The organism is Pseudomonas sp. SWRI81, assembly GCF_014268545.1.
Taxonomy (GTDB): Bacteria; Pseudomonadota; Gammaproteobacteria; order Pseudomonadales; family Pseudomonadaceae; genus Aquipseudomonas; species Aquipseudomonas hamedanensis.
Genome location: NZ_JABWQS010000021.1, coordinates 1 through 102,634, shown reverse-complemented (window position 1 = coordinate 102,634; position 102,634 = coordinate 1). Strand labels below are relative to the sequence as shown.

Annotated in this window: 73 protein-coding genes; 38 read left to right on the top strand and 35 right to left on the bottom strand. The window is 61.9% G+C overall.

The features are described from left to right. Nucleotides 1-227: 227 nt before the first annotated feature. The 3 genes from HU765_RS15280 to HU765_RS15270 form a co-directional block, all read right to left on the bottom strand. The gene (locus tag HU765_RS15280) at nucleotides 228-1,127 is read right to left on the bottom strand and encodes a bestrophin family protein (protein WP_186621509.1); all 900 of its coding nucleotides are present in this window, start codon (nucleotides 1,125-1,127) and stop codon (nucleotides 228-230) included. Between the two features lie 25 nt (nucleotides 1,128-1,152). Continuing rightward, nucleotides 1,153-2,151 carry a GTP 3',8-cyclase MoaA gene (gene moaA, locus HU765_RS15275; protein WP_186621507.1) on the bottom strand — a complete coding sequence of 333 codons (999 nt, stop codon included), beginning with the start codon at nucleotides 2,149-2,151 and terminating at the stop codon, nucleotides 1,153-1,155. A 120-nt stretch (nucleotides 2,152-2,271) separates the two neighbouring features. Beyond that, nucleotides 2,272-3,123 carry a CAP domain-containing protein gene (locus HU765_RS15270; RefSeq protein ID WP_186621505.1) on the bottom strand — a complete coding sequence of 284 codons (852 nt, stop codon included), beginning with the start codon at nucleotides 3,121-3,123 and terminating at the stop codon, nucleotides 2,272-2,274. A gap of 197 nt (nucleotides 3,124-3,320) precedes the next feature. Between HU765_RS15270 and HU765_RS15265 the strand changes: the two genes are divergently transcribed. After that, a complete protein-coding gene (locus HU765_RS15265) occupies nucleotides 3,321-3,938 on the top strand; it encodes a cell wall hydrolase (RefSeq protein WP_186621504.1) in 618 nt (205 codons plus the stop codon). Here HU765_RS15265 and HU765_RS15260 read toward each other — a convergent pair. Next, nucleotides 3,935-4,648 (bottom strand): murein L,D-transpeptidase catalytic domain family protein, encoded by a 714-nt coding sequence (locus tag HU765_RS15260; RefSeq protein WP_186621503.1) that lies wholly within the window; start codon nucleotides 4,646-4,648, stop codon nucleotides 3,935-3,937. The genes HU765_RS15265 and HU765_RS15260 overlap by 4 nt on opposite strands. A gap of 152 nt (nucleotides 4,649-4,800) precedes the next feature. On the opposite strand from HU765_RS15260, the gene HU765_RS15255 reads away from it, so the two are divergent. Together HU765_RS15255 and HU765_RS15250 are read left to right on the top strand one after the other, a co-directional pair. Beyond that, on the top strand, nucleotides 4,801-6,414 hold the full coding sequence (locus HU765_RS15255; protein WP_186621502.1) for a L,D-transpeptidase family protein: 1,614 nt from the start codon (nucleotides 4,801-4,803) through the stop codon (nucleotides 6,412-6,414). A 79-nt stretch (nucleotides 6,415-6,493) separates the two neighbouring features. Continuing rightward, nucleotides 6,494-6,667 carry a hypothetical protein gene (locus HU765_RS15250; protein ID WP_186621501.1) on the top strand — a complete coding sequence of 58 codons (174 nt, stop codon included), beginning with the start codon at nucleotides 6,494-6,496 and terminating at the stop codon, nucleotides 6,665-6,667. A gap of 404 nt (nucleotides 6,668-7,071) precedes the next feature. Here HU765_RS15250 and HU765_RS15245 read toward each other — a convergent pair whose 3' ends face one another. The 3 genes from HU765_RS15245 to HU765_RS15235 all read right to left on the bottom strand — a co-directional run bounded on the left by HU765_RS15245 (nucleotide 7,072) and on the right by HU765_RS15235 (nucleotide 9,596). Next, nucleotides 7,072-7,554: a transposase gene (locus tag HU765_RS15245; RefSeq protein WP_186621500.1), complete on the bottom strand. Its 483-nt coding sequence runs from the start codon at nucleotides 7,552-7,554 to the stop codon at nucleotides 7,072-7,074. A 249-nt stretch (nucleotides 7,555-7,803) separates the two neighbouring features. Beyond that, nucleotides 7,804-8,421, bottom strand: coding sequence for a DNA-3-methyladenine glycosylase (locus HU765_RS15240; RefSeq protein WP_186621499.1), 618 nt, complete (start codon nucleotides 8,419-8,421; stop codon nucleotides 7,804-7,806). 92 nt (nucleotides 8,422-8,513) lie between these two features. Further along, nucleotides 8,514-9,596 carry a methylated-DNA--[protein]-cysteine S-methyltransferase gene (locus HU765_RS15235; protein WP_186621497.1) on the bottom strand — a complete coding sequence of 361 codons (1,083 nt, stop codon included), beginning with the start codon at nucleotides 9,594-9,596 and terminating at the stop codon, nucleotides 8,514-8,516. A 163-nt stretch (nucleotides 9,597-9,759) separates the two neighbouring features. Between HU765_RS15235 and HU765_RS15230 the strand changes: the two genes are divergently transcribed. From HU765_RS15230 to HU765_RS15205, 6 genes are all read left to right on the top strand, one after another. Next, nucleotides 9,760-10,179, top strand: a complete 420-nt coding sequence (locus HU765_RS15230) for a VOC family protein (RefSeq protein ID WP_186621495.1) — start codon at nucleotides 9,760-9,762, stop codon at nucleotides 10,177-10,179. 104 nt (nucleotides 10,180-10,283) lie between these two features. After that, the gene (locus HU765_RS15225) at nucleotides 10,284-10,559 is read left to right on the top strand and encodes a hypothetical protein (protein WP_186621494.1); all 276 of its coding nucleotides are present in this window, start codon (nucleotides 10,284-10,286) and stop codon (nucleotides 10,557-10,559) included. 37 nt (nucleotides 10,560-10,596) lie between these two features. After that, nucleotides 10,597-12,246, top strand: coding sequence for a malate dehydrogenase (quinone) (mqo, locus tag HU765_RS15220; RefSeq protein ID WP_186621493.1), 1,650 nt, complete (start codon nucleotides 10,597-10,599; stop codon nucleotides 12,244-12,246). Nucleotides 12,247-12,419: 173 nt separating this feature from the next. After that, nucleotides 12,420-13,025, top strand: coding sequence for a biliverdin-producing heme oxygenase (locus HU765_RS15215; RefSeq protein ID WP_186621492.1), 606 nt, complete (start codon nucleotides 12,420-12,422; stop codon nucleotides 13,023-13,025). Continuing rightward, nucleotides 13,022-15,259 (top strand): ATP-binding protein, encoded by a 2,238-nt coding sequence (locus HU765_RS15210; protein WP_186621491.1) that lies wholly within the window; start codon nucleotides 13,022-13,024, stop codon nucleotides 15,257-15,259. The genes HU765_RS15215 and HU765_RS15210 overlap by 4 nt, the downstream gene beginning before the upstream one ends. Before the next feature lie 297 nt (nucleotides 15,260-15,556). Continuing rightward, complete coding sequence (locus HU765_RS15205) at nucleotides 15,557-16,144, top strand: LysE family translocator (protein ID WP_186621485.1); 588 nt, start codon at nucleotides 15,557-15,559, stop codon at nucleotides 16,142-16,144. Nucleotides 16,145-16,276: 132 nt separating this feature from the next. Here the strand turns inward: HU765_RS15205 and HU765_RS15200 are convergent, their stop codons facing one another. The 3 genes from HU765_RS15200 to HU765_RS15190 form a co-directional block, all read right to left on the bottom strand. Continuing rightward, nucleotides 16,277-17,110: an AraC family transcriptional regulator gene (locus tag HU765_RS15200; RefSeq protein WP_186621484.1), complete on the bottom strand. Its 834-nt coding sequence runs from the start codon at nucleotides 17,108-17,110 to the stop codon at nucleotides 16,277-16,279. 34 nt (nucleotides 17,111-17,144) lie between these two features. Continuing rightward, the gene (locus HU765_RS15195; RefSeq protein ID WP_186621483.1) at nucleotides 17,145-17,648 is read right to left on the bottom strand and encodes a VOC family protein; all 504 of its coding nucleotides are present in this window, start codon (nucleotides 17,646-17,648) and stop codon (nucleotides 17,145-17,147) included. Nucleotides 17,649-17,775: 127 nt separating this feature from the next. Beyond that, on the bottom strand, nucleotides 17,776-18,129 hold the full coding sequence (locus HU765_RS15190) for a DUF6124 family protein (RefSeq protein ID WP_186621482.1): 354 nt from the start codon (nucleotides 18,127-18,129) through the stop codon (nucleotides 17,776-17,778). 390 nt (nucleotides 18,130-18,519) lie between these two features. Here HU765_RS15190 and HU765_RS15185 point away from each other — a divergent pair, with 390 nt between their 5' ends. The 4 genes from HU765_RS15185 to HU765_RS15170 all read left to right on the top strand — a co-directional run bounded on the left by HU765_RS15185 (nucleotide 18,520) and on the right by HU765_RS15170 (nucleotide 22,524). Beyond that, the gene (locus HU765_RS15185) at nucleotides 18,520-18,912 is read left to right on the top strand and encodes a GFA family protein (protein WP_186621481.1); all 393 of its coding nucleotides are present in this window, start codon (nucleotides 18,520-18,522) and stop codon (nucleotides 18,910-18,912) included. Between the two features lie 394 nt (nucleotides 18,913-19,306). Continuing rightward, nucleotides 19,307-19,762, top strand: a complete 456-nt coding sequence (locus HU765_RS15180; RefSeq protein WP_186621480.1) for a (2Fe-2S)-binding protein — start codon at nucleotides 19,307-19,309, stop codon at nucleotides 19,760-19,762. 22 nt (nucleotides 19,763-19,784) lie between these two features. Next, nucleotides 19,785-21,944, top strand: a complete 2,160-nt coding sequence (locus tag HU765_RS15175; protein WP_186621478.1) for a xanthine dehydrogenase family protein molybdopterin-binding subunit — start codon at nucleotides 19,785-19,787, stop codon at nucleotides 21,942-21,944. A 1-nt stretch (nucleotide 21,945) separates the two neighbouring features. After that, complete coding sequence (locus tag HU765_RS15170) at nucleotides 21,946-22,524, top strand: hypothetical protein (RefSeq protein ID WP_186621476.1); 579 nt, start codon at nucleotides 21,946-21,948, stop codon at nucleotides 22,522-22,524. A 124-nt stretch (nucleotides 22,525-22,648) separates the two neighbouring features. On the opposite strand, the gene HU765_RS15165 is transcribed toward HU765_RS15170, so the two are convergent. The 9 genes from HU765_RS15165 to gloB all read right to left on the bottom strand — a co-directional run bounded on the left by HU765_RS15165 (nucleotide 22,649) and on the right by gloB (nucleotide 36,747). Continuing rightward, a complete protein-coding gene (locus tag HU765_RS15165; RefSeq protein ID WP_186621474.1) occupies nucleotides 22,649-25,765 on the bottom strand; it encodes a hypothetical protein in 3,117 nt (1,038 codons plus the stop codon). A gap of 147 nt (nucleotides 25,766-25,912) precedes the next feature. Further along, the gene (gene fabI / locus HU765_RS15160) at nucleotides 25,913-26,707 is read right to left on the bottom strand and encodes an enoyl-ACP reductase FabI (RefSeq protein ID WP_007906751.1); all 795 of its coding nucleotides are present in this window, start codon (nucleotides 26,705-26,707) and stop codon (nucleotides 25,913-25,915) included. 19 nt (nucleotides 26,708-26,726) lie between these two features. Next, nucleotides 26,727-28,337, bottom strand: coding sequence for an ABC transporter ATP-binding protein (locus HU765_RS15155; protein ID WP_186621471.1), 1,611 nt, complete (start codon nucleotides 28,335-28,337; stop codon nucleotides 26,727-26,729). Nucleotide 28,338: 1 nt separating this feature from the next. Further along, nucleotides 28,339-29,358 (bottom strand): ABC transporter permease, encoded by a 1,020-nt coding sequence (locus HU765_RS15150; RefSeq protein ID WP_007910587.1) that lies wholly within the window; start codon nucleotides 29,356-29,358, stop codon nucleotides 28,339-28,341. 1 nt (nucleotide 29,359) lies between these two features. After that, a complete protein-coding gene (locus HU765_RS15145; protein ID WP_186621470.1) occupies nucleotides 29,360-30,433 on the bottom strand; it encodes a microcin C ABC transporter permease YejB in 1,074 nt (357 codons plus the stop codon). A gap of 4 nt (nucleotides 30,434-30,437) precedes the next feature. Beyond that, nucleotides 30,438-32,279: an extracellular solute-binding protein gene (locus HU765_RS15140; RefSeq protein ID WP_186621469.1), complete on the bottom strand. Its 1,842-nt coding sequence runs from the start codon at nucleotides 32,277-32,279 to the stop codon at nucleotides 30,438-30,440. Beyond that, entirely contained in the window at nucleotides 32,276-34,108 is a 1,833-nt protein-coding gene (locus HU765_RS15135; protein WP_186621468.1) for an extracellular solute-binding protein, read from the bottom strand. The genes HU765_RS15140 and HU765_RS15135 overlap by 4 nt, the downstream gene beginning before the upstream one ends. A gap of 308 nt (nucleotides 34,109-34,416) precedes the next feature. After that, nucleotides 34,417-35,880 carry a transglycosylase SLT domain-containing protein gene (locus HU765_RS15130; protein ID WP_186548033.1) on the bottom strand — a complete coding sequence of 488 codons (1,464 nt, stop codon included), beginning with the start codon at nucleotides 35,878-35,880 and terminating at the stop codon, nucleotides 34,417-34,419. A 99-nt stretch (nucleotides 35,881-35,979) separates the two neighbouring features. Then, nucleotides 35,980-36,747 carry a hydroxyacylglutathione hydrolase gene (gene gloB, locus HU765_RS15125; protein ID WP_186621467.1) on the bottom strand — a complete coding sequence of 256 codons (768 nt, stop codon included), beginning with the start codon at nucleotides 36,745-36,747 and terminating at the stop codon, nucleotides 35,980-35,982. Between the two features lie 66 nt (nucleotides 36,748-36,813). Here gloB and HU765_RS15120 point away from each other — a divergent pair, with 66 nt between their 5' ends. From HU765_RS15120 to HU765_RS15105, 4 genes are all read left to right on the top strand, one after another. Beyond that, nucleotides 36,814-37,572, top strand: a complete 759-nt coding sequence (locus tag HU765_RS15120; RefSeq protein WP_186548029.1) for a methyltransferase domain-containing protein — start codon at nucleotides 36,814-36,816, stop codon at nucleotides 37,570-37,572. A gap of 90 nt (nucleotides 37,573-37,662) precedes the next feature. Next, nucleotides 37,663-38,133: a ribonuclease HI gene (gene rnhA / locus HU765_RS15115; RefSeq protein ID WP_007910572.1), complete on the top strand. Its 471-nt coding sequence runs from the start codon at nucleotides 37,663-37,665 to the stop codon at nucleotides 38,131-38,133. Between the two features lie 222 nt (nucleotides 38,134-38,355). Continuing rightward, entirely contained in the window at nucleotides 38,356-39,114 is a 759-nt protein-coding gene (dnaQ, locus tag HU765_RS15110; protein ID WP_186621466.1) for a DNA polymerase III subunit epsilon, read from the top strand. Nucleotides 39,115-39,477: 363 nt separating this feature from the next. Further along, on the top strand, nucleotides 39,478-40,092 hold the full coding sequence (locus HU765_RS15105) for a GNAT family N-acetyltransferase (protein ID WP_186548025.1): 615 nt from the start codon (nucleotides 39,478-39,480) through the stop codon (nucleotides 40,090-40,092). Here HU765_RS15105 and HU765_RS15100 read toward each other — a convergent pair. Then, nucleotides 40,058-40,951, bottom strand: coding sequence for a LysR family transcriptional regulator (locus HU765_RS15100; RefSeq protein ID WP_186621465.1), 894 nt, complete (start codon nucleotides 40,949-40,951; stop codon nucleotides 40,058-40,060). The two genes, HU765_RS15105 and HU765_RS15100, sit on opposite strands and share 35 nt — an antisense overlap. Before the next feature lie 85 nt (nucleotides 40,952-41,036). Then, entirely contained in the window at nucleotides 41,037-41,267 is a 231-nt protein-coding gene (locus HU765_RS15095) for a hypothetical protein (protein ID WP_186621464.1), read from the bottom strand. A gap of 183 nt (nucleotides 41,268-41,450) precedes the next feature. Here HU765_RS15095 and HU765_RS15090 point away from each other — a divergent pair, with 183 nt between their 5' ends. Both HU765_RS15090 and HU765_RS15085 read left to right on the top strand, forming a co-directional pair. After that, complete coding sequence (locus HU765_RS15090) at nucleotides 41,451-42,008, top strand: NAD(P)H-dependent oxidoreductase (RefSeq protein WP_186548018.1); 558 nt, start codon at nucleotides 41,451-41,453, stop codon at nucleotides 42,006-42,008. A 147-nt stretch (nucleotides 42,009-42,155) separates the two neighbouring features. Continuing rightward, entirely contained in the window at nucleotides 42,156-43,439 is a 1,284-nt protein-coding gene (locus tag HU765_RS15085) for an arsenic transporter (protein ID WP_186621462.1), read from the top strand. Between the two features lie 104 nt (nucleotides 43,440-43,543). On the opposite strand, the gene HU765_RS15080 is transcribed toward HU765_RS15085, so the two are convergent. Beyond that, nucleotides 43,544-44,494 (bottom strand): DUF1853 family protein, encoded by a 951-nt coding sequence (locus tag HU765_RS15080; RefSeq protein WP_186621459.1) that lies wholly within the window; start codon nucleotides 44,492-44,494, stop codon nucleotides 43,544-43,546. Between the two features lie 115 nt (nucleotides 44,495-44,609). Here HU765_RS15080 and HU765_RS15075 point away from each other — a divergent pair, with 115 nt between their 5' ends. Genes HU765_RS15075 through pepN form a run of 6 tightly spaced genes read left to right on the top strand, consistent with a single transcriptional unit; the run spans nucleotide 44,610 to nucleotide 51,128 of the window. Further along, nucleotides 44,610-45,500 (top strand): NAD(+) kinase, encoded by an 891-nt coding sequence (locus HU765_RS15075; protein WP_003224174.1) that lies wholly within the window; start codon nucleotides 44,610-44,612, stop codon nucleotides 45,498-45,500. Continuing rightward, nucleotides 45,500-46,471 carry a metallophosphoesterase gene (locus HU765_RS15070; RefSeq protein ID WP_186621457.1) on the top strand — a complete coding sequence of 324 codons (972 nt, stop codon included), beginning with the start codon at nucleotides 45,500-45,502 and terminating at the stop codon, nucleotides 46,469-46,471. Before HU765_RS15075 ends, HU765_RS15070 begins: the two co-directional genes overlap by 1 nt. Beyond that, nucleotides 46,468-47,337: a rhomboid family intramembrane serine protease gene (locus tag HU765_RS15065; protein WP_186548010.1), complete on the top strand. Its 870-nt coding sequence runs from the start codon at nucleotides 46,468-46,470 to the stop codon at nucleotides 47,335-47,337. The genes HU765_RS15070 and HU765_RS15065 overlap by 4 nt, the downstream gene beginning before the upstream one ends. Nucleotides 47,338-47,372: 35 nt before the next feature. After that, entirely contained in the window at nucleotides 47,373-47,633 is a 261-nt protein-coding gene (locus tag HU765_RS15060) for a DUF1315 family protein (RefSeq protein WP_016774215.1), read from the top strand. Next, complete coding sequence (locus HU765_RS15055) at nucleotides 47,630-48,460, top strand: DUF2797 domain-containing protein (protein WP_186548007.1); 831 nt, start codon at nucleotides 47,630-47,632, stop codon at nucleotides 48,458-48,460. The genes HU765_RS15060 and HU765_RS15055 overlap by 4 nt, the downstream gene beginning before the upstream one ends. A gap of 10 nt (nucleotides 48,461-48,470) precedes the next feature. Beyond that, a complete protein-coding gene (gene pepN, locus HU765_RS15050; protein WP_186621455.1) occupies nucleotides 48,471-51,128 on the top strand; it encodes an aminopeptidase N in 2,658 nt (885 codons plus the stop codon). A 345-nt stretch (nucleotides 51,129-51,473) separates the two neighbouring features. On the opposite strand, the gene katG is transcribed toward pepN, so the two are convergent. After that, nucleotides 51,474-53,747, bottom strand: a complete 2,274-nt coding sequence (katG, locus tag HU765_RS15045; RefSeq protein WP_186621453.1) for a catalase/peroxidase HPI — start codon at nucleotides 53,745-53,747, stop codon at nucleotides 51,474-51,476. Between the two features lie 191 nt (nucleotides 53,748-53,938). Between katG and HU765_RS15040 the strand changes: the two genes are divergently transcribed. Next, nucleotides 53,939-54,412: a hypothetical protein gene (locus tag HU765_RS15040; RefSeq protein WP_186621451.1), complete on the top strand. Its 474-nt coding sequence runs from the start codon at nucleotides 53,939-53,941 to the stop codon at nucleotides 54,410-54,412. Nucleotides 54,413-54,583: 171 nt separating this feature from the next. Here the strand turns inward: HU765_RS15040 and HU765_RS15035 are convergent, their stop codons facing one another. Beyond that, on the bottom strand, nucleotides 54,584-56,794 hold the full coding sequence (locus HU765_RS15035) for a sulfatase-like hydrolase/transferase (protein WP_186621449.1): 2,211 nt from the start codon (nucleotides 56,792-56,794) through the stop codon (nucleotides 54,584-54,586). A 36-nt stretch (nucleotides 56,795-56,830) separates the two neighbouring features. Between HU765_RS15035 and HU765_RS15030 the strand changes: the two genes are divergently transcribed. Next, the gene (locus HU765_RS15030; RefSeq protein WP_186621447.1) at nucleotides 56,831-57,025 is read left to right on the top strand and encodes a hypothetical protein; all 195 of its coding nucleotides are present in this window, start codon (nucleotides 56,831-56,833) and stop codon (nucleotides 57,023-57,025) included. 97 nt (nucleotides 57,026-57,122) lie between these two features. Further along, nucleotides 57,123-58,139: an ABC transporter substrate-binding protein gene (locus HU765_RS15025; RefSeq protein ID WP_186621446.1), complete on the top strand. Its 1,017-nt coding sequence runs from the start codon at nucleotides 57,123-57,125 to the stop codon at nucleotides 58,137-58,139. Between the two features lie 467 nt (nucleotides 58,140-58,606). On the opposite strand, the gene HU765_RS15020 is transcribed toward HU765_RS15025, so the two are convergent. The 4 genes from HU765_RS15020 to HU765_RS15005 all read right to left on the bottom strand — a co-directional run bounded on the left by HU765_RS15020 (nucleotide 58,607) and on the right by HU765_RS15005 (nucleotide 62,069). Further along, nucleotides 58,607-59,086 (bottom strand): copper chaperone PCu(A)C, encoded by a 480-nt coding sequence (locus tag HU765_RS15020; RefSeq protein WP_186621445.1) that lies wholly within the window; start codon nucleotides 59,084-59,086, stop codon nucleotides 58,607-58,609. Continuing rightward, entirely contained in the window at nucleotides 59,086-59,691 is a 606-nt protein-coding gene (locus HU765_RS15015) for an SCO family protein (protein ID WP_186547990.1), read from the bottom strand. The genes HU765_RS15020 and HU765_RS15015 overlap by 1 nt, the downstream gene beginning before the upstream one ends. A 156-nt stretch (nucleotides 59,692-59,847) precedes the next feature. Further along, nucleotides 59,848-61,200, bottom strand: a complete 1,353-nt coding sequence (locus tag HU765_RS15010; RefSeq protein ID WP_272974375.1) for an efflux transporter outer membrane subunit — start codon at nucleotides 61,198-61,200, stop codon at nucleotides 59,848-59,850. Between the two features lie 74 nt (nucleotides 61,201-61,274). After that, nucleotides 61,275-62,069, bottom strand: coding sequence for a helix-turn-helix transcriptional regulator (locus tag HU765_RS15005; RefSeq protein WP_186547985.1), 795 nt, complete (start codon nucleotides 62,067-62,069; stop codon nucleotides 61,275-61,277). A gap of 480 nt (nucleotides 62,070-62,549) precedes the next feature. On the opposite strand from HU765_RS15005, the gene HU765_RS15000 reads away from it, so the two are divergent. The 5 genes from HU765_RS15000 to HU765_RS14980 all read left to right on the top strand — a co-directional run bounded on the left by HU765_RS15000 (nucleotide 62,550) and on the right by HU765_RS14980 (nucleotide 93,594). Then, a complete protein-coding gene (locus HU765_RS15000; RefSeq protein ID WP_186621444.1) occupies nucleotides 62,550-68,960 on the top strand; it encodes a non-ribosomal peptide synthetase in 6,411 nt (2,136 codons plus the stop codon). Between the two features lie 192 nt (nucleotides 68,961-69,152). Then, the gene (locus tag HU765_RS14995; protein WP_186621443.1) at nucleotides 69,153-82,115 is read left to right on the top strand and encodes a non-ribosomal peptide synthetase; all 12,963 of its coding nucleotides are present in this window, start codon (nucleotides 69,153-69,155) and stop codon (nucleotides 82,113-82,115) included. Continuing rightward, complete coding sequence (locus tag HU765_RS14990) at nucleotides 82,112-90,418, top strand: non-ribosomal peptide synthetase (RefSeq protein ID WP_186621442.1); 8,307 nt, start codon at nucleotides 82,112-82,114, stop codon at nucleotides 90,416-90,418. Before HU765_RS14995 ends, HU765_RS14990 begins: the two co-directional genes overlap by 4 nt. Nucleotides 90,419-90,484: 66 nt before the next feature. Then, nucleotides 90,485-91,633: a macrolide transporter subunit MacA gene (macA, locus tag HU765_RS14985; protein WP_186621440.1), complete on the top strand. Its 1,149-nt coding sequence runs from the start codon at nucleotides 90,485-90,487 to the stop codon at nucleotides 91,631-91,633. A 2-nt stretch (nucleotides 91,634-91,635) separates the two neighbouring features. Further along, nucleotides 91,636-93,594: a MacB family efflux pump subunit gene (locus tag HU765_RS14980; protein WP_186621438.1), complete on the top strand. Its 1,959-nt coding sequence runs from the start codon at nucleotides 91,636-91,638 to the stop codon at nucleotides 93,592-93,594. Nucleotides 93,595-93,620: 26 nt separating this feature from the next. Here the strand turns inward: HU765_RS14980 and HU765_RS14975 are convergent, their stop codons facing one another. Continuing rightward, nucleotides 93,621-94,349 (bottom strand): helix-turn-helix transcriptional regulator, encoded by a 729-nt coding sequence (locus HU765_RS14975; protein WP_186547972.1) that lies wholly within the window; start codon nucleotides 94,347-94,349, stop codon nucleotides 93,621-93,623. 256 nt (nucleotides 94,350-94,605) lie between these two features. Here HU765_RS14975 and HU765_RS14970 point away from each other — a divergent pair, with 256 nt between their 5' ends. Both HU765_RS14970 and HU765_RS14965 read left to right on the top strand, forming a co-directional pair. Then, nucleotides 94,606-94,833 carry a PLD nuclease N-terminal domain-containing protein gene (locus HU765_RS14970; protein WP_186547970.1) on the top strand — a complete coding sequence of 76 codons (228 nt, stop codon included), beginning with the start codon at nucleotides 94,606-94,608 and terminating at the stop codon, nucleotides 94,831-94,833. Between the two features lie 33 nt (nucleotides 94,834-94,866). Beyond that, on the top strand, nucleotides 94,867-95,796 hold the full coding sequence (locus HU765_RS14965) for a ZIP family metal transporter (protein ID WP_186547968.1): 930 nt from the start codon (nucleotides 94,867-94,869) through the stop codon (nucleotides 95,794-95,796). On the opposite strand, the gene HU765_RS14960 is transcribed toward HU765_RS14965, so the two are convergent. From HU765_RS14960 to HU765_RS14940, 5 genes are all read right to left on the bottom strand, one after another. Further along, nucleotides 95,793-96,032, bottom strand: coding sequence for a hypothetical protein (locus HU765_RS14960; protein ID WP_186621436.1), 240 nt, complete (start codon nucleotides 96,030-96,032; stop codon nucleotides 95,793-95,795). The two genes, HU765_RS14965 and HU765_RS14960, sit on opposite strands and share 4 nt — an antisense overlap. Then, nucleotides 96,029-96,283 carry a DUF6555 family protein gene (locus HU765_RS14955; RefSeq protein WP_186621434.1) on the bottom strand — a complete coding sequence of 85 codons (255 nt, stop codon included), beginning with the start codon at nucleotides 96,281-96,283 and terminating at the stop codon, nucleotides 96,029-96,031. The genes HU765_RS14960 and HU765_RS14955 overlap by 4 nt, the downstream gene beginning before the upstream one ends. A 183-nt stretch (nucleotides 96,284-96,466) precedes the next feature. After that, nucleotides 96,467-97,018 carry an ATP-dependent Clp protease proteolytic subunit gene (locus tag HU765_RS14950; RefSeq protein ID WP_186547962.1) on the bottom strand — a complete coding sequence of 184 codons (552 nt, stop codon included), beginning with the start codon at nucleotides 97,016-97,018 and terminating at the stop codon, nucleotides 96,467-96,469. A gap of 88 nt (nucleotides 97,019-97,106) precedes the next feature. Then, nucleotides 97,107-97,370, bottom strand: coding sequence for a hypothetical protein (locus HU765_RS14945; protein WP_186621432.1), 264 nt, complete (start codon nucleotides 97,368-97,370; stop codon nucleotides 97,107-97,109). Between the two features lie 203 nt (nucleotides 97,371-97,573). Further along, entirely contained in the window at nucleotides 97,574-98,986 is a 1,413-nt protein-coding gene (locus tag HU765_RS14940) for a saccharopine dehydrogenase C-terminal domain-containing protein (RefSeq protein ID WP_186621430.1), read from the bottom strand. 190 nt (nucleotides 98,987-99,176) lie between these two features. On the opposite strand from HU765_RS14940, the gene HU765_RS14935 reads away from it, so the two are divergent. Next, nucleotides 99,177-99,407 (top strand): hypothetical protein, encoded by a 231-nt coding sequence (locus HU765_RS14935; protein ID WP_186621428.1) that lies wholly within the window; start codon nucleotides 99,177-99,179, stop codon nucleotides 99,405-99,407. A 55-nt stretch (nucleotides 99,408-99,462) separates the two neighbouring features. Here the strand turns inward: HU765_RS14935 and HU765_RS14930 are convergent, their stop codons facing one another. Continuing rightward, the gene (locus tag HU765_RS14930; RefSeq protein WP_186621425.1) at nucleotides 99,463-99,993 is read right to left on the bottom strand and encodes a DUF4142 domain-containing protein; all 531 of its coding nucleotides are present in this window, start codon (nucleotides 99,991-99,993) and stop codon (nucleotides 99,463-99,465) included. Between the two features lie 207 nt (nucleotides 99,994-100,200). Between HU765_RS14930 and HU765_RS14925 the strand changes: the two genes are divergently transcribed. Both HU765_RS14925 and HU765_RS14920 read left to right on the top strand, forming a co-directional pair. Further along, on the top strand, nucleotides 100,201-101,565 hold the full coding sequence (locus HU765_RS14925) for an iron-containing redox enzyme family protein (protein ID WP_238344710.1): 1,365 nt from the start codon (nucleotides 100,201-100,203) through the stop codon (nucleotides 101,563-101,565). 14 nt (nucleotides 101,566-101,579) lie between these two features. Continuing rightward, the gene (locus HU765_RS14920; RefSeq protein WP_186621421.1) at nucleotides 101,580-102,524 is read left to right on the top strand and encodes a class I SAM-dependent methyltransferase; all 945 of its coding nucleotides are present in this window, start codon (nucleotides 101,580-101,582) and stop codon (nucleotides 102,522-102,524) included. Nucleotides 102,525-102,634: the final 110 nt, after the last annotated feature.

Sequence of the window (102,634 nt, the reverse complement as noted above, 5' to 3'; positions counted from 1 at the left end):
ACATTGGAATGCATTTGAACTGTGAGACCAGGCTCGTTCCCACATTGGAATGCATTTGAACTGTGAGACCAGGCTCGTTCCCACATTGGAATGCATTTGAACTGTGAGACCAGGCTCGCTCCCACATGGAATGCATTTCAACTGTGGGAGCGAGCCTGCTCGCGAATGGCCGCACCTCGGCCCAGAGTGAACACGCCGGGCCCTATCGTTTCTTGCTGCTGTGTCATTCAACGCAGCACGTAGTCGTCCGGTTGCGGCGCGGGCGGCAGCGGCGACACGCCAAGTTCGTACAGCACGTCGCGCTCCAGCGTCCGCACCAATGCGTCGGTCGGCAGGTCGTTTTCATCGCGGCCGAACGGGTCTTCCAGTTCGTCGGCAATGGCGTCGAAGCCGAAGAAGGTGTAGCTGACAATCGCCGTGAACAGCGGCGTCAGCCAACCGAGGGATTCTGCCATGGCGAAGGGCAGCAGAAGGCAGAACAGGTAAATCGTGCGGTGCAGCAGCAGGGTGTAAGGGAAGGGCAGTGGCGTGCTTTTGATCCGGTCGCACACGGCCTGGGCCTGGGTCAGGCTGGTGAGGTGATTGGCCAGCAGTTGATAGCGCCATGGCGACAGTACGCCAGCCGATTCCAGCGCTGAACACTGGCGCCCGACCTGATGGATGATCTGCCCGCAGTGATCCGGCGCAGCCCCATCGATCGGCGGACTGACCCAGTCGGCACTGGCCCGCGCCTCGCTTTCGCCGCGCAACCGCGCGTTCAGCGCATGGGCGAAACCGCACAGGTTGCGCAACAGCGGCGCGCGCAGGCTGGCGTCATCGATGCCTTGGGTCTCGCGCATCACCGAGCGCACGCGCAACAGCACCTCGCCCCAGGCTTTGCGCCCCTCGTACCAACGGTCATAACAGGCGTTGTTGCGAAAACTCAGGAAAATCGACAGCGACAGGCCGAGCAAAGTGAACGGTGTCGCGTTGATCTTGGCGAAATAGCTCGGCACAAGAAGTTCGATCAGCACGATCGCCGCCGCCAGCAGCGTCAGCATCAGGGTGCGCATGGCGATGCGTTTGGCGATCGAGCCTTTGAGGGTGAACAGTACGGCGAACTGATTGGGTCTCGGTCTGACGATCATCGCGCGGTCCCGGTTACGCGGCGGGTCAGCCGCCGGTCATGTTCATGAACCGCACCACCTGCACGTCGTCGTTGACTTCGAAGTTGTGCCGATACGGCTTGAGTTTCATTGCCTCGATGATCGCGTTTTCCAGGCGCTCCGGATGGCCTGGATGGGCGCGCAACACTGCTTTGAGGTCCATCGAATGCTCGTTACCCAGGCACAGCAGCAGGCGACCTTCGACGGTCAGGCGCACGCGGTTGCAGGTGCCGCAGAAGTTGTGGCTGTGTGGCGAGATAAAGCCCAGGCGAATGTTCGGTGCTTGGGCAACGCGCCAATAGCGCGAAGGCCCTTGGGTCGATTCGGCCGAATCGATCAGGGTAAATCGCTCGGCGATACGCTCGCGAACCTGCGCGCTGGAATAGAACGACTCGGCACGGCTGTGCTCGGCAATCGCCCCGAGCGGCATCTCTTCGATAAAGGAGATATCCAGGTCGCGGTCGATGGCAAAACTCACCAGATCGTTGATCTCATGGTCGTTGCGCCCCTGCATCACCACGCAGTTGAGCTTGGTGCGGGTGAAGCCGGCAGCGCGCGCGGCATCAATGCCTTCGATGACCTGCGCCAGGTCGCCGGTGCGGGTCAGTTCCTTGAAACGCTGCGGGTCGAGGCTGTCGAGACTGATGTTGAGGCGCTTGACCCCGGCTTCGAACAACGGCTTGGCCAGCCGACCCAACTGCGAACCGTTGGTGGTCAGGCACAATTCACGCAGGCCGGGCAGGGCAGCGATCTGTTCACACAGTTGCACGACGCCGGGTCGAATGAGCGGTTCGCCGCCGGTCAGGCGGATTTTGCGCGTGCCCAAGGCGACGAAGCTTTGCGCGACCTGGAACAGCTCTTCCAGCGTGAGGATTTGCTGGCGCGGCAGAAATCGCATGTCCTCGGCCATGCAATAGACGCAGCGAAAATCACAGCGGTCGGTGACCGACAGGCGCAAATAGTCGACGCGGCGGTTGTAACCATCGATCAATTCACGCTCTGTCATAGGCCGCCTCGTGGGTGTTGGACGCCGGTATCGGGCGCAGACTGCGCAGGGTAAGGGGCGCTCGTCGTGCCGTCCAATCACTCTGGCTGACCGAGTGATTGACGGCGTCGATGAGGGTGGTCACTGCGCGCCGAACATTGCCGTCCAGTAAATGCCGGCATTGCTCTTCGGGTCGGTCGCATACGCCGCGCCGAGTTCTTTGTACTGCGGGTTCATCAGGTTCGCACAGTGGCCGGGGCTGGCGAGCCAGCCTTCGACGACCTTGTTGGCGCTGTCTTGTCCGGCGGCGATGTTCTCGCCGACCAGTTGCCCGCTGTAGCCGGCGAGTTCGGCGCGGTCGCCCGGAGTGCGGCCGTCGCCGTCCTTGTGGTCGAGGTAATTTTTATTGGCCATGTCGCGGCTGTGATCCTGGGCGACGGTGGCCAATGTCGCGTTCCAGGCCAGCGGGGCCGCCGCGGCAAACGCCTGAGCGCCGCATTGGCGCGGCTGGCTGCGGGCGGTGTTGAGTTGCGCCAGCAGTTTTTGCCCTTCACTTTGCGCATCGCCCAGCTGCGCCGAGAGCAACGGCCGCGCCAGCACGATGCGCCAGTCGCGATCGACGCGGCTGACGCCGACATCGACGAACTGCGGATCAAGCACGACCTGACAGAAGCTTTCCTTGATCGCCTGCATCGCCGACGTCGCATCGCGCGGGCCGTTGAGGGTGATCGCCTGGACGTTGACCATCGGGTAACGGGCGCTGGCCATGGCTTGCTGCAGATCGACCGCACCGCTCGCCGGCAGGCGCAGGCGTGGGTCGGCCGCCAGCGGTGGCAGTTCGTTCGACGCCTGGCTGCCGCAACGCTGCGGCTGGCTGCGATAGCTGTTGATCGACTCGATCAATTGCAGTTCATCGGCAGCCAGCGCCGAGGCGGCAAACACCACGCCCAGCGACAACGCGGCACAACGCAAAACCGATGGCATGAAACGCATGGAAATCTCCCTTGAGCGCAATGCGCCCATGATGCGCGAAAGGCCCCCGGTGAGCGCAATGTCTTTTTCTTTTCCAATGGTTTTTTCTACGCCACGATGCCCGCCAATTGTCCGGCTACAATCTGCGCAGGCCCCCGAAATCCGGGCGTCTCACCGACGTAACACTTGGCCCGCTGCGGGCGTTGAGGGAATCCACAATGCGATTAAAAGGCCTGACCGGCTGTTTCGTATTAACCCTGTTGATCCACGCAAGCCCGGCGAACGCGCAGGCGCCGATCGAGGCCAAGGCTGAACAAAAAGCCGAGGTGCTGGAGGAGAAAGCGGCGGACAACGTCAGTGCGCCTGCGCCGAAGTCCGAAGCGATCACGCCGACCGAGGCGCAAGCGGTAGACCCGGCCGGCGCCGCGCCGCTGGACGATCCGCTGACCTGTCTGGCGCGCAGCATCTATTGGGAAGCCAAGGGCAAGGACACCCCGGAAATGGAAGCTGTGGCGAGCGTGGTGATGAATCGCCTCGGCCACCAAGGCTTTCCCGACACGGTGTGCGCGGTGGTCAAGCAAGGCTCGGAGAGCGGCAACTGCCAGTTTTCCTGGTGGTGCGATGGCAAGCCTGATCAGGTCAAGGAAGATGCCGAATACGCACTGGCCAAGGAAATCGCCGGCAAGGCGTTGAACCGCCAGCTCAAGGACCGCACCCGCGGTGCCCTGTATTTTCATGATCGCGGCGTGCACCCGAGCTGGGCGAAGGCGTACCGCAACACGGCGCAGACCGGCAGGTTTCTGTTCTACAAACCTGCCGGCGGCGGCGCGCGTTAACTGGCGTGGGTGCTGAGAATGCTCGCCACTTGCTGCGGCTGGCAGTTCAGATAAGGCGACTTTTGCAGCCAGCGATGGTCGGGATACCACGAGAACATGAACTGGCCATTCTTCAGGCGGTCGATCACTTGTCTGGCAATCTGCGGCCGCACGGCCGGGCAGCCCTGGCTACGGCCGATGCGCCCCTGGCGCTTGCTCCATAACGGGTTCACGTAACTGGCGGCGTGGATGACGATGGCGCGGTCCCGGGCCAGGTCATTGAAGCCCGGCTCAAGGCCGTCCATGCGCAGCGAATAGCCGTGGGTGCCTTCGTAGCTTTCCTGGGTGCGGAACAGGCCCAGGCTGGACTGATAACTGCCTTCACGATTGGAAAATTGCGTGGCGAAGTTTTCCCCGGAGTTGGAACCGTGGGCGACCAGGTCGCGCAGCACCAGCTTCTTTTTGCTCAGGTCGAAAATCCACAGGCGGCGCTCGGTGGACGGTCGCGAGTAGTCGATGATCGCCAGATGACGCGAGGGCCGGGCGCCGTTGTTGACTGCGCATTGCATGGCGCTCAATGCACCTTTGAGCGCATGGGGATTGAGTTCCGGCGCGGCTTGGGCGAGGCTGGTGTAGAGAACCGGCGATGGCTTGCCGGCGGCAAATACTGGACTGGTCACGGCGACAAGGGTCGCGGTGGTCAACAGGAGTCGGCGCAAAAACGTCAACATTTTATAAAGTGTCCTCACTGGCGACATAAACGGCACTTTTGGTTCCTGACTCCCAGTCGTTACCCGCAGGCCCGAAGATCGAGCCTGACTGTTCAGCGCAGCTAATGTAAGGTTGACCGTCATCGAGACGGCCATGGATTGGAGTAAAGCAGTTGTTCAAAAAGTACGCATGCTACTTGAGCATTTGTTTGCTCGCTGCGCCGTTTGTCGCTTGCGCTGAGGAGCCGCTGCCATCCTTGCCGACGCTGGCGCCGCCGCCTGCGCCAATTCCGGTCGAGCCACGCAGCCCGTTACACGCGGTCATGATCAGCTTGCCGCAGTCGTGTCCGGCCATCGCCGGGCAGCTCAGCGGCCCGGCACTGACACAACTGCAGGCGTTCTATGAACAACAGGGCTGGATGCCGGTCTGGGCGCAGGACCCTGCACGATTGCCGACGTTGCGCGCGCAATTGCAACTGTTGGTTGACGATGGCCTGAATCCGAATCGCTATGCCGTCGCGACCACCGCGCCGCAGGATGGCGAGTTATGCGCCGACATCGATATCAGCCGCCAGTACCTCCAGGCGTTGCAGGACCTGCATTACGGGCGCCTGCTGCAAGCGCATTTCGAGCCGCTGTGGCGCGTCGACGGCCCGCCGCATGATCGTCAGGCGCAACTGCTGAGCATTGCCGTGCCCGGGCTGCACGATATAGCGGCGGCGTTCGAGCTGGCCCGTCCGCATCTGGTCCAGTACCGCAACCTGCGCCACCTTTATGCGGCGCAACGACTGCAGGCCTTGCCGCAGTGGCAGTCCATCGGCAGCGGCCCGCTGCTGCGCCCGGCAATGGAAGACCAACGCGTGCCGGAACTGGCCAAGCGTCTGCACAGCGAAGGCTATCTGCCTGAGCCGGTCGCGTCCGGCAACGCCTACGAAGGCGAACTGGTGGACGCGGTGAAAAGTTTTCAGGCCAACCACTCGCTGCAGGCTGACGGCGTGGTCGGCCCGGGGACGATTGCCGAACTGAATATCAGCCCGCTGACCCGCCGCGATCAGTTGCGCATCAACCTTGAGCGGTTCCGCTGGCTGGCGCAGGACATGGAAGCCGACGGCCTGTTGGTCAACGTCGCCGCCGCAGAACTCACGCTTTATCACGGCGGCCAGCCGGTCTGGCAAACCCGCACTCAGGTGGGCCGGGCGGAGCGCCAGACGCCGCTGCTCAAATCCCGCGTCACGCGGCTGACCCTCAATCCGACATGGACAGTGCCGCCGACCATCTGGAAAGAAGACAAACTGCCGGAAATCCGCAAGGACCAGACCTTTCTCAGCCGCCATAACCTGCAAGTGCTCGATGCCAACGGCCAACCGTTGGCGGCGGCGGACATCGATTGGGACAATCCCGGCAATGTCCTTTTGCGACAGGACGCTGGCCCGCGCAATCCGCTGGGGCAAATGGTCATTCGCTTCCCCAACCCGTTCTCGGTCTACCTGCACGACACGCCGAGCAAGGCGCTGTTCGACAAGGGACCGCGGGCGTTCAGCTCCGGATGCGTGCGGGTCGAACACCCGATGCAATTGCGCGATCTGCTACTCACCCCGGCGGAAAAGGCCCGTACCGAAACCCTGCTCGCCAGCGGCAGCACCCACGAATTCCGCCTGTCGGCCCCGGTGCCCATCCTGATGACCTACTGGACCGCACAGGTCGACAGCGCAGGCCAGGTGCGTTATGCGCCGGACATCTACAGCCACGACAGCGCGCTGTTGGTAGGGCTTGATCGGGCGCATTGAGGGTGGGATCGGTGGCGTTCAGGAATTGTGTGGCTGGCACCGGACCCTTGTGAGAGTGGGCTTGCTCACGAAGGGGGCGGTGCATTCACCATCGATGCTGGCCGACCTGACGCCTTCGTCGGAACGCCGCCCGGAGCAAGCCCGCTCCCACAAGGAATTGGGGGGCGCGGCGGGGTTGTGGCTGGCATCGGGCCAGCGTGGGAGTGAGCTTGCTCACGAAGAGGCCGGAACATTCAGCATCGAGGTTGCCTGACCTGACGCCTTCGTCGGAACGCCGCCCGGAGCAAGCTCGCTCCCACAAGGAATTGGGGGGCGCGGCGGGGTTGTGGCTGGCATCAGGCCAGTGTGGGAGTGAGCTTGCTCACGAAGAGGCCGGAACATTCAGCATCGAGGTTGCCTGACCTGACGCTTTCGTCGGAACGCCGCCCGGAGCAAGCTCGCTCCCACAAGGAATTGGGGGGCGCGGCGGGGTTGTGGCTGGCATCGGGCCAGTGTGGGAGTGAGCTTGCTCACGAAGAGGCTGGAACATTCAGCATCGAGGTTGCCTGACCTGACGCTTTCGTCGGAACGCCGCCCGGAGCAAGCTCGCTCCCACAAGGGATTGTGGGGCGCGGCGGGGTTGTGGTTGGCATCGGGCCAGTGTGGGAGTGAGCTTGCTCACGAAGAGGGGCATGAGGTTCTGGTGGCCCAAATCGCATCCCACAGTGGATAGTCGTCAAGCTTTTGCACCAAGCCTGCCCGCAGGGGGTTGGCCACCACATATCGAGCCATTTGTACCAGATCGTCGTCCCGCCTCAGTGCACGATCATGGAAGCCCGGTTGCCAGAGACTTCCCTCTCGACCCGCAGCCATATTCACCACCCGCGCGCTCAAGGATTTTGTTCTCTGCATCAATTCACTCAGGGACCCACGCTTCAAATCGATCAACCAGTGAAAGTGGTCCGGCATGACAACCCAGGCCAGCGAATCAGCGAAGCCCAGCTCCTGAGCTTGGCGGAATTGCTCTGCGACCAATCTACCCAATGCAACTTGTCTGAAAACAGGTGCGCGGAATAGCGTATTTGCGGTTAATAAATATATACGGTTGGGTTCGTCATAACGGCCGAGACGCAAACGATGTGAGGCTGATAGTTTTGGCATTCCCTTGCCCTTTCAAGAAGAACTGAAAGGTTAGATCTGTAGATAGAGAGGTACGGGAAGGATTGTTGGCAGGATGTGTCTGTTGAAAACCGTTCAGACTGATCGAAGAGACCGTCTGATCAGACGCCTTCGTCGGAACGCTGCCCGGAGCAAGCTCGCTCCCACATGAGATCGGCGCTATCGAGATATTTTGTGTCAGGCCGAAAAACCTGCGGGAGTGGGCTTGCTCACGAAGAACGATGACACGGTCTACCCCTTCGCCACCCGCCACAAATACCAAGCCGCGACCGTGCGGTACGGCCGCCACGCCTGGCCGATGTCGATCATTTGCTTGCGCGTCGGCTGCACCTCCAGGCCTTTCAAGCGCCGATAGCCTTCGCGCACGCCGAAGTCATCTGCCGGCAGGATATCCAGGCGTTCCAGGCTGTAGATCAGCAGCATTTCCACGGTCCAACGGCCGACGCCGCGCAGGCTGATCAGGCGCTCGATCAGCGCTTCGTCGGCCATGGCTCGGGCCGTGGCGTAATCCGGGACCACGCCGTCCAGTGTCGCCTGGGCTATTCCCTGGATCGTCGCGATCTTGCTCGCGGAAAACCCGCAACTGCGCAGCCGCGCGACATCGCAGGCGAGGATTTGCGCCGGACGCGGAAAGGGTTGTTCGGGGAACAACCCCACCAGTCGGCCGATAATCGCATCACCGGCCTTGGCATGCAGTTGCTGATAGGCAATCGCCCGCACCAGCGACTCATAAGGATCGCGCGCTGGATGAGGTTGGTGCCGGCACGGGCCGACGGCGCTGATGTGGCGCTGCCAGTCGGCATCCAGCGCGGCGAGAAAGGCGCTGGCGGCTTGGTAGGCCTCAGGCATGCTCGTTCAGCAAGCCGTCGGCTGTACCGCTGAGGTGATGAATGTCGAGCGTACTCATCGAAAATCCCTTTTTATTGACTGAAAGGAGTGCGTCAGAAAGCCAGTTGTTGCGTCAGTTGCAGCGCCGCGTTTTCCAGCCTGAGCAGAAAGGCCTTGCGCGGCTGCCCTCCACCATAGCCGGTCAGGGAGCCATCTGCGCCGATCACCCGATGACACGGCACCACGATCGACAGCCGATTATGTCCGTTGGCCAGACCCACCGCACGGCTGGCACCGGGTTTGCCCAGTTGCGCGGCAATGGCGCCGTAGGTGCTGGTGTGTCCGTAGGGAATTTGCAGCAGCGCCGCCCAGACCTCGCGGGCGAACGCGCTGCCCGGCAAGTGCAGCGGCACGCTGAACTCGCTGAGTTTGCCCGCAAAATAATCCGCCAGTTGCGCCTCGATCTGCTGCAAATGCGCGTTATGCCCCGGTGCCACGGCGTAGCCATAACGGTTTTGCAGGGCTTCGACTTCGCGGGTCAATGCCGGCCGGTCAAGAAACTCCAGCAGCACCAGGCCACGCCGTTCGGCCATGGCAATCATTGGCCCCAGCGGGGTGGTCAGCCGCGTGAACAGCAGCGGCTCGCTGTTGGCGGCGCGTCCTGGAGTGATGTGAAAGGATTTCTGAAAGGCGTCGCGAAAACCGCTGAGCGACTCGTAGCCAGAGTCGAACGCGGCGTGGTCAATCGAGGTGCCTTGCTTGATCCCGCCCAGAGCCATGCCCAGTCGGCGCGTGCGCAGCCAGGCGTGGAAAGTCATGCTGAAATGCTGTTTGAACCAGCGCCTCAGCTTCAGCGGTTCGATGCCTTCGGCCAGCAACTGCGCGTCGCTCCAGCGGCGCTCGGGGTCGGCATCCACGGCGCTGAGCAGGCGCTGCACCCAGTCCGGGGCGACGGCCGCCGCGTCCAGCGGTTTGCAGCGCAGACAGGCGCGATACCCGGCGCACAGGCACTCGTCGGCGTGTGCGAAAAATTCGACGTTTTCCGGTTTCGGCTTGCGCGCCGTGCAACTGGGGCGGCAGAAGATACCGGTGGTTTTCACCGCCGTGAAGAACACGCCTTCATAGGCAGTGTCGCGTTCAAGCATGGCGCGAACCATTTCGGCGTGGGGCGGCAGGACAGCGGTCTGTATGTTCATGGCTTGAGAGTAAATCCGCTTTGTCGATGGCTCCACCGGAAAATCGACAGTGAATTCCCGCAAGCCCTGAACTACTGTAGAGGCGGGTGCAAGCTGCGATCTTTTCAGGTGTAAAGCAACCGTTCACAACCTGCGCCAACCCCATCGGAGTGAGGCATCGACTATGCACCCGTTTACCCTGCGCCACATCGACCATATCGTGCTGCGCGTCGCCGACTTGCAACGCAGCATCGACTTTTACCGCCAGGTCTTGGGCGCTGAGATGGTCAGGCACAACGAGCCGCTGGGGCTGGTGCATCTGCGCGCCGGGACTTCGATGATCGATCTGGTCGACCTTGAGGGCGAACTCGGCCGCAAGGGCGGTGGTGCTGCGCAGGCGCAGCGGCGCAACGTCGACCACTTCTGCCTGCGCATCGAGCCGTTCGACGAAGCAGCGCTCACTGCGCACCTGCAATCGTTCGGGCTGGACGTGGAAAAAGCCGCCAGACGTTTCGGCGCCGAGGGTTACGGTTTGTCGCTGTACTGCTTCGATCCGGATGGCAATCAGGTCGAACTCAAAGGCGCCAGCGAAGCGCCAGATTGATGCTGGCGCGCTTCAGGAGGCATGCACCGTTGGTCTCTTGCATTGCACTCGACGCTTGCACGGCATTCCAAACAAGTCCGATCCATACTTTTTGGAGGCAGCCAATGAGCAACCCATCCAGCAGCGACAAACCGCTCGATGACACGGTCAATCCGAATGACGACGGTTTCGTCCTTGGCACCGCCGGGCGCGATGAAGACCCGAACGCCACCACCGACTGGGACCACGCCGGTGCCGGCGGCGATGTGATGACCCCGGCCGATAGTCGCGGTCTGCCCGGTTACCCCGGGGCTGAAAAAAACGACCCGACACGGCCCGCGCCTGACACCCGTGTGCCGGCCAACGGCGATCCATCTGTGCAGAACGACACTGCCGATTGAGCCGGTTCGCGGACCGGTACACCCCAGGAGGCTTCCCATGAAAAATCCGATGCGCCCCTGTGCGCTGCTCGCGTTGACCCTCGCAATCGGCAGCGCCCAGACGTATGCCGCAGAAACCAAACGAGTCGATGTCATGCTGGTGGGCGGCGGCATCATGAGTTCGACACTGGCGGTCTGGCTCAGCGAGCTGGAGCCGGGTTGGTCGATGGAAATGGTCGAGCGCCTGGACAAGGTCGCCGAGGAAAGCTCTAACGGCTGGAATAACGCGGGCACCGGCCATTCGGCGCTGGCCGAGTTGAACTACACCCCGGAAAAAGACGGCAAGATCGACATCACCAAGGCCGTGGAAATCAACGAGGCGTTTCAGATTACCCGGCAGTTCCTGGCCTGGCAGGTAAAAACCGGGGTGTTGAAGAACCCGCGCTCGTTCATCAATTCGACGCCGCACATGAGCTTTGTCTGGGGCGACGACAACATCCGCTTTCTGAAAAAACGCTATGAGGCCTTGCAGGCCAGCCCGTTGTTCCGCCCGATGCAGTATTCCGAAGACCCGCAACAGATCCGGCAGTGGGTGCCGCTGATGATGGAAGGGCGCGACCCGGCGCAGAAAATCGCGGCGACCTGGACGCCGATCGGCACGGACGTCAATTTTGGCGAGATCACCCGGCAGTTCGTTGGGCACCTGCAAAACCGCGACAATTTCTCGCTCAAACTATCGACGGAAGTGCGCGACATCACCCGCAACGACGACGGTTCATGGCACGTCGAGTACAAAAACCTCAAGGACGGCACCACGGCCGCCACCGATGCCAAGTTCCTGTTCATCGGCGCCGGCGGTGCGGCATTGCCGCTGCTGCAGAAATCCGGCATCGAGGAAGCGAAAGACTACGCGGGGTTTCCGGTCGGTGGCTCGTTCCTCGTTACCGACAACCCGCAAGTGGCGCAGCAACACATGGCCAAGGCCTATGGCATTGCCTCGACCGGGGCGCCGCCGATGTCGGTGCCGCATCTGGACACGCGGGTGCTCGATGGCAAACGGGTGATTCTGTTCGGCCCGTTCGCGACGTTCTCGACCAAGTTTCTCAAGGAGGGTTCGTATTTCGATCTACCGGCCAGTACCACCCTGCATAACCTCTGGCCGATGGTGCGCGTCGGCGTGCGCGAATTCGATCTGGTGCAATACCTTGCCGGCCAGTTGATGCAATCGGACGACGACCGTTTCGCCGCGCTGCAAGCCTATTTCCCTCAGGCGAAGAAAGAAGACTGGCGGTTGTGGCAGGCGGGTCAGCGCGTGCAGATCATCAAGAAAGATGAGCAGCAGGGTGGGGTGCTCAAGCTGGGCACCGAGGTGGTGGCCTCGAAGGACGGCAGCATCGCCGCACTGCTCGGCGCCTCGCCGGGGGCCTCGACTGCGGCGCCGATCATGCTCGATCTGATGGGCAAAGTGTTCAAGGACAAACTGGCGTCTGCGCCGTGGCAGGACAAGTTGCGTCAGATTGTCCCCAGCTACGGCACGCGGCTGAACGAACATCCCGAGCAGGTCATGCAGGAGTGGCGTTACACCAGCGAAGTGCTGCAACTCACGCCACCACCAGCCATTGACCCGGCGCAGCCGGTGAACCCGCCGACCCACATCGACGCGGTGCAGCAGAAACACCTGGACAGCGATCCGGATCTCAAGCCTTGACCTCGACGGGGCTGGCGCCGGGCGAACTTTTGTCCTCCGGCGCAACTCTGACCTGGGTGACATGACGGTAGAAAAAGCGGGCCATGTGGTCAGTTTGGGCGTGCGCCGTGATAAATTTGCTCGCGTTGCGCGAACCCCCAATGGCCCAGGCGGCCCCACCTAGAGCGACCTACATGCAAGTAAAGGCCCGTGAGGTTTATGTGCCACCGGTACTGCAGGATTTGCGCGCCGGTACTGCCGAACTGCATATCGCACTGGAAAAACGCCTCCCTTTTTTTTCCGATACCCTTGATATCAACGCTTTCAAACGGTTGATGCAGGCCTATTACGGCTTTTATCAGCCGCTGGAGCAGGCGCTGCTCGACAGTGGCTTGATCCCGGACGATTTTGACCTGACGCCGCGCTTGAAGGCTGCAACCCTGTACGCTGACCTGCAGACGCTAGGCGCTGCGTCCACAACGCTGCCAATGTGCCGCGAGCTGCCGCTGATCAGCGCCAGCGCCGCCAGCCTCGGCGTGTTGTACGTGCTTGAAGGCGCGACGCTGGGCGGGCAGATCCTGCGCCGGGAAATCGCTGCGCGGCTGAATCTGGACGCCGACAACGGTGCCGCTTTTCTCGACATTTACGGCGCAGCCACCGGCCGGCGCTGGCGCGATTTCATCGAATACCTGGGCAGCCGCCCCCTGGACGCCGCCGAACGCGCGGCTGTCGTCGCTGCGGCACAAACCACATTCAGCTGTTTCGAGCGCTGGCTCGAAAGCCAGGAGGTACTGGCATGACCCCGCAAGACCAGGACGCTTTTGAAGAACTGCTGGCCAACTGCGCCGACGAACCGATCCGCTTTCCCGGCGCGATCCAGCCCCACGGTCTGCTGTTGACGTTGAGCGAACCATCGCTGCAGATCATTCAGGTCAGCGCCAACGTCGAAACCCTGCTGGCGCGCACGCCGCAATCGCTGATTGGTCAGCCGCTGCACAGCCTGATCGGCACTGAACACACCGCGCAAGTGCTGGATGCTTTGGCGCAGTCGGCGTTTTCCGAGGCGGCGCCGTTGCATTTCGAACTCAACGGCACCGCGTTCGAGGGCCTGTTGCATCGCCATCAGGGTGTGCTGATTCTGGAGCTGGAAATCCACGTCAAAAACTCCCAGCCGCGCAATGTCGCCGGGATCAACATCCATCTGGGTCGCATGCTTCAGCGCCTGCAAGCCGCGACCACGTTGCAGGCGTTGTACGACATCAGCGTCAAGGAAATCCAGGCAATGACCGGTTACGACCGGGTGCTGATCTACCGTTTCGAGGAAGAGGGCCACGGCCAGGTCATCGCCGAAGCGTCCGACCCGTCAATGGAAGTGTTCAACGGCCTGTTCTTCCCGGCCTCGGACATTCCCGAGCAAGCGCGCGAGTTGTACCGCACCAACTGGCTGCGAATCATCCCCAACGCCGATTACCAACCGGTGCCGCTGGTGCCGAAGCTGCGCCCCGACACCCAGACGCCGCTGGACCTGAGTTTCGCCACCCTGCGTAGCGTCTCGCCGATTCACTGCCAGTACATGAAGAACATGGGCGTGCTGTCGTCCATGAGTATCTCCTTGCTCAAGGGCGACCGCCTTTGGGGCCTGATCAGCTGCGGCAATCGCCAGCCATTGCACGTGCCCCACGAACTGCGCATGGCCTGCCAGACCATTGGCCAGGTGCTGTCGCTGCAGATCAGCGCCATGGAAACGCTGGAACTGACTCGCCAGCGTGAAGCAAAGGTCGAGGCGCTGGCGCTGCTTAATCAGGCAATGATCGACTCGTCGCAGAGCGTCTTCGATGGTCTCGCGCAGCATCCCGCGACGCTGATGGCGCTGGTCGAAGCTGACGGCATAGCAATGATCGAAGACAAGCAGTTGCACCGTTACGGCAACTGCCCGGAGCCGGAAGAAATTCGTGCCCTGCACAAATGGCTACAGGCGCGCGACGAACCGGTCTTCGCCAGTCATCACCTGTCCAGCGTTTATCCGCCAGCGGCGCAGTATCAGTCAGTGGCCAGCGGTGTGCTTGCCATGAGCCTGCCCAAACCGGTCGATAACGGCGTGTTGTGGTTTCGCGCGGAAGTGAAGGAAAACATCAACTGGAGCGGCGACCCGCGCAAGCCGCTGGACCTGGAAAATTCCGACGCTGGCTTGCGTCTGCGCCCGCGTACCTCGTTCGAAATCTGGAAGGTCGAGATGGCCGGAATCTCGAGGAAATGGAGCCATGGCGACGTATTCGCCGCCAACGACCTGCGCCGATCGGCCCTGGAAAACGACTTGGCCCGTCAGGTGCGGCGCGAGCAGGAAGCCGTGCGCGCCCGGGATGAACTGGTGGCGGTGGTGTCCCATGACCTGCGCAACCCGATGACGGTGATTTCCATGCTCTGCGGCATGATGCAGAAGGCGTTCAGCTCCGATGGTGCGCACACCTCGCGGCGTATCTCCACGGCCATCGACACCATGCAGCAGGCCACGGCGCGGATGAACACACTGCTGGAAGATCTGCTCGACACCTCGAAAATCGATGCCGGGCGCTACACCATTTCGCCGCAGCCGCTGGACGTCGGGCACATCTTCGAAGAAGCGCAGTCGCTGCTCACGCCGCTGGCGCAGGACAAGGACATCAGCATTTCCTTCGAGGCCGATCCCGACCTGCGTGTTCATGCCGACCCCGAGCGGTTGTTCCAGGTGCTGTCGAACCTGATCGGCAACGCCATCAAGTTCACCCCACGCCTGGGCACGGTGGGCGTGTGCGCCAAATCGGTTGGCAATGAAATCGTCTTCTCGGTGCGTGACAGCGGCGAGGGGATCCCCAAGGAACACTTGCCCCACGTGTTCGATCGCTACTGGACGATCAAGGAAGGCAACCCCACCGGCACCGGCCTCGGTTTGTACATCACCCAAGGCATCGTCGAAGCCCATGGCGGACATATTGTTGCCGAGAGCGAGCCGGGGCAGGGCAGTGAATTTCGCTTTACCGTGCCGCGTCTGGACTGAGTCGCCCTGGGGGTCTGCTCGCGATGGCGTCAGTCCTGACAAATCTGTTGTGACTGACCGAACGCTTTCGCGAGCAGGCTCGCTCCCACAGGTCTTGTGGGGTGTGCGAGATTTGAGTCTCACGCAAAACCCTGTGGGAGCGAGCCCGCTCGCGAAGACGTCAGCCCAGCCAACACTGGGCTGACTGACCCACCGCTCCCTCAGAAGATTCGCATCCTCAGGGTCATTTTCTTCAATACCGCAAATCCCCCGCTGGCTACCGTAGCCACCTCGTTCCTCGTTTGAAGCAGGTGTGCAATGAGTCTGATTCTTTCCATGGCGGCGTTTGCTCTGGCCGCGTCCATCACCCCCGGGCCGGTCAACATCGTCGCGCTGAGCAGCGGCGCACAGTACGGATTTCGCGCCAGCCAGCGGCACGTGGCCGGGGCGACGCTGGGGTTTGTGCTGTTGCTGGTGTTGATGGGGTTGGGGCTGCATCAGGCGCTGGAACTGTGGCCGTTCATGACCCGGGTGGTGCAGTGGGCCGGGGTGGCGTTCTTGCTGTTCATGGCCTGGAAACTCGCCACGGATGACGGCCAGTTAAACGCCAGCGAGGCCGGTCGGGCGCCATCGATGCTTTATGGAGCTGTCATGCAATGGCTCAACCCCAAGGCCTGGCTGGCCTGCGTCGCAGGCATGGGTGCGTTTGTCGCCGACGGCGAGACGCGGCTGGTCTGGCAGTTTGCGGCGGTGTATCTGGTGATCTGTTATCTGTCGGTGGGCTGCTGGGCCTATGCCGGGACGTTTCTGCGCGGGTGCCTGAGCAATGCTGCGGGGATGCGCTGGTTTAATCGGCTGATGGCCTTGTTACTGGCAATCAGCGCGATGTATCTGCTATTCACCTGATTGAAAGGCCAGTCACAAGCTACTGTGGGAGCGAGCCTGCTCGCGAATGCGCTGTGTCATCCTCCAGTTGCACTCACTGACCGACCGCTTTCGCGAGCAGGCTCGCTCCCACAGGGGGCAGGTGGCGGATTCTCAGCCGCGATACTGCCCCGGCGTCGCCGCCAGATGTTGCTTGAACGCCCGTTGGAAATGCGCCTGATCGGCAAACCCGGCCTGCAGCGCCACGTCGGCAATCAACTGGCCGCTGCGCAAGCGTTCGCGGGCAAACTGGATGCGCTGGTTGACCACAAACGCATGGGGCGTCATGCCGTAACGCTGCTTGAACGCGCGAATCAGGTAGGACGGCGACAGCTGCGCCGCGGCGCAAATAGCCTCAAGGCTCAGCACCTCGGTGCAGTGTTCGCGGATGAAATCGGCGGCGCGTTCAAGCTTGAAATTCGGCTCAGGGACCGGCTGCTCAACCGGGTTCAGGCGCAACTGCAGATCGCTGAAAAACTCGGCCGCCGCACTCTGTTTGTGCAGCACCTCTTGCTGATCGTCAACCAGCGTTTCATACAGGGCCATCAGCCTGCCGAACAGCTCGGCGTCGGCCAGATGCGTATCGGAAAACCGCCGAAACTCCAGCTCAGCCGCAAAGCCCAATTGATGCTGCAGATCCGTCAGCCACGGCGTCTCGACATACAACATCACATACGACCACGGCTGATCATCGATCGGATTGCAGGCGTGCACATCGCCCGGATTCATCAACACCACGGTGCCCGCTGCCACTTCACACTGGGCATTTTCATGCACATACGTGCTGCGCCCGGCAGTGATCGCGCCAATCGAAAAGTGCGCATGGGAATGCCGTGCGTAGCAGACGTCGCGGCCATCGGCGATGGCGCGCGCCTCGATGAAGGGCAGGGCGTCGTCGCGCCAGAAGCGCGGGGCTTTTTCGGGATTTCTCGCGGCGGCGTGTTTCATTGTTATCTTCCCGGCAGGTCAGCGTCCGAGTGTATTAGCTCTGGCCATCGAACGCTCGCTGCAGTTCGGCGAGGTCGAGCTTTTTCATCTGGAACATGGCCTGCATCGCCCGTTGCGATTTGCCTGTGTCCGGGTCTTGCAGCATGTGCAGGAACGCCACCGGCAGGATCTGCCACGACACGCCAAACTTGTCTTTGAGCCAGCCACATTGCTGAGCCTCCAGCGGTCCGCCGGCAGACAGGTTGCCCCAGAAATGGTCGATTTCCTCTTGATCCCGGCAATTGACCTGAAACGAGATCGCCTCGTTGAAGGTGAACACCGATCCGCCGTTGAGCGCGGTAAACGTCTGGCCGTCGAGCTCGAAACTGACGGTCATCACCGCGCCGTCCGGTTGTCCGTGAAATTCCTCGCCGACCTTGCTGTAGTGGGTCAGGCCAGTGATTTTCGAATGATCGAAGATGGAGCAGTAAAACGCCGCGGCGGCTTCGGCCTGATCGTCGAACCACAGGCACGGCGTGAGTTTTTGAAGGCGTTGCATGGTGGTCATCCCCGGCAGATGAGAGGCTGGACTATCAGCGTAGTCATTTGCGCGCTGGCCGGTGATGCCGTAGATCGGCCCGTCGTGCAAGCGGATGTCACCTGCACGGGGTCGACATCACTGGCGATTACTGCGGCAATCGCAGCTTGTCCAGCAAGCGGTTGACCAGCAGCTCGTTCAGCATGATCAGCTGTTGCAGCGCCAGCAGCGGTCCGCGCGTCGGGCCGCCTAGCGAATTGGCGATATTGCCGGCCATGGCATTGGCCGAAGACAGCGATTCACAGGCCTCGACCAGCAGGGTCTCGTCATCCAGCGACGGATCGACGATGTAGAGCGGGCGAGCCTTGGGCGGTGGCGGCGGGACTTCCAGGGCTTCGGGGGTGAGGTAGTAATCGAGGGCGCGGTCGGTGGCTTCCTGGATTTTTAGCGGATCGAGCGCGGGGTCGTGGGGGATTGGCGGGTTGGGGGTGACTTTGAACATGATGAAACTCCTATTGCAGATTCAAGGAGCCATCACCTTCGCTACCAAACGAGGGTGGTGGCCATACGCGGGTTGGTAGACCGGCTGCAATAGGAACCCGGCGCTCGCGAACGAGCCCCACGCATGACCACCATATAAACCGAGCCGAAAAAATGGTCGGCATAAAGGCGTTGCCATACGGCCATTACAGACGGGCTACCAAACCCGATCACTGCTTTTTGTCAGTGACGGGCAAACGATAAAGCCAATCTCATAGCCGCGTAAGCCGGCGGATTCTGGCGTACGCGTAGGTAACGACGCAAGCTGTTGTAGGCTGGGCGTCGTAACACTGAGTGTCTTTTAAACACGATCAAGAAATTGTGTTTATCCAAGGTGCGAAGGAGATCAACCATGAACCCATTCACCGGCGGCTGCCTGTGCGGCGATGTGCGTTTTCAGGCCAGCGGCCAGCCTTACCGCGTCGGGCTGTGCCATTGTCTCGATTGCCGCAAATTCCACGGCGCGCTGTTTCATGCCTCGGCGATTTTTCCCGAAGGCGCAGTGACCATCCGCGGCGCAACCGGTGAATACGCCGGGCGACATTTCTGCCCGCGCTGCGGCTCTTCGGTGTTCAATCGAACCGCCGATGAAATCGAAATCAACCTCGGCGCCCTCGACGCGCCGGATCAACTGCAACCCACCTACGAAAGCTGGACCGTACGGCGCGAATCGTGGCTGCCGGCATTTGCGCTGGCCCGGCATTACAAGGGTGATCGCCAAGGGCGCGGGCGTTCTGAGGGTTAGTTGCCGTAAGGGTTGGGCATAGCGGAATTTTTGTCGTACCCGCAAATCCCAGATACTCAGCAGATCCAATGTGGGAGCGGGCTTGCTCGCGAAGGCGGTGGGTCAGACGCAGCAGTTCTGAATGAATTGGCCCCTTCGCGAGCAAGCCCGCTCCCACAGTTTTTTTGTGACGCTCATAAATCCCGGGCGCTCGGCAAATCCAGTGTGGGAGCGGGCTTGCCCGCGAAGGCGTCCTGCCAGGCACCACAGGCCTTTGCATGACCGCTGGTCACAACGTCTCGCTTGCTGTGCAAATTAGGCTTTGCTGAAAGGGATAAGCACGGGTGTGCGTAGGCTTTGCGGCCACAGCGACGCCCCTTCAGCACACCGTGAGTCTGAGGAAATCCCCCCCCCGATGCTGACCCTCAATATCAATGGCAAGGATCAAGACCTCGATGTTCCGGCGGACATGCCACTGCTCTGGGTCCTGCGCGATGTCGCGCACCTGACCGGGACCAAGTTCGGTTGCGGCATGGCCCAGTGCGGTGCCTGCACCGTGCATGTCGATGGCGCGCCGTTACGCGCCTGTATCACCCCGGCCACTGCGGTTGCCCACGGCCAGAAGATCCTCACCATCGAAGGCTTGTCTACCGACGGTTCGCACCCTGTGCAACAAGCCTGGGCTGAACTGGACGTGGTGCAGTGCGGTTACTGTCAGTCCGGGCAGATCATGTCCGCCGCCGCACTGTTGGCGAAGATCCCCAACCCCACCGACAGCGATATTGATCAGGCGCTCGCCGGCAATATCTGCCGCTGCGGCACCTATCCGCGCATTCGCGCGGCGGTCAAACGCGCTGCGCAAATCGGCTGATTCACTCTGTGGGAGGTAGACGATGAATTCTGTATCGCGTCGTGGGTTTCTCAAGGGCAGCGCCGTACTGAGCGGCGGCCTGATGGTGGCGTTCATGGTGCCCGTGGCCCATCGTTTTGCCCGGGCGGCGGAGAATGAAAGCAAGGTCTTCGCGCCCAATGCGTTTTTGCGCATCGCGGCGGACAACAGCGTCACCGTGCTGCTCGGCCATTCGGAAATGGGTCAGGGCATCTGGACTGGCCTGACCATGCTGATCGCCGAAGAGCTGGACGCTGACTGGTCGAAAATCCGCGTCGAACACTCGCCAGCCTCGGCGGCGGACTACGGCTTGCCGGCGTTTGGCGGCATGCAGATTACCGGTGGTTCGACTTCGACCTGGATGGAGTTCGACCGCTATCGACTGGCCGGAGCGACGGCGCGGCAGATGCTGGTGGAAGCCGCAGCGCAACGCTTCGGCGTGGCGCCGTCGGCGGTTCGCACCGAGTCGGGCGTGCTGATCGCGGGGGACAAGCGCGCCACCTACGGCGAACTGGCCGATGCCGCCGGGCAACTGCCGGTGCCCGACCCGAAAACCATCACGTTCAAGCAAGCCACGGACTGGAAAGTCATCGGCAAACCGACCAACCGCCTCGATACTCCAGAGAAAATCACCGGCCGCGCCAAATTCGGCATGGACGTGCAGTTCGAGGGTCTGATGACCGCGATGGTCGCCCGTGCGCCGGTGTTTGGCGCCACGGTGAAATCCTTCGAAGGCGCCGCAGCGCTGGCGATTCCCGGTGTGCACAAAGTGCTGCAGGTGCCCAGCGGTGTCGCCGTGGTGGCCGAGCATTTCTGGGCGGCAAAGCTGGGCCGCGATGCGCTGAAGGTCGATTGGGATCTGGGACCACTCGCCGACATGAGCAGTGAAAAGCTGCTGGAGAGTTTCCGCAAACTGGCGACGACGCCGGGCACCACCGCCACACAGGCCGGGGACGCCAAGGCCGGTTTCGGCAAGGCCGCGAAGAAAATCGATGTCGAATACAGCGTGCCGTATCTGGCCCACGCGCCGATGGAACCGCTCAACTGCACGGTAAAAATCAGCGCCGGCAAATGCGAAATCTGGACCGGCACGCAATTTCAGACGCTGGACCAAATGGTTGCCAGCAAGATCACCGGCCTGAAACCCGAGCAAGTCGAGATTCACACCGAATTCCTCGGAGGTGGTTTCGGTCGGCGGGCCAACCCGACCTCGGACTTTGTCGCCGAAGCGGTGCAAGTGGCGAAAGCGGCGGCCCTGCCGGTGAAAACCGTGTGGGCGCGCGAAGATGACATTCGCGGCGGCTATTACCGTTCGATGTACCTGCATCACGCCCGAATCGGGTTGGGCGCCGATGGCCTGCCGATGAGTTGGCAGCATGTGCTGGTGGGCCAGTCGATCATGGCCGGGACGATGCTCGAGGCGGCGATGGTCAAGAACGGCATCGATGCGACCTCGGTCGAGGGCGTGGCCGACAGTCCCTACATCAAGGATCTGGCCCATCATCAGGTTGAACTGCACTCGCCGCAGACCGGCATCAATGTGCTGTGGCTGCGGTCGGTGGGACACACCCACACCGGGTTCGTCATGGAGTCGCTGATCGATGAACTGGCGACAGCGGCGGGCAAGGATCCGGTGGAATACCGGCGCACGTTGCTCAAGGCGCACCCGCGCCATCTCGGCGTGCTCAATCTGGCGGTGGAGAAGGCCGACTGGGGCGCACCGTTGCCGGAGGGCCATGCCCTCGGTGTGGCTGTGCACGAGTCATTCGGCAGCTACGTGGCCCAGGTCGCCGAGGTGTCCCAGGACAATCTGGCGATTCGCGTGCATCGGGTGGTCTGCGCGGTGGACTGCGGCATTGCGGTCAACCCGCGGAGCATCGCCGCGCAGATGGAATCGTGCATCACTTTCGGCCTCGGCATGGCGCTGCACAGCAAGCTCACCGTCAAGGACGGCGGCGTGGTGCAGTCCAACTATCACGATTATCAGGTGCTGCGGCTCAACGAAATGCCGGTGGTGCAAGTGCACATCGTTCCCAGCAGCGAGAAACCCGGCGGCATCGGCGAACCCGGTGTGCCACCCACGGCGCCGGCCGTGGCCAACGCGGTATTCGCCCTGACCGGGCAACGCCTGCGCGAGCTGCCACTGCAGCTGTCGGGGGTGTGAGATGACACGACATCTTGTGTTGGGCACCGTGGTGTTACTGGGCCTCGGTGGCTATGCCCCGGACCTGTTTGCAGAGGATCAAGAGGCGTTGAAAGCTTTCGGCACGGTGCAGAAAGTCTTCCAGAGCCCGCGTTGTCAGAACTGCCACATTCCCGGCGATGCGCCGTTGCAGTTCGACGCTGGCAGCCCCCACGCGATGAATGTGGTGCGCGGCATGGACGGCAAGGGCGCTGCCGGTTTGCCCTGCGCCACCTGCCACGCCGAGAGCAATCCGCCGGCCAGTTATGGCCCCCATGCGCCCCCGGGCGCGCCGCACTGGAGCTTGCCGCCGGCGGCGCACAAAATGGCCTGGATCGGCCTGCCGCCGGACAAACTCTGCGCAATGATCAAGGACCGCGCGAGCAACGGCGACCGCGACTTTGCTGCACTGATCAAACACGTCAGCGAAGACAAATTGGTGCTCTGGGGCTGGAACCCCGGGGCAGGGCGCGCGCCGGTGCCGGTGCCGCACGACATTTTCGTCGCGCAATTCAAACTTTGGGCCGATGCGGGCGGGCCGTGTCCGGTGGCGCACATGTGAGTCACGGCGATTTGACGCTGCGTTCAATCCATGACTGCCCGGCGCGTGGCTTGGCCGCGGTCCGCAGTATTCACCAATCCCAACGCCGGAGCGCCAGCCGAGTCAACGCAGTGTCGGCCGGGGTTCAGTGTTTGGGCGGGCTCAGCATCTGGTAAAACTTCAGCCATTTCTCATGACTGCCTGCGGCATTTTCCAGAGCCGGCGCGAGCAATGCCTCTTGCAAGGCTTTTGTTTCGTAGGCGTCGAACAGATGCCGGACGGCGGTGCTGGCGATGGCGTTGACCTTGTTCGACGCAAAGGTGTCGGGCACGGGGACGTATGGCTGTTGCTCCAGTGGCGCGCCTTCAATGTCGAGGCGCGTGATGAATGCCTTGCAACTCGCGTTATTGCTGGCGAGGGTTCCATGCCGGTAAGCCTCGGCGTCAAAGGGCAGCAACTTCGCCGCCTCGTTCTCGGCAGAGGGCGTCAGCAAACTAATGTCGATATCACGGCGCAAGACCACTTTCGACTGGCGGGTGAAAACCTCGAACACTCTGGACGGCTTTCCGTGCAGCAGCGCAAGGATTCCAAAGGGCGCGACGGTAGCGTTCTTGTCTGCGGTAGTCGGCAGTGGTCGCAGGGCAAGCAATTCCAGCGCGTAAACTTCAACATCGAGCCTCTGCCCCAGCGGCAACAGGCAGAAGGCTTCCTTGATCAACGCGGTGTGGGCGTCTTTCATTTGCGTGAGGCGGGCGCCGAGTGCCGCATGGAAAAGCGTCGGCACATGACCAAGGCTGGTCAACGATGTGAGCATGGGTGCCAGCTGCAGTTGCGCAGTGCTCGAGTGCCAGTCCTGCAGGTCGCCTGACAGTTTGCCGGCCAGGTGAAGCTCACTCAACGAGTAACACGGTGCCGAGGTTTCATCGTCTGTGGCTGAAACAAATAGCACCTGTTCTTTCAAGTGCGGATTGTCGGCAAAGACGTTGCGCAGGTCCTTCAGGGCGATGGTCTCAGGCGTTGGCCGCGCCGTCAGGAAAGCCCGGCGGCACAGTCCGTTCAGGCGCCGGTTATGCTCGCGATAAGTGCTGTCGGCCTGCTTCAGCGTGGCGGCGTCATACACCGTGACCGGACATTCGGCATCACGCTGGATCAGCCCTCTGGCAACCGCCCAGTCGACAATGAGCGAGGCGCAGGGCTCGCTGCGCACGAATGTGTAGAAGTCCGCAGGCGCCGGCCCCTTCGTCAGGCCGTTCAGTAGCTCGAACGACATCAGGCGCGACACACCCGGTAAACGGCTTTCGATATACAGCACGACCTGTTTGAACCTGACCCAGCGCCGACAGCTCATGTAAGGCAGCGAGGACGGGATGTCGCGGATCAGAAACTCCGGTGCGATACCGGACAACAAGAGATGGGTTGCCAGGGTCTTGTTCCTGGTCCGCGCCAGATGAAATTGCTGGTCAATGAGCCGGCGTATCTCGTTATAACTTTCGCCCCAGAAAAAGCTGTCTTCCAGGCGTTGGTCAATGATGCGGTGCACATCCTCACCGGCGCTCGGCTCCAGACTGAGAATCAACGCAGCGAGCAGCAGGCGGTCGCGATTGGTGGCCAGAAGGCGTTTGTTCTGCGCCGGCGGCGCGATGTGTTCGAGCAACTGGTTGCCCAATGACTGAGCCCGTGGCGTGATCAGGATGCGGCTGATCAGCGAATCGGCTTTCGCCTTAAGGGTTTCGAGCGGCAGATCGGTATCGACGCCTTCACTGAGGTAATCGATCAACGGTGGGGCGTCTGTGGGCAGGAACGTTCGGGTGATATCGATAATCTGCTGACGTTGCCCGGTGCTAAGACGTTCGGTGCTGGTGCCCGGCAGACCTAACAGATACCAATGGTTCATGTGACCGGGACGCATATGCAAGTTGATCTTGTTCCATTTCGCCAGGGAAAGGGCTTGCTGGACCGTCCCGGGCAGCGGTAGCTGGTAAAAGCGCAGCATTTGCCCCAGCGTGACCGTCCCGCTGCTGCGCAAGGCGCCGCCTGCCTGGCGAGCCTTGGTTTTGAGCCGGTCGCGATAGAGTTTCAGATCGGCGTGCTTTTCAACCTGCGATGTCAAAGTCACCCAGCCTCGTTCGCTGGCCGTGCCAATTTGCCCGGATTCGGTCAAGAGCAGGGGGCTGTCGGCGGGTAATGCGAGCTGCTGCAGAATGAGCTGAAAGGCCGCTTTGGACCTGAGCATTTCCAATTCCTGCTTGCCTGCCGCGATCCACTGCGCCAGTGCCGAATCCGGATGAGGTTCACTGAACTCCGCGTAGTCGATCCCTGCGGTGGGCTCCTTGTTCCAGCTCAGCGCTTCAAGACGCCGAACAATATGCCGACCGTCTTCGAGATCGGCAAAACTCTCGCGATAGCTGCGAATGGGCGCGCCGGTCTGCACGTAATCACTGACGTAGGGCAATGGCGGCCAGCTCTGCTGCCGCAGTCGTTGCGCAAGTGCTGTGGCCTGCGTGGCGTCTTCCGGCACAGGCAGTTCGTAGCGGCCCAGGAGCTCGCCGAGCTTGAAGCGAGGACCACCGCGGGTAGCGGACACTGACGAGGAGTTCAGCGTTACGGGGGTGTCGGCGAAACCGCGCTGCTCGAAGGGATCGCTGATCAGCACGCGCTCATCGATCAGGTTGGCGATGGCCCGCAAATCCTCCAGTTGAGCGTTGCGCTCCTTGACCACCGCCGAGCGGGTGTGACCGTTTTCATCAAGGCTGGCCAGGCCGCTGGCCTTGAGTTCAGCGACGATGATCCTGGCCTGAACCGCGTTTTGCGGCTCCGGGTAACCGTAGAACGCCAGCACCACTTGCCGTGGAAACCGATACAGTGGGTTGGCGGATTTACCGCCGATGTACGGCAAGCCCAGCCCGGCAGGATCGATACGCTGGGAGATCGACAACAGCATCGGCGCCATCTGCCACCAGCCGGAGTCATCTTCCAGGGTAAAGGTGCGCACGCCCGTGGTGCCGTTAGACGGGATCTGCGCTTGCAGGGTGTCGCCCTTGATCTGCAAAGTGTCCAGATCGATATGGAAGCGGCTGGCCCAGTCCAGAAATTCAGGCCGTTCCAGCGCGGTCCAGTAAAGCTCCATCCATTCGCGCAGCAGGCATGGCCGGGGCACCTCCAGCGTGCGTGTCGAGTCGGCGGCGGTGACCACCGGTACAGCGGTCAATTCCGCGATGAGGTTCTGGATCAGCGTCTGTTCATGTACCGGTATATCGTTCATCTGCGCCTCCTTGGCGGCTCATTAGCAGCAAGCGCCGAGTATCGAAGCGAGGGCAGGGGCGGTGGTGGTATCCATGTAGTGCAGTGACTTTTTTCCAGGCATGAAAAAACCCGCCGGATTGGCGGGTTTTTTATGGCTACACGAAGATCACTCTTCGATGTTGCCCATCGCAGTGGTGTTGAAACCGCCGTCGACGTACATGATTTCACCGCTGATGCCCGACGCCAGGTCGGAGCACAGGAAGGCGCCGGCGTTGCCGACTTCGTCGATGGTGACGTTGCGGCGCAGCGGAGTTTGCGCTTCGTTGGCGGCCAGCATCTTGCGGAAGTTCTTGATGCCGGAAGCGGCCAGGGTGCGGATCGGACCGGCCGAGACGCAGTTGACGCGGGTGCCGTCCGGGCCCAGGGAGCCGGCCAAGTAACGCACGCCGGCTTCCAGCGAAGCCTTGGCCATGCCCATCACGTTGTAGTTCGGCATGGTGCGCTCGGCGCCCAGGTACGACAGGGTCAGCAGGCTGCCGTTGCGGCCTTTCATCATTTCGCGACCGGCCTTGGCCAGGGCGACGAAGCTGTAGGCGCTGATGTCGTGAGCGATGCGGAAACCTTCACGGGTGGTGGCTTCGGTGAAGTCGCCGTCCAGTTGATCGCCCGGGGCGAAGCCGACGGAGTGGACGATGCAGTCCAGGCCGTCCCACTTCTTGCTCAGCGCTTCAAAGACCTTGGCGATTTCTTCATCGCTGGCCACGTCGCACGGGAAGCACAGCTCAGGGCTGGAGCCCCAGCCTTGTGCGAACTCTTCGACACGACCCTTGAGTTTGTCGTTCTGATAAGTGAAGGCAAGCTCAGCGCCCTCGCGATGCATGGCGGCAGCGATGCCGGATGCGATGGACAGCTTGCTGGCGACACCGACGATCAGTACGCGCTTACCGGCGAGAAAACCCATGTGTTGCTCCTCTTTCAGGTTATTGCGCAGTGGCTGGTGCCAGAAAAGCGGCTTCCAGCAACTGCTGTGTATACGGATGTTGGGGGGCGGCAAAGATACTTTGCGCGTCTCCCTGTTCGACCACTTGGCCATGCTTGACCACCATCAACTGGTGGCTCAGCGCTTTGACGACAGCCAGGTCATGGCTGATGAACAAATACGTCAGGTTGTACTTGGCTTGCAGTGAACGCAACAGCTCCACCACTTGCCGCTGCACCGTGCGGTCGAGGGCCGACGTCGGCTCGTCCAGCAGGATCAGCGCCGGTTTCAGCACTAGGGCCCGGGCAATGGCAATTCGCTGCCGCTGCCCACCGGAAAATTCGTGGGGGTAGCGGTGCCGGGTGTCCGGATCCAGACCTACCTCCTTCAATGCCGCAATGATCGCCGCTTCCTGTTCGGTCGCGGTGCCCATCTTGTGTATCCGCAGGCCTTCGCCAACGATGTCATTGACGCACATCCGTGGGCTCAGGCTGCCAAACGGGTCCTGAAACACCACCTGCATCTCCCGGCGCAACGGGCGAACCTCGTTCTGCGTCAGGCAGTCTAGCTGCTTGCCTTCAAAGCGGATCGCGCCTTTGCTGCCAATCAGCCGCAAAATCGCCAGACCCAGGGTGGATTTGCCGGAACCGCTTTCACCCACAATCCCCAGGGTTTGACCCTGAGGCAGGCTGAAATTGATGCCGTCCACTGCCTTGACGTAATCCACCGTGCGCTTGAGCAGGCCTTTCTTGATCGGGAACCAGACTTTCAGGTCCTCGACTTCGAGCAGCGGCGCGCCGATTTCATTGCTCGCCGGGCCGCCGCTGGGCTCCGCGCCGAGCAATTCCCGAGTGTACGGATGCTGTGGCGAACGGAACAGCTCTGCGCACGATGCCTGTTCGACGATGCAACCGCGCTGCATGACACATACGCGATGCGCAATTCTTCGCACCAGGTTCAAATCGTGACTGATCAGTAGCAGCGACATGCCCAGGCGAGCCTGAAGTTCCTTGAGCAAATCGAGGATTTTCAGCTGAACGGTCACGTCCAGCGCAGTGGTCGGTTCGTCGGCAATCAACAATTCCGGCTCGTTGGCCAGCGCCATGGCGATCATCACTCGCTGACGCTGACCGCCGGACAATTCGTGGGGCAGGGCCTTGAGGCGTTTGTGCGGCTCGGGGATGCCGACCATCTCCAGCAGCTCAAGTGTGCGCCTGGTTGCGACTCTGCCGCTGAGGCCCTTGTGGATACCGAGCACTTCGTTGATTTGCTTCTCGATCGAGTGCAGCGGATTGAGCGAGGTCATCGGCTCCTGGAAAATCATCGCGATGCGGTTGCCGCGAATATGGCGCAGGGTCTTTTCGCTCAAATCCAGCAGATTTTGCCCGGCGTAATTGATGCTGCCGGCTGGATGGCGGGCGATCGGATACGGCAGTAAACGCAGGATCGAATGCGCCGTCACCGATTTGCCCGAACCCGATTCGCCGACCAGCGCCAGGGTCTCGCCGCGCTTGATGTCGAAGCTCACACCCTCGACCACGCGGTGCACGCGCTCGCCGAAACCGAACTCGACGGCGAGGTCGCGCACTTCGATCAGATTGTCCTGATTCATTTCACTTCCTCGGGTCAAAGGCATCGCGAGCAGACTCGCCGATAAACACCAGCAAACTCAACATCAGCGCCAGCACGGCAAACGCGCTCATACCCAGCCACGGCGCTTGCAGGTTGGATTTGCCTTGGGCAACCAACTCACCCAGCGACGGGCTGCCGGCCGGCAAGCCGAAGCCGAGGAAGTCCAGCGCAGTGAGCGTGCCGATGGCGCCGGTGAGGATGAACGGCATGAACGTCATGGTCGAGACCATCGCGTTGGGCAGGATGTGGCGGAACATGATCGCGCCGTTTTGCATGCCCAGCGCCCGGGCGGCGCGCACGTATTCAAGGTTACGACCGCGCAGAAATTCGGCGCGGACCACATCGACCAGGCTCATCCACGAGAACAGCAGCATGATCCCCAGCAGCCACCAGAAGTTCGGCTGGACGAAACTGGCAAGGATGATCAGCAGGTAAAGCACCGGCAGCCCTGACCAGATTTCCAGAAAACGCTGCCCGGCCAGATCGACCCAGCCGCCGTAGAAGCCCTGAAGCGCACCGGCAATCACGCCGATGATCGAACTGAGCACGGTCAGGGTCAGGGCGAACAGCACCGAAATGCGGAAACCGTAAATCACCCGCGCCAACACATCGCGGCCCTGATCGTCGGTGCCCAGCAGGTTGTCCGCCGAGGGCGGTGCCGGTGCGGGGACTTTCAGGTCGTAGTTGATGCTCTGGTAGCTGTAGGGAATCGGCGCCCACAGCACCCACGCGTCCTTGGCCTTGAGCAGTTCGCGGATGTACGGGCTCTTGTAGTTGGCTTCCAGCGGGAATTCGCCGCCGAAGGCGGTTTCCGGGTAGCGCTTGATCGCCGGGAAGTACCAGTTGTTGTCGTAGTGCACGACCAGCGGTTTGTCGTTGGCGATCAGCTCGGCGCCCAGACTCAGGCCGAACAGAATCAGAAACAGCCACAGCGACCACCAGCCACGCTTGTTGGCCTTGAACAGTTCGAAGCGGCGGCGGTTGAGAGGGGACAGGTTCATCTCAATGCTCCCGGCTTGCGAAGTCGATGCGCGGATCGACCAGGGTGTAGGTGAGGTCGCCGATCAGTTTCACCACCAGTCCGAGCAGGGTGAAGATGAACAGGGTGCCGAACACCACCGGGTAGTCGCGGTTGATCGCCGCTTCAAAACTCATCAGGCCGAGGCCGTCGAGGGAGAAAATCACTTCCACCAGCAACGAGCCGGTAAAGAAAATGCCGATGAAGGCCGAAGGGAAACCGGCAATCACCAGCAGCATGGCGTTGCGGAACACGTGGCCGTACAGCACGCGATGGCGGGTCAGGCCTTTGGCTTTGGCGGTGACCACGTACTGTTTGTTGATTTCATCGAGGAAGCTGTTTTTGGTCAGCAGGGTCATGGTCGCGAAGTTGCCGATCACCAGCGCGGTCACCGGCAGCGCCAAGTGCCAGAAGTAGTCGAGGATCTTGCCACTCAGGCTCAGCTCATCGAAGTTGTTCGACGTCAGGCCGCGCAGCGGAAACCAGTCCAGATAGCTGCCGCCGGCAAACACCACGATCAGCAGGATGGCAAACAGAAACGCCGGGATCGCGTAGCCGATGATGATCGCCGAACTGGTCCAGACGTCGAAGTGGCTGCCGTGCCGCGTCGCCTTGGCGATCCCCAGCGGGATCGACACCAGGTACATGATCAGCGTGCTCCACAGCCCCAGCGAGATCGATACCGGCATCTTCTCCTTGATCAGGTCGATGACCTTGGCGTCGCGGAAGAAGCTGTCGCCAAAATCCAGCTGCGCGTAGTTCTTGACCATGATCCACAGGCGTTCCGGGGCCGATTTGTCGAACCCGTACATGTGCTCGATTTCCTTGATCAGCGCCGGGTCCAGCCCCTGCGCGCCGCGATAGGAGGAACCTGCCACCGCCACCTCGGCACCGCCGCCGGCAATGCGGCTGGTGGCGCCTTCGAAGCCTTCAAGCTTGGCGATCATTTGCTCGACCGGCCCGCCGGGCGCGGCCTGGATGATCACGAAGTTGATCAGCAGAATGCCGAACAGGGTCGGGATGATCAGCAGCAGTCGCCGAAAAATATACGCCAGCATCTGATTACTCCGTGCCCGCAGGGTCGGCTTGCAGTTGGGTTTCGACTTCTACGGCAGGCTTGGCGTCAGGCTTGACCCACCAGGTGTTGATGCCAATGTCGTATTTGGGTGAGGTTTTCGGGTGGCCGATGTGGTTCCAGTACGCCACGCGCCAGCTCTTGATGTGCCAGTTCGGCACGACGTAATAGCCCCATTGAAGCACGCGGTCCAGCGCGCGGGCATGGGCCACGAGACTTTTGCGCGAGTCGGCGTTGATCAGGTCTTCCACCAGTTGATCGACGATCGGATCCTTCAGGCCCATGCTGTTGCGGCTGCTGGATTTGTCGGCGGCGGCGCTCATCCAGTATTCGCGCTGCTCGTTACCGGGTGAGTTGGACTGCGGGAAGCTGCCGACCATCATGTCGAAGTCTCGCGAGCGCACACGGTTGATGTACTGCGAAACGTCAACGCGGCGGATCACCAAATCGATACCGAGGTCGCTGAGGTTGCGTTTGAACGGCAGCAGCACGCGTTCGAATTCGGTCTGGGCGAGGAGAAACTCAATCACCACCCGTTTGCCGGTGGCGTCGACCATCTTATCGTCGACAATCTTCCAGCCGGCCTCTTGCAGCAGTTGGTAGGCCTCGCGTTGCTGGGCGCGGATCATGCCGCTGGCGTCGGTTTTCGGATTCTCAAAGGCTTCGCTGAACACCTGCGCCGGCAGTTTGCTGCGGAACGGCTCGAGGATCGCCCGTTGCTCGGCGTCGGGCAGGCCGGTGGCGGCCATTTCCGAATTCTCGAAATAACTGCGGGTGCGCACGTAGGCGCCGTTGAACAGTTGCTTGTTGGTCCATTCGAAATCGAACAGCAGACCGAGCGCCTGGCGCACGCGCACATCCTGAAACACCGGGCGGCGCAGGTTGAAGACGAAACCCTGCATGCCGGTCGGGTTGCTGTTGGGGATCAACTCCTTGATCAAGCGGCCCTCGGTGACGGCGGGAACGTTATAGGCGTTGGCCCAGTTTTTTGCAGCCATTTCCAGCCAGTAATCGAACTGCCCGGCCTTCAACGCTTCGAGAGCGACGGTATTGTCGCGGTAGTAATCGGTGGTCATCGTGTCGAAGTTGTAGAAGCCACGGTTGACCGGAAGGTCCTTGCCCCAATAATCCTTGACCCGCTCATAACGCACCGAACGCCCGGCCTTCACCTCGGTGACCTTGTACGGGCCGCTGCCCAGCGGGATTTCCAGATTGCCCTTGTTGAAGTCGCGACTGGCCCACCAGTGTTTCGGCAGGACCGGCAACTGACCGAGGATGAGCGGCAGTTCGCGGTTGTTGCTGTGCTTGAACTTGAACAGGACTTTGAGCGGGTCTTCGGCGACGGCTTCGGCGACATCGCTGTAATAGCCGCGAAACATCGGCGAACCTTCTTTGGTCAGTGTCTGGAAGCTGAACACCACGTCCTCGGCGCGCACCGGGTGGCCGTCATGGAAACGCGCTTCGGGGCGCAGATAGAAGCGCACCCAACTGTTGTCCGAAGCTTTCTCGATCTTGCTGGCGATCAGGCCGTATTCGGTAAACGGCTCGTCGAGGCTGTGCCTGGTCAGGGTGTCGTAGATTTGCCCGATGTCATCGGCGGGCACGCCTTTGCTGATGAACGGATTGAGGCTGTCGAAGCCGCCGAACCCGGCCTGACGGAACACGCCGCCCTTGGGCGCATCGGGGTTCACGTAATCGAAATGCTTGAAATCGGCGGGGTATTTCGGTGGCTCGTTATACAGGGTCACGGCGTGTTGCGGGGCGGCACAGGCCAGCCCGGCGAACAGCAAGCCGCTGGCCTGCACGAGCAGGGCGCGGATAGGGCTCATCGATCTTTCTCCGAAGACTTCAGCCACCACGCGCTCAGGCCCAGGGTATAGGGCGGCGTGGTGACAAAGGCCAACCGGTTACGGTAGGCCAGACGGTGATAATTGAGGTACCAGTTGGGAATGCTGTAATGCTGCCAGAGCAGCACACGGTCGAGCGCCTTGCCGGCGGCGACCTGCTCGTCGCGGGTGCGCGCGGCGAGCAACTGTTCGAGCAGGTGATCGACCACCGGATTGGCGATACCCGCGTAGTTCTTGCTGCCCTTGACCCCGACCTGGCTGGAGTGGAAGTACTGCCATTGCTCCAGACCCGGGCTTAAGGTCTGGCCGAGGGTCATCGAGACCATGTCGAAGTCGAATTGATCGAGGCGCTGTTTGTATTGCGCGCGATCGACGGTGCGCAGGCGCGCGTCGATGCCGATGCTGTTGAGATTTTCGATATACGGCTGGTAGAGGCGCTCCAGGTTCGGGTTGACCAGCAACAGCTCGAAGCGCAGTGGTTGGCCGTGCGCGTTTTGCAGGCGTTGACCGTTGAGCTTCCAGCCGGCTTCGGCGAGCAGTGCCAACGCCTTGCGCATGCTTTCGCGCGGGATGCCACGGCCGTCGGTCTGCGGCAGCGTAAACGGCTCGGTGAACAGCTTGGCCGGGAGCTGATCCTTGTACGGCTTGAGCATCAGCCATTCATGCCCGACCGGCAGGCCGCTGGCACTGAATTCGCTGTTGGGGTAGTAACTGGTGCTGCGTTTATAGGCATCGCTGAACAACGCGCGGTTGGTCCACTCGAAATCGAACATCAGACCCAGCGCTTCGCGAGTCTTGACGTCGGCAAAGGTCGCGCGGCGAGTGTTCATGAACAGGCCCTGACTCTGGGTCGGGATCCGATGAGGAATCTGCGCCTTGATCACCTCGCCGCGGCGGATGGCCGGAAAGTTGTAACCATTGACCCAGTTCTTGGCCTGATGCTCGATGTAAATGTCGAACTCACCGGCCTTGAAGGCTTCGAAGGCCACGTCGCTGTCGCGGTAGAACTCGACGTCCATGCGATCGAAATTGTACTTGCCGCGATTGACCGGCAAATCCTTGCCCCAGTAATCCTTGACCCGTTCGAAAATCAACTGGCGTCCCGGTGTGACCGAGGTGATGCGATATGGCCCGCTGCCCAGCGGCGGCTCGAAGGTGGTGGCCTTGAAGTCGCGATCCTTCCAGTAATGCTGAGGCAGCACCGGCAACTCGCCCAGGCGCAGGATCAATAGCGGATTGCCCGAGCGCTTGAACACGAAGCGAATGCGCTGTTTGTTGAGAATGTCGACCCGCAGCACTTCCTGCAGGGCGGTGCGGTACAGCGGATGGCCGTCTTTGAGCAGCAGGCGGTAGGAAAACGCCACGTCGTAGGCGGTAATCGGCGTGCCGTCGTGAAAACGCGCCTCGGGACGCAGGTTGAACACCACCCAGCTGCGATCTTCGCTGTACTCCACCGATTGCGCGATCAAGCCATAGCTGGACGCCGGCTCATCGCCGGAGGGCGAATATTGCCCGGTGCCAACCATCAGCGGCTCGTTCAGCTCGTTGATGCCGTACTGGAGGAAATTCGCCGTGGTGACCGGGCTGGTGCCCTTGAACGTGTAGGGGTTGACCGTATCGAAGGTGCCGAACGCCATTACCCGCAAGGTGCCGCCCTTGGGCGCTTGCGGGTTGACCCAGTCGAAGTGGGTAAATCTGGCCGGGTACTTGAGCGTGCCGAATTGCGCATAACCGTGGCTCTCGGTAATCGTCGCGCTTGCGGGTGAGCTCAAGGCCAGGCTGATCAGCAGCAGGAGGAGGGGACGCTTCAAGTCAGATCTGATCCAGGCGGCTCGGGCTTTGTGGGCCGTACAGTAACAGCTTGTCTGGACAGGAAAAAGATGTGGGTTAATGCCGGGTTAATCGCTACACGATGTTGAGCCGATTTTGTTCCTGTGGTGAGAGGATTTATCTGTGGCGAGGGGATTTATCCCCGCTGGGCTGCGCAGCAGTCCCTTCTTCAAGATGCAGAAACGGGCCGCTGCGCGCCCCAGCGGGGATAAATCCCCTCGCCACAGTGTTCCGCCTGGCACAAAGCAATCGGCAATAAAAAGCCCCTGAAATCTCAGGGGCTTTTCTGTCAATGCGGCTGATACACCGTGAGCATCTGCCCAGGCTTCAACGCCTTGCCCGCACCCGGGTTCCAGCGCTTGAGGTGTTGCATCTCGACGTTGAACCGCTTGGCCACCACATACAGGGTGTCGCCGCGCTTGACCTTGTATTGGGTCTGCTGCTTGCTCTCGGCCTTGCCTTTGGTCTTGCTGTTGGCCGCGATCACGGTGTTGACCCGGCCGGACTTGCGCGCCGGTGCACGCTGGGTGTTGTCCTGCATGACCAGGGTCTGGCCGACCTTGAGGTTCTTGCCGGTCAGCTTGTTCCAGCGTTGCAGGTCTTTCACTTCAACCTTGTTGGCCTTGGCGATGGAACCCAGGTTATCGCCACGCTTGACCCGATAAGCGCGCTTGAGCTGGGCAACCTCGGACGGATCGGCACCTTCGAACACCGGCTTCAGCGAGCGCGGGCTGATCAGCTCGTCCGGACGCATGGTCTGCAGGCTGGCGGTGAGCAGTTGCGCCTTCGACGTCGGCACCAGCAAATGCTGCGGGCCGTCGATGGTGGTGCGCTGCTTGAACGCCGGGTTGAGCTGGAACAGTTCGTCTTCGTCGATGTTGGCCACGGCAGCGACCTTGGACAGGTCCATGCGCTGGTTGATTTCGACGACCTGGAAATAAGGCTCGTTGGCGATCGGGTTGAGGTTCACACCATAGGCTTCCGGCGCCAGCACCACTTGCGACAGCGCCAGCAGTTTCGGCACGTACGCCTGGGTTTCCGCCGGCAACGGCAGGTTCCAGTAGTCGGTCGGCAGGCCGAGCTTCTCGTTGCGCTCGATGGCGCGGCTGACAGTGCCTTCACCGGCGTTGTAGGCTGCCAGGGCCAGCAGCCAGTCGCCGTTGAACATATCGTGCAGACGGGTCAGGTAATCCATTGCCGCGGTGGTCGAGGCGGTGATATCGCGACGGCCATCGTAGAAGCGGGTCTGGCGCAGGTTGAAGTAACGCCCGGTGGACGGAATGAACTGCCACAGGCCCACCGCATTGGCCCGGGAATAGGCCATCGGGTTGTAGGCGCTCTCGATCACTGGCAGCAAGGCCAGCTCCAGCGGCATGTTGCGCTCTTCGAGGCGTTCGACGATGTAATGAATATAGAGACTGCCGCGTTCGCCGGCATTCTCGAGGAAAGAGGGGTTACTGGCGAACCACAGGCGCTGCTGCTCGATGCGCGGGTTCACGCCAAGGCCTTCCTGCAACTGGAAGCCCTGGCGCATGCGTTCCCAGATGTCCTGGGGAATCTGTGGACTGGGCTTTTCAGTCAGCCAGATGGGCTTCTGCTTGGCTCGCGCAGCAATGTTCGGCGTATGCGTCGCTTCAGTCTGCGGAGCATGGCTGGAACAGCCCGCCAGCGTGGCGGACACAGCCACCGCGATGGCTTGCGCCAGGCGGGTCAATGCATCTGATTGGGCGGACTTACGTATGGATGACGACATTGGCTGGAAGTAAGTTCCGGGCAAAAATGTCGGGCGATTCTAGAAAGCGCACCCCTTGCGGTCAACCATTGAGAATTTTCGCGGTAGCCGGTGCGCTCATCAGAACGTGTCTTTCCATGCTCGCAATGCCGCAAATACCTCACTCGGCGCCCGGTTTTGAGCGCCTTCCCGTTCGTCCACTTTTTGTGTAACCAATGTTTCAGAAGTGCGTAAAAACGGATTGGTGAGCTTTTCCAGGGCCAGGGTCGAGGGCAGGGTCATGACGCCGTTCTGCCGTTGCTGGATGACTTTTTCCAGACGAGCGGCAATGTGCGGATTGCCCGGTTCTACCGCCGCGGCAAACTTCAGGTTGCTCAAGGTGTATTCATGGGTGCAGTAAACCAGCGTATCTTCAGGCAAGGCGGCGAGGCGGTCGAGCGAGTGGTGCATTTGTGCAGGCGTGCCCTCGAACAACCGACCGCAACCGGCGGCGAACAGGGTGTCACCGCAGAACAGCAGGCCGTGGTGGTAATAGGCAATGTGTCCCAGGGTGTGACCGGGTACCGCGTACACGGCGAAGTCCCAGCCGAGCACATTGACCGTATCGTTGTCGTTGAGCGCCACGTCGCGCCCGGGTATGCGCTCGCTGGCCGGCCCGCAGACGGTCGCGCCGCTGGCCGCTTTCAGACGTTCGACGCCGCCGACGTGATCATGATGATGGTGGGTGATCAGGATGTCGCTCAACGCCCAGCCCGGGTGGGCCTCGAGCCATGCCTGCACCGGGGCGGCATCGCCCGGATCGACCACTGCGCAGCGCTGGGTCTGATGATCCTGTAACAACCAGATGTAGTTATCGGTGAACGCGGGCAGGGCACTGATCTGTATCATCGTCGGAATTCGCCAAGCGGAAAACATTGGCGCATCTTAGAGGTTCCTGGCGCGTTGGAGAATGACATGACCGATAAAGCGTTCGCTCAGGCCGATCCCGACTGGCTGGCATTGATCAGCGCCGCCCGTGAATGGCTGGCGGGTCCGCTCGGGCAATTTCTGCTGGATGAAGAGCGGCGCATGCTCGACGACGAGCTGGGCAGGTTCTTTGGCGGCTATCTGGTGCATTACGGCCCGTCCGCCGAAACCCCGCCGGCCGCGCCGCAGGTGCAGCGCAACGTACGCCTGGGTGCGCCGTTGCCGGGGGTCGAGATTGTCTGCGAGGAGCAGGCCTGGCCGTTGAGCGAACACGCCGCCGACGTGGTGGTGATGCAGCATGGCCTGGATTTCTGCCTGTCGCCCCACGGTTTGTTGCGTGAAGCGGCGAGCAGCGTACGGCCCGGCGGGCATTTGCTGATCATCGGCATCAATCCGTGGAGCACCTGGGGGCTGCGTCATGTCTTCGCCCACGACGCCCTGCGCAAGGCGCGCTGCATCTCGCCGTCACGGGTTGCCGACTGGCTGAATCTGCTGGGCTTCGCGCTGGAGAAACGCCGCTTCGGATGCTATCGTCCGCCGCTCGCGTCGCCCAAGTGGCAGAACCGTCTGGCCGGCTGGGAACGCAAGGCCGGTGGCTGGCAGTTGTCGGGTGGCGGTTTCTATTTATTGGTCGCGCGCAAGATTGTGGTCGGACTCAGGCCATTGCGCCAGGAGCGCCGCGAGCCGATGGGCAAGCTGATTCCGCTGCCGATGGCCAAGGTCAATCGTCGCCACATCGAACCGTAAACCCTCTTTTATTTGTGGCCGGGCCTGTCCCGGCCTCGGTCATTGTCGATCCGTGATTGGCAAGACAGGCATTTTTCTGGAAAGGCTGGCATGAGCGAAAGCGTTGAAAGCGTCGACACCGTAGAACTGTTCACCGACGGCGCCTGCAAGGGCAATCCCGGCCCCGGCGGCTGGGGCGCTTTGCTGGTGTGCAAGGGCGTCGAGAAGGAATTGTGGGGCGGCGAAGCCAACACCACCAACAACCGCATGGAACTGCTCGGCGCCATCCGTGGCCTCGAAGCCTTGAAGCGGCCGTGCGAAGTGCTGCTGGTGACCGACTCGCAATACGTGATGAAGGGCATCAACGAGTGGATGGCGAACTGGAAAAAGCGCGGCTGGAAAACCGCCGCAAAAGAGCCAGTGAAGAACGCCGATTTGTGGAAAGAGCTGGACGAGCAGGTCAACCGCCACAAAGTCACCTGGAAGTGGGTGCGCGGGCACATTGGCCATCACGGCAATGAGCGGGCCGACCAGTTGGCCAACCGTGGCGTGGATGAGGTTCGCGGGTACAAGCAGAGCTGAGTTTTTCTGAAAAAACAGTGGCGCGCCCATTCGCGAGCAGGCTCGCTCCCACAGGGAAACGCATTCCAGATCCGATTCTGCTTCTTCCTTGGATTGGAATTCATTCCAATGTGGGAGCGGGCTTGCTCGCGAAGGGCGCGCCTCGGTCTGACTGAAACACCCCGCCGAGCGTGTTAACATCCGCGTTTTTGCCCGATAGACCCGTTGAGAGCTGAGCACCTGATGGCCACCAGATCCGTTGTACTCGATACCGAAACCACCGGCATGCCGGTGACCGATGGTCACCGGATCATTGAAATCGGTTGCGTCGAACTGATCGGTCGGCGCCTGACGGGCCGGCATTTTCACGTTTACCTGCAACCGGATCGCGAGAGTGACGAAGGCGCCATCGGCGTTCACGGCATCACCAACGAGTTTCTCGTCGGCAAGCCGCGTTTTGCTGAGGTCGCGGATGAATTCTTCGAGTTCATCAAAGGCGCGCAGCTGATCATCCATAACGCGGCGTTCGACGTTGGCTTCATCAACAACGAATTCGCCTTGATGGGCCAGCACGACCGCGCTGACATCACCCAGCATTGCACCATTCTCGACACCTTGATGATGGCCCGCGAACGCCACCCCGGGCAGCGCAACAGCCTCGATGCGTTGTGCAAACGCTATGGCGTCGATAACTCCGGTCGGGAACTGCACGGCGCCTTGCTCGACTCGGAGATTCTTGCCGACGTCTACCTGACCATGACCGGCGGCCAGACCAGCCTGTCACTGGCCGGCAACGCCTCCGACGGCAATGGCACGGGTGAGGGCGCAGATAACTCGGCCACGGAAATCCGTCGCCTGCCGACTGATCGCCAGCCCGCGCGAATCATTCGCGCCACCGAGGAAGAACTGGCCGCACACCTTGCGCGGCTGGAGATCATCGCCAAGTCTGCCGGCGGGCCGGCGCTGTGGACGCAGATTGCCGAGGCTGACGCTCAGGCGTAAGACGGTGCTGTGGCAAGGAAGCTTGCTCCCGCTCGGCTGCGAAGCAGTCGCAAACACGCTGAATCCGGTTTGTCTGAAAGTAAGCAAAGGGCTGCTCCGCATCCCTGCGGGAGCAAGCTCCCTCACCACGAAAACTGAGCGGTACTTGCCAGCGCGCCGCGGTTTCCATCGATGAAGCCAACTGGCCACCCTCGCCACATCCGCTGCAACCCACTACCCTGAGTGCACGGGTCGGGTGCAAACCTGCCGCTTCAGGACACTGAGCTTCATGTACAGAGATTTGAAATTCACGCTGGCGATCATCCATCGCGACATCAAGGTCGACACTGTCGGCTGCGTCAAGGAATGAGGACTTTTCCCAGTATGCAACCGGTCATGAATCCGAAATACCCTGGGTTGTCGGTGCGTGTCGCCGACGAAGGCTTTGCGCCGTATATCTGGGGCAGTGACTTCAGTTTCGAGGTCGCGGCGTATGGCGCGGCGCAGATCGGCAAGCCGGTCGAGCAGTGGCCGGTGACGCCCATCGTGCCGTACCGCAAATGCTACGGGATCGACCCGGAGGAATTCAGCGCCTTTCACAACGCGCCCGACAGTGCGATTTTCATGGCCTGGCTGGACGATGAGCCGGTCGGGCACCTGGTGATCAGCACCAACTGGAACGGCTTTGCGCACATCGACGAACTGGCGGTTCACGCCCCGGCGCGGCGTCACGGCGTGGCCAAGGCGTTGCTGGATGTCGCGCAGTTCTGGAGCCGCAAGAAGAAGCTCCCAGGCATCATGCTCGAAACCCAGAACAACAACCTCGGCGCCTGTCGGTTGTACGAGCGGTGCGGTTACGTGATGGGTGGTATCGACCAGTTGCGCTATCGCGGCATCGATCCGCACACCGCCGAAGTGGCCTTGTTCTGGTATCGCCTGTTCGACAATCCGCTGGAAAACCCGCTCAGCCCGACAGCATCGCCTCGGCTTGTTCCGTGACGATGCCCAGCAGCGTCTGAATCGCTGCCGACGGCACGGCGTGCTTGAAGGTCAGGGCGTATAGGCTGATCGGCACGGCGGGCGACAACGGGCAGACGTCCAGCCCGCCGGCGCGCGCGCCTAACGCGGTGAACGGGTCGACGATGGCCAGCCCTTCGCCAGCCTCGACCATGCTGCGCATCATTTGGTGGGTTTGCACGCGGATCTGGACGCTGGGTGCCGGGCGCAAGGCCTGGAGCTTGTGTTCCAGCGCCGGGCTCAACGGATCCTGACCTTCGAGGCCGACCATGGACTGTCCGGCCAGATCCTGCACAGAGACATATTTCTGCTTCGGCTGCAGCCAGCCGTGCGGCGCGAGCAATTGCAGCTTGCCCTGCGCCAGGGGTTGGCAGTCGATATCGGGATGCTCGGGGTCGTGCAGGCTCAGGCCCAGATCGCTTTCGCGCAACAACAGGCTGCGAATAATGTCGCGGGTCGGCGCACTGAGCAGGCTGCAAGGTGCGTCGGGCAGACGTCGGCGCAGGGCGGCGAGGCTTTGAGGCAAGAGTTGTTGGGTCAGCGGCGGGGTGCCGATGATGCGCAAGGGCGGGGCGAGGTATTGTTTCAGGCTGTTGGCCAGACGCTGCACCGGTTCCAGCGCTTCATAAATGTGCGCGATTTCTACCTGCAAGGCCCGCGCTTCCGGGGTCGATTGCAGGCGCCCGCGAACGCTGGCGAACAGCATGAACCCCAACTGGCTCTCGGCTTCGCGCAAGCGCTCTTCGATTTCGGTCACTGGCAATTGCAGCCATTCGGCGGCGGTGCCCAGATGACCGGTCTGCAAGAGCGCATGAATCACTTCGATATGGCGTAAACGCATGCGTGAAGTCCATGTTCAGCAGGTGGGGTCAGAGGCTGAATCCTACCCCAAGTCTGCATTCAAGACTTCTGCTCATAACCGTCGGTTATTGAGCGGCGATCGGCTCAGGTTCGCGAATCAGGGTGATACCTGACTGAACCAGGATAAACTCGCTCTCGCTGACTTTGTTGACACGGTCACCAATAGCGAGTCTGTAAATGGGCTCCGAGCCAGTGGAACCGTCTGCAGACGGATTCGATTCCTGGAATTCATGCACGGAATAAACGCGGCCTTCCGCATCTCTTGCATGAAACTGACCGACGAGTACTGCTGCCATCTGCTTAGAACCTCTGGAGATAAAACGCTTGATTTGCGGCTTGGTAGACCGCTGTCAAGCTTGGTAAGTTTTCCTACCGGAAAAAAATATTTCACGCGCAGGAAAATCCAATGACTGCTGGTGGAATCGTCACCGGATCATCTATAACTACCGGCTCCTCCCACGGACCTTCGAGAGTCTTCCATGAGCAATGTCTACAACGTCGCTGTAGTGGTCGGTAGCCTGCGCAAAGCATCGATCAATCGTAAAGTCGCCCTGGCCCTGGCGGAACTGGCCCCGGCCAATCTCAAACTGGAGATTGTCGAAATCGGTGATCTGCCGCTGTACAACGAAGACATCGACGGCGATTCCCCGCCCGCAGCCTACAGCACTTTCCGTCAGAAAGTGGCGTCATCCGACGCGGTGCTCTTTGTTACCCCCGAGTACAACCGCTCGATCCCGGCGCCGTTGAAGAACGCCATCGACGTCGGTTCCCGCCCATACGGCAAGAGCGCCTGGAGCGGCAAGCCCGGCGCGGTGATCAGCGTCTCGCCAGGCGCCATCGGCGGTTTCGGCGCCAACCAGCACCTGCGCCAGACGTTCGTCTTTCTCGATATTCACTGCCTGCAACAGCCGGAAGCCTATCTGGGCGGGGCCGGCACTGCGTTTGACGAGGCGGGCCAGCTGAGCGAATCGGTCAAGCCGTTTCTGCAGAAATTCATTGATGCGTACGGCCAGTTCGTAGAACAACACAAAAAATAATCCGTACACGGACCCATTGTGGGAGCGGGCTTGCTCGCGAATGCGCTGTGCCAGATAAGGATTTTTTATCTGATACACCGCATTCGCGAGCAAGCCCGCTCCCACATTTTGATCTCCATCCATTTCGATATTTGAAGGCTGTTGCGAATGCTCGCTGCGTCACTGATTTTCCTGCTGACCATTACCCTTGTGATCTGGCAGCCCAAAGGCCTTGGCGTCGGCTGGAGTGCGACCCTTGGCGCCGTGCTGGCGTTGATCTTCGGCGTCGTCCACCTGACGGATATCCCGCTGGTCTGGCAAATCATCTGGAACGCCACCGGCACTTTCGTGGCGCTGATCATCATCAGCCTGCTGCTCGACGAGGCGGGGTTTTTCGCGTGGGCGGCGCTGCATGTTGCACGGTGGGGGCGGGGCAGCGGGCGCAAGCTGTTTGCCTTCATGGTGCTGCTGGGTGCACTGGTGTCGGCATTGTTCGCCAATGACGGCGCGGCGCTGATCCTTACTCCCATCGTGATTTCGATGCTGCTGGCGCTGCGCTTTTCCCCGGCGGCGACGCTGGCCTTTGTCATGGGCGCCGGGTTTATTGCCGACACAGCGAGCCTGCCGTTGGTGGTGTCGAACCTGGTCAACATCGTTTCGGCGGACTTCTTTCACATTGGTTTCAATCGCTATGCTGCGGTAATGGTGCCGGTGAACTTTGTCAGCGTGGCGGCGACGTTGGGCATGTTGTTGTGGTTTTTTCGCCGCGATATTCCAGCGGCCTACGACCCTGAGCAACTGGAAAACCCGCACACGGCGATTCACGACAAGGCGACGTTCTATGCCGGTTGGGCGGTGCTGGCGATCCTGCTGATCGGCTGCTTCGCCCTCGAACCGCTGGGCATTCCGATCAGCGCCATTTCTGCGGTGTGCGCCGCGCTGCTGCTGGGCATCGCCGCACGGGGTCACAAGATATCCACGCGCAAAGTGATGAAAGAAGCGCCCTGGCAGATCGTGATTTTCTCGTTGGGCATGTATCTGGTGGTCTACGGCCTGCGCAATGCCGGGCTCACCGGTTATCTCGCCGGATGGCTGGATGTCTTCGCTAGCCACGGCGTGTGGGGCGCGGCCATGGGCACCGGCGTGCTGACGGCGCTGCTGTCGTCAATCATGAACAATTTGCCGACGGTGCTGATCGGCTTGCTGTCGATCGATGCCAGCCAGGCCAGCGGGGTGATCAAGGAAGCGATGATTTACGCCAACGTGATCGGCAGCGATCTGGGGCCGAAGATTACGCCGATTGGCAGTCTGGCAACGTTGTTGTGGCTGCACGTGCTGGAACGCAAGGGCATCCATATTGGCTGGGGTTATTACTTCAAGGTCGGGATCGTGTTGACGGTGCCGGTGTTGTTGGTGACCTTGGCGGCGCTGGCGCTGCGGCTTTCGCTGTAGACCGAGGTGACTCCATCGCGAGCAGGCTCACTCCTACAATTGAAATACGATCCCCTGTAGGAGTGAGCCTGCTCGCGAAGGCGATGGTCCAGGCACCAAAAATCTCAGGTTTGCCCCGGCACATTCGGCCAAAGATCCGACACCAGAAACAACCGCTCGGCCTCTTCCCAGTCGCCCTGCGCATTTTCGCTCAGGCGCACCAGCAATTGCGCCGGAGCCAGCGGCGACAAGTCCGCCAGCCACAGACGCAACTGTTCCGCTGTCCAGACCTGATCCGCCGGATAATGCGCCGGCGCCAGCCAGGCATGACGCGGCAGCGGTTGCCAGCGCCCGGCCGGACGTTGCGCGACAAACGCCGGCCAATCCTTCTGATGCAGCCAGTTGCCACGCAGATGCCGCGGGTGTGCACCCTGCGGGGGCGCAGACTGTCCCGGCCATGGATACAGCAGATAACCGCCGAGCCACAAATGCGCGCTGAACGTCTCGATATCCAGTGTCGCCAGCACCTCGCGGCTTTCCGGACGCGCCGAAATCGGCAGTTGGTGCGCGGCCAGATGCGCCAGTTTGCGATCCAGCCGGTCATGGCAGCCCGGCCCCAGCCATTGCGCCGGATCATGGCCATCGCCGTTTTGCGGGCCGAGGTAGAGCTTGATCGCCAGTTCCAGATGATGCACGCCGTCGCGGTCACGCAGCAGCATGTCCAGCTCGCCGAGGGTGTGGCCGGCGCGGCGAATAGGCAGGTTGGCGGCGATCAGCTCGATGCCGGGCGCGTGCTCCACGGCAAACTGCCACAAGCGTTCGTAATAAAGGCCCAGACGCCTTGTCCGGGCCTGCGACAACCAGTGCAGCAAGCCGTAACTGTCACGGTCAAGTTGGCGCAGCCAGTGTTCCAGGCGTGGCGGGTCTTGCACCCAATCACTGCCGGCCAGCGGGTGGCGCTGCGGCCAGGGCGTAGCGGCGAGCATCGGCGGGGCGAGGATCACCCACGCCAGGTCGCGCACCTCCGGATGGCGCAGTTGATGAGGGAGCTGAAGCAAATCGGGAAACAGGATCATCTTGCGAGCATAGCCTTAAACCTGAGCACACCCTTGAGGCTGAAAGGATTTTGTCTATCTGGCGCTTTCGCCCATAATCGTGCTTTTCGCGTTTTCGATTGTCCGCAGAGGTCCCATGGAGCAATTTCGTAATATCGGCATCATCGGTCGCCTGGGCAGTTCCCAGGTGCTGGATACCGTCCGCCGACTGAAACGGTTTCTGCTCGACCGGCATCTGCACGTGATTCTCGAAGACACCATTGCTGAAGTCCTGCCGGGCCATGGCCTGCAAACGTCGTCACGCAAGATGCTCGGCGAGGTCTGCGACATGGTCATCGTTGTCGGCGGTGACGGCAGCCTGCTTGGCGCCGCCCGCGCCCTGGCCAAACATAATATTCCGGTGCTGGGGATCAACCGTGGCAGCCTCGGTTTTCTCACCGACATTCGCCCGGACGAGCTGGAAGTCGAAGTCGCCAAGGTGCTCGACGGCCATTATCTGGTGGAAAACCGCTTTCTGCTGCAAGCCGAAGTCCGCCGCCACGCCGAGGCCATCGGCCAGGGCGATGCGCTGAACGATGTCGTGCTGCATCCCGGCAAATCGACGCGGATGATCGAATTCGAGCTGTACATCGACGGTCAGTTCGTCTGCAGCCAGAAGGCCGACGGCCTGATCGTCGCCACGCCCACCGGCTCCACCGCGTACGCGCTGTCGGCCGGTGGCCCGATCATGCACCCCAAGCTCGACGCCATTGTGATTGTGCCGATGTACCCCCATATGTTGTCGAGCAGGCCGATTGTGGTCGATGGCAACAGTGAGCTGAAAATCGTCGTGTCGAAAAACATGCAGATTTACCCGCAAGTCTCCTGCGACGGGCAGAACCATTTCACCTGTGCGCCGGGCGACACCATCACCGTCAGTAAAAAAGCGCAGAAATTGCGGCTGATCCATCCACTCGACCACAACTATTATGAAGTCTGCCGTACCAAGCTCGGCTGGGGCAGCAAGTTGGGGGGCGGAGGCGACTGATGCTCGATCCCGCGCGCAGTTACGACCTGATCGGTGACGTGCACGGATGCGCCCTGACCCTGGAACACTTGCTTGACCGTCTCGGTTATCACAAGCAGGGCGGGGTCTGGCGGCATCCATCGCGCATGGCTGTGTTTGTCGGCGACATCATCGACCGTGGCCCGCGAATCCGTGAGGCGCTGCACATCGTTCATGACATGGTCCAGGCTGGCCAGGCCTTGTGCATCATGGGCAACCACGAATTCAACGCCCTGGGCTGGAGCACCCCGGCGCCACCGGGCAGTGGCAAGCAATTCGTCCGTGAACACACGCCTCGCCATGCCCGCCTGCTGCACGAAACGCTGAGCCAATTCGAAGACCATCCGGGTGACTGGCATGACTTTCAGCAATGGTTCTATGAGCTGCCATTGTTTATCGATGCCGGACGTTTCCGGGTCGTGCACGCGTGCTGGGATGCCGGTCTGATCGAACCATTGCGGGCGTTGTTTCCCGACGGCTGCGTCGACGAACATTTCCTGCAGGCCTCGGCGGTTCCCGGCAGCTTCGCCTGCACCGTGTTCGACCGTCTGCTGCGCGGCACCGATATGCGCCTGCCGGGCGGCCTGACCATGACCAGTGGCGACGGTCTGGTGCGCGCGTTCTTCCGCACCAAGTTCTGGGAGGACGACCCGAAAACCTACGGCGACATCGTCTTTCAGCCTGATGCCCTGCCGGAACCGGTGGCACAGACGCCGCTGTCCTCAACGGAAAAGAATGCCCTGCTGCGTTATGGCGTCGACGAGCCATTGCTGTTCGTCGGCCACTACTGGCGCAGCGGCCAACCCGCGCCGATCCGTCCGAACCTCGCCTGCCTGGATTACAGCGCGGTGCTCTACGGCAAACTGGTCGCTTATCGTCTGGATCAGGAAACTCGCCTCGATCCAGATAAATTTGTCTGGGTCGATGTCGAGCGGCCGGAGGTGCTGCAATGAGTGCGGTAGCGGTATTGCGCCTGCCCCTGGCGGTGGACCTGAGCGGCTTCGTCAAACTCCTGCAACGTATGCAGGTCCCGCATCGGGTCAGCGAGGAGGCGGGCGAGCAGGTGCTGTGGGCGCCGGCTGAAATCAGCGAAGACGTGCGTTCGCTGTACGAACGCTTCCCGGCCGGCGATCCCGATCAGCAACTGGACATTCCGCTGGGCCAGACCTTCAAGCGTCCGGGCTTCGCCGAACAACTGAAACACGCCCGGGCCACCGGTTTCATTCTGCTGTTGAGCCTGATTGTCGGCGGTCTGACCTTTCTCGGCGAGAACCTCGAAACGCTGCGCTGGTTGACCTTCCTCGACTTTCGCGTGATCGGCGAGTACATCCAGTTCACCCCATTGGCTGACAGTCTGGCGGCGGGGCAGTGGTGGCGGCTGATCACGCCGATGCTGATCCATTTCGGCATCCTCCACCTGGCCATGAACGGCATGTGGTACTGGGAGCTGGGCCGGCGTATCGAGTCGCGTCAGGGCAGTATCAACCTGATCGGCCTGACGTTGCTGTTCAGCCTGGTGTCCAACTATGCGCAGTTCGTCTGGAGCGGCCCGACCCTGTTTGGCGGTCTGTCCGGCGTGCTCTACGGCTTGCTCGGGCATTGCTGGATTTTCCAGCTGCTGGCGCCGAACCCGGCCTATCGCCTGCCGCGCGGCGTGCTGGTGATGATGCTGGTGTGGCTGCTGGTGTGCATGTCCGGGCTGATCTCGCTGATCGGTTTCGGCCAGATTGCCAACGCCGCACACCTGAGCGGGTTACTCATCGGATGCTTCACCGGTTTGTTGGGCGGTTTGTATAACCGCCGTAAACTGGCCGTCTAAATTTTTTGTTTCAGTAAAGAGCACGGAGACCCCTGATGTCCTCTTTCAACGACATGATCAACAACATCACCCCGGACATCTACGAAAGCCTGAAACTGGCCGTGGAAATCGGCAAATGGTCCGACGGCAACAAACTCACCGCCGAGCAGCGCGAGCTGTCGTTGCAGGCGATGATCGCCTGGGAAATCCAGAACCTGCCTGAAGATCAGCGCACTGGTTACATGGGCCCGCAGGAATGTGCGTCGAAGTCGATCGAAGTGCCGAACATTCTGTTCAAGTCGGATGCCATCCATTGATCGAGATTGGCCGCGGTGCAATCAGCAAAATGTCGGCGCGCCTTGACGGGCCGAACGTGCAGTACGCGTTTCGTCTGGACGACGTCGAGGTGCCGGTCAATCCGTTGATCGGCAGCACGCTGCGTCTGGAATATCTGGGGGCAATCCATTGCACCCATTGCGGGCGCAAGACCAAAACCAGCTTCAGTCAGGGCTATTGCTACCCGTGCATGACCAAACTGGCGCAGTGCGACCTGTGCATCATGAGCCCGGAGCGCTGCCACTTTGACGCTGGCACCTGTCGCGATCCGGCGTGGGGCGAGCAGTTCTGCATGACCGATCACGTGGTCTATCTGGCCAACTCGTCGGGGATCAAGGTTGGCATCACCCGTGCAACGCAGTTGCCGACGCGCTGGCTCGATCAAGGGGCGAGTCAGGCCTTGCCGATCATGCGCGTGTCGACACGGCAGCAATCGGGTTTTGTAGAAGACCTGTTCCGCAGTCAGGTGGCGGACAAGACCAACTGGCGCGCCTTGCTCAAGGGCGATGCGGCGGCGGTGGATCTGGCGCAGGTGCGCGATCAGTTGTTCGAAAGCTGCGCCGAAGGCCTGCAAGGTTTACAGGAGCGATTCGGCCTACAGGCGATTCAGACGATTGCCGATGTCGAACCGCTGGAAATCCGCTATCCCGTCGAGCAATACCCGGCGAAAATCGTCAGCTTCAACCTGGACAAGAACCCGATTGCCGAAGGCACGCTGCTGGGGATCAAGGGCCAGTACCTGATCTTTGACACCGGCGTGATCAACATTCGTAAATACACGGCTTACCAGCTCGCCGTGCATCAATAAGGACTCCAGCATGCGCACCGACCAACCGAAGATGATTTACCTCAAGGACTATCAGGCGCCCGAGTACCTGATCGACGAAACGCACCTGACCTTCGAGTTGTTCGAGGACCACAGCCTGGTCCACGCGCAACTGGTGATGCGCCGCAACCCCGAGCGCGGCGCGGGCCTGCCGCCGCTGGTGCTCGACGGCCAGCAACTGGAGCTGCTCTCGGTAACGCTCGCAGACCAGGAGCTGAGCGCCGCTGACTACCAAGTGTCCGACAGCCACCTGACTTTGCAGCCGACCAGCGAAACCTTCACGCTTGACACCAGCGTGCGCATCCACCCGGAAACCAATACCGCGCTGGAGGGCCTGTACAAATCCGGCACGATGTTCTGCACCCAGTGCGAGGCCGAAGGTTTCCGCAAGATCACCTATTACCTCGACCGTCCGGACGTGATGAGCAAGTTCACCACCACGGTGGTCGCCGAACAGCACAGCTACCCGGTGCTGCTCTCCAACGGCAACCCGATCGCTTCCGGCCCCGGCGAAGACGGCCGGCACTGGGCGACCTGGGAAGACCCGTTCAAGAAACCGGCGTACCTGTTCGCGCTGGTCGCCGGTGATTTGTGGTGTGTCGAAGACACCTTCACCACCATGAGTCAGCGCAACGTCGCGCTGCGTATTTACGTCGAGCCGGAAAACATCGACAAGTGCCAGCACGCGATGAACAGCCTGAAGAAATCCATGCGCTGGGACGAAGAGGTTTATGGCCGCGAGTACGATCTGGACATTTTCATGATCGTGGCCGTGAACGATTTCAACATGGGCGCAATGGAGAACAAGGGCCTCAACATCTTTAACTCCAGCGCCGTGCTGGCTCGCGCCGAAACCGCCACCGACGCCGCGCACCAGCGGGTCGAAGCGATCGTCGCTCACGAATACTTCCACAACTGGTCGGGCAACCGCGTGACCTGCCGCGACTGGTTCCAGCTGTCGCTCAAGGAAGGCTTCACGGTGTTCCGCGACGCCGGTTTCTCCTCGGACATGAATTCGGCCACGGTCAAGCGCATTCAGGATGTTGCGTACCTGCGCACCCACCAGTTCGCCGAAGATGCCGGCCCCATGGCCCACGCCGTGCGCCCGGACAGCTTCATCGAGATTTCCAACTTCTACACCCTGACCGTGTACGAAAAGGGTTCGGAAGTGGTCGGCATGATCCACACCTTGCTCGGCGCCGCAGGCTTCCGCAAAGGCAGCGATCTGTACTTTGAACGCCACGACGGCCAGGCCGTGACCTGCGATGACTTCGTCAAGGCCATGGAAGATGCCAACGGTGTCGATCTGAGCCAGTTCAAGCGCTGGTACAGCCAGGCCGGTACGCCACGTCTGGCGGTGAGCGAGTCCTATGACGCTGCTGCCAAGACTTATAGCCTGACCTTCCGTCAGAGCTGCCCGCCAACCCCGGACAAAGTCGAGAAGCTGCCGTTTGTGATTCCAGTGGAGCTGGGTCTGCTCGATAGCCAAGGCAACGAGATGGCCCTGCGTCTCGGCGGTGAAGCCGCCGCCCAAGGCACCACTCGGGTTATCTCGGTGACCGAAGCTGAACAGACCTTTACCTTCGTCGACATCAATGAGCAACCGCTGCCATCGCTGCTGCGCGGGTTCTCGGCGCCGGTGAAACTGAGCTTCCCGTACAACCGCGATCAGTTGATGTTCCTGATGCAGCACGACAGCGATGGCTTCAATCGCTGGGATGCCGGCCAGCAATTGGCAGTGCAGGTGCTACAAGAGCTGATCGGCCAACAGCAGAAGGGCGAGAGCCTGACGCTCGACCCGCGTCTGGTCTCGGCGCTGCGCACGGTGCTGTCCGACGAGTCGCTGGATCAGGCGATGGTCGCGGAAATGCTCTCGCTGCCGGGGGAGGCGTATCTTACCGAAATCAGCGAAGTGGCCGACGTCGAGGCGATCCATATCGCTCGCGAATTTGCCCGCAAGCAATTGGCTGAAGGTCTGTTCGAGGCGTTGTGGCTGCGTTATCAGGCCAACCGCGACTTGTCGAAGAAAACCCCATATGTGGCCGAGGCCGAGCACTTCGCCCGTCGTGCGTTGCAGAACATCACCCTGTCGTACCTGATGCTCAGCGGCAAGCCGGAAGTCCTTGCGGCCGCGCTGGAACAGTTCGAAAACGCCGACAACATGACCGAGCGCCTGACCGCGCTGGCGGTGCTGGTCAATTCGCCGTTCGAAGAACAGAAAGCCTTGGCGCTGGCGAGTTTCGCCGAGCACTTCAAGGACAACCCGCTGGTCATGGACCAGTGGTTCAGCGTGCAGGCCGGCAGCACCTTGCCGGGCGGTCTGGAGCGGGTGAAGGCGTTGATGCAGCACCCGGCGTTCAACATCAAGAACCCGAACAAGGTGCGTGCACTGATCGGCGCGTTTGCCGGGCAAAACCTGATCAACTTCCATGCGGCGGACGGCTCTGGCTATCGCTTCCTGGCGGATCTGGTGATCGAGCTGAACGGCTTCAACCCGCAGATCGCCTCGCGCCAACTGGCCCCGCTGACCCGCTGGCGCAAATACGACAGCGCCCGTCAGGCGCTGATGAAGGGTGAGCTGGAGCGGATTCTGGCATCGGGTCAGCTGTCAAGCGACGTATACGAAGTGGTCAGCAAGAGCCTGGCGTAACGCCTAGGCCAATATGTGGGCTGGTGGTATTCAGATTCGCGACAGCTCACAAATCCTATGGTGGGAGCGGTGTACTCGGAATCGCGACAACACGCAAAACCTATTGTGGGAGCGAGCTTGCTCGCGAATGCCGGTGTGTCATCCAACGAATTCGTTGCCTGACACACCCTCTTCGTGAACAAGCCCACTCCCACAGTTTTTAGCGGTGTACTCAGAATCGTGTTAACACACCGATCCAATGTGGGAGTGAGCCTGCTCGCGATCGCGGTGTGTCAGACACTGAAATATGACTGATACAACGCCATCGCGAGCAGGCTCACTCCTACAGAGGTTGCGTTTCGTCAGTTATCTCAGGTCAAACCGATCCAGATTCATCACCTTCGTCCATGCCTTGACGAAATCGTTGACGAACTGCTGCTTGGCATCCGCACTGGCGTACACCTCGGCCAATGCACGTAACTGTGCATTGGAGCCGAACACCAGATCCACCCGCGTCGCTGTCCATTTCGCCGCTCCGGTCTTGCGATCACGCCCTTCGAACTCATCGGCATCCCGTGACGTCGGCGTCCACTCCACACCCATGTCCAGCAGATTGGTGAAGAAGTCATTGGTCAGTGCTTCGGTGTTATCAGTGAACACACCCTGGCGACTCTGCCCGACATTGGTATTCAACACCCGCAGACCACCCAGCAGCACCGTCATTTCCGGCGCGGTGAGCGTCAGCAGTTGTGCTTTGTCGATCAGCAAAGCCTCGGCCGAAATGCTGTATTTGCCCTTGCTGTAGTTACGGAAGCCATCGGCAATCGGCTCAAGAAACCCAAACGATTCGACATCGGTTTGCTCTGGCGAGGCGTCGGCGCGGCCCGGTGAAAACGGCACCGAAATCGAATGTCCGGCGTTTCTCGCGGCTTGCTCGACCCCGGCATTGCCCGCCAGCACGATCAGGTCTGCCAGGGAAATTTGCTTGCCGCCGATTGCCGTGCCGTTGAAGTCTTTCTGAATGCCTTCAAGCGTCGTCAGTACCTTGTCCAGTTGCTCCGGCTGGTTGGCCTGCCAGAACTTCTGCGGCGCCAGACGCAAGCGTCCGCCATTGGCGCCGCCGCGTTTGTCCGAACCACGAAAGGTCGAAGCGGCCGCCCAGGCGGTCGACACCAGTTGTGATACCGACAGTCCTGACGCCAGCACGGTGTTTTTCAGGGCAGTGGCATCACTGTCATCGATCAGCGCGTGCGTTATCTGGGGAATCGGGTCTTGCCAGAGCAATTCCTCTTGCGGCAATTCCGGACCGAGGTAGCGCGACAGCGGGCCCATGTCGCGATGGATCAGTTTGTACCATGCGCGAGCGAAGGCGTCGGCCAACTGTTCTGGACGGGCCAAAAAGCGCCGGGAAATCTGTTCGTAAGCGGGATCGAAACGCAGCGCCAGGTCAGACGTGAGCATCGTCGGCGACAGGCGTTTGTTCGGGTCGTGAGCATGGGGCACGGTGCCTGCGCCGGCGCCGTTTTTCGGTCGCCACTGGTGCGCGCCGGCCGGGCTCTTGGTCAGTTCCCATTCGAAGCCGAACAGGTTTTCCAGGTAGTTGTTGCTCCATTGGGTGGGGGTGGTGGTCCAGGTGACTTCCAGGCCACTGGTGATCGTGTCAGCGCCTTTACCGCTGCCAAAGGCGTTTTTCCAGCCCAAGCCTTGCTGTTCCAGACCGGCCGCTTCCGGCTCGGGACCGACGTTGTCGGCAGGCCCTGCGCCGTGGGTCTTGCCAAAGGCGTGGCCGCCAGCAATCAGCGCCACGGTTTCTTCGTCATTCATGGCCATGCGGCCGAAGGTCTCGCGAATGTCTTTGGCCGAGGCCACCGGATCCGGATTGCCTTCAGGGCCTTCCGGGTTCACATAGATCAGGCCCATCTGCACCGCGGCAAGGGGATTTTCCAGGTTGCGTTCGCCCTGATCGGTGCGGCTTTCTTCCTTGCCATGTAAATCCGGCTCAGCTACCAGCGTGCCGTCGCCGGGTTCCTGCACCGGGCCATTGCTCTTGCCGTAACGGTTATCGCCGCCCAGCCATTCTGTTTCCGAACCCCAGTAGACGTCTTCGTCCGGCTCCCAGACATCGGCGCGGCCGCCGGAAAACCCAAAGGTCTTGAAGCCCATGGACTCCAGCGCAACGTTACCGGTCAGCACAATCAGGTCGGCCCAGGAAATATTGCGCCCGTACTTCTGTTTGACCGGCCACAGCAGACGCCGGGCCTTGTCGAGGCTGACGTTGTCTGGCCAGCTGTTGAGCGGGGCGAACCGTTGCTGACCGGAACCGGCACCACCGCGTCCATCGGCGGTGCGATAAGTCCCGGCGCTGTGCCAGGCCATGCGCACGAACAGCGGGCCGTAATGGCCGAAGTCCGCTGGCCACCAGTCCTGGGAATCGGTCATTAGCGCTTTGATGTCTTGTTTCAGGGCCTGGAAGTCCAGGCTTTTGAACGCTTTGGCGTAGTCGAATTCCGGGCCTAGCGGATCTGACTTGGGCGAATGCTGACTGAGGATCTTAAGGTTGAGTTGATTCGGCCACCAATCACGGTTCGTCGTACCGCCACCGGCAGCGTGGTTGAACGGGCATTTCGATTCGTTTGCCATGTTCGTGTCCCTATCAGGTCTGCGGCCGGCTCGTGCCGACTTCGGACTGGTAAGGCTAGACGCGAGTTGGGGAGTCGGCTAATAGGCCGGGTATTCGGGACTGATAGGCTACCTCTCTCAATAAGCTGAGATAGGGAATACTTCGACATCGGGTTATTTCGAATGGTTCTAAAAGACTGGTATATCTGACAGTGGCCGCTGATCGTGCATCAAAATATATTCAAGGTGCAATGAAGGCCACTAACTTAAATAAAGGAATAGATATTATGTCTCGGGAAGATATGCTTCAGCTTTTAAGAAATTCAAAAGCTACGGGGTCGTTTGTAGCTTTTATCGATGGAGAAGAGTTTCTTCGCAGCGAGCAATTCTTATTCTACAACGCAGGCAAGGAATTTTTCATTATCGGTAGTAACAATAACGAAGATAGGGTGGAGTTCTCCGTTCCAACTTCGTTACAGGGTGATGGCCCTCACATCGTACAGCACCCCTCTGGAAGACTGGAATGGGATGTCATGAACGATAATGTTAGGTACCCTGTTGAGTCCGGCTCGGTAACCGTTACCTTTGATAACAATAGAAGTGTTGTGTCCGGCGCTGTTGATTTTATTGTTAAACATAATGGCGTTGCCAGAAAAGTAACGGGGAAATTTGACATCCGTCAATAAACATTCCGAATAAAGCGCATTAAAATAATAGCAAAAACGCCAAGGGGAAATTGATTGGTGGTCGATTGATGGCAGGAAAATACTGGGTGACTTTCATCTCTCGTGGGATAGAGCTTATACCGGGAAAAAATGCAGGCTCCTTAACGTCAGGCGCCTGCACACGCTGGCCGATCAACTGGACTGCGCAGCCTCATCCTCAGGCATCTCATCCAGAATATCCTCCTGCCCCGGCAGTTCAGTAATTACACTGAAGTCCGTCACCTCGACCGCGCCATTGCCATAGCCCAACAAATGAAACGAGAAGGCCTTGCGCGGCTGCGGGTTCTCAAAGCTGAAGTCCATCTCCAGCGGCTGATCCGCCGTGGCGATCATTTCCGCCGGCAGGCCCAGTTGCACGTCCTGTTCGAACTCCTTGGCCTTGAGCTGGATATACGCCGCCTGCTGCGGGTCGACCGAGCGCACGGTCAGGCGTACGCGAGTGTGTGAGCCTTTGGGCATTTCCAGGTATTGCGCGCCGATGAGATTGTCGGCCCAGTCATCCTTGATCTGTGCTTGCAGCGGGATAACGTTGTTGCTGCCGAACTGGTAGCGATGGTTGAGCGACGTGCGCAGCAAGGAGAGGTCCAGCGCATTGGCGCGCGCGGCAATCTGCCTGGCCAGGTGACCGCTATAGATGCCTTTGTAGGTGGCGCTGTCGGCGATGAACCCGGCGCTTTCGTAATAGCGGCAGCGGCGCGGCAGGTCGCATTCGGAGAAGATCCCCTGGCCGTTGTGGTAACGCAGCTTGCCGTTGGTGAACGACATGATTTCGCGCCCGGACTCGTAGTCACGGAACAGCGAACGACCGCTCAGCGCACTCGGCACCGGCAGGTCGAAGTAGTCGAGAATCGAGGTGCTCAGATCGACATGGCCATAGACGCCGACGTTCAGGCGCGGCAGTTGCGCCTGTTCCGGCGCCAGCGTCAGGTTGAAGCCCCACGACGAGGCCAGGCGCACACCATCGATGCCGTGGGATTCGTCCGAGGTGATCACCACCAGGGTGTCCTTGAGAATGCCCTGACGCTCCAGCCCCAACAGGAACTGGTCCAGCGCGTCGTCGAGATAACCGACAGCGGCCTGCTTCGGCGTTTCATAGCGCTCAAGATAATCCTCCGGTGCGGAGTAGGGCTGGTGGGTGCCCACGGTCAGCAGCGTCAGCATCCAAGGCTGCTGGTGCTTTTTCAGTTGCCCGACGTAATCCAGCGCGCCCTCGAAAAAGGCCTTGTCGTCCTTGCCCCACGGGAATTCCAGATAATTGCTGTTGCTGAACCATTCCAGGCCATGGGTCGCATCGAAACCAATGTGCGGCATGATCTTGTCTTTGGCCATGAAGCGCAGGCCGGCGCCCTGCAAGTAGTGCGTACTGAAACCGTGTTCGCGCAGTTGCGCCGGCAGGCAGGCCTGATTGCGCTCGGTCAGGGTGAGCATTTCAACGCCCTTGGGCGTGCCGTTGTTGAGCTTGTCGTAATCGCCGCAGAGCATGGCGTACAGGCCGCGAATGGTCTGATGGGTGTGCAGCACGTAATCCGGGGTATTCATGCCGCGCTCGGCCCAGCGGCTGAGGTTGGGCATCAGGTCTTCCTGATAATGGCTGCCGATCGCCTCGCGGTTGGCGCGAATATAGGCGCCGGGGATGCCTTCCAGGGCGATGATCAGCACGTTGCGCGCCTGACCCGGCTCGGCCAGCAGTTTCTGCCCGTTGAGGTCGACATCGGTGAGGCCGGCCATGGCCGGCGCCGGTTCCTCGACGTCGCCGTCCAGCCATTCCTCGGCCTGAATCTGCCAATCGGCGACTTCGCTGGCAAGCAACTGATGCGGCAGGTTGTACAGGCGCCAGGCATCGCCGTCGTCAGGCCACAGGTTTTGTGCGCCCCAATGGGCGGCGAACAAGACGATTGGCGCAGCCCAGACAGAGCGCGGCAAATTCGGACGAGTCAGGCCGCGCCCGACAAATTGAGTCAGCAACCAGAAAACCAGTGCCACCAACAAAGCGATGGTCAGGGCAGGGTGCGCAAGTCCGCCGCCCGTGGAGTTTTCAACGAACTGCGGGTCGATCAGATAATGAATATCGGAAGGCGTCGGCAGGCGGCCGACAGCGCTGACCAGTTCCGCCGTGGCGATCGCCAGCAGCGCCCAGAACAACAGCACCGGCAAGGCCAGCCACCACGCGCGACGATGCAGCGTTACGACCAGCAGACTGCCAACGGCCAGATCTGACAAATAGCCCAGCGGCGTCGACCAGCCCAGCGCCATGCGCAGGCACACCGGCACGATCAGCACCAGGACGATGAGGGAAAGAAGGCGGACATTCGGCCGCCGCAGCCAGTTAAAAAGAGCGCTCACAAAAAAGCCTGCATGTCATGAAAGGGTCAAAAAAGTGTGGGTGATGATACCAAGGGCAGGCGCGCTGATCGGCTTTTTAAATGGCTGGGCTACGATTCGCAAATCGCTGGACGCTCAGTGTTTGCGGGCCTTCTGGACGAAGAGCCGCTGTTCGCTGAGTTGAGTTTTTTGTTTCAGGCTGTTGTTGGCCATCGCCTGCTCGCGATAGCGGTGCAATGGATAGCCAAATGACTCAGTGCTATCGTTATGCAATAAAGGTATTTAATTTATATTTTTTATATCGATAAAGTCAGGCCTTTCAGCTCACTCCCTTAGCTGCGAGGTTGTCATGGCCCCATCGTTCAAACGTTCCGCGCTGGCTCTATTGGCCGCGACCCTGACGGCGGGCGCGCTGTTCAGCAGCGCGGCCCAGGCTGAAGGCAAAATCAGCATTGCCCAGCAGTTCGGCATCGGCTACCTGATGCTTGACGTGGTACGCGATCAGCAACTGATCGAGAAACACGGCAAGGCGCAGGGCCTGGATATAAAGGTCGACTGGAACAGCATTTCCGGTGCGACGGCGATGAACGAAGCACTGCTGACCGGCGCTCTGGACGTGGTGTCTGCCGGCGTACCGCCAATGCTCACCGTTTGGGATCGCACCCGAGGCAAGCAGAACGTCAAGGCCATCGCCGCGTTGGGCTCGATGCCCAACTACCTACTGACCAACAACCCGAACATCAAGACCCTCAAGGACTTCAGTGACAAGGATCGCATCGCCGTGCCGGCTGCCGGCGTAGGTTTTCAGTCGCGCACCTTGCAGATCGAAACCGCCAAACAGTTTGGTGATGACCAGTTCAAGAAATTCGACAATATCTCGGTCAGCCTGCCGCACCCGGACGCGACCGCCGCGCTGATTGCCGGCGGCTCGGAAATCAATTCGCACTTTTCCAGCCCGCCGTTCCAGTACCAGGCCCTGCAAAATCCCAACGTGCACAAAGTGCTGAGTTCCTACGACGTTCTTGGCGGTCCGGGGACATTCAATGTGTTGTACACGACGGAAAAATTCCACGACGAGAACCCGAAAACCTACAAGGCGTTCTACGACGCGCTCGCCGAGGCCGAGAAAATCATCAAGGCCGACAAACCCGCCGCCGCGCAGGCGTACATTCGCGTAGAGCAGTCGAAGTTGCCGCTGACCCTGGTCGAACAAATCGTCCAGGACCCGGAGATCGACTTCACCGTGGTGCCGCAGCGCACCTTTATCTATGCGCAGAAATTGCAGGAATTGGGTGTGCTGAAAAACAAGGCGGCGAGTTGGAAGGATTACTTTTTTGAAGAGGCGCATGGTGGTGAGGGGAGTTGAGGGTTCCGTCAGCTCCCAAAGGTTTTGTGCCGAACCCGAAAAACGGCGTCACCCGGAATTACTGTAGGAGTGAGCCTGCTCGCGATAGCGTCAGATCATTCAGCACTTTGGTGACTGACACACCGCTTTCGCGAGCAGGCTCACTCCTACAAAGGGATCTGTGGCAAGCGTGAAATAGAGCATCATCCAGAACCACTGTGGGAGCGAGCTTGCTCGCGAAAGCGTCAGATCATTCAGTACTTGATGACTGACACTCCGCTTTCGCGAGCAGGCTCACTCCCGCGGCTTTAGCGCTATTCCACGCCAGGTCAATTCTGCCCATTCACCGACCTGATCAGGTTATTGACGCTGTCTTTTAATGCCACGACCAGCGCCAAATTTACCTGAACGCAACAAAAACGGGGCGGTCCGATCATCGATCGAGCCGCCCCGCTTTTTTTTCGGGCGAACAGTATTTCAGTCAGCGATCAATGCATTTTGCTGTGATCGTGGCTGCCCATGTTGGTCAGCGCACGAACCGGCGCTTTCACTTCGATGGTTTCTTTCTCGCCCTTGGCGTTTTCCACGGTCAGGGTCAGCGGCACGCTGTCGCCTTCTTTCAACTGGCCGGTCAGGCCCATCAGCATGACGTGGTAGCCGTTCGGGTCGAAGCTCACGGCTTTGCCGGCAGGCAGGTCAACCGACTTCACCGGGCCCATGCTCATGACGTCGTTTTTCATGCTCATTTCGTGGATCTGCACGTCTTTGGCCGCTGGCGAGGCGACGCTGAGCAACTTGCTGTCGCTGTCGGCGGTGAGGGTCATGAACGCGCCACTGGCAGACTGCGTCGGCACGGTGGCCCGCACCCAGGCGTCGTCGACCCGGGTCTGCGCCGACACCTGGAATGCCAGGCCGAGCAGGGACAGTGCACACACGGTGCGTTTGAGATGATTCAGAACAGGACGCATCAGCAGACCTCCATAACAGTGAGCAAATCTTCCGTGCATTCTTCTGCCGAAAGCGATGTAGACAGACCCAGGCGCAATTCGCCACGCGAGTCGTAGACGTAGCTGGTGGCCGTGTGGGAAATGGTGTAAGTGTCGCCAGCCGGGACTTTCTCGTAGAACACGTCGAATTCCTTGGCCGTGGCCTTGGTTTCCTCAACCGTGCCGTACAGCGCGACGAAGCTGGGATCGAAGGCTTTAACGTAGGCGTCGAGGATTTGCGGCGTGTCGCGCTCCGGGTCCAGGGTGATGAAAATCACCTGCAGGCGATCGCCATCGCGGCCCATCAGTTTCTTGATCTTCGCCGCGCGGGCGAGGGTGGTAGGGCAGACTGCCGGGCATTGGGTGAAGCCGAAGAAAATCATCGGCATCATTCCGCGAAAGCTCGACAGCGACATGGTTTCGCCCTCAGTGTTCTTCAGCTTGAAGGTGCGTCCGAGGATCTTGTCGCTCAGATCCTTGCCGTACTTGTACGACAGTTGGCCACGGGTGTCGCAGCCGGCGAGCAGGCCAAGCCCGAGTACGCCCATTCCCGCAAGCACCTTGCGGCGAGTCAACAAAGCCGTCATTTGATACCGCCTTTTGCAGCCCGTCAGTCGACAGGACTGGCGGGGGGTTAACCGTAAAAGCGCCGCATGATAGCAAACTGAGCGCGACCGCCGGCCGCGGATCGCCGGTCCGCGCAGGATCGGGCGACAAAAGGTGTAAGAAGAAATGACCGGCGTTTACCGCGCGAGGCGTTCATCAGTCGGCCAGCCACCTCCCAGCGCGGCGTATAGATTGACCTCGGCAACCAGCTGCGCCAGGCGGTCGGTGATCAACCCTCGTTGCGACGCAAACAGCGAGCGCTGCGCGTCGAGAAACGTCAGGCTGCTGTCGACACCGTTGCGATAGCGGTGCTGCGCCAGGTTGTAGTAATCCTGGGTGGCCTGGACCAAATCGCGCTGGGCCTGCAATTGCTGCCCGTAGGTGCTGCGCACCGCCAGTCCGTCGGCGACCTCCTGAAACGCCGTCTGAATCGATTTTTCGTATTCGGCGACGGCCACGTCTTTTTGCAACCTGGCGTAATCCAGACTGGCGCGCAGGCTGCCGGCATTGAAAAGCGGCAGGCTGATTTGCGGCTGGAAAGTCCACGCGCCGGAGCCTGCGCTGAACAAACCGGAGAGATCACGGCTGGCCGTGCCGCCATTGGCAGTCAGGCTCACGCTGGGGAAAAAGGCTGCACGTGCCGCGCCGATATTGGCGTTGGCGGCTTTAAGTCGGTATTCGGCCTGGAGAATATCCGGACGCCGTTGCAGCAGGTCCGACGGCAGCCCGGCCGGCAGCGGCGAAACCAGCTCGCCAGCCAATGGCAGCGCCGGCAGTTGCGCCGGCACCGGCGCACCCACCAGCAGCGTCAGGCTGTTGAGGTCCTGCGCGACCAGACGCTGATAGCGCGCCAGATTGACCCGCGAGCTGTCGACGCTGGTCCGCGCCTGTGCCTGTTCCAGCGCCGAAGATTTGCCGGCTTCGCGGTTGCGCGTGGTCAGGTGCAGGCTCTGCTCATCGGCGGCGAGGGTGTCACGGCTGAGTTCGAGCAGTTGCTGATCGGCGCGCCAGGTCAGGTAGGCATTGGCAACATTGCTTACCAGGCTCAGTTCGGCACTGCGCCGGGCCTGCTCGGTGGCCAGCCATGTCTGCAGGGCTTGCTCGCTGAGGCTGCGCACCCGACCGAAGAAATCCAGTTCATAGGCGCTGATACCCAGATTGACCGCATAGGCCGAGGTGATCTGCGCCTGGCCGCCAGTGACACTGGACGGCAGGCGCTGGCGCAGTTCGTTGGCATTGGCCGAGACCGCCGGCAGCAGGTCAGCGCGTTGAATGCGGTATTGCGCCTGGAACGCCTGAACATTCAGCGCGGCCACGCGCAGGTCGCGGTTGTTGACCAAAGCGCTTTCGATCAGTTGCTTGAGTGCCGGATCGTTGAACAAGGTTCGCCAGTCATCGCCGGTTGTAGCCGGCCGCGTTGCCATGGGGTACTGCGCGGCACTGGGCGATGGCGGTCGCTGGTATTCCGGGATCAACGAGCAACCCGTCATCAGCAGGATCATGCAGAACAGGGGAAGCCGTAAGGCGCGTTTGCGCCTCAGACGCTGGAAAGACTGAGATGAGTTCAAGCCCCGGCCATCCATTTCGCCAAGCCATGCCGCCCACTGACGCCCAGCTTGGCAGCGGCACGCTTGAGATAGGTTTCGATGGAGCTGTTCTTGACCCGCAGCTTTTCCGCCATCTGCGGCACGGTGCCGCCGGTCAGCAGGCCCAGGCAGACTTCCTTCTCGCGGGCCGAGAGGACGATGTTACTCAGTGCCAGGCGTTCATCGAAGACTTGCGCCAACGGTGCCTGATCCCGCTCGGCCAGCGGCGGGCGTGGCTGGCGGGCGAGGTTTTGCCGGGTCATCTGCGCATGGCGCTCGATCAGCGGCAGCAGGGTGTCGGACAAGCTTTTCAGAAACGCCAGCTCCGGCAGGGAGAACACCCGCTGCGTATGCGGGCGATAAACCGAGATGACGCAGCGGCGATTGGAGGTGCGCGACACCAGATTGCATTGATGCACGCAGTGCTGCGGATGACGTGGCAACAGTGAAGCTTTCAATTGGATCAGCAGTGAATCGTTCATCTCGATCATCTTCTGCAACAGCGGATGATCGTCGGGCCGCTCCAGCGTGGCATGGCTGGCGCCGGCCTGCGGCAGGCCTGCGCTGCCCAGCGGCTTGATCTCCACTACGCTCGCCTGGCGCTCATCCAGCGTCCACTCGCTGAGATCGAGGCGGTTGACCGGCACCAAAGTGTCGACCAACTGGAACATGTTGCTGGCGAAGTGATCGTCGCCGGTGCTGGCTATCAGCTCTCCAAGTTGCCAATAAAAATGCGGGTTTTCCATGTTGCGAATACTGCCGGTCAGATTCATATCCTTCTCATCCCTGGTTCAGAGCCATTACTGCTTCGTCTGCCGTTTCTGCCAAAAGCCACCGCGTGATCACTTCTCCTTGAACTGATCTGGAGCGGATTTAAGCCTATGCATTTGTCCTGCGTCTGTAGGGGAAAACAGGGACACAAAGTGCCACTATTTTGGAATGTTGGCGCTGGGATCCTGACGGTTCTCACTGGCGCTCAAACGAACTCTGTGACTGTCCGGTCACGGCGGGAGCCCGGTAGATCGGTCCGGAAGGATTTTCCAGCGACCAGGGCTGGGCGAAAGGCAGCATCGGCGCATGGTGTTTTTCCTACAGATTTTTCAGCAATGCTCCGGCAGAAAACGCTAGGTCGCTGGCTGTGGAGGGGCTGTCCAGAGCCATGCGGGGTCGGTTGCGCTTGTCCGGGTTTCAGGTGTCATGCGCTCATCAGGGCCGATGCTTGAATACGCGGCAAATCACATGAGATGGATCTTATGCAGTCAACTTCTGCTTACGCGGCGGACGATCTGTCCGTGCCTTGCGAAACTTTTCCGCTGACCGCCGCCCAACGGGACATCTGGCTGGACCAGTTGAGCCGTGGCGACTCGCCGCTGTACAACATTGGCGGTTATGTCGAACTGTGCGGCCCGCTGGATAAGACCGTGATGCACGCGGCGCTCGAGTGTCTGGTTGCCAGCCACGACGCGTTACGCACTGTCCTGCTGCCGGGGGCTGATACGCAAGGCATGCCCCGCCAGCGATTCGCCCCGACAATGCCGGTGGCGATGCCGCTGTTTGATTTTTCCGTGCACGCCGATGCGCGAACAGCCGCGCAAGCGCTGGTGCAACAGCAGATGGCGCAGGCTTATCCGCTGGAAGGCCAGCCGCTGTTCCGCTTCTGTCTGATTCGTCTGGACAGCCACCGCCATTGGCTGGCGACTCAAGCCCATCATTTGATTCTGGACGGCTGGGGTTTTGGGCAAATGCTCAAGTCCCTGGGCGACATCTACAGCGCGCTGAGTCAGGGGCAGTCACCGCTGATTTCGCCGCCATCCTACGTCGAATTCATTCACGACGATGCGCGTTATCAGGCCTCGGAGCGCTACGCCCGTGATCGCGCCTACTGGCTCGACAAGTACCGTTCGCAGCCGGAGCCGCTGTTGTTACCGCGTCATCGTGAGCGTTCCAGTCAAGGGGCGCGACCGTCACAGGCTTATGTGCAAGCGTTGCCTGCATTGCTGCACCAGCGCATGCAGCAGTCGGCGCGACAGTTTGGCGCTTCGGCGTTCCACGTGTTGCTGGCGGCGTTGCATGTGTATTTCAGCCGCACCGCGCAGCGTGACGAATGGGTGGTGGGCTTGCCGTTGCTCAATCGCTCGGGTGCGCGCTTTAAAACCACCCTCGGCTTGTTCGCTCAAGTCAGCGCCGTGCGCTTGTGCTTCGCTCGCGAGTTGCCGTTTGCAGACCTTGTGCGGTCCATCGCGGCTGAGCTGAAACAGGATCTGCGCCGTCAGCGCTTTTCCCTGAGTGAGATGAATCGTGCGCTGGGTCTGCTGCGCGAGGATCGCGCCCAACTGTTCGAAGTCTCGGTGTCCTACGAGCAGGACGACCACGATTACCGCTATGGCGCGGCCTCGGCACACACCGTCAAAGTCTCCAATGGTCATGAAGCGACACCGCTGGCGGTTCACCTTCGCAGCAATCGCTTCAACGATCAGGCCTGGCTGCATCTTGTTTACGATCAAGCATACTTTGACGCCGCCGAAGTCGAAGCGCTGGGCGCCCGCTTGCTGCTGATTCTCGAGCAGGGGCTGGAGCAGCCCGCGCTGACGCCGGCGGAGTTCTGCCTGAGCACCGCGGATGAATCGAGTCAGTTAAAGCAGTGGAACGCCACGCAGGCGGACTTCCCGCAAGACCAGACGATTGCCCAGCGCTTTACCGCGCAAGCAGCGCAGCGGCCCGACGCCATTGCTGCCCTTTATCAAGGGCAGCAACTGACCTATGGCCAACTCAACAGCCAAGCCAATTTTCTCGCCCGGCATCTGATTGCGCTCGGAGTGCAGCCCGATGATCGCGTTGCCGTCGTCGCCCGGCGTGGCCTCGATACCCTGACCGGACTGCTCGCGGTACTCAAGGCTGGCGCGGCTTATGTGCCGGTCGACCCGGCTCACCCGAGCGAGCGCTTGAGCTATCTCCTCACAGACTGCGCACCGCTGGCTGTGCTGACGCAAAGCGATTTGCGCGCCCGCTTGCCGTTGCTGCAAGTACCGGTGATTGAGCTGGATCGTCGCGACTGGCCGACCGACACCGACGCCGACCCTGTGGTGGCGGGATTGACCGTGGCGAACCTCGCCTATGTGATTTACACGTCCGGTTCCACGGGCGTGCCCAAAGGCGTGATGGTCGAACACCGCGCGTTGGGTAATCTGCTCGACTGGCATTGTCAGGCCTTCAACGTCGGCCCTGGCCAGCACACCTCAAGCCTGGCCGGATTCGGCTTTGACGCGATGGCCTGGGAGGTCTGGCCGGCCCTGTGCGCGGGCGCGACCCTGCACCTGGCCCCGGCCCAGGACGGCGGCGAAGACATCGACGCACTGCTGGCGTGGTGGCGGGCGCAACCGCTGGACGTGAGTTTTCTGCCAACACCCATCGCCGAATATGCGTTCAGCCGCCAGCTCGACCATCCGACCCTGCGCACGCTGTTGATCGGCGGCGATCGCCTGCGTCAATTCAACCGCGCGCAATCGTTCGAGGTGATCAACAACTACGGTCCGACCGAGGCCAGCGTGGTCGCGACCTCCGGCAAATTAGAGGTCGGCCGTACGCTGCATATCGGCAAACCGGTGAGCAACGCAACGGTGCACGTCCTCGACGAACAGCAGCGACCGCTGCCCATCGGTATCGCCGGTGAGCTGTACATTGGCGGCGCCGGTATCGCCCGCGGTTACCTGAACCGCGCAGACCTCAGCGCCGAACGCTTCCTGCGCGACCCGTTCAGCGAGGTGCCCGAGGCGCGTCTGTATCGCACTGGTGATCGGGTACGCTGGCAGCACGACGGCACGCTGGAATATCTGGGGCGCAGTGATGATCAAGTAAAAATCCGTGGCGTGCGTGTCGAGCCGGGCGAAGTCGAGGCTGTACTGAGCAGCCACGACGCCGTCCGGGAGGCGGTGGTGCTGGCGCGTGATGGGCAGTTGTTGGCGTGGTTCAGCGAACGCCGGCCCGTGGACATCGTCGAGTTGCACGCTTATCTGCAAGTACGCCTGGCCAGTGCCATGTTGCCGCAGGCCTACGTGCGGTTGACGACGCTGCCGCTGACTGCCAACGGCAAACTCGACCGCAAGGCCTTGCCGGCGCCGGGCCCGGACGCCTTGATTCGCCGTGACTATGCGCCGCCGCAGGGAGACGTCGAAACGGCGTTGGCACAGATCTGGGCCGAGGTGTTGCAGGTAACGCGGATCGGCCGCCACGACCATTTCTTTGAACTCGGCGGGCACTCGCTGCTGGCGGTCAATTTGATCGAGCGTATGCGCCAGCTCGGCATGAGTTGTGACGTGCGGGTGTTGTTCGGCCAGCCGACCCTGGCCGCACTGGCGGCGGCCGTTGGCAGCGGGCGTGAAGCCGACGTGCCGGCCAATCGCATTCCGGACGGTTGCACCGCGATCAGCCCCGACATGCTGTCGCTGGTCGAGCTGGATCAGGCCACCCTCGACCGCGTGGTTGCCAGCGTGCCCGGTGGTGCCGCCAACGTGCAGGAGATCTATCCGCTGGCACCGTTGCAAGACGGCATTCTGTACCACCACATCACCGCCACGCAGGGCGATCCGTACCTGCTGCAATCGCACCTCGCCTTCGACAGTCTGGAGCGTGTCGAAGCCTTCGCCGATGCATTGCGTCAGGCCATGGCCCGACACGATATCCTGCGCACTGCCGTGGTCTGGGAGGGGCTGGTTACGCCGGTGCAGGTGGTTCTGCGCCACGTCGAACTGCCGGTACAGGAGGTCAGGATTGACCCCGCCCAGGGTGACGTTCTCGATCAATTGCATCGACGGTTTGACGCGCGCTGCTATCGCCTCGACGTCAGCCAGGCACCGCTGCTGCGCTTGCTGTTTGCCCGCGATCCGGGTAAGGGGCGGATGGTCGGTGTGTTGCTGTTCCATCACCTGGCGATGGATCACATTGCGCTTGAGGTGCTGCGTGCCGAACTGTCCGACAGCCTTGCCGGGCAGCGCGAGCCGTTGCCGCCAGCGGTGCCGTACCGCAACTATGTGGCGCAAGCGCGGCTGGGCGTCAGCGAGACGGAGCATGAAGGCTTTTTTCGCGAGATGCTCGGCGATATCGATGAGCCGACGCTGCCGTTCGGTCTGCACGATGTACAAGGCGATGGCCGCGGTATCGAGGAGTCGCAGCAACCACTGGCTGCCGAACTGGACGGACGTCTGCGCCAGCAGGCGCGTCGGCTCGGCGTCAGCGTGGCGAGCCTGATTCACCTGGCCTGGGCGCGGGTGCTGGCGGCCACGTCGGGGCCTGAGCGGGTGGTGTTTGGCACGGTGTTAATGGGGCGCATGCAGGGCGGCGAGGGCGCCGACCGCGCACTGGGCGTGTTCATCAACTCCTTGCCCTTGCGGGTCGATGTCGCTGCGACTGCGCTAATCGCCGTGCAGGCCACCCACCAGCGCCTGACCGGATTGCTCGGGCACGAACACGCTTCGCTGGCGCTGGCCCAGCGCTGTAGTGGCGTGGCGGCGCCGACTCCGCTGTTCAGCGCGCTGCTCAACTATCGACACAGCGACCGTCAAAACGCTAATGCCGAAGGGCCGGACTGGCAAGGCATCGAAACCCTGGCCAATGAAGAACGCACCAATTACCCGCTGACCTTGAGCGTCGACGATTTCGGTGATGGCTTGCAACTGACTGCCAGGGCGCTGCCCCACATCGGCGCGCAACGGATTGGCGGGTACATGCAGATGGCCGTGAGCGGGCTGGTTGACGCCCTGGAACAGGACTCGGATCTGCCGGTGAACCGACTACCGATTCTGTCGCCGACAGAACGAGAGCAGTTGCTGATCCACTTCAACGCAACCGAAGTCGAATGTCCGCTCGAGCAGCCGCTCCACGTGTTGTTCGAACGGCAGGTGCAACGTCAGCCGGATGCGATTGCGTTGCAGGCCGGCGACGCGCAACTGACCTGGCGACAACTCAATGAACAGGCGAACCGCCTGGCCCATCACCTGCGCGAACAAGGCGTGCAACCGGATGACCGGGTGGCGATCTGTGTCGAGCGCAGTCTTGAGCTGGTAATCGGCTTGCTGGCGATTCTCAAGGCCGGTGGCGCCTATGTGCCGCTGGACCCGGACTATCCGCTGGCGCGTCTGCAATTCATGTTGCGCGACAGCGCTCCGGTGGCGGTGCTGCTGCACGCGGCGACTCGCAATTTGATAGGTGACACGGATGCTACCGTGGTCGACTTCAACCGCAGCACCTGGGACGACGCGCCGAGCGGCAACCTGCAAGTGCCGGGCCTGAATGCGTCGAACCTGGCTTACATGATCTACACGTCAGGCTCCACGGGGACACCCAAGGGCGTGATGATTGAACACCGCAGTGTCTGCAACCTCATGCACTGGGGCTCGCAGATTCGGCCCCCGACCGCAGACGGCGCGCTGTTGCAAAAGGCGCCGTTCAGCTTCGACAGCTCGGTGTGGGAGATTTTCTGGCCGTTGAGCGCTGGCTTGCGGCTGGTGCTGGCGCGTCCTGATGGCAACCGCGATTCGGCTTACGTCACGCAAGTGATACGCGAACAGCGCATCAGCGTGGTCAAGTTCGTCCCGGCGCTATTGCAGCAATTCCTCGAGCAGGACGATGTCAGTGCCTGCATCAGCCTCACCGACGTGTTCTGTGGTGGTGGCGACCTGACCGTCGCGCTGGCCCGTGCGGTGCGCGAACGCTTACCGTGGGTGCGCCTGCACAACGTTTACGGCCCGACCGAAACCACGGTCGACAGCAGTGCCTGGACGTTGGAGCCTCATGAGCCGGTGCCCGAACGCGTCGTACCGATCGGCAAGGCACTGGGCAATACGCGGCTGTATATCCTTGACGGCAACGATCAGCCAGTGCCGTTGGGTGTCAGCGGCGAGCTGCACATTGGCGGCGCAGGCGTCGCGCGTGGCTATCACCGATTGCCGCAGATACAGGCTGAACGCTTCATTGACAGCCCGTTCGTGGCCGGTGATCGCTTGTATCGCAGCGGTGACCGGGTGCGCTACCAGGCGGACGGCAATCTCGAATTTCTCGGTCGCAGCGATTTCCAATTGAAGCTGCGCGGCCTGCGCCTGGAACCGGGGGAAATCGAAGCCCGGCTGATTGAGCATGGCGCCGTGCGCGAAGCGCTGGTGCTGGTGCGCGACGAGCGCCTGGTAGCGTACTTCACCGTGCGCGACGGTCACGCTGCGCCGCGCATCGAAGACCTGCGTGAGCAGGTCTTGCAGCAATTGCCGGAGTACATGGTCCCGGCAGCATTCGTGCGGCTTGCAGCGATGCCACTGACGCCCAACGACAAAATCGACCGCAAGGCGTTGCCGGCGCCCGGCGCCGAGCACTTGCTCAGCCGCGCTTACGTGCCGCCCGAAGGCGACATCGAACAGGCCGTGGCGCGGGTCTGGGCCGAGACGCTGGGCATTGATCAGGTCGGGCGCAACGACAACTTCTTCGAGTTGGGCGGGCATTCGTTGCTCGCCGTGAGTCTGGTGGCGCGCATGCGTCAGGCCGGCCTGCATGTCGATGCGCGCACGCTGTTCAGTCAGCCGACGCTGGCGGCACTGGCGGCGCAGACCGCGCGGCAAACGCACACGGTCGACATCGCGCCGACCACGATTCCGCAGCTCAACCGCAAGCGTCGGCTCTGACCCTCCAAACGCATCTGCGGGGGCCGGTGCGCGCCCGCAGAAGCGTCTGCGCTGCTGTCCAGAGCAGGGCTTGTCCCGGCTTCCCATGTCAGCCAGCACCGCGCCGATGTTTTAGCTTTTCCGGGCTGCGCGCCGCGTGCACGGACTCGCTGCAGCGTGTGCCTTTTTCTCGTCTTTACAGCAGGTTATCCCATGCATTTCAGCGAACTGATGGCAGTTATTTCCACCCATGCGATCCGCCTTCAACAGGAAGATGAAGACCTGGTCATTCTGGGCAGTGACGACGCGCTGGACGATGCGTTGTGGGACAGCCTCGCCACCCACAAGGCGCAACTGCTTGAGCTGGTCGCCCGGCACAACGGTGACTGGCTGAGTCCGGCCTTTCGCATCACCCCGGACATGCTGCCGCTGGTGACGCTGGATCAACCCACCCTCGACCGCATCGTCGCCGGCGTGCCGGGCGGTGCGGCGAACCTGCAGGACATCTACCCCTTGGCGCCGCTGCAGGAGGGCATGCTCTACCTGCATTTGTCGGCACCAGCGGGCGATCCGTACGTGTCGCAAGCACGCTTCGCCTTTGACAGCCGCGAGCGTCTGCAAGCCTTCGCCGACGCGTTGCAATGGATGATTGGCCGCCACGACATTCTGCGCACTTCGTTTATCTGGGAGCGCCTGGACGAACCGCTGCAAGTGGTCCAGCGCAAGGCTTCGTTGCACTGCGAAGAACTCGATCCGAGCGGCACGGGTGACGTGCTCGAGCAACTGTTGCACCGCCATGATCCGCAACATTTCCGTCTCGATGTCCAGCAAGCGCCGCTGTTGCGTCTGGTGTTCGCCAACGATCCAGACAACGGCCGTGTGGTCGCGTTGTTGCTGTTTCATCACCTGATCATGGATCACCTCGCCCTGGACGTCGTGCGCCGCGAGACGCAGGCGTTTTTGCTCGGGCAGACCGTGCAGGTGGCTCCAGCGGTGCCGTATCGCGATCACCTGGCGCGGGCGCGGCTGGGGTCGAACGAGCCGGCCCACGAGGCGTTCTTTCGCGAAATGCTTGCCGATATCGACGAGCCGACACTGCCTTGCGGGTTACGGGACGTGCAGGGCGACGGGCACTCGATCGAAGAAGCCTCATTGATGCTCGACGGCGCCCTGAGCCAGGCACTGCGCGAGCAGGCGCGGCAATTGGGCGTGAGCGTGGCGAGTGTCATGCACCTGGCGTTGGCGCGGGTGCTCGGCCAGTTATCCGGGCGTACGGCGGTGGTGTTCGGCACGGTACTGCTCGGGCGGATGGCGGCCGGCGAGGGTGGTGAACACGCGTTGGGGATGTTCATCAACACCTTGCCGCTACGGGTGGATGTCGGCGCGGACGATGTGCGCGCCGGCGTGCTGCTGACCCATCGCCGCCTGACCGCGTTGCTCGGCCATGAACAAGCCTCGCTGGCGCTGGCCCAACGCTGCAGCGCCGTGGCCGTGCCGACGCCGCTGTTCAGCGCAATCCTCAATTACCGTCACAGCAGCATCGATGAAGTCGCCGAGATTATTGATATCGCTCCAGGCGTGCAGGTATTGGGCGCTCGCGAACGCACTAACTATCCGCTGACCGTCAACATTGATGATCTGGGCGAAGATCTGCGTATCACCGCTCTGGCGGACATCCGTCTTGGTGCGCAACGGATCGCCGATTATTTGCAGACCACCCTGCGAGGTCTGGTCGAAGCACTGCAGACGGGCGCGCCAACGCCGCTGCACAGTATTGGTATCCTGCCGGCGAGCGAGCGCGAGCATCTGCTGTATGGCGTCAACGCACCGCTCGCACACTTTGCCGATACCCCTTTGATCCATCGACAGTTCGAAGCCCATGCGCAGGCGCGGCCCGACGCCACTGCGTTGATCTTCGACGAGCAGACCCTCAGTTACGGCGAACTCAATCGCCGCGCCAATCAGCTCGCTCATCACTTGCTGGCGCTGGGTATCCGTCCGGATCAACGCGTGGCGATCTGTGTCGAGCGGGGCCCGCAAATGATTGTCGGCTTGCTCGGTGTGCTCAAGGCCGGCGCTGCTTATGTGCCGATCGACCCGGCGTATCCGCAGGAGCGAATCGCCTTCACGTTGCAGGACAGCGCCCCGGTGGCAGTGCTGATACAAGCCGCCACAGGCACATGCGTTGGCGCGTCCGAGGTGCCGCAGATCGACCTCGACAGCCCTCAACTGCGCGCCGAATCCGAAGGCAATCCGCACGTTGCCGGGCTGACGTCGGCGCATCTGGCTTACGTGATTTACACCTCTGGCTCGACGGGTTTGCCCAAGGGGGTCATGGTTGAACATCGCAACGTGGCGCGGCTGTTCTCGGCGACCGCCGACTGGTTTCAGTTCAATGAGCAGGACGTCGGGGCGTTGTTCCACTCGTTCGCTTTCGATTTTTCGGTGTGGGAAATCTGGGCGGCGCTGGCCTTCGGTGGGCAATTGCTGCTGGTTCCGCAAACTGTCAGCCGTTCCCCGGACGAATGCTATGCGTTGCTCTGTCGCAGCGGTGTCACGGTACTCAATCAGACGCCCAGCGCGTTCCGCCAGTTAGTCGCCGCGCAGGGCCGCAGCGCGCTGCAACATTCGCTGCGCGAGGTGATTTTCGGCGGCGAAGCGCTGGAGCCTGGGTTGCTCAAACCGTGGTTTGCCCGGGTCGGCAACGCCGGTACGCGGCTGGTCAACATGTACGGCATCACCGAAACCACGGTGCACGTGACGTATCGACCGCTGCAGGCAGCTGACGCGCAGTTGGTCGGCGTCAGCCCGATTGGCGGGCGCATCCCCGATTTGCAGCTTTACGTGCTGGACGCTCAATGCGAACCGGTGCCGGTCGGTGTGACCGGCGAGTTGTATGTCGGTGGCGCGGGCGTGGCGCGCGGTTATCTCAATCGTCCAGAGCTGAGCGCCGAGCGGTTTATTCGCAACCCTTTCAGCGCGACTGCCGACGCGCGCCTGTACAAGACCGGCGACCTGGCGCGCTGGGCGGCCGACGGCAGCCTCGACTATCTGGGGCGCAACGATGATCAGGTGAAGATTCGTGGCTTTCGCATCGAACTGGGCGAGATTCAGGCGCGCCTGTCGGCTTGTAACGGTGTGCGCGAAGCTGTGGTGATCGCCCGTGAAGACAGCCCCGGCGACCCGCGACTGGTGGCGTACTGGATCGCTGATGACGAAGAACCGAGCGTGGCGCAATTGCGCGACACGCTGCTCGGCTCGCTGGCGGACTACATGGTGCCGAGTGCATTCGTGCGGCTCGACGCCTTGCCGCTGACCGCCAACGGCAAGCTCGACCGCAAAGCATTGCCGCCGCCCGACAGCGATGCGTTCGCACGGCGCGGGTTCGAGGCGCCGCAGGGCGCGATAGAACATCTCATTGCGGACATTTGGCAGCGCTTGCTCGGCGTCGAACAAGTAGGCCGGCATGACAACTTTTTCGAACTGGGCGGACATTCGCTGCTGGCGGTCAAGCTGATCGAACGCATGCGCCAGCATGACTTGCAGTGCGATGTGCGCGTGCTGTTCGGGCAACCGAGCGTGGCGGCGTTGGCGGCGACCCTTGGGGCGACACCGAGTTATGTCGTACCGGCCAATCGCATCGAACCCGGCTGCACGTCGATCACCCCGGATAAACTGCCATTGGCCGATCTGGATCAGGCCGGCATCGACACGGTGCTTGCCAGCGTCCCCGGCGGTGTCGCCAACGTCCAGGACATCTACGCACTGGCGCCGTTGCAGGCCGGCATTCTCTATCACCACCTCGCCACCCACGCTGGCGACCCCTACGTGTTGCAGGCGCAGTTCGCGTTCGCCGGGCTGGCGCAGATCAAAACCTTTGTCCGCGCCTTGAACAGCGTGATCGCCCGGCACGATATCCTGCGCACCAGCGTGGTCTGGGAGGGGCTGGAGGAGCCGGTGCAGGTGGTCTGGCGTGAGGCGCCACTGACCCTTGAGCGGGTCGATGCCGACGGGCTCGCCGGCGATGTGCTGGAGCAAATGCAGGCGCGTTTCGATCCGCGTCACTATCGCCTCGACCTCAAGTCTGCCCCGCTGATGCGTTTTGCCTACACCGAAGACCGCGCCAACCAACGCTGGGTCGGCATCCTGCTGATGCATCACATCGTCCTGGATCACACCGCACTCGAAGTGCTGGTGGCGGAAATGAGCGACCTGATGCACGGGCAAACAGAGGATTTGCCGCCAGCGGTGCAGTATCGCAACTACGTGGCCCAGGCCCGTGCTGGCGCCGATGACGCGGCGCACGCGGCGTTTTTCCGCGACATGCTCGGCGATATCAGCGAACCCACACTGGCCTTCGGTGTGCAGGACGTGCTCGGCGACGGCAGTGCCGTTGTCGACAGCCAATTGACTGTCGATGAGGGCCTCGGCCAACGTTTGCGCGCGTTGTCGCGGCGTCTCGGTCTCAGCATCGCCAGCTTGGTTCATCAAGCCTGGGCACAAGTACTGGCGCAGGTGTCCGGCCAGCAAGAGGTGGTTTTCGGTACCGTGCTGCTCGGGCGCCTGCAGGGCGGTGAGGGCGCGGACCGCGCGTTGGGCATGTTCATCAATACCCTGCCGCTGCGCGTCAGCGTCGCTGCCGAATCGGTGCAGGACAGCGTGCGCGCCACCCATGACCGCCTGGCCCAACTGCTTGGGCACGAGCAGGCTTCATTGTCACTGGCCCAGCGTTGCAGCGGCGTCGCCGCGACGCTGCCGCTGTTCAGCACGCTGCTCAATTACCGCCACAGTCAGCCGGACGCGGCCAGCGCGAAATGGGACGGCATCGAGATTCTTTGCTCGCGTGAGCGCAGCAATTACCCACTGGTGGTCAGCGTTGACGACATGGGCGACGGTTTCTTGTTGAACGTACAGGCCGTGCCGCAGGTGGATGGCATGCGCGTCTGCGATTACCTGCAAACCGCGTTGCACAGTCTGGTGACCGCACTCGAGCACACGCCGACGCTGCCGGTTGAACAGTTGTCGATTGTCTCGCCGGGCGAACGTCATAAGGTGTTGTTTGCCTTCAACGACACCGCCCAGCCGTTCCCGCCGGCGCAGACTGTGCAGCGCCTGGTCGAAGCGCAGGCGCTGGCCAATCCCCAGGCGTGGGCGGCGGTGCAGGGCGAGCAGCGTTTGAGTTACGCCGAACTGAATCAGCGCGCCAATCGCCTGGCCCACCACCTGATCGCCCTTGGCGTACAGCCGGATGACCGCGTCGCCGTGTGCTTGCGCCGCAGTCCGCAGATGCTCGTCGCGCTGCTGGCGATTCTCAAGGCAGGCGCCGCTTACGTGCCGGTCGATCCGGCCTATCCGCGCGAGCGCATCGCCTATCTGTTGCAGGACAGCGATCCCGTAGCGGTGCTGGCCGAGGCGTCGACACGCACCCTGCTGGGCACGGTGTCGTTGATCGATCTGGACAGCGACAGCTGGGCGCAGTTGTCCGCGCGCAACCCCCAACTGCCGGCGCTGACCCCGGCGCATCTGGCTTACGTGATCTACACCTCAGGCTCCACCGGCCAGCCGAAAGGGGTGATGGTCGAACATCGCACGCTGGAAAATCTCGTGCACTGGCACGCCGCCGCGTTCGACCTGTGCGCCGGCAGCCATACCGCCAGCGTTGCCGGGTTCGGTTTTGACGCCATGGCCTGGGAGGTCTGGCCGGCGCTGTGTGTGGGCGCCACTGTGCACTTGCCACCGGCAGCGATCGGCAATGAACACCTCGATGAATTGCTCGAATGGTGGCGCGCGCAGCCGTTGCAGGTGAGTTTTCTACCGACGCCGGTGGCTGAATACGCGTTCAGCCGTGAGCTGGGCCACCCGACTTTACGCACGCTGCTGATCGGTGGCGACAAGCTCAGGCAGTTCCCGAGTAACCAGACCTTCGACGTGATCAACAACTACGGCCCGACCGAAGCCACGGTGGTGTCAACATCGGGTCGCGTCGAGGCTGGGCAGGTCTTGCACATCGGCCGGCCGATTGCCAATGGCACAGTTTATCTGCTGGACAGTCAGCAACAACCGGTGCCGGTCGGTGTGCCGGGGGAGGTGTATGTCGGCGGTGCCGGGGTCGCACGGGGCTATTTGAATCGCCCGGCATTGACCTCCGAAATGTTCCTGCAAGACCCGTTCAGCGATGAACCGCACGGGCGTCTGTACCGCACCGGCGACGTCGCGCGTTGGCGCGGGGACGGTACGCTCGAGTACCTGGGGCGCAATGACGATCAAGTCAAACTGCGTGGCGTGCGCATCGAGCCCGGCGAAATCGAAGCCGCACTGAGGACCCACAACGGCGTGCAAGACGTCGTGGTGTTGGTACGTGACGGGCGGCTACTGGCGTGGTTCAGCGAGCGCCGCGCGGTAGATATCGCCGACTTGCGCGATCATTTGCAGAGTCGCTTGCCCGAGGCACTGATCCCGGCCGCCTATGTCCGCGTCGACGCCATGCCGCTGACCGCTAACGGTAAACTCGACCGAAAAGCCTTGCCGGAGCCGGATCAGAGCGCGTGGCTCAGCCATGAATATGCGGCGCCGCAAGGTCCGCTGGAAACCGCCCTGGCGCAGATCTGGAGCGATCTGCTCAAGGTCGGGCGAGTCGGGCGCCATGACAATTTCTTCGAACTGGGCGGGCATTCACTGCTCGCCGTGAGCTTGATCGAACGCCTGCGTCAGCTCGGCCTGAGTGCTGATGTGCGGGTGCTGTTCAGCCAGCCGACCCTTGCCGCACTGGCCGCAGCGATGGGCAGCGGGCGCGAGATTGCGGTGCCGGCCAATCGCATTCCTCGCGATTGCCGTTACATCAGCGCGGACATGGTGAGCCTCAGCGAACTGGATCAGGCCAGTGTCGATTGCATCGTCGCCACGGTGCCGGGCGGCGCGGCCAACGTGCAGGAAATCTATCCGCTGGCGCCGTTGCAGGAAGGCATTCTTTACCACCACATCAGCGCCGGCGCCGGCGACCCGTATCTGCTGCAATCGAGTCTGGCGTTTGCCGACATCCATCGGCTGCACGCGTTCGCCAATGCGCTGCAAACGGTGATCGCGCGACACGATATTTTGCGCACCAGTGTGGTCTGGGAGGGGCTGCCGAGCCCGCAGCAAGTAGTTTGGCGGCACGCGCCGTTGGCGTTGGAAGCCGTTGCGCTGGCGTCGGCGGACGGTGACGTACTCGCGCAACTGCAAGCACGCTTCGTCGCCCGGCAATGGCGTCTGGACCTCGGGCAGGCACCGCTGATGCGTCTGGTGTATGCCGACGATCCCGTGAACAAGCGGGTCGTGGCGTTGCTGATGTTCCACCACATTGCTCTCGATCACACTGCGCTGGAGGTAGTGCGGGAGGAAATGCACGCCACTCTGCTCGGCCATACCGAGCCACTGCCGGCAGCGGCACCGTACCGCAACTACGTGGCGCAGGCCCGCCACGGCGTCAGCGAGCAGGAACACGAGACGTTCTTTCGCGAAATGCTTGGCGATATCGACGAGCCGACCTTGCCGTTCGGTTTGCGTGAGGTCACGGGAGATGGGCGCGATATCGAAGCGCATGTCAGCACATTGCCGCTGGAGTTGAGCCAGCGCTTGCGGGCGCAGGCGCGCAGCTTCGGGGTGAGCGCGGCCAGCCTGTTCCACTTGGCTTGGGCGCAGGTGCTGGCGGTCACCGCCGGCCAGCCGCGCGTGGTGTTCGGCAGCGTGCTGCTTGGGCGGATGCAGGGCGGTGAGGGCGCTGACCGGGCACTGGGCATGTTCATCAACACCTTGCCGTTGCGTGTGGAGGTGGCTGAACACGGCGTCGGCGCCGCACTGCGCGATGTGCATCAGCGTCTGGCCGCGCTGCTCGGCCATGAACACGCCTCGCTGGCCCTTGCTCAGCGATGCAGTGCTGTCGCGGCGCCGTCGCCACTGTTCAGTTCAGTGCTCAACTATCGTCACAGCGCCGCGCGCCAGACGGCTGAGGTGGCGTGGCAAGGGATCGAGTTTCTCGCCCACGACGGGCGCAGCCATTATCCGCTGACGCTGAGCATCAACGATCTGGGCGAAGGCTTCGATCTGGCGGTGCTGACACCTGGCGAGGTGGGGGCACAACGGGTCTGCGAACTGATGCAGTGCGCACTGACGGCGCTGGTGTCGGCGCTGGAGGAAAACCCCGGGCAGGCGCTGGATCGCCTGGCGATCCTGCCGCCGTTCGAGCGTCAACGCGTGCTTACGCAGTTCAACGCCAGCGCTACGGTTTTCCCGCCCGCGCAAACCGTGCACCGATTGTTCGAGGCGCAGGCCTTGCTCAATCCAGAGGCTGTGGCGGTGCAAGCCGGCGAGCAACAGCTGACCTATGCGCAGCTCGATCAACAGGCCAATCGTCTCGCGCATTATCTGCTCGAACTGGGCGTCAGGCCGGACGCGCGGGTGGCGATTTCCACCCGGCGTGGCCCGCATATGTTGCTGGCGATGCTGGCGGTACTCAAGGCCGGCGCTGCCTATGTGCCGATCGATCCGGCGCATCCGGCCGAGCGCATCGCCTATTTGCTGGCCGACAGTGCGCCGCTGGCGCTGCTGGTGTCGGGCGTGGATCTGGGCACTGTGGAAGTGCCGGTGATTGATCTTGGCGATGAGCGGTGGCATGACCTGCCTGAACACAGCCCAGAGGTCGAGGGTTTGACTGCGGACAATCTCGCCTATGTGATCTACACCTCAGGCTCCACCGGCCAGCCGAAAGGGGTGATGGTCGAACACCGCACGCTGGAAAATCTCGTGCACTGGCACGCCGCCGCGTTCGACCTGTGCGCCGGCAGCCATATCGCCAGCGTTGCCGGGTTCGGTTTTGATGCCATGGCCTGGGAGGTCTGGCCGGCGTTGTGTGTGGGCGCCACTGTGCACTTGCCACCGGCAGCGATCGGCAATGAACACCTCGATGAATTGCTCGAATGGTGGCGCGCGCAACCGTTGCAGGTGAGTTTTCTACCGACGCCGGTGGCTGAATACGCGTTCAGCCGTGAGCTGAGCCACCCGACCTTGCGCACGCTGCTGATCGGTGGCGACAAGCTCAGGCAGTTCCCGCGTAACCAGACCTTCGACGTGATCAACAACTACGGCCCGACCGAAGCCACGGTGGTGGCGACGTCGGGTCGCATCGAGTGCGGGCAGCCACTGCACATCGGCCGGCCAATCGCCAATGCCAGAGCGTATGTTCTCGATGCGCAACAGAACCCACTGCCGGTGGGTGTCACAGGTGAGTTGTTCATAGCCGGTGCAGGCGTGGCCAGGGGCTATCTGAACCGCGATGAACTGACCGCCGAACGCTTTCTTGCCGATCCGTTCAGCCAGGAACCGGGCGCGCGCATGTACCGCACTGGCGACCTTGTGCGGTGGCGTACCGACGGCACGCTGGAGTATCTGGGGCGCAACGACGATCAGGTGAAGCTGCGTGGCGTGCGTGTGGAACTGGGCGAAATCGAAGCGGCACTCGCCAGTCATCCGGCCTTGCAAGAGGCCGTCGCCCAGGTGCGTGACGGTCAGTTGCTGGCCTGGTTCACCGCCCGCGCGCCGCTGGACCTCGACGACCTGCGCGAGCATCTGCAGATGCGCCTGCCGCAAGCCTTGCTGCCGGCGGCTTATGTTCGGCTGGACAGTTTGCCGCTGACCGCCAACGGCAAACTCGACCGCCAGGCTTTGCCGGAGCCTGAGCAAAACGCCTGGCTGAGCCGCCAGTACGAAGCGCCGCGAGGCTCGGTGGAAACCGCGCTGGCGCAAATCTGGAGCGAAGTGCTCAAGGTCGAACAGGTCGGCCGGCACGACAACTTCTTTGAACTGGGCGGGCATTCGCTGCTGGCGGTCAGCGTCATCGAGCGCATGCGCCAGATCGACCTGAGCACCGACGTGCGCGTGCTGTTCGACCAGCCGACACTGGCAGCGCTGGCAGCAGCCGTCGGCAGCGGACGGGAAATCGTGGTACCGGCCAATGGCATCGCAGCGGACTGCGATCACATCACGCCGGACATGCTCAGTCTGCTTGAACTGGACCAGGCGACGCTCGACCGCATCGTTGCCACGGTGCCGGGCGGTGCGGCCAATGTGCAGGACATTTACCCGTTGGCGCCGTTGCAGGAAGGCATTCTTTATCACCACATCACGGCTGCGCAAAACGATCCGTACGTACTGCACTCGCGCCTGATGTTCGCCAGTGTCGAGCGTGTCGAGGCGTTCGCCCGTGCGCTGCGGCAAGTCATGGCGCGCCACGATATCTTGCGCACGGCGATTGTCTGGCAGGGCCTGACAGTCCCCGTGCAGGTGGTGTGGCGCGAAGCTCAATTGCCGGTAGAAGAAGTTGCCTTCGAGCAGTTGACGGTGGACAACCTGGACCTCACTGAGGCACCACTGATTCGGCTGTTGTACGCCCGCGACCCGGCCACTGGGCAAGTGGCCGGCCTGTTGCTGTTCCATCACATCGCCCTTGACCACACGGCGCTGGAAGTCGTGCGCGAAGAAATGCAGATCAGCCTGGGCGGCGAGCAGCGTTCGCTGCCGGTGCCAGTGCCGTATCGCAACTACGTGGCACAGGCGCGGCTTGGCGCCAGTGAGGCGGAGCACGAGGCGTTTTTCCGCGACATGCTTGGCGATGTCGATGAGCCGACCTTGCCGTTCGGCTTGCGTGAGGTCAACGCGGGGTCCGGTACTTGTGAAGAGGCCTCGCTGGCGCTGCCCGACGCGCTGACGCAGCGTTTGCGCGCTCAGGCACGGCACATGGGCATCAGCGTCGCGAGCGTGTTTCATCTGGCCTGGGCACAAGTGCTGGGCGCTACCTCCGGACAGGATCGGGTGGTGTTCGGCACCGTACTGATGGGGCGCATGCAGGGCGGGGCGGGTGCCGATCGCGGGCTGGGCATGTTCATCAATACTTTGCCGTTGCGTGTGGACCTTGGCGCGCAACCGGTGCGTGCGGCACTCCGGGCTACCCATGGGCAACTCACCGGCCTGTTGGCGCATGAGCATGCTTCGTTGGCACTGGCCCAGCGTTGCAGCCGGATTGCGGCGCCGGCGCCGCTGTTCAGCGCGATGCTCAACTACCGGCATGGCAGCGCCACGCCTGCCCAGGCACACCCGGCGTGGCAAGGCATCGAGACCTTAAGCAGTGAGGAACGCACCAACTACCCGCTGACGCTCAACGTCGATGACCTGGGCACAGGCTTCAGGCTCACCGCGATGACCTTGGCGCAGGTCGGTGCGTTGCGTATCTGTACTTATATGGAAGCCGCGTTGCAAGCGCTGGTCGGTGCCTTGGAGCAAGCGCCGCAGCAACCTGTCAATCAGTTGTCGGTCCTGCCGGACGCCGAGCGTCAGCGCCTGCTGTTCGACTTCAACGCGACGGCGGTCGATTACAACCTGCAGCAGACTTTGCACGGTCTGTTCGAAGCCCAGGTGTTGCGCACCCCGCACGCACCGGCATTGCAAATGGCTGACCAGCGCCTCGACTTCCAGCAACTCAACGAGCGCGCCAACCGCCTGGCCCATCATCTGATCGGGCTTGGGGTTCAGGCCGATGCGCGGGTGGCGATCTGTGTCGAACGCAGTGTGGCGATGGTTGTCGGCCTGTTGGCTATCCTCAAGGCCGGCGGCGCTTATGTCCCGCTGGACCCGGACTACCCGGCCGAGCGCATTGCTTACATGCTCGCCGACAGCGCGCCGGTGGCGGTGCTGGTGCAAGGCAGCACGGCCGCGCGGGCGAGTGCGCTGGCGGTGCCAGTGATCAATCTGGAACACGACAGTTGGCACGACTTGCCGGCGGACAATCCGCAGGTCCCCGGCCTGACCTCGGCGCATCTGGCTTACGTGATCTACACCTCAGGCTCCACCGGCCAGCCCAAGGGTGTCGCCAACGAACACCGCGCGGTGGTCAACCGCTTGCTGTGGATGCAGGACGCCTATGCACTGAGCGCTGTAGATACCGTATTGCAGAAAACCCCATTCAGCTTCGACGTGTCGGTCTGGGAGTTTTTCTGGCCGCTGATGACCGGCGCGCGTTTGCTCCTGGCCCGTCCTGGCGGGCACAAGGAGCCGGCCTACCTGAGCGAGCTGATCGAGCGCGAACACATCACCACCGTGCATTTCGTGCCGTCGATGCTCGACGTGTTTCTTGCTCACGGTCAGACCGAACGCTGCGCCGCACTGCGCCAGGTGATGTGCAGTGGCGAGGCGTTGCCCGGCAGCCTGGTACGGCGGTTCAAACAGCAGTTACCGGCCAGCCAGTTGCACAACCTGTACGGCCCGACCGAAGCGGCGGTGGATGTCACCGCGTGGAGTTGCGCCGGGCCGCTGCAGGACACGCCGGATAACACGCCGATTGGCAAACCGATTGCCAACACCCGGATGTACATCCTCGACGCGCAGCAACAACCGGTGCCGCAAGGTGTGGTTGGCGAGTTGTACATCGGTGGCGTGCAGGTCGCGCGTGGTTATCTGAACCGCGCCGAACTGAGTGCCGAACGCTTCCTCAGCGACCCGTTCAGCCAGCAGGCGCAAGCGCGCCTGTACCGCACCGGCGATATCGCCCGTTATCGCGCCGACGGCCACATCGAGTATCTGGGGCGCAATGACGACCAGGTGAAGATTCGCGGCCTGCGCATCGAACTCGGTGAAATCCAGGCCGGCCTGACGGGGATCGATGGCGTGCACGAAGCGGCGGTGCTGGCCCGTGAAGACGTGCCGGGGGACAAGCGGCTGGTGGCGTACTACACCGGTTTGCGGCTGGACATCGACATCCTGCGCGCCGCATTGCTGCACGCCTTGCCGGACTACATGGTCCCGGCAACGTTCGTCCATCTCGAGCGCCTGCCGCTCAGCCCCAACGGCAAACTCGACCGCAAGGCGTTGCCGGCACCCAATCAGGATTCGCTCAACAAGCGCCCCTACGAGGCACCGGTCGGCGAGGTGGAAATCACGCTGGCGCGGCTGTGGGGCGAATTGCTCAATGTCGAACGAGTCGGGCGGCATGACCACTTTTTCGAATTGGGCGGGCATTCGTTGCTGGCGGTGAGTCTGGTCGGCCGTCTGCAACAGGAAGGCCTGGAGGCGGATGTCCGGGCGTTGTTCGAACAACCGACCCTGGCCGGCTATGCAGCAATCACGGAAAGAATGGAGATCGTCCTGTGAACCTGAACCCTTTGTTGGCGACACTCAAGGCCCGAGACATCCAGTTGACGGTCACGGACGAGCAGTTGCGCGTCAATGGCAACAAGCAGGCCTTGAGCGATCCGGCGCTACTGGCGTCGTTGCGCGAGCACAAGGCGGCGTTGATCGAGTTGATCAAGGCCGGCGAGTATTCGGCGGCGCGTGTCGGGCAGGTCGAAGTGCCGGCCAATGGCATCGGCCCTGGTTGCACGCACATCACCCCGGCGATGCTGACCCTGACGCAACTGAGTCAGGACGCCCTCGATCACCTGATCGAAGGCATCCCCGGCGGGGCTGCGAACGTGCAAGACATCTATCCGTTAACGCCATTGCAGGAAGGCATTCTTTATCACCACGTCAGCGCCCAACACGGCGATCCGTATGTCATGCAGGCTCAATTCGCTTTCAGCGGGGCAGAGCGTTTGCAGGCATTTGTCGATGCGTTACAAACGGTGATCGATCGTCACGACATCCTGCGCACGGCGGTGGTCTGGGAAGGTCTCGACACACCGCTGCAAGTGGTCATGCGCGCTGCGCGCCTGCCGCTGGAAGAACTGACTCTGGAAGCCGATGGCGGTGATGCCCTGGCACAGTTGCACGCCCGTTTCGACGCCAGGCAGTTCCGTCTCGACGTGACCCGTGCGCCGCTGTTGCGCCTGGCGCATGCCCGGGATGTGAGCGGACAACGCATCGTCGCGATGCTGTTGTTCCATCACCTGGCGATGGACCACTCGGCCCTGGCGGTGGTCAGCGAGGAATTGCAGGCCTGCCTGTGCGGACACGCCGCGCGGTTGGGCCCGCCCGTGCCGTTTCGCAATTACGTGGCGCAGGCCCGACTCGGCATCAGCGAGGCGGAACACGAAGCGTTTTTCCGCGACATGCTCGCTGACATCGACGAGCCGACCTTGCCCTACGGATTGCAAGGCGTGCACGGTGACGGCAGCGACGTCGTCGAGTTCAGCCAGGCGCTCGACCCGCAACTCAATCGCCGCCTGCGGGCCCAGGCGCGGCGGCTGGGCGTGAGCGTGGCGAGCCTGTTTCACCTCGGTTGGGGGCAAGTGCTCAATGCCCTGACCGGGCAAGTGAGCGTGGTCTTCGGCACCGTGTTGATGGGGCGCATGCAAAATGCCGAAGGCACCGAACGCGCGCTGGGCATCTTCATCAACACGTTGCCGTTGCGTGTGGACATCGCAGCGCTCGCCGTCGGTGAGGCGGTCAAGGCCACCCACGCGCGGCTGACTACCTTGATGCGTCATGAACATGCGCCGCTGGCGCTGGCGCAACGCTGCAGCGGTGTGGTCGCTTCTTCGCCGTTGTTCAGCACGCTGCTCAATTATCGACACAGCGCCTCCAGTGCCGCTGCCAGCGACGAAGCACTCGCCGCGTGGGAAGGCATCAGTGTGTTGCGCTCGGAAGAACGCACCAATTACCCGCTGACCCTGAGCATCGACGACTTCGGCGACCGGCTCAGCCTGACGTTGCTGGCCAGTAGCGCCGTCGATGGTGGACGTCTCTGCGCCTACCTGTTGTGTGCGGTGGAGCAATTGTTATCGGCGCTCGAACAGGCGCCCGAGACGCCGCTGAACCAGTTGTCGGTGCTGCCGGCCGCAGAGCGTGAGCAAGTGTTGCGCGAATTCAACGCCAGCCAGGTCGATTACCCGGCGGCGCTGCCCGTTCATCAGCGTTTCGAAGCGCAGGTGCTGGCCCGTCCGGAGGCGCTGGCGGCCGTTCATGGGGGCGAGGCGCTGACCTTTGCCGAGTTGAACCACAAGGCCAACGCCCTGGCGCATCAGTTGATCGGTCTGGGCGTGCAGCCGGATGACCGCGTTGCCATCGTTGGCCGACGCGGGCTGGAGGCTCTGGTCGGGCTGCTGGCGATTCTCAAGGCCGGCGCCGGTTACGTGCCGGTCGATCCGGCGCACCCGGCCGAACGCCTGCTGCATCTGCTGCGCGACAGTGCACCCGTGGCCGTGTTGACCAGCACCGAGCTGCGCGAACGCCTGCCGATGCTGGCCGTGCCAGTGCTCAATCTGGACCCGCGGACCTGGCCGGCGGGCATCACCGGTAACCCGCAATTGCCGAGTCTCAATGCCGCGCATCTGGCTTACGTGATCTATACCTCTGGCTCCACCGGGTTGCCCAAGGGCGTCATGGTCGAACACCGCACCTTGTCGAACCTGATCGATTGGCACTGCTCAGCCTTTGATTTGTGTGCTGGCCGCCATACCTCAAGCCTCGCCGGGTTTGGCTTCGATGCCATGGCCTGGGAAGTCTGGCCGGCGCTGTGCGCGGGCGCGACCCTGCACATCGCACCGGCCCACGACGGCAGTGAAGACATCGACGCCTTGCTTGAATGGTGGCGCGCACAACCGCTGGACGTGAGCTTCCTGCCCACGCCAGTGGCCGAATACGCGTTCAGCCAACAGCTGGAGCATCCGACCTTGCGCACGCTGCTGATCGGCGGCGACCGCTTGCGGCAGTACTCGCGCAACCAGCGTTTCGACGTGATCAACAATTACGGCCCGACCGAAACCACGGTGGTCGCCACCTCCGGGCGTATCGACAGCGGCGACGCCTTGCACATTGGCAAACCGGTGAGCAATGCCACGGTGTACCTGCTCGATGCGCAACAGCGGCCGGTGCCGATTGGCGTCGCCGGCGAGTTGTACATTGGCGGCAGCGGCGTGGCCCGTGGGTATCTGAACCAGCCGCAGCTCACTGCCGAACGCTTCCTCTGCGATCCGTTCAGCCACGCCGCACAGGCGCGCATGTACCGCTCCGGCGATCTGGCGCGCTGGCGCAGCGACGGCACGCTCGAATATCTGGGGCGCAATGACGACCAGGTGAAGATTCGCGGCGTACGCATCGAGCCGGGCGAAATCGAGCAGCGCCTCAACCAATTGCCCGGGATTCAGGAAGCGGTAGTGCTGGCCCGCGAGGATCAGCCGGGGCAGTCGCGGCTGGTGGCGTATTTCACCGAGCAGGCGCAAGTGCAGGCGCTGGACGTGGCGCAGTTGCGCGCGCTGCTGCTGACCCAGTTGCCGGAATACATGGTGCCGTCCGCTTTCGTCAAACTCGACGGATTGCCGCTCACGGCCAACGGCAAGCTCGACCGCAAAGCCCTGCCGAAACCCGAGCGCTCGGCGCTGTTCGTCCGCGACTATGTGGCGCCGGAGGGCGAAGTGGAAACGGCGCTGGCCGACATCTGGGCCGACGTGCTGCAGGTCGAACGGGTAGGGCGCGAGGATCATTTCTTTGAACTCGGCGGGCATTCGCTGCTGGCCATGCGCATGGTCGCGCACGTCAGGCAGCGCCTGGGCGTCGAGCTGGTGCTCAGCGATCTGTTTGCCAACGCCGAGCTGGCAGCAGTGGCGCAGGTGTTGACCGAAGCCGGGCGCTGCACGCAACCACCGATTCTGCCGGTGCCCCGTGACACCGCGCTGCCGCTGTCGTTTTCCCAGCAGCGCTTCTGGTTTCTGGCGCAGATGGAGGGTGCCAACACCGCCTATAACATCCCGATTGCCCTGCGCTTGCGCGGCGCCCTGGACGACGTTGCCCTGCAACGCGCACTGGCCCGCATCGTCGCGCGCCACGAAACGCTGCGCAGCCGCTTCGCGCCGCTCGATGGCGACGCGCAGGTGCTGATTGCTCCGGTCGACAGTGGTCTTGTGCTTCGTCTCGAAGATCTGCGCCACCATCCGCAGGCGCAGGAGGCGTTGCAGGCATTGATTCAGGGCGAGGCCTCAGGACCGTTCGACCTGCTTGACGATCCGTTGATCCGCGGACGCCTGGTACGCCTGGCCGACGATCACCATGTGCTGCTGCTGACCTTGCACCACATCATCTCTGACGGTTGGTCGATGGGCGTGCTGACCCGCGAACTGATGGCGCTGTATCAGGCGTTCAGTCAGGGTGAAGACGACCCGTTACCGCCGTTGACCCTGCAATACAGCGACTATGCGGTGTGGCAGCGGCGCTGGTTGAGCGGCGAGGTGTTGCAGCGCCAGAGCGAATACTGGCAGCGCACCCTGCGTGATGTGCCGGCCTTGCTGACCTTGCCGACGGATCGCCCGCGCCCGGCGCAGCAGGATTACGCCGGCAGCAGCATTGCGCTGCAACTGGATGCGCGTTTGAGCGCCGGACTCAAGGCCTTGAGCCAGCGCCACGGCGCGACGTTGTACATGACGCTGCTCGGCGCGTGGGCGCTGCTGTTGGGGCGCTTGTCCGGGCAAACCGATGTGGTCATCGGATCGCCGGTCGCCAACCGTAACCGCGCCGAAGTCGAGGGGATGATCGGCCTGTTCGTCAACACCCTGGCATTGCGCATCGACACCGCTGGCGAGTTGAATGGCCAAGCGCTGCTGACGCGGGTCAAGGCGATTACCCTGCAAGCGCAGGCGCATCAGGACCTGCCCTTCGAACAAGTGGTGGAAATTACCCGTCCGGTGCGCAGCCTGGCGCACAGCCCGCTGTTCCAGAGCATGTTCAACTGGCGCAACAGCGACGGACCGGCGCTGGACTTGGGCGAGCTGACGCTGGAAGCCGTGGCCGAGCCCAGTCATTTTGCCAAGTTCGACCTGACCCTGACCCTCGGCGAGACCCCGGAAGGCATTGGCGGCTGGCTGGAATACGCCACCGCGCTGTTCGATGAAGCCACCGTGCAGCGTTTTGCCGGCTATCTGCAGCAGCTGTTACAAGCGATGGTCAGCAACGATCAGGCGCTGCTCGCCCACGTGCCGCTGGTGCAGGACGAGGAGCGTCAGCGCTTGCTGGTGGATTTCAATGCGACCGATCGCGAATACCCACACACCGACACGGTACAGCGGTTGTTCGAACAATACGCCGCGCGACAGCCCGACGCCGTCGCAGCGGTACATGGCGAACAGACCTTGAGCTATGCCGAGCTGAACCGCCGGGCCAATCAACTGGCTCATTTTCTGCTGAGTGAAGGCGTGAAGCCCGGCGATGCGGTGGCGATCCTGTTACCGCGCTCGCTGGACCTGCTGATCGCGCAGCTGGCGATCGGCAAATGCGCGGCGGCCTGGGTGCCGCTGGATATTCACGCGCCGGCCGATCGCCAGGCGTTCATGGTCGACGATTGCCGGGCCGCTGTGTTGCTGACCCGCAGCACAGCCACGGCGGCTTTTGCGGTGCGGCGGATCGACCTCGACTCGCTGCAGCTCGACGCCCAGCCCGGTCATAACCCGGATCTGCCGCAATCGGCGCAGTCGCTGGCATACATCATGTACACCTCCGGCTCCACCGGCATGCCAAAAGGCGTGATGGTGCCGCACCGGGCGATCACGCGGCTGGTGATCAACAACGGCTACGCCGATTTCAACCGCCAGGATTGTATAGCGTTCGCCTCCAACCCGGCCTTCGATGCGAGCACCATGGACGTTTGGGGCGCGCTGCTCAATGGCGCACGCGTGGCGATCATTGACCATGCCACCTTGCTCGATCCGCAAGCGTTCGGCGACGAACTCAAGCGCAGCGGCGCGAGCATCCTGTTCGTCACCACAGCCCTGTTCAACCAGTATGTGCAGCTGATTCCCGACGCCTTGAAGGGTTTGCGCATCCTGCTTTGTGGCGGTGAGCGCGGCGATCCGGCGGCGTTTCGCAAGTTGCGCAGCGAGGCTCCGAACGTGCGTCTGGTGCACTGTTATGGCCCGACGGAAACCACCACTTACGCCACCACGTTTGCCGTGCAGACTGTCGCCGAAGAGGCCGACAGCGTGTCGATCGGCGGGCCGATTTCCAATACGCAGGTGTATGTGCTCGACGCCTGTCAGCAACCGGTGCCGTTCGGCGTCACGGGTGAGTTGTACATTGGCGGGCAGGGCGTGGCCCTGGGGTATCTGAACCGGCCTGAACTGACGGCGCAGAAGTTCCTGCGCGACCCGTTCAGCACACAGCCCGACGCGATGATGTATCGCACCGGTGACCTGGTGCGCTGGCTGGCCCCCGGGCAGCTTGAGTGCATCGGTCGCAACGATGATCAGGTGAAAATTCGCGGATTCCGTATTGAGCTGGGCGAGATCGAAAACCGTCTGCTCGGTTGCCCCGGCGTCAAGGAGGCCATCGTGCTGGCGCGGCGTGACGGTACGGAACCGACGCGCCTGGTGGCCTATTTCACTACCGACGATGCCGACCTGCAAAGCGCCACGCTGCGCGCCTTGTTGCAGGCACGGCTGCCGGAATACATGGTGCCCTCGGCGTGGGTGCCTCTGGAGACGTTGCCGCTGAACAACAATGGCAAGGTCGATCGCAAGGCCTTGCCGGCACCGACGCAGGCGGCGTTGCTCAGCCGTGTGTACGAGGCGCCGGGCAATGCACTTGAAACCCGTCTCGCCGGGTTGTGGGGCGAAATCCTCCAGGTCGAGCAGGTCGGTCGCCACGACAACTTCTTCGAGCTGGGCGGGCATTCGTTGCTGGCGGTGCGTCTGGTCAACCAGATGCAGCAGGCCGATCTCCCCATGACCCTGGCCGAGCTGTTCCAGCATCCCAGCGTTGAAGCGGCCGCTGCGCTGCTCGCTGGACGTGATGGCGGGGTTGCGCCGGAGCCTGAGCCGGGGCTGACGCTGGTGCGCGCGGGTGATCAGAGCACGCCATTGTTTCTGGTCCACGAATTCAGTGGCCGCGACGTGTATTTTCCGGCGCTGGGCCGGCACATCGGCGGCGCTTTTCCTATCTACGGGCTGCCGGGCATCGACTACGGCCAAACCCAGTTGCGCACGCTCGAATGCCTGGCGAGGCGCATGGTCGGGATCATTCGCACCCGACAACCGCATGGGCCTTACCGACTGGCCGGTTGGTCGTTTGGTGGTGTACTGGCTTATGAGGTCGCTCAGCAGTTGCTCGGACTGGACGAAATTGTCGAGTTTATCGGGCTGATTGACAGCTATGTGCCGCGTCTGGCCGATCCGCACAAGGCACGCTGGAACGATGCGCACGTGCACAAGCGTCAATTGCTCTTGCATTGCACCGCGCACTGGGCCGGTCTTGGCGAAGACGGGCAGGGCGGACTCGCCGCGCTTGCAGCGTTGCAGGCCGAACTGGAATCGCTGGCGTTCGCCGAGCTGCTCGAACGTTGCCAGCGCCAGCAATTGCTGCACCCTGAGTTGGCGGCAGCTTCGGCGGCAGAGGCCTGGCATTACCTGGATCGCGAGGTGGCGCACGGGCATGCGCTGGCACATTACCGGGTCAGTCCGTTGCCCCTGCCGCTGCATGTGTTCCGTGCGAAACATCGCTCGGCGGCGATGGCGCAGCTCAGCCCGACCCTGGGGTGGGCCGAAGAGTTGCCGGATAGCGAGCTGCGCTGCATCGACGTGCCGGGCGACCACCAGAGCATGATGAAAGCCCCGCATATCCAAGCCCTGGGTCAGGCGATCAGCCAGGCACTGGAAGCGGCGCAGGCGCCGGCATTGCCTGGCTACCAACCGCTGGTGACCATTCAAACGGGCGACAGCTCCCGGGCGCCGATTTTCTGCGTGCCGGGGGCCGGCGACAGCGTCACCGGGTTCATTCATTTGACCGAGGCCCTCGGCCCTCAATGGCCGATTCACGGCCTGCAACCGCGCGGGCTGGAAGGTGGGGCGGTGCCGCACAGTCAAGTCGAGGCGGCGGCGCTTTTTTACCGGCGGGCAATCGAGCAATTCTATCCGCAGGGTCCGCTGCACCTGATCGGGCACTCGTTCGGCGGTTGGGTAGCGCATGCCATGGCTGCGCAGTTTGAGGCCGACGGACGTGAGGTGGCGTCGTTGACCCTGATTGACAGCGAGTCGCCCGGCGGCAACGGCGTAATGGGTAGAGCCTACACCGCGACCGCGGCGCTGCAACGGCTGATCGAGGCGCTGCAACTGTCGGCCGGTACTTCGCTGGGCATCGATGCCGAGGCGTTCGCCGACGCCGATGACGCCACGCAACTGGGTTTGCTGCACGCGGGCATGGTGCGTGCGGGCGTGCTGTCGGCACGGTCTACGCCACAGTCGCTAATCGGTTCGACTCGCACTTTTGCCAGCGCCTTGCGCACGGTCTATCAGCCGCACCAGCGCTACAGCGGCCCGGTGCGCCTGGCGCTGGTCGACGATCCGACGCTGGATGCGGCCGGTAATCAGCGAGAGCAAGCGGCGATGGTCGAGAGATGGCGAAGGGAGGTAACTGATCTGACGGTGTGGTACGGGCCGGGCAATCATTTCACCCTGCTCAAGGCGCCCAACGTATTCAGTTTCGCCGCGTGGTGGCACGAAGGGCTCACGGAGCCTGCCAGTGAAGTGCTCTCCTGATTGATGTGTACGTCTTGCAGCCCGGTCGCTGACCGGGCTCAACCCTGAACGGATTTGTAGTCATTTATGGAAAAGTCGAAGTTGCGCAAAGTCGCTATGGGTGTGGCGCTGGCGGCAGTGGCCGGCTTGCTGTTGTACGCGGTGCAGGCGCCGGCGGAGGCGCCGCAGTACCTGACTGCCACGGTAGAACGCGGTGACATCGAGAACGCGGTGCTTGCCACCGGGTTGCTGGAGGGCATCAAGCAGGTCGATGTCGGTGCGCAGGTGTCGGGGCAATTGAAGTCGCTCAAGGTCAAGGTCGGCGACAAGGTGAAAAAGGGCCAGTGGCTTGCGGAAATCGATCCGCTGGTATTGCAGAACACTCTGCGCCAGGCCCAGGTTGATGAAGAAAACCTGCAAGCCCAAAAGCGCGCGACCCAGGCCCAGTTGCGGCAGACCAAGGCGTTGTACGAGCGTTATCGGAATTTGCAGGAGGACGCCTCCATTTCTCGTCAGGATTTCGAAACCGCACAATCGAATTACGAGGTGCAGCAGGCCAACCTGCTCTCGCTGGAGGCACAGATCAAAAGTGCGCATATCCAGATCGATACCGCCAAGGTCAATCTGGCGTATACGCGGATCATCGCGCCGATTGATGGCGATGTGGTCGGCATCGTCACCCAAGAAGGCCAGACGGTGATCGCTAATCAGTTGGCGCCGATTCTGCTGAAACTCGCCGACCTGGACACCATGACCGTCAAGGCGCAAGTCTCGGAAGCAGATGTGATTCACATCGCGCCGGGGCAGGCGGTGTATTTCACCATTCTGGGCGAAGACAAGCGTTATTACGGCAAGCTGCGCGGCACTGAACCGGCGCCGCAGAACTTCCTCGAAACGCCGCCTGCCGGCACGCCAAAGCAAAACACGGCGGTGTTTTACAACGCCCTGTTCGAGGTGCCGAACCCGGACCATCGCTTGCGTATCTCGATGACCGCGCAGGTGCGCGTAGTGCTCGACACGGCCCGGTCAGTGTTGACCATCCCGGTGGCGGCGCTCGGGGCGCGCAACAGCGACGGCAGTTTTCCGGTGCGCGTACTCGACGCCAAGGGCCAGGCCCAGCCGCGCAATGTGCAGGTCGGGATCAACAACAACGTCAAGGTGCAGATCAATGACGGTCTGGCTGAGGGCGATCGGGTGGTGATCGGTGATCCGGTGTCCGCCGTGGCGGGGTCCTGATCATGGCCGAAGCCCTGCTGCAACTGAGCGGCATCACCCGCAGTTTTACCGCCGGCGACCGCGAATTTCTAGCGCTGAAAGACATCGACCTGAGCATCCATGCCGGGGAAATGGTGGCGATCATCGGTGCGTCCGGCTCCGGCAAATCAACCCTGATGAATATTCTTGGCTGCCTCGATTACGCCACCGCCGGCAGCTACAAGATCAACGGCCGGGAAACCCGTGACCTCGACAGCGAGGCGCTGGCCGAACTGCGCCGCGATTACTTCGGATTTATCTTTCAGCGTTATCACTTGCTGCCGCACCTGAGCGCCATGCACAACGTCGAGATTCCGGCGATTTATGCCGGGACCCCGGAGCCGCAGCGCCATGCGCGCGCCCGCGAGCTGTTGGCGCGCCTGGGCATGGAGCGGCACCTGACGCATCGACCGAGCCAACTCTCGGGCGGCCAACAACAGCGCGTGAGTATCGCCCGCGCCTTGATGAACGGCGGCGAAGTGATCCTCGCCGATGAGCCGACCGGCGCCCTCGACACCACCAGCGGCAAGGAGGTGATGCACATTCTGCAAGAGCTGCACGCCGCCGGGCACACGGTGATTCTGGTGACCCACGACCCGAAAGTCGCGGCCAATGCCGAGCGCATCATCGAGGTCAGCGATGGCGAGATCCTCAGCGACCGGCGCAACGTGCGCGACAGCGAAGCGTCTTCCCCTGACGAGCCGGCCGCGCGGCCAGCCACAGCGGCGCGGCGTCTGGTCGCCAGCCTCGGGCTGTTCAAGGAAGCCTTCAACATGGCCTGGGTCGCGCTGATTTCGCACCGCATGCGCACCTTGCTGACCATGCTCGGCATCGTCATCGGCATCACCTCGGTGGTGTCGATCTCGGCCATCGGCGAGGGGGCCAAGCGTTATGTACTCAAGGATATTCAGGCGATCGGCAGCAATACTATCGATATCTATTCCGGCACCAGTTTCGGCGACAGCCGTTCCGCCGCCATCGAAACCCTGGTGCCCGCCGATGTCGCGGCGCTCAATCAGCTGTATTACGTCGACAGCGCGACGCCGGTGGTCGGGCGCAATCTGCTGTTGCGCTACCGTAACATCGACGTCGATGCCCAGGTCAACGGCGTCAGCGACCTGTATTTCCAGGTACGCGGAATCAAGATGGCGGCGGGCATTCACTTCAGTGAAAGCGATGCGCGGCGCCAGGCCCAGGTGGTGGTCATCGATCACAAGACCCGTCAGCGTCTGTTCGGCGAGCAGGTCGATCCGCTCGGACAAGTGATTCTGATCGGCAATCTGCCGTGCACCGTGATCGGTGTGGCAGCGGAAAACAAAAACCTGTTCGCCGCGAGCAAATCACTCAACGTCTGGGTGCCCTACGAAACCGCTGCCGGACGCCTGCTGGGCCAGCGCTATCTGGACAGCATCAGCGTGCGTATCAAGGACGGCCAGCCAAGCAAAGTGGTAGAAGACAACGTCAACAAGTTGATGCTGCAGCGTCATGGCACCAAGGATTTTTTCACCAACAACCTCGACAGCATCATGCAGACCGTGCAGAAGACCAGCCGCTCACTGGCGTTGTTGCTGTCGCTGATCGCGGTGATTTCGCTGGTGGTCGGCGGCATCGGCGTGATGAATATCATGCTGGTGTCGGTGACCGAACGCACCCGCGAGATCGGCATCCGCATGGCCGTCGGCGCGCGGCAGTCGGACATTCGGCAGCAGTTTCTGGTGGAGGCGGTGATGGTCTGTCTGCTCGGCGGCGCGATCGGCATTTCCCTGTCATATGCCATCGGCCATTTGTTTTCGGTGTTCATCAAAGAGTGGGAAATGGTGTTTTCGCTGGGCTCGGTGCTGACGGCGGTGTTCTGTTCGACGCTGATTGGCATCGTCTTCGGTTTCGTGCCGGCACGTAACGCCTCGCGGCTCGACCCGATCGAGGCGCTGGCACGGGACTGAGGCTCAAGCTCGTGCCAGCGCGGTCATCAGGCGACGCCGGTGGCCGAGCTGTGCTGCGGCGAATACATCCACTTCATGAGTGAATGCCGGCCACTGATGCCCAGTTTGATTGCCGCGCGCTTGAGGTAGCTTTCCACGGTGTTGACCTTCAACTGCAACTGCGCGGCCAGTTCCGGCGCCGTCTGCCCGGCGAGCAGGCCGATGCAAACTTCGCTTTCACGGCTGGACAGTTTCAGCCCCAATTGCTGCAAACGTTCGTTGAAGCGCAGGCGCAAGGTCTCCAGCCCGCTGCTCTCTGGCGTGGTCGCCGGGCTTTGCGGGTCATTATCCAGCGGTTGCAGGGCGTTAATGTGTTTTTCCACCATTGGCAGCAGGACCGGGGAGATGTCCTGCAACAGGCTGCGCTCGCGGGCGGAAAACCGCTCCGACTGATCGTTGCGGTACACCGAAATCACGTAGCGGTAACCGTCCTTTCGCCGGGTCAGGTGCAGTTGCGAGGCGTCGGTGGCGGTCGTGGCGGGGACGGGCGGTAACGCGTCGCTGTGTTCGCAAAACAGCGTTTCGGCCAATAACGCCGCTTCTGTTGCGGGGTCGGGCTCGCTGCGCGCAACCACCGATTCGACGCGCATCTGCCGGATATGCGTGGCGTCGACCGCCAGTTGCGTACGGATCAGGTCATGCAACATCCGCGGAAAATGGCGGCTGCCGGTGCTGGCGATGACTTTGCCGATGTGCGGAAACAGGTGTGAATTCATGTCTTCATCCATGAGTGGCAATGAGTGGCGCGTGTGCCTGAAACACCGGCGTGAAGCTCCTTGACCGGTGAAACGCTGCAGGTTTGGATCCTATCCTAGTACAACGTTTCAGCTTGCGTTCAATCAAGCGCCGTTTGGCCGACGAGAAGCGGCTCCATGCTGGCACAGGCATGGCGGTCCAGTCTCGCCGGGATTTTTTTGAACGCTGGCGTAAGCACGAGGCCCAAATCTGTACCAACCTGTGGAGGACTGCGTCATGAACGAAGCCGTCAGTTATTTTTCGATAGGTATCGCTGTGATTATTCTGCTGGTCGATCTGTGGGCCATTGTCAGTGTGTTTCGCAGTGAAAAAACCGTGGGTGTGAAAGCGGCCTGGGCCATCGGCCTGATCGTGTTTCCGGTGCTGGGCCTGATTGTCTGGGGCATTGCCGGCCCGCGCGGGGTCAAGGAAGGGCCGTCGTCGCCGGAACACAGCAAGGGCTGATCATCGATTCACTTTTTGCCAACAGGGGGCTTCATGTCGCAACCTGCATCGTCTTTCGCCGCACCGTTGCGCGCCTGGTTGAGCCAGTTGTCGCGCAGCGGCTGGGGCGCGCTGTCGTTCTGGCTGACGCTGGTCATTGTCACGGTATTGTTGCTGGTCAGCGGTTACACCGGCCTGGTCAGTGCCAACCGGGATAACCTGCACTTTGCTGCGCTGGGCGGGCTGTCCGGGTTTGCCGCGACGGCGGTGGGCGCCATGGTGGCGCTGGTGCTGCGCGATGTGGCAGCGCGGACACAAGACACCATGCTCGGTTTTGCCGCCGGCATGATGCTCGCGGCCAGTTCGTTTTCCCTGATCCTGCCGGGCATCGAGGCGGCGCAGACGCTGACCCACAGTCCGCTGCTCGCCGCCTGCGTGGTCGTGGTCGGCTTGGGGCTGGGCGTCGCGTTGATGGTCGGGCTTGACCGCTTCGTCCCCCACGAGCACGAAAAGAGCGGCCGACGCGGCCCTCAAGCCGAGCGGATCAATCGGGTCTGGTTGTTCGTGCTGGCCATTACTCTGCATAACCTGCCTGAGGGCATGGCGATCGGCGTGAGCTTCGCCGAGGGCGACATGAGTGTCGGCCTGCCGCTGACCACGGCCATCGCCATTCAGGACATCCCCGAGGGGCTGGCGGTGGCCCTGGCGTTACGTGTGACGGGAATCTCGGCGATTCGCGCCGCTCTGGTCGCTGTGGGGTCCGGGCTGATGGAGCCTTTGGGCGCGATCATCGGCCTGGGCTTGTCCAACAGCTTCGCCCTCGGATACCCGGTTGCCCTTGGCCTGGCCGCGGGGGCGATGATTTTTGTGGTGTCCCACGAGGTCATCCCGGAAACCCATCGCAACGGCCATGAAACCCCGGCCACCCTGGGCCTGATGCTCGGGTTTGGCGTGATGATGTTCCTCGACACGGCGCTGGGTTAGCGCCGGGGCTGCCGGCGCAACTGCATCCACGCTTGATACGCCTCGGTCCGCTTGGCATCGGCCATCGCTTTGGCTTCGTTGAAGCGTTGCCAGGTCTGCGCATCGCGGCGGCTGTCATTGAACAACCGGTAGGCGCTTTCTTCGAGCCGGTCCGCTTCATAGAACAACGCGTTGATACGCGCCGGTTCGTCCTCTTCCACGTGGGCGCGCGAGTCGTTTGACGTTGTCGAAATCATGATGACGCCTCCGTCCAGTCCAGTGCCGCCGTCTCGCGCCATTTCACCTCGGTGATCCCGAACCGTTCGGCCTGGGGCTTGGAGACGACCTTGAGCGGTGGTTTCCCGGGTTTGGGTATGGGCGCAATACCGGCGTCACAACTTGCCCAGTGCCACGCCGCCGCGTTGCACATGCTTTTGCTGCGGATCACGAACGACTTCGCTTGGCCGTGCAGCTTGTATTCGATGGTGAAGATATCGGTTTGCCCCATGCGCTACTCCTTACGCTCATAGGCAAGTGAGTGAAGGCGCAAAGAAAAAATTCCAACGATTTCATGAACGGCATTGCCCGGCAAAAAAAAGCACGGCAAACCCCCCATAGCCAGCGTCGGGCGCTGCCATGAGGCGTATGCAATCGGGTGTAGGAGGTTTGCCGCCTGCGCGGAAGCGAGGGCCTAGCTGTGGATGATCGACGTCACCGATTCGGCGCTGATCATCGGCGGTTCGATGGCGTGGATCAGGCCACAGAGCAGCGCTTGTGACGGATCGATGATGCGCGGGGCGGCGGTCAGGTATTTTTCCGTTTCCAGCCGTTCCCGTGCCTCGGTGGTGCGCTCGGCGACGATCCGCGCATACAGGTACAAGTCGTAATCCAGGCTCATGGCGTATTCCGACATGCGCGAATGGTCGACCGCGCCTTGCAGATGCCAATGGAACGGGTGAAAGAGAAATTTGCTGTGGGTACAGGCCGACCGATGGCGGCCGGCGAGAAAAACGATGTTGCCCATCGATTCCACCGTGCCCAGGTTATGGGTGTGTACCGGAATCGGTAGCGACAAGAGGAAGTTGTACATGGTGAAGCCATAACTGCATTCGCCGCCCATCGTTGCAATGTTGACGATCAGCTTCGAAGCGTTTTGCTGGACCGCGGCCGAGGCTTTTTCGATCAGGTGCCCGCAGGTGGAAGCATTGATCGGGCCGGTGAAATGAATAACGTGGACTGGCATAAATCACCTCGCAATTGAAGGGGCTGGCGCTTGCGCAACTGGGTGGTGTTTAGCGAATGCTGGCTGCCGGCCGGCAACGGCGCGGGGCTCATGAGCCGCGTTCGCAGACCGGCCGGGTGTGCGTTGCGCTTGAATGGCGTTCTGCTTGAGCGATGCCCTGGCTGCGTTCGTAACAGCAGCGCCGCGTGATCGGTGTGGCAACGGAAACGGCCAGTGCCGGGGTTTCGGCGATGTCCTGCGGGGTATCGCTGAGCACGTGAGCCGGTAGTGAACACACTTCCATTTCATGGGCCGGTTCTTCGGCTTTTTCCAGTTGCGGGGCGCATGGCCGGGATTCGATCGAAGCTTTCATGGCGGACCTCGAAGGGAAGGGGCCACGCGCCCGATCCCTGTGTGGCTGTTGATGGGTGTCCGCCGCGGGTCAGATGGCCTATCGTGACCTGATCGCAACAGACACTACTTCCGATAGCCGTCAGCGCGAAAATGTTTTGAAAGTTTTGCCTTGGCCCGATAGGCGGTCAGCGAGTCCCAAGAATGCCCGTTATAGGGCGCCGTTCAGGTGAAACGCAGGTTGCGAAATTGCCACGGATCCTGCTCATCACTTGGCGGATCAATGCCGACATGGCGCTGCGCAAGCGGCGTCCAGTCACTGTAAAAACCTTGCAGAGGGCCGAGATAAGGACGGCACAGTTCGAGGATTTCCCGGTGCGGCAACTCATCCGGTTCGAGGATGCCGCGCCGAGGGTTGCGTATCGTCCAGACCACTCCGGCCATGACCGCCGCGGTGACCTGCAGTGACGTCGCACTGTTGTGCGGGCACAGCGCGCGGGCCTGATCGATGCTCAAGGTCGAGCCATACCAATAGGCGGTTTTCCCATGACCGAGCAGCAACACGCCGAGTTCGTCGCGCCCGCCTGCGATGTCATCGTCGAGCAAGCGTTGCCGCGGTTGTGGTTGCCATTGGCGAGCGGCAAGTTCATGCAGCGACAACAGCGCATCGTCACAGGGTCGGTAGGCGTAATGCACGGTCGGTCGGTAATCGGGATGCGCGCCTTCGCCGACGGTCAGGTATTCGGCGATGGAGATAGCCTCGCTGTGGGTGACCAGAAAGCCGAGGGTCGGCCCGACGCCCGGGGTCCAGGTGCGCACTTGCGTCGCGGCGCCCGGCCGTTGCAGGTAGATGGCGGCCTGGCTGCCGTAGGGGTGTCGTCGGGCATCGGCCGGCAATGCGCGCTCATGGCTGCCCCAACCGAGCTCCGCCGGCTGGCAGGCTTCGGCGATAAAGCCTTCAACCGACCAGGTGTTGACGAACTCGCCGGGCTCCTTGCGCCGGGCGGCATATTGCGAATCGTATTCAGCGATGTGAATGACCTTGACCAGCAACGCTTGGGCGAGCCGCGCCCAATCTTCCCGTGAAGTACAGACCGGATGCTGCTGGCCGATGTCCGCCGCCAGATTTTCCAGTGCCTGCTTGACCAAGTGCGAGACCAGGCCGGGGTTGGCGCCGTGGGTGAGAATCGCCGTGGCGCTGTCCTGAGCGCCACGCAACGCCAGAATGCCGTGACGCAAGGCGTAATTGGTGCAGGCCTGGGGTGGCTGTTCGGCACTGTCATACCCGCCGGCCCAAGGCTCGGTGCAGGTATCGAGATACAGCACGTCGCGCGTCTGGCAAAAAGCGAGCAATGCCTGGCTGGACACTTCGATGGACAGGTTCAAGAGAAAATCGCCGGCGCGCAGTTTCGGCTCCAGGCACGCGTGGAAGTTGTCTGCGGTCAACGCCTGTTGCTCGACCTGCACCCCATAGTCACGAGCCGCTTGCTCGGCGGCCCCGGACGGACAAATCACCCAGACCTGCGATGGATCGAGTTCGATGTGACGCAACAGCAGCGGCAACACGCCACGGCCGATGCTGCCATAGCCAATGATGATCAGACGTGCACAAAACGGTTGGCGTTGGACGGCTGGCATGCGCTTCTCCCGATAGGCGGCGGGGCAGAAAAACCCAAGTCTTTTTATTGCGACCGCATCGGTGCATGACCGTGCCGTTGCATTGCGCCAAGGGGCAGCCGCGGCAAAAAAAACGAACTGCGGCAGTAGCGCGGGCGTCCATGGTTAGGACGATCCACGAACCCGTATTCACCGGTTGAGGAGGCTGCACATGAACGATTACCCCATGGACGAAACCGATTCCGATCACCGCAACCGTCAGTTTGGCCAAGCCCTCGGGCTGGACGCCGACGAAGTCGAACTGTGGGTCAGTGCAATAGAGGAGGACGGCAGCGGCATGGGTTATGTGGTGCACTTTTCCAGCGAGACGCCGGTCGACGTGTTGGCCAAGGTGCCGGGGCTGGGCGCTGACCTGACCATCAATATCGGCCCGATCGATTGAGACGGCGGGCGAGGTGGCGCGGGCGTTGCCTTCGATAGCGGCGACCGCGCCAGCCTCACGGTTTGGTTGACTTCAGGGCGCCCGCCGAGGGTTTGAGTTGTTCCTGCAAATCTTTGGCCTTTTGCGCCTGCTTTTCGATGCCTGGCAGCTCGGTGCTGGCGAAGGCCTTGAGCTGCGGGTTCTCCGAGGACATCGCTTCCTTCTTGAACAGCATCAGTTTGCGTTCGAGGGTCTGCGCCTGGCTGTCGATGTAGACGCGGTCGAACGATTCGTCGCGGGATTCAAGCCGCAGGCGCTTGGCTTTCGAGGCGACCGAGGGTTGCGCCGGCACGTCCATGCGCAACGCTTGCCCCAGTTTCTGGAGCTGCGGATAGACGCGGTCGTGGTCAGCGATCATTTGCCGGGCAAAGTCCCTGACGTCGGGCAGTGCACTTTTTTCCAGGGCGATGCGCGCGCTGTCGTTCTGGAACAGGCTCTGTTCAGCGGCTTCTTCAACGAAGGCATTGAGCGTGACCGCGTAGCACAGCGTGACGGTCTGAAGGCTCAGGAGCAGTGCGGCGAGGCATGTGGTGGCAAGCGTTTTCATGGGCGCATCCCTTTGCGGTTCAGCTTTGGGCAGGGGTCATGAGGTTCGATTGAGCGGCTGGGCGAGGATTCAGAAAAATCGGCGCATGAGCGACAAGCGGCGCAAAGCGCATGTTCAAGGCAAAAAAAAGGAATTATTTTTTCCGTGTTCGACTCTTTTGTTCATGAACAAACTGCTCGCACAAGGCGAAGGTGAACGGCCATGACGATGATCGAAACCGCGATCAAGACCTCTTCCACGACGCGTACTTTTCAGGCGGCCTCGTATCGTCAGGAATATGAGCGGCTGCTGGCCCGGGACTCACAGGCCAGTCGGCAAGCCCGGACGCTGCTGCAAGGGCAACTGCGCCGCGCGGCTGAGCTGTCAAGCGATCTGCCTGCGACCCCTGAAGAGCTTGAACAATGGGCCCAGCATCGTTGCGCGGCGGTGGCCGCGCAATACGCTGAATATTTGCAGGCGCGCCAGCAGGGCGGCGAGCGGCGCTACTTCCGCAACCGCTCCCACGCGCTGTATTTCATTCAGCATGTGGCACCGACGAAAGTGGTGGACGGCGCTTGGCTGGCCGGGATTGCCGCGCACTGGCAGGACCCGCGTTTCGACCATTTGCTCGACACTTACCTGGAAGAATTGGGCGATGGCCTGCCTCGGCAAAACCATGTGCTGATCTACCGCAAGCTGCTCGCCGAGCACGATTGCGACGACCTGCGTGGCCTGACTGACGACCTCTATTTGCAGGGCGCGTTGCAACTCGCGCTGGGCCAGTGCAGCGATGAGTTTCTGCCGGAAGTGATCGGCTACAACCTGGGTTACGAACAGCTGCCGCTGCACTTGTTGATCAGCACCTATGAGCTGCGCGAGCTGGGTATCGATCCGCAGTATTTCCGCTTGCACGTGACCATCGACAACGCCAGTACCGGTCACGCGCACAAAGCCGTGCAGGCGCTGTTGCAGTTGCTGCCGCTGGGTGCCGAGCGTGAGGCGTTTTATCGGCGCGTCAGCCTGGGGTATCGACTCAATGATCTGGGCAAAGGCTCGACCGATGTCATCCAGGCGTTTGATCTGGAGCGGGAAGTGATTGCCATGCTGGAACGCAAATGCGTGTTCGGTCAGCACATGCACTCCGATTATTGCCGCCTCGAAAATCGCACGATCAATCAATGGCTGGCGGTGCCGGGGCAGATGGGCGAGTTCCTCGCGGCGTTGCAGCGCAAAGGCTGGATCAAGCGCGGCGAGCCGGTGGAGCAGAGCCGTTTCTGGCAACTGATCGATGGCAGCGAGGCCGTGATGTTCGGGGTGTTCAGCGGCTATGAAAAACAACTGCTGCGTGACTGGATCACTGACACGCAATACGCCCCGCGGACCCGGCCGCACGTCGCGGCTCAGGCCCCGGGCGCGGCTCAGGACGAAATTGAGGATGCAGAGCTGCTCGCCCTGCGCGAACAGCTCGAACCGCTGACGCCTGGCGAACAGATGCAAGCCTTGTTGCCGTGGCTATCGGCCCGGCGTCACTGGCGGCCGGCGGGGCTGTTTGCGACCCGGCGTTTTGTCGAGTTGCGCGGGCAACTGCGCTGATTTCAGGAGGAAACATGTCAGTACAACAAACGGCGGATCGGGCGTTGCTCGATCTGGGCAAGCGCTTGCTCGACAGCGGTTATCAGTTCATCACCCCGTCACCCTTGACCCATGAGCGCTACTACCAGCGCGTCCCGGTGCCTCAGGCGCGGGATTGGCGCGATGTATTCGGTTGGTCGATGCCGTTCGACCCTGAGTTGTTCAGTGAAGAGGATCGGGCGCTGCTCGATCGCGCCGGAGTGATCGAGCGCCAAGACACGTTGTGGCGCAGCGGCGTGCGCTGGTCGCGGCTCGGCGAGCTGTTGTTTGTGCATTCGGCCTGGCCGACCAGCGACACCGACGCGGTGTTTTTCGGCCCGGACAGTTATCGCTTCGCCCAAGCGATTGACGCGCAGTTGCAAACACGCTTTGCACCGGTCAGACGCGCCGTCGACATCGGCTGCGGCAGCGGCATCGGTGCGGTCGTGGTGGGCCGTTCGCGGCGTGATGCCGAGGTGCTCGCGGTGGACATCAATCCGCGGGCGCTGCGCCTGGCGGCGGTCAATGCCGAACTGGCCGGGGCGAGCAACGTCAGCGTCTATCGCAGCGATGTCCTGGCCAGCGTAGAAGGGCAGTTTGATCTGATCGTTGCCAACCCGCCTTACATGAACGATCAGCAGCAGCGCGCCTATCGCCACGGCGGCGGCACGCTGGGCGAAGGCCTGTCGGTGCGTATCGTGCGCGAGTCGCTGCCGCGCCTGGAAGTGGGCGGCACTTTGCTGGTGTACACCGGAGTGGCGATCGTCGCGGGGCAGGATCCGTTTCGTCAGGCGATCGAGCCGATGGTGTCAGGCGAACAATACGCCTGGACCTATCGCGAACTCGACCCGGATGTGTTCAGCGAAGAACTGCTCAAGCCCGGCTACGAACGCGTCGAACGCATCGCCGTGGTTGCCCTGACCGTGACCCGCGAACGCTGATCGCGGACAATCTGGCTTTTTCAGGGTGGGAGTGAGCTTGCTCGCGAAAGCGGCATCCCAGGCGACATGGATGTTGAATGTTAGGGCCTTTTCGCGAGCAGGCTCGCTCC

What these genes read in the sequence shown, in the direction of transcription:
- HU765_RS15280 (WP_186621509.1), bottom strand. Translation starts at nt 1,127, where the DNA reads ATGATCGTCAGACCGAGACCCAATCAGTTCGCCGTACTGTTCACCCTC.
- moaA (WP_186621507.1), bottom strand. Translation starts at nt 2,151, where the DNA reads ATGACAGAGCGTGAATTGATCGATGGTTACAACCGCCGCGTCGACTAT.
- HU765_RS15270 (WP_186621505.1), bottom strand. Translation starts at nt 3,123, where the DNA reads ATGCGTTTCATGCCATCGGTTTTGCGTTGTGCCGCGTTGTCGCTGGGC.
- HU765_RS15265 (WP_186621504.1), top strand. Translation starts at nt 3,321, where the DNA reads ATGCGATTAAAAGGCCTGACCGGCTGTTTCGTATTAACCCTGTTGATC.
- HU765_RS15260 (WP_186621503.1), bottom strand. Translation starts at nt 4,648, where the DNA reads ATGTTGACGTTTTTGCGCCGACTCCTGTTGACCACCGCGACCCTTGTC.
- HU765_RS15245 (WP_186621500.1), bottom strand. Translation starts at nt 7,554, where the DNA reads ATGCCAAAACTATCAGCCTCACATCGTTTGCGTCTCGGCCGTTATGAC.
- HU765_RS15240 (WP_186621499.1), bottom strand. Translation starts at nt 8,421, where the DNA reads ATGCCTGAGGCCTACCAAGCCGCCAGCGCCTTTCTCGCCGCGCTGGAT.
- HU765_RS15235 (WP_186621497.1), bottom strand. Translation starts at nt 9,596, where the DNA reads ATGAACATACAGACCGCTGTCCTGCCGCCCCACGCCGAAATGGTTCGC.
- HU765_RS15230 (WP_186621495.1), top strand. Translation starts at nt 9,760, where the DNA reads ATGCACCCGTTTACCCTGCGCCACATCGACCATATCGTGCTGCGCGTC.
- HU765_RS15225 (WP_186621494.1), top strand. Translation starts at nt 10,284, where the DNA reads ATGAGCAACCCATCCAGCAGCGACAAACCGCTCGATGACACGGTCAAT.
- mqo (WP_186621493.1), top strand. Translation starts at nt 10,597, where the DNA reads ATGAAAAATCCGATGCGCCCCTGTGCGCTGCTCGCGTTGACCCTCGCA.
- HU765_RS15215 (WP_186621492.1), top strand. Translation starts at nt 12,420, where the DNA reads ATGCAAGTAAAGGCCCGTGAGGTTTATGTGCCACCGGTACTGCAGGAT.
- HU765_RS15210 (WP_186621491.1), top strand. Translation starts at nt 13,022, where the DNA reads ATGACCCCGCAAGACCAGGACGCTTTTGAAGAACTGCTGGCCAACTGC.
- HU765_RS15205 (WP_186621485.1), top strand. Translation starts at nt 15,557, where the DNA reads ATGAGTCTGATTCTTTCCATGGCGGCGTTTGCTCTGGCCGCGTCCATC.
- HU765_RS15200 (WP_186621484.1), bottom strand. Translation starts at nt 17,110, where the DNA reads ATGAAACACGCCGCCGCGAGAAATCCCGAAAAAGCCCCGCGCTTCTGG.
- HU765_RS15195 (WP_186621483.1), bottom strand. Translation starts at nt 17,648, where the DNA reads ATGCAACGCCTTCAAAAACTCACGCCGTGCCTGTGGTTCGACGATCAG.
- HU765_RS15190 (WP_186621482.1), bottom strand. Translation starts at nt 18,129, where the DNA reads ATGTTCAAAGTCACCCCCAACCCGCCAATCCCCCACGACCCCGCGCTC.
- HU765_RS15185 (WP_186621481.1), top strand. Translation starts at nt 18,520, where the DNA reads ATGAACCCATTCACCGGCGGCTGCCTGTGCGGCGATGTGCGTTTTCAG.
- HU765_RS15180 (WP_186621480.1), top strand. Translation starts at nt 19,307, where the DNA reads ATGCTGACCCTCAATATCAATGGCAAGGATCAAGACCTCGATGTTCCG.
- HU765_RS15175 (WP_186621478.1), top strand. Translation starts at nt 19,785, where the DNA reads ATGAATTCTGTATCGCGTCGTGGGTTTCTCAAGGGCAGCGCCGTACTG.
- HU765_RS15170 (WP_186621476.1), top strand. Translation starts at nt 21,946, where the DNA reads ATGACACGACATCTTGTGTTGGGCACCGTGGTGTTACTGGGCCTCGGT.
- HU765_RS15165 (WP_186621474.1), bottom strand. Translation starts at nt 25,765, where the DNA reads ATGAACGATATACCGGTACATGAACAGACGCTGATCCAGAACCTCATC.
- fabI (WP_007906751.1), bottom strand. Translation starts at nt 26,707, where the DNA reads ATGGGTTTTCTCGCCGGTAAGCGCGTACTGATCGTCGGTGTCGCCAGC.
- HU765_RS15155 (WP_186621471.1), bottom strand. Translation starts at nt 28,337, where the DNA reads ATGAATCAGGACAATCTGATCGAAGTGCGCGACCTCGCCGTCGAGTTC.
- HU765_RS15150 (WP_007910587.1), bottom strand. Translation starts at nt 29,358, where the DNA reads ATGAACCTGTCCCCTCTCAACCGCCGCCGCTTCGAACTGTTCAAGGCC.
- HU765_RS15145 (WP_186621470.1), bottom strand. Translation starts at nt 30,433, where the DNA reads ATGCTGGCGTATATTTTTCGGCGACTGCTGCTGATCATCCCGACCCTG.
- HU765_RS15140 (WP_186621469.1), bottom strand. Translation starts at nt 32,279, where the DNA reads ATGAGCCCTATCCGCGCCCTGCTCGTGCAGGCCAGCGGCTTGCTGTTC.
- HU765_RS15130 (WP_186548033.1), bottom strand. Translation starts at nt 35,880, where the DNA reads ATGTCGTCATCCATACGTAAGTCCGCCCAATCAGATGCATTGACCCGC.
- gloB (WP_186621467.1), bottom strand. Translation starts at nt 36,747, where the DNA reads ATGATACAGATCAGTGCCCTGCCCGCGTTCACCGATAACTACATCTGG.
- HU765_RS15120 (WP_186548029.1), top strand. Translation starts at nt 36,814, where the DNA reads ATGACCGATAAAGCGTTCGCTCAGGCCGATCCCGACTGGCTGGCATTG.
- rnhA (WP_007910572.1), top strand. Translation starts at nt 37,663, where the DNA reads ATGAGCGAAAGCGTTGAAAGCGTCGACACCGTAGAACTGTTCACCGAC.
- dnaQ (WP_186621466.1), top strand. Translation starts at nt 38,356, where the DNA reads ATGGCCACCAGATCCGTTGTACTCGATACCGAAACCACCGGCATGCCG.
- HU765_RS15105 (WP_186548025.1), top strand. Translation starts at nt 39,478, where the DNA reads ATGCAACCGGTCATGAATCCGAAATACCCTGGGTTGTCGGTGCGTGTC.
- HU765_RS15100 (WP_186621465.1), bottom strand. Translation starts at nt 40,951, where the DNA reads ATGCGTTTACGCCATATCGAAGTGATTCATGCGCTCTTGCAGACCGGT.
- HU765_RS15095 (WP_186621464.1), bottom strand. Translation starts at nt 41,267, where the DNA reads ATGGCAGCAGTACTCGTCGGTCAGTTTCATGCAAGAGATGCGGAAGGC.
- HU765_RS15090 (WP_186548018.1), top strand. Translation starts at nt 41,451, where the DNA reads ATGAGCAATGTCTACAACGTCGCTGTAGTGGTCGGTAGCCTGCGCAAA.
- HU765_RS15085 (WP_186621462.1), top strand. Translation starts at nt 42,156, where the DNA reads ATGCTCGCTGCGTCACTGATTTTCCTGCTGACCATTACCCTTGTGATC.
- HU765_RS15080 (WP_186621459.1), bottom strand. Translation starts at nt 44,494, where the DNA reads ATGATCCTGTTTCCCGATTTGCTTCAGCTCCCTCATCAACTGCGCCAT.
- HU765_RS15075 (WP_003224174.1), top strand. Translation starts at nt 44,610, where the DNA reads ATGGAGCAATTTCGTAATATCGGCATCATCGGTCGCCTGGGCAGTTCC.
- HU765_RS15070 (WP_186621457.1), top strand. Translation starts at nt 45,500, where the DNA reads ATGCTCGATCCCGCGCGCAGTTACGACCTGATCGGTGACGTGCACGGA.
- HU765_RS15065 (WP_186548010.1), top strand. Translation starts at nt 46,468, where the DNA reads ATGAGTGCGGTAGCGGTATTGCGCCTGCCCCTGGCGGTGGACCTGAGC.
- HU765_RS15060 (WP_016774215.1), top strand. Translation starts at nt 47,373, where the DNA reads ATGTCCTCTTTCAACGACATGATCAACAACATCACCCCGGACATCTAC.
- pepN (WP_186621455.1), top strand. Translation starts at nt 48,471, where the DNA reads ATGCGCACCGACCAACCGAAGATGATTTACCTCAAGGACTATCAGGCG.
- katG (WP_186621453.1), bottom strand. Translation starts at nt 53,747, where the DNA reads ATGGCAAACGAATCGAAATGCCCGTTCAACCACGCTGCCGGTGGCGGT.
- HU765_RS15025 (WP_186621446.1), top strand. Translation starts at nt 57,123, where the DNA reads ATGGCCCCATCGTTCAAACGTTCCGCGCTGGCTCTATTGGCCGCGACC.
- HU765_RS15020 (WP_186621445.1), bottom strand. Translation starts at nt 59,086, where the DNA reads ATGCGTCCTGTTCTGAATCATCTCAAACGCACCGTGTGTGCACTGTCC.
- HU765_RS15015 (WP_186547990.1), bottom strand. Translation starts at nt 59,691, where the DNA reads ATGACGGCTTTGTTGACTCGCCGCAAGGTGCTTGCGGGAATGGGCGTA.
- HU765_RS15010 (WP_272974375.1), bottom strand. Translation starts at nt 61,200, where the DNA reads ATGACGGGTTGCTCGTTGATCCCGGAATACCAGCGACCGCCATCGCCC.
- HU765_RS15005 (WP_186547985.1), bottom strand. Translation starts at nt 62,069, where the DNA reads ATGAATCTGACCGGCAGTATTCGCAACATGGAAAACCCGCATTTTTAT.
- HU765_RS15000 (WP_186621444.1), top strand. Translation starts at nt 62,550, where the DNA reads ATGCAGTCAACTTCTGCTTACGCGGCGGACGATCTGTCCGTGCCTTGC.
- HU765_RS14995 (WP_186621443.1), top strand. Translation starts at nt 69,153, where the DNA reads ATGCATTTCAGCGAACTGATGGCAGTTATTTCCACCCATGCGATCCGC.
- macA (WP_186621440.1), top strand. Translation starts at nt 90,485, where the DNA reads ATGGAAAAGTCGAAGTTGCGCAAAGTCGCTATGGGTGTGGCGCTGGCG.
- HU765_RS14980 (WP_186621438.1), top strand. Translation starts at nt 91,636, where the DNA reads ATGGCCGAAGCCCTGCTGCAACTGAGCGGCATCACCCGCAGTTTTACC.
- HU765_RS14975 (WP_186547972.1), bottom strand. Translation starts at nt 94,349, where the DNA reads ATGAATTCACACCTGTTTCCGCACATCGGCAAAGTCATCGCCAGCACC.
- HU765_RS14970 (WP_186547970.1), top strand. Translation starts at nt 94,606, where the DNA reads ATGAACGAAGCCGTCAGTTATTTTTCGATAGGTATCGCTGTGATTATT.
- HU765_RS14965 (WP_186547968.1), top strand. Translation starts at nt 94,867, where the DNA reads ATGTCGCAACCTGCATCGTCTTTCGCCGCACCGTTGCGCGCCTGGTTG.
- HU765_RS14960 (WP_186621436.1), bottom strand. Translation starts at nt 96,032, where the DNA reads ATGATTTCGACAACGTCAAACGACTCGCGCGCCCACGTGGAAGAGGAC.
- HU765_RS14955 (WP_186621434.1), bottom strand. Translation starts at nt 96,283, where the DNA reads ATGGGGCAAACCGATATCTTCACCATCGAATACAAGCTGCACGGCCAA.
- HU765_RS14950 (WP_186547962.1), bottom strand. Translation starts at nt 97,018, where the DNA reads ATGCCAGTCCACGTTATTCATTTCACCGGCCCGATCAATGCTTCCACC.
- HU765_RS14945 (WP_186621432.1), bottom strand. Translation starts at nt 97,370, where the DNA reads ATGAAAGCTTCGATCGAATCCCGGCCATGCGCCCCGCAACTGGAAAAA.
- HU765_RS14940 (WP_186621430.1), bottom strand. Translation starts at nt 98,986, where the DNA reads ATGCCAGCCGTCCAACGCCAACCGTTTTGTGCACGTCTGATCATCATT.
- HU765_RS14935 (WP_186621428.1), top strand. Translation starts at nt 99,177, where the DNA reads ATGAACGATTACCCCATGGACGAAACCGATTCCGATCACCGCAACCGT.
- HU765_RS14930 (WP_186621425.1), bottom strand. Translation starts at nt 99,993, where the DNA reads ATGAAAACGCTTGCCACCACATGCCTCGCCGCACTGCTCCTGAGCCTT.
- HU765_RS14925 (WP_238344710.1), top strand. Translation starts at nt 100,201, where the DNA reads ATGATCGAAACCGCGATCAAGACCTCTTCCACGACGCGTACTTTTCAG.
- HU765_RS14920 (WP_186621421.1), top strand. Translation starts at nt 101,580, where the DNA reads ATGTCAGTACAACAAACGGCGGATCGGGCGTTGCTCGATCTGGGCAAG.